This is a genomic window from Halopseudomonas sabulinigri (genome assembly GCF_900105255.1).
GTDB lineage: Bacteria > Pseudomonadota > Gammaproteobacteria > Pseudomonadales > Pseudomonadaceae > Halopseudomonas > Halopseudomonas sabulinigri.
Window position 1 is genome coordinate 3,474,898 of sequence record NZ_LT629763.1, and the last position, 114,243, is coordinate 3,589,140.

Genomic DNA, 114,243 nt, shown 5'->3' on the forward strand with positions numbered 1-114,243 from the left:
TTCGTGGCATGTTTTCCAGTGATTTGTCCATCGACCTGGGCACTGCCAACACGCTTATTTACGTTCGGGATCGCGGTATTGTACTGGACGAACCCTCCGTTGTGGCGATTCGTACCACCGCCGGTAATCAGAAAAGCGTGGTCGCTGTCGGTACCGACGCCAAACGCATGCTGGGACGTACGCCCGGCAATATTCAGGCTATTCGCCCGATGAAGGACGGCGTCATCGCTGACTTCAGCGTTTGCGAAAAGATGCTGCAGTACTTTATCAACAAGGTGCATGAAAACAGCTTCATCCAGCCCAGCCCCCGCGTACTCATCTGCGTGCCTTGCAAGTCGACCCAGGTTGAACGCCGCGCGATCCGTGAATCGGCACTGGGTGCTGGCGCCCGTGAGGTGTACCTGATCGAAGAGCCGATGGCGGCTGCCATCGGTGCCGGTCTGCCGGTAGAAGAGGCCCGCGGCTCAATGGTCGTCGACATCGGTGGTGGTACCACTGAAATCGCGCTGATCTCGCTGAACGGCGTGGTCTATGCCGAATCCGTTCGGGTGGGCGGTGACCGCTTTGATGAAGCCATTGTGACCTACGTTCGCCGCAACTACGGCAGCCTGATCGGTGAGTCCACTGCCGAGCGCATCAAGCAGGAAATTGGTGTGGCTTTCCCGGGCGGCGAGACCCTGGAAGTGGACGTGCGCGGCCGCAACCTGGCCGAGGGCGTGCCACGTGCCTTTACGCTGAACTCCAATGAAGTGCTGGAGGCGCTGCAGGAGTCGCTGGCGACCATAGTGCAGGCGGTCAAGAGCGCGCTGGAGCAGTCGCCGCCAGAGCTGGCGTCGGACATTGCCGAGCGTGGCCTGATCCTCACCGGCGGCGGTGCCTTGCTGCGTGATCTGGACAAACTGCTGGCGCAGGAAACCGGTCTGCCGGTGATTGTCGCCGAAGAGCCGTTGACCTGTGTGGCCCGTGGTGGCGGCAAGGCACTGGAAATGATGGATCAGCACACCATGGATCTGCTGTCGACCGAGTGAGTCGCAGGCGGCGGGCGGGCTCAGCGTGCCGGGCTTTCCGGTATGGTCCGGCTTGCCGCTGATCGCATCAAGCTTGTGGCTGCGAGGAGCTTGCCATCAAACCGCTATTTATCAAGGGCCCGTCGCTGGGCGTGCGTCTGATCGTGCTGACGGTGTTGTCCATCGCCCTGATGGTGGTGGACGCTCGTTTTGACGCGCTCAAGCCCCTGCGTTCGCAGCTGGGCCTGTTTGTTTCCCCTCTGTATTACGCCGCCGAGCTGCCGGTACGTGGCTGGGATACGGTCACCGAACTGACCTCCAGTCGCGCCCAATTGATCGCCGACAACGAGCGCCTGCGCGCCGAGGCGCTGCTCACGCAGCGCAAGCTGCAGAAACTCGCCACCCTGACCGAGCAGAATGTGCGTCTGCGCGAATTGCTCAACTCCTCCTCGCTGGTGGATGAGCGGGTGCTGGTTGCTGAGCTTATTGGTGTTGACCCTAATCCCTTTACCCAACGCATCCTGATCGACAAGGGCGAGAACGATGGCGTGTTTCTGGGCCAACCGGTGCTGGATGCTACCGGTTTGATGGGGCAGGTGGTCGAAGTCCTGCCCTATTCCGCTCGCGTGCTAATGATTACCGATGCGTCCCACAGCCTGCCGGTGCAGGTCAATCGCAACGGCTTGCGCGCGATTGCCAGCGGCACCGGGCGCAATGAGTGGCTGGAATTGCGCTACGTGGGCGATACCGCTGACATCCGCGAGGGTGACATTGTGGTCAGTTCCGGCCTCGGCCAGCGGTTCCCGGCGGGTTATCCGGTGGGCCGCGTGCAATCGGTGGTCCGCCATCCGAGTCAGTCGTTTGCCGAAGTGCGCGTCGCGCCGTCGGCGCAGTTGAACCGCAGCCGTTATCTGTTGCTGGTGTTCAGCCCGGAAAGTGGCTATGGCGATGTGCTGCCGGCGCTGGATCTGTCGCCGGGCGCGCCAGAGGCCGAGGCCGCGCCAACCGCTGAGCCCGCTGCCACGACGCAGGCGGCTGCCGACGAGACCGCCCCAGCGGCAGATGCTGAGGAGGCCGATAATGCGCAGTAGCCTGGTCATTATCTTTACTTTGCTGGTCGCGCTGCTGCTCAGCGTGATGCCGATGCCCGAGCCGTTCAATCTCGGCCGGCCCATGTGGTTGGCGCTGGTGCTGGCCTATTGGGTGATGGCGCTGCCGCACCGGGTAGGGCTGCTGACCGCCTGGCTGGCCGGGCTGGTTAGCGATGTGCTGTTTGGACAGTTGTTTGGGCAGCACGCGTTGGTGATGACCCTGATAGTCTGGCAGCTGCTGTTGCTGCATCAACGTATTCGCCGCTTTCCGCTGTGGCAGCAAAGCCTGGTTATGCTGCCCGTCTTTGGTATCGCCCAGATGGTATTGCTGTGGCTCAACAGCTTGAGTGGCAATCGCCCGCCGACCCTGCTGTTTCTGTTGCCGGCGCTGGTTAGCGCTATCCTCTGGCCCTGGGTGCATACCCTGCTGCAGGGCATAAAGCGGCGGTTCCGTGTCATCTGAGGCGTGTTTGCTGCTGGCGTCGGCCTCGCCGCGGCGGCGTGAGCTGCTGGCGCAGATCGGTGTGCCGACGCAGCGCGTGCATTGTGAAGTTGACGAACAGGTCATGCCCAATGAGTTGCCGGCGGCCTACGTCGAGCGTGTTACCCGTGACAAGGTGCTGGCGGGGGTAGCGGCGTCACCTGTTGGCGCGGTGGTGCTGGCGGCTGATACCGCGGTGGTGCTCGATGAGCAGATACTGGGCAAGCCGCGCGATCGCGAGCACGCGGCGCAGATGCTGGCCGCGCTGTCTGATCGCGAACATCAGGTACTGACGGCGGTGGCGGTGGCCCGTGGCGAGCAGGTCGAGCTGCGGCTGGTTACCACGCAGGTGCGTTTTCGTTGCCTGAGCGCGGCCGAGATTGCTGCTTACTGGGCCAGCGGTGAGCCGGCAGACAAGGCCGGAGCCTACGGTATTCAGGGGCTGGGCGCGATCTTTGTGGCGCATATCAGCGGCAGCTACAGCGCAGTGGTCGGGCTGCCCTTGCTGGAAACGGCAGCATTACTCAAAGGATTTGGCATTTCCTGCTGGCAACCCTGCTAACGCAGCTGTCATGGGATCGGCAACACCGGTACTCTGGTGCCAAGACACGAATGGAAGAGCCCATGAGCGAAGAAATCCTGATCAATATCACTCCGATGGAAACCCGCGTAGCCCTGGTCGAGAACGGCGTGCTGCAGGAAGTGCACATCGAGCGCACCTTGCGTCGCGGTATCGTCGGCAATATCTACAAGGGCAAGGTGGTAAGGGTACTGCCGGGCATGCAGGCGGCCTTTGTGGATATCGGCCTGGAGCGGGCTGCCTTTATCCATGCCTCCGAGATTTCCGAGCGCGAAGGGGCTGCGGTGGAGCCCATCAGCGCGCTGGTGCATGAAGGCAAGGCACTGGTGGTACAGGTGACCAAGGATCCGATTGGCACCAAGGGCGCACGCCTGACGACCCACCTGTCGATCCCCTCGCGGTATCTGGTGTATATGCCGCGCACACCGCACGTGGGCATTTCGCTGAAGATCGAGGACGAGGCCGAGCGCGAGCGGCTCAAGCAGATTGTGGCTGACTGCGTCGAGCGGGAGAGTATCGAGGAGTCCGGTGGTTTCATTCTGCGCACGGCGGCAGAAAGTGCGCGCGCCGAGGACATCCTGGTGGATATTCGCTACGTGCGTCGCCTGTGGTTGCAGATCACCCAGCAGATGGGCTCGGCGCCAGCCCCTTCGGTGATCTATGAAGACCTGCCGTTGGCGCTGCGCACCCTGCGTGATCTGGCTAACCCGCGGTTGGAAAAGGTGCGCATCGACTCGCGCGAAACCTATCAGAAGGTCGAGCAGTTTGTGCAGGAGCTGATGCCCGGCGTTGAGGAGCTGCTGGAGCATTATCCGGGCGAGCGGCCGATTTTTGACCTCTACAGCGTGGAAGACGAGATCCAGAAAGCCATGGATCGCCGCGTCATGCTCAAATCCGGCGGCCACCTGGTGATCGATCAGACCGAGGCAATGACCACCATTGATGTGAATACCGGCGCCTTTGTCGGGCATCGCAACCTGGAAGAGACGATCTTCAAGACCAACCTTGAAGCCGCGACCGCGATTGCCCGGCAACTGCGGCTGCGCAACCTGGGTGGCATCATCATCATCGACTTCATCGACATGGAAGATGAAGAACACCAACGGCAGGTACAGCGTACCCTGGAGAAGCAGCTGGAGCGCGATCATGCCAAGACCAATATCATCGGTATCACCGAGTTGGGGCTGATCCAGATGACCCGCAAGCGCACGCGGGAGAGCCTCGAACAGGTGCTCTGCGAGCCCTGCCCGTGTTGCAATGGGCGCGGTATCCAGAAAACGCCGGAAACCATCTGCTACGAGATATTCCGCGAGATCCTGCGCGAAGCGCGCGCTTATCAGGCGGGCGCCTACATGGTGCTCGGCTCGCAGGCGGTGATCGACCGCCTGCTGGACGAGGAGTCAGGTAACGTCGCTGATCTGGAGCTGTTCATCGAGCGCCCGATCAAGTTCCAGGTGGAAACCATGTACACCCAGGAACAGTACGACGTGGTGCTGATGTGATGAGCTGGTAACTCGGGTGCAATGGCAACGCGGGCTGAAACAGGGGCTTAACGGCCTGATCCTGCTGCTGGTCGCCTGGCTGTTGCTGGCGGCCGCCTATGTGAGTCTGGGGCGCCAGTTCGTACCGGCGCTGGCCAATTACCAGACGGAGCTGGTCGCCAAGGCGCAAAGCCTGACCGGCAGACACATCCAGCTGGATCGGCTGGAGGCAGAGATGCAGGGCGCGCAGCCGGTTTTTCGGCTGCGTGGCTTGCAGGTGCATGCCGATGCCGAACCCTACAGCCCAACCCTGTTTGCCCTGGACAACGTTACCGCGCGTTTGAATCTCTTGCAGAGTCTCTGGCACCGGCGCCTGGTCATGGACGCACTGCAAATCGAAGGGCTGTCGCTATCGGTCAGCCAGGATGCCGAGGGCCATTGGCACCTGCGCGGGCTGGGCCAGCAGTCGCAGTCGCTGGGCGGGCTGGAGCAGGCAGTCAAAATACTGCGCGAGCAGCACCGCATTACCCTGCTGAACACTGAAATATCGGTCAGCCCCTACGATGAGCCGCGCTGGCAGTTCGAGCGGGGCGAGCTGACCCTCATCAACGGCGCCGGTTGGCAGCGCTTGGACGGTCGCCTGCGCCTGCCTGACGGGGAGTTGGTGCGCTGGCAAGTCAGCGGTCTGCTCGACAGCGATAACCTGGCCGATCTCTCCTTGGGCTTCTTCCTCGAACTGCCGGCCAGTGACTGGAGTCGCTGGCTGCCACGTGATTGGTTGCAGCGTAGCCATCTGCAGCAACTGACGGCCGGTGGACGTTTCTGGGGTAGATGGCAGGATCAGCGGCTGCAGCGCTTGCAGGGCACGCTGGTGGCGCCGCAGGTGCGCTTTGATACCGCGACTTCGCCGCCGTTGCAGGATGTTTTCGGCCGCTTCTCCTATCGCCATACCGAGGCTGGCGAGCGCTTGCTGGTACAGGATTTCAGCCTGCGCATCGACGAGCAGGTGTGGCCGATGATGCGGGCGCAGGCTGAGCGCAGCCCGACCGGCGATTGGTCATTGGCGGTGGATCGGCTGTCGCTGGATCGCCTGCGCGATTGGGCGCCGCGCTTTGTCGATCACCCACCAATGGCTGAACTCATTACCACACTGGCGCCCCAGGGAAAGATACGCAATCTGCACCTGTCGGGCAGCGGCGCGCCGACCGATATCGAGGCGTTGCGCTTCAGCGCGCTGCTTGAGCAGGTGGGCATTCAGGCCTACCACAACGCGCCTATGCTGCAGGGCGTCACCGGCAGCATTGCGGGGTCTGCGCAGGCTGGCGAGCTGCGTGTGAACAATCAGCAATGGAGCATGCAGCTGCCGCACCTGTTCCCTGAAGTGTGGCAGTACGATAGCGCTCAGGGCGCGCTGAACTGGGCCTGGTCGCGGGATGAGGGCTTGCGCTTGCGCACCAGCGGCATGACGGTGGCCGGGGAAGAGGGCAAGGGCGTTGCGCAGTTCGACCTGCAACTGCCACCCAGTGGGCATACGCCGACCATGGATCTGCGGGTGGCGCTGCGCGACTCGCAGGCTATCTATCACCGCCGGTACCTGCCGCTGAGGGCCCCGGCCTTCAACCCGGCGCTGGCGACCTGGCTGGGCGCCAGCGGACTGCGCGGGCAGGTGCCGCTGGCGATCTTCAGTTACCAGGGCTCGTTATTGAAGGACGCTGGCGCCGATGAGCGCGAGCTGGGTCTTTATGCTGAACTGCGCGGTGGCGAAATGCTGTTCCAGAATGGCTGGCCGCTGCTGACCGAGGTGGATGCCGATCTGCGTCTGCAGGGCGGCAGGCTGGACATACGCGGGCAGCGTGCCGGCCTGTGGCAGACGCAGGCCAGCAACACCCGGGTCACGGCGCAGCTGTTGAACCGCACCGGGCCGCTGGCGCTCAACATAGCATCGGATTTTGTCGGGCCGGTCGGCGATGCGTTGAAAGTGATGCAGGAAACCCCGCTGCGCGAACTGAGCAAAGATCCGCTGTCCGGCTGGACAGTGGGCGCCGGCCAGGTGGAGGGCCACCTGGCCTTGCGTATTCCGCTGGAAGGCGGCAACAAGGAGGCGCAAACCCAGGCCGACGTTAGCTGGCAGATGACGGCCGACCGGCTGTTGATTCCCCAGCTACAGGCGCCGCTACGGCAGCTGCAAGGAAAGTTTGCCTATAGTCGCGAGCAAGGGCTGCGCTCCGATGGTTTGACCGGCAGCTTTCTCGGTGCGGCGGTCAAGGCCGAGCTGAGCCAGGAGCAGGGCAAGCAGCATCTGGCGCTTTCTGGCAAGCACAGTGTCGAGCAGCTGCGCAGCTGGCCGCTGGCTAATTCGGTTCCGGCAGGGCTGGCCACGGGTAGCTTCAACTGGCAGGCCGAGGTCGATATTGCCGCGCAGCAACAGCAGATTCTGGTTACCAGCGATCTCAAGGGGGTTGCCCTTACACTGCCGGCGCCTTTGGGCAAGGACGCCGAAACCGCACTGGATACCAGCCTGGCACTGCAACTGGCTGCTGGCGGCACCCAACGGTGGCACGTGACCGCGGCCAACGGCCTGGACGCGCGCTTGCTGCGGCAAGCCGAGCAATGGTCCGGTGACCTGCGGTTTCGCAGTGGCGAAGCGCTTATGCCCGTGGTGCCAGGCATGCTGGTCACCGCGCAACTGCCGAGTCTGGACTGGGACGCGTGGCAGCAATGGCAGAAAGGTCTGCCAGGCACCGCCGGAGCAGGAAGCGCAGCGCCTTCTGCGCAGCTGCTGCGCCGCGCCGATATTACCGCGGAACACTTCACCGGCTTTGGTCTGGCGCTGAGCGACCTGCAGGCGAGCGTCCAGCGGGAGGGAAAAGGCTGGCGCCTGGACCTGACTCAAGCCGACGTGGCGGGACGTATTGTGCTGCCTGATGATGCAGCCAAACCGATCGACATCGCCTTGCAACGGCTCAGGTTGGCGGCAACCGAACAGCAGGCCGCTGAACTGCTGCCGGCGATGCAGCCCGACGGTGGCGCGCCGGCAACCGACCCGGTAGATCCGTTGCAGAACGTCAGCCCATCCACCTTGCCGCCGCTAGACGTTACGATCGAGCAGCTGTCATTGGCCAGCGGCCCCTTGGGGGCGGTAGCCTTCACCTTGCGGCCGGATGCCACGGGTGCGCGCATCCCCTCATTGTCGCTTGATTTACGCGGCCTCAAGGTGGAGGGCAGCATGGATTGGCGGGAAGAACCGGCACACACGGTATTTGAAGGCACTGTGTCGGCCGAGGATATCGGTCAGGTGCTGACGGCCTGGGAGTACGCGCCCACCATCACCAGTGAGAAATTTACCACCGGGGCCCAGTTGAACTGGCCCGGCTCCCCGGCGATGTTCAGCCTGCGCCGCTCTTCCGGCAGTCTGGAGGTTGCCGCGCGCAACGGCATGCTGCAGAGTGGGGATAACAGTACCCAGGCGCTGCGTGTGTTCGGTCTGTTGAACTTCAACTCATTGACCCGTCGTCTACGGCTGGACTTCTCCGACCTGTTCAGCAAGGGCACCGCCTACGATACGCTGGACGGCGCGCTTTACGTGGATAACGGCGTGCTGCACAGCGAGAAGCCGGTGGTATTGGAAGGTCCCGGCGTGAAGATGCAGTTTGAGGGCAATCTCGATATGCGCAGCGATACGGTGGATCTTGGGGTGCTGGTTACCCTGCCGGTGACCAACAACCTGCCGTTAGCCGCCCTGATTGCCGGCGCGCCGCAGATCGGCGGCGTGCTCTTTCTGGCCGACAAGATTCTCGGCGACAAGGTCGCGCGCTTTGCCTCGGTCAAATACAAGGTAAGCGGCGACTGGAAGCAGCCCAACGTCGAATTTGATCGCGCCTTTGATGACAAGGCCGCGCTTGAGGGTGAATGAGGGCGCAGTGACCGGGTCGCTGCAGAAATGAACCGCTCGCGGAAGGATGGATGCTATGTCAGGTGTTGCCGCAATCCAGATGACCAGCCAGCCAGAGGTGCAGGATAACCTGCAACAGGCGGCCCAACTGATCGCCCAGGCGGCAGAGCAGGGTGCTGAACTGGTGTTGTTGCCTGAGTGTTTTGCTGCCCTGGGTAATCGCTCCTTGGCCGCCATTGCCGCCGCCGAATTTGGCCCTGAGCGCCCCATTCGCCGCTTTCTCGCCGAGCAGGCCCGCCAGCACGGTATCTGGCTGATCGGTGGTAGCCTGCCGCTGCCGCGTGAGTCCGGCGGCAAACCCATGGCAACCCAGTTGGTGCTGGATGAGCAGGGGCATGAGGTGGCGCGTTACGACAAGCTGCACCTGTTTGATGTGGATGTCAGCGATAGCCACAGCACGTACCGTGAGTCGAATGATTACGCCTTTGGCGATCAACTGGTGTGCCTGGACTCACCGGTAGGCAGACTGGGGTTGAGTATTTGTTACGATGTGCGCTTTCCCGAGCTGTATCAGGGATTGCGCCTGGCCGGCGCGGAACTGATAGTGGTGCCGGCCGCGTTCACCGCGGTTACCGGCGCTGCGCATTGGCACGTACTGCTGCGTGCCAGAGCCATTGAAAGCCAATGTTATGTACTGGCAGCCAATCAGACTGGTACCCATGCGGGCGGTCGCCAGACATTCGGGCACAGTTGCCTTGTTGATCCCTGGGGCGAGCTGATCGCCGAACTGCCCGAGGGGCCGGGTGTTATTAGCGGCGAGCTGGATCGCGATTTTCTGTGCGACGTTCGCCAGCGTATGCCCATTACCGCACACCGCCGTTTTGCACCGCCTGCCGCACCGCAGCCGGTCGCCAAGGAGTCGAGTCAGAATGAGTGATCTAATCAGCCAAGCCGAAAGCGCCCTGTTGCGTCCTGCCGATCTGACGCCGGATGCGGTGGCCAGTGTGCTCGGCACCCTGGTCGCAGCGCCTGGGGTGGACGCGGCTGACCTGTACTTTCAGCATCAGATCAGCGAGTCATGGGTGCTGGAAGACGGCATCGTCAAGGATGGCAGCTTTCATGTTGATCAGGGCGTTGGCGTACGCGCCTTGTCCGGCGAGAAAACCGGCTTTGCCTACAGTAACGATATTCGCCTGGCCGCCCTGAGTCAGGCAGCGGGGGCTGCGCGCTCGATTGCCCGCGCCGGTCAGGCCGGCCGTGTGCAGGCGTGGCAGCGCCCGGCTTGCACACCCTTGTATGTGGCGGACAACCCGCTGGACGTCATGGCGCAGGCCGACAAGGTGTCGTTTCTGCAGCGCATTGATGCTTACACCCGCAGCCTGGACCCGCGCATTACCCAGGTCAGCGTGAGCATGAGTGGCGTGCACGATACGGTAATGGTTGCCGCCAGTGATGGCACTTGGGCGGGTGATATCCGCCCGCTGGTGCGTCTCAATGTCAGCGTCATCATCGAGCACAATGGCCGCCGCGAGCGCGGCAGTTCCGGTGGCGGCGGGCGCACCGACTATCAGTATTTCGAGGCGCAAGAGCGCGCGCTGGGTTACGCCCGTGAAGCGGTGCGGCAAGCGACAGTCAATCTGCAGGCGGTAGCGGCGCCGGCCGGCAGCATGCCGGTGGTCATGGGGCCGGGCTGGTCCGGCGTATTGCTGCATGAGGCGGTCGGTCACGGTCTGGAGGGTGATTTCAACCGCAAGGGCAGCTCGGCCTACAGCGGCCGGGTCGGCGAGAAGGTGGCCTCCAGCCTCTGTACCATCGTCGACGACGGCACCCTGCCAGGCCGCCGCGGCTCCCTGACGCTGGACGATGAGGGATTGCCGACCAACTGCACCACGCTGATCGAGAACGGCATCCTCAAGGGCTACATGCAGGACAAGTTGAATGCGCGGCTGATGGGCGTGGCCGCGACCGGCAACGGCCGCCGCGAATCCTACGCGCACCTGCCAATGCCGCGCATGACCAACACCTACATGCTGGCTGGGGAAAGCGACCCGCAGGAGATCATTGCCTCGGTGAAGAAAGGCATCTACTGCGCCAACCTGGGCGGCGGCCAGGTGGATATCACCAGCGGCAAGTTCGTGTTCTCTACCAGCGAGGCCTACCTGATCGAAGACGGCAAGATAACCGCGCCGGTCAAGGGCGCCACGCTGATCGGCAACGGCCCAGAGGTAATGAATCGCGTCTCCATGGTCGGCACCGACCTGCAACTGGATACCGGTGTGGGCGTTTGCGGCAAGGATGGTCAGTCGGTACCGGTAGGAGTAGGGCAACCGACTCTGAAGATCGATCAGATTACCGTGGGCGGGACGGGCTGACGCCGGCTTCGCAGCTGCAAGCTGCAAGCCTTAAGTTGCAAGTTGAACCCGCGCGGTTGTGAATCGCGTGGATTTAACGTGGGGCTACGCATGGCAGCAAATCGCGACTAGAAACACTTGACGACCCGTCGCCGAAATTACCCCGTTGCTGCTTGCTGCTTAGCGCTCCTCAAACCGCCCGGCCAGCCGATTCTTGCGTACCTGATCGACCGGGAAAATCCGTCCGCTCATGGCGACGTACACCCCGTGCGGCATGCAGTTCAGGGCGCCCACGGCCAGCCCCAGGTTGAACAGCGCGTCTGAGTCGCGAAAGCGCGCTGGCTGCATGGCGCCGGTCAGCACTATTACCTTGCCGCTGATATCAGCCAAGCCGGCGCCGGTCACTGTCATGGTGTCGGTGCCGTGGGTGATCAGGATGTGCTCATAGGGGCAGGCGCTTACCTTGTCATGGATCAGCTGGCGGTCGCGATCGTCCAGCTCCAGGCTGTCCTTTCGGGTCAGGGATTCGATGTTATAGTCGAAGCCGACCCGCGCCTGCTGTAGCAGCTCGCCGGCGATGGGCTCGCCGATCTGGTATTCGCTGAGCGCGTCGAAATAGAGTTTGTCCAGCGTGCCGCCGGTACTGAATATCTGTACGAACATGACCCTTCACTTCCTGAAATGATTGCTATGCCTACCGATACCGCGACCACTGTTGACCCTTCTGCGCCGCCGGAGCTGGCAGTGCGTATCTGGTGGGTCTACATGGTGCGCGCGGAGAACGGCCATCTGTATACGGGAATCAGCATAGACCCTGAGCGCCGCTTCCGGGAACACCTGAGTGGCAAGGGTGCGCGCTTTTTCAATCGCAGCCCGGCCAGCGCGCTGGTCTGGTGGCAGCGCTGCGCAGGGCACGGCGATGCCCTGCGCCAGGAGCTGCAGATCAAGGCGCTGGCCAAACGGGCCAAGGAACGACTCATCAGTCAGTTCGATGATCACCAATTTGCCGGCGCGAAGCCCTGTGCAGCGTCGGGCTCAGCGTCTAAGCTGGGCGCAAACCAACCGGAGACAGAGCATGAGTGATTTGATTCTGCACCACTACCCGCAATCCCCCTTCGCCGAGAAGGCGCGTTTGATGCTGGGCTTCAAGGGCCTGTCCTGGCATTCGGTGATGATCCCTTCGGTCATGCCCAAGCCGGATTTAACCGCACTGACCGGCGGTTATCGGCGCACGCCGGTGATGCAGGTCGGAGCCGACATCTATTGCGATACCGCGATGATCGCGCGGCGCCTGGAGCAGGAGAAGGCGACCCCCCAGCTCTTCCCGGAGGGCCAAGAGGCGGCGGCCATGGGGCTGGCCCAGTTTGCCGACCAGGTGCTGTTCCAGCACGGCGTGGCGATCAACTTTCAGCCAAAGGGGCTGGCCGAGCGCTTTGCCGGTTTACCCGAGCAGGTGATCAAGGGCTTCATGGCCGATCGTATGGCGCTGTTTGCCAAGGGTTCTGCCAGCCGTCTGGATGGCGCTGTTGCGCTGTCGCAATGGCCCGCTCTGCTGAGCCGGCTGGAGACGCAACTTCAGCGCGATGGCGATTTTCTGCTGGGTGATTACCCGTGTATCGCCGACTTTGCCCACTATCACCCGTTGTGGTTTGTGGGCAGCAACGCGGCGGTGGCGAGCGCTCTGGATGGCTACCCGGCGGTACAACGCTGGATGCAACGCATGGCAGATATTGGCCATGGTGTAGCCAGTGAACTGTCGGCAGAAGAGGCTATCCGTATTGCCAGCGACGCCGCGCCGACAGCGCTGCCAACTGATGCTATTGCCAGCCCCGGCGGCTTTACCAGCGGACAAGCGGTGACAGTCAGCGCGGTGGACTACGGCGCAGATGAGGTGGCGGGGTCGCTGGTGTACGAGGGCGCCGAGGAAATCATCATTGCCCGTGAAGACGAACGTGCCGGTCTGCTGCACGTGCATTTCCCACGCTACGGTTACCGTCTGGCCGCGGTCTGAGTATTCATCGTTGTGTCAAAAGGTCGGCAGATTTTCATCCGCCGACCTTTTTTTGACTGCAGCACATCGAAGTGTGTGCTGAATCTCGGTACATCTCGGCGCAGCTTGGTTAGAATCGCCGCCTTGGACTGGAGAGGGAGCGCAATGTGATCAACTGGTTGGGAAGGCATGCCGTATCGGGTTTGCTGTTGTTCTGCCTGGGCGCGAGCCCGAGTGCGGTGGCTGAGCCTGAACTGAATGCCGAAACCACCTGCGCGGCGCCACTGCGGGCGTTTCAATCGGAAGTGGCGGGCGCGGTGAATCTGCAGCGCGACATGCCGGCTCTGCATGCGCAAATGCTGCAACTGCTCAAGCGTTGCCAAAAAGTGGTTGAGCAACAGTTGGCGGAGCTGCAGCAGGATTTTGCCGAGCTGCCGCCGACATCGCAGTGCCAACAGGGACTGGCGGATCTGCAGCCCTTCGTACCCTTGTTCAGCGAGATGCAACAACAGATCGATAGCCAGAAACTGACTACCCACAACGAGCGGCGCAGTGCACTGGACCATTTTCAGGCCATTACACCGGGTTTGCTGCGTACGGTGAATGGCGTCTTTCTGCATCGCTACGCGGTGTGTCTGCCCGAGGCAGAACTGCGTGCGCAAACTGTTACTCCCTAGCTGTACGTTGTGAGGCTGAAGCGGCCTGCCTAAGCTGGGCACCTAGTCATTTACGGGTGTCCCATGAACAGCGAACTGTTGCTGGCGCTGGTGCTGTTTTCTACCGTTGCCTCGATCACCCCGGGTCCGAATAACCTGATGCTGCTGACGTCCGGCGTCAATGTCGGGTTTCAGCGCACCCTGCCGCACCTTGCCGGAGTCTGGATTGGCTTCTTCGTCATGCTACTGGCGGTGGGCGGCGGATTGGGCGAGGTTTTTCAGCGCTGGCCGTCGCTGTACGTATGGCTCAAGTGGTGCGGAGCGGCCTATCTTCTTTATCTGGCCTGGCGGGTGGCGACAGCTGCGGCGCCAACGCCGACAGAGTCCACGCCGGGCGCGCAGCGGGTGCTGGGTTTCTGGGGCGCGGTCGCGTTCCAGTGGATCAACCCCAAGGCCTGGGTGATGGCGGTCAGTGCCTTCAGTCTCTATTTCGTGCCCGGCAGCGGCCTGCTGACGGTCTTGCTGATTGCGCTGGTGATCGCCCTGGTCAATCTGCCTTGTGTGTCGCTCTGGGCGCTGTGTGGTGCGCATTTGCGCGGCTTCCTGCAGCGTCCGCGCAATCTGCGTGTATTCAACGGTGGCGTGGCACTGCTGCTGGTGTTGTCACTGGTTCCGCTCGCGCTCTAGCGCGGGCTCGTCTTCCCAACGTCCCTGCTCGTGCAGTATCAGGCTGTCGCCGAGATAGATGTTGAGCAGCCCATCTTCGGTGATCAGAAAGCTGCGCTCGGGCGCGTCGAAGCGATAGCCCAAAAAGCGGCAAGGCGTTTCGCCATCGGCACAGGTGGTATGCATGCTACGGCCCTGCAGCATCAGCGGCTCGCCACTGTGGCGCTCACGCCCCTGCAGGGTGTAGTGGGCGCAGCTGACCTCGCCCTCTGTACAGCGTGAGTCCATCTTCAACTGATAGCTGGGAGTCACCAGCAGCCGCTCGCCGGCAATCAGCTCGCTGCTCAGCAGCAGGCAAAGCAGGCCGAGTGGCTGGCTCAGGCGGTGCGCGCGGAAAGTCATGATCGGCTCCTTGTCGGTGTCAGTTGGTCGGCATTGGCTGGTAGCCCCGGGTGGCTTCAATGCGTGCCAGCCAGGCGCGGATAGCGGGATAGTCGCTCAGGTCGAATCCGCCTTCAGGGGCGACATGGGTATAGGCATACAGGCTGATGTCAGCCACGCTGAAGCGGTTGTCTACCAGATAGTCGTTATCTTGCAGTTGCTGCTCCATCACCCGCAATGCGCGGTGCCCGCCGGGTTGTTTGGCGTGATATTCCGCGCGGCGCTCTTCCGGTAGCCCCAGATAGCGGCCAATGAAGCGGGCCACGGCGATATACGGCTCGTGGCTGTACTGTTCAAAAAACTGCCACTGCAGCACCTTGGCCAGGCTGAACCTGTCCTGCGGCAAGAGCGCCGAGCCGCTCGCCAGGTAGTTGAGGATGGCGTTGGATTCGCTCAGCGTGCGGCCGTCATCGAGCTCCAGCAGGGGCACCTTGGCATTGGGGTTGAGGCGTAAAAAGGCTGGCGTGCGGGTTTCTTCACGCAGGATGTCTACGTGAATCCATTCGTGCTCCAGCTGTAGCAGATCACACAGCAGTTTCAGCTTGTAGCAGTTGCCGGACATCAGGTCGCCGTAGATTTTCATGCCTGGCCCTCCGCGGCGCTGCGCAGCTCGGTGGTCGGCGCCGGGGCCGGATTGCATACCACCAGGGTGCTGGCGAGCTTGTCGTGCCAGCCCTGCTTGCGCGGGTCGAAGGCGACCCAAAGCAAACCAAGGCACAAGGGTAGGGTGGCGAGAAAATAGCCCAGGTAACGAATGATCAATTGACCGGTGCCCGGGGTTTGCAGGCTGCGCGCGTCTACTACTCGGGCGTGCACGGCCATCTTGCCGGGGGTTGCCTGTTTGGCGCGCCAGAACAGGATCACGGCAATGGCCGGCGCGACCCAGGTCAGCAGCAGGTCGGCGGTGCCATCCAGCGGCGGCGACTGGTAGGGGTCAAAATATTCCCAGCCGTAGAAATACACCAGCAGTGGCGTGATCAACAGCATCATCCACAGAGTGTCGATCAGGCTGGCGAGGGTGCGCCGCCAGAAGCCGGCGTAGTGCAATTGGGATTGGGTGGACATACAAAGGGACTCCTTGCCGCTGGGTCTTGTGACCCAGCATTCTGCGCAGAAATTCCCTACAGCGAATAGCGTCCAGCAGAAATATATCCCTCAGGAATGGGAGCCAGTCAGCAGATTGCGTGTCGAGCGCTGCTCCATCAGGGTAAAGATAAGCTTGCCCGGTATGGCGTTTTTCCAGGTCAGCAGCAAGGCGCCTTTGAGGGTCAGCGCACGTCTGCCATTGTCGTCGATCTCGGCGTGGCAGTATCCCAGGCGAACCAGTTCATCCGATTCGCGGGCGATGAAGTCCTCGATCGGCTTGAAACCCTGATCACCCGGGTAGGGGATCGCTTCTGCGCTATTGGGTAACAGCCCGCGCAAGGCCTGCAGGGTATTGAGCAGGACCTTGAGTTCGTTCACCGCCGGCAGCCGAACCCCGCGCTTGCAGTCCATGCGCGGGTAGCTCGGCAGCACTGGCGCATTGTGTACGTCCAGCAGCGTACCGTCGGCATACAGTTGGGTGAACTCGGCGTAGGTGACTTTCTTGCTGCCCGTCGCCATGGTGACCAGCATGGCCGCGGCTTGCTCACGCGGGTGCGCGTACAGCGAGAAATAGCTGGTGGTGTGATCGTTCTGCAACGCAGAGGAACCAAGATGGTCGAAATCCAGTTCGCGCACCTGTTGATCGAGCCGTTTGAAGGTCGGGTCACGGTCAGCCATGAAGCGCGCGTCGTCTGCCGGACTGAAACGCACGCGCGCCGGGATTTTCTGCGTACGCAGCACCAGCAGTGGGCCGATCAGATTGGCCAGGGCGAGGGGGATAACCAGCAGCGTCAGCAGTAGATTCATCCACATGATCGTGATCCTGTCTTTGTTGTTGTTATTGTGAGGCTCGCGCCGTCTCTCTGGACGGTGTCAACTGAGGTTTAACGCAGCGGCTGTCGCAGGTCAATGGCTAACTGATGGGCTCTGTATTATCCCTGCGTAGTGCAGGGCTGAATCGACCAGCGGTTCGGCGTATGCTGTGGCTCAGCTTGATATCGGTGCGCTGCCAGCCCGCCGATACAGCCTCACCGGTAAGCGGGGGATCCGTGCAAGACATTATCCAGATCAGCGAGTTGACCAAGACCTACGAGTCGGGATTTCAGGCTCTGAAAGGTGTCAGTCTGAGCATTCGACGCGGCGAGATATTTGCCCTGCTGGGGCCTAACGGCGCTGGCAAGACCACGCTCATCAGTATCGTCTGCGGCCTGGTTAATGCCAGCGGCGGCAAGGTGCTGGTAGACGGTCACGACAACGTACGCGATTACCGCAAGGCGCGCAGCCGCATTGGTCTGGTGCCGCAGGAATTGACCAACAACATGTTTGACAGCGTCTGGTCGACACTGAAACTGAGTCGCGGCCTGTTTGGCAAAGCGCGCAATGATGTCCTGCTCGAGCAGATACTGCGCGAGCTGTCGCTGTGGGAAAAACGCCACGACCGCATCATGGACCTGTCGGGTGGCATGAAACGACGGGTGCTGATCGCCAAAGCGCTGTCGCACGAACCCGATGTGCTGTTTCTCGACGAGCCGACCGCTGGCGTGGACGTGGAACTGCGCCGCGATATGTGGAATATGGTGCGCCGGCTGCAGCAGCGCGGTGTGACGATCATCCTGACCACGCATTACATCGAAGAGGCCGAAGAAATGGCCGACCGTATCGGGGTGATCAGCCAGGGTGAGCTGATTCTGATCGAAGACAAGGACAAGCTCATGCAGCAACTGGGTACCAAGCAGCTGAGCATTCAATTGCAGTCACCGCTTTCGCAACTGCCGGAGAACCTGCGCAGTGACGCGCTGGAACTGGCGGACGATGGCTATAGCCTGGTCTATACGTTCGATGCCCAATGCGAGCAAACCGGGATTGCCGAACTGCTCAAGCGCCTGGATCAGGCGGGTATAGAGCTGAAGGACCTGCACTCGAGCCAAAGCTCGCTGGAGGATATCTTCGTCGGGCTGGTACACAAGCGGCGCGATGAACAGCGCACAGGAGCAGCGCAATGAACCTGTACGGTGTCAGAGCCATTTATCAGGCAGAGATGGCGCGTATGCTGCGCACTACCCTGCAAAGTATCGCCTCGCCGGTCATTTCCACCTCGCTGTATTTCATCGTCTTCGGCGCTGCAATTGGCAGCCGCATGACCGAGGTCGACGGAGTCAGCTATGGCGCTTTCATCATTCCCGGCCTGATCATGCTGATGCTGCTGAATGAAAGTATCTCCAACGCTTCGTTCGGCATCTACATGCCCAAGTTCACCGGCACCATCTATGAGGTGCTCTCGGCGCCGGTCTCGCCGTTGGAGATCGTGGTGGGCTACGTGGGCGCGGCCGCGACCAAATCAGTCTTGCTTGGTCTGCTGGTGCTGCTCACCGCGCGGCTGTTTGTTGACTACCAGATTCAACACCCGGTGTGGATGCTGGGTTTTCTGCTGCTGACCGCGGTAACCTTCAGTCTGTTTGGCTTTGTCATTGGCGTGTGGGCTGACGGCTTTGAAAAGCTGCAGATCATTCCACTGATGATAGTGACGCCGCTGGCGTTTCTCGGCGGTAGCTTCTACTCCATCAGCATGTTGTCGCCGTTTTGGCAGACGGTGACGCTGTTCAACCCGGTGGTGTATCTGATCAGTGGATTCCGATGGAGCTTTTATGGCGCGGCAGATGTACACATCAGTGTAAGCCTGGGCATGACTCTGGTGTTCTTGAGCATCTGCCTGACGTTGGTCTGGTGGATATTCCGTACTGGCTACAAGCTCAAGCCTTGATTGGCTCTTCGGTATCCCTGATCCCGTCCTCGGCATGACCGTTTGAGCCATCAAAATGACCGCAAAGTCGCTTTGATGGCTCCGTGTCCACGTTTTCTCCCATTCCAGCACTATTGGGTTGCCTTGTGCCGGCATTTTGGCGAGTATGCGCTCGGCTTTCGCGGGTTGTATGTTTTTTTGACTGTGATACTGTTTCGCCATTATTGTCGGGTAAAGCCGCTACGCACGCTTATTGCTGCCAGCAGTGAGGCGAGTTTTGACCTCTATCATGCTGGCGTTGGCCAGGGAGTTTTAATGCGCAGGATGTTTGGCAACAATCGGGTGTATTACCTTGCACTTGTCCAGATTCTGTTTTTCAGCCTGATCGGTCAGGTGGCGGCCGCGCCTGCCAGCGTGGGGTTCTGGTATGCGCAAAACCCACCTACGCCGGAGCTGGCGCAGTATGACTGGGTGGTGCTGGAGCCTGCCAACGCGGCGCAGGCTGATGTCGACTTTCTCCGCGCGCAGGGCAGCCTGCCATTTGCTTACCTGTCGGTCGGTGAAATCGATCAGGGTGATGTTGCCGCCAACGCGGTAGACGGCGCAGCGCGCGTCGGTGCGCGTAATCAAGCTTGGCAAAGCGAATTGACGGACCTGTCCAGTGCTGCCTGGCAAGACTATCTGTTACGCCGCGCAGGTGAGTATCAGGCGGCGGGTTATGCCGGACTGTTCCTCGATACGCTGGACAGCTTCACGCTGCTCGAGGGTGAGCGTCATACCGAGCAGCAGGCGGCTCTGGTTGCCGTCATCCAACGCATTCACCGCGAGTACCCCGCGCTCAAACTATTCTTCAATCGTGGCTTTGAAGTGCTGCCGGAGTTGTATGCACTGGCCGATGCAGTCGCTGTAGAGTCCTTTTATGCCGGCTGGGATCAGGCCAGCAAATCCTATCGCCCGGTGCCGCGGGAAGACCGCCTGTGGCTGGAGCAGCAGGTTACACCGCTGCGCGAGCACAACATCCCCATCGTGGCAATCGAGTATGCGGAACCGGCGCAACGTGAAGCCATGCGGCAAATCGCACGCAAGGCCGCGTCTCACGGCTACATTCCCTTTGTCTCCACCCCGGGCCTGGATTCGATCGGGATTGGTAGTGTCGAGGTACAACCACGGCGCATTGCCCTGGTATATGACCCCCGCGAAGGGGAACTGCCGAATAACCCCGGCCATGTTTATCTGGGCGGGCTGTTGGAGTACCTCGGCTACCGTGTGGACTATCTGCCGGCAGACGATACCTTGCCGCTCACGCGCTTCGACGAGCTCTACGCCGGTGTAGTGTTCTGGATGACCAGCGGCGCTCCGGCAGCGAGTAACCGATTCAGCCGGTTTCTCGCCGCACGCCTTGATGAGGGCGTGCCGCTGGCCTTCTTTGGGGGCCTGCCGATAGAGGATCATCTGCTCTCGCGTCTGCAGCTGCGCAATGCCCAGCAGCAGATCGAATCGGTGCAGATCAGCAACTATGACGCGGCGTTCATGGGGTCCTTTGAGGGCAAGCTCACGGCCAGAACCCGAGGTCTGCAGGCGATCCAGCGTCTGGACGACAACGGCACAGCGCTGCTGACGCTTACCGACAACCTGCAGCGCCAGCTCACGCCGGCGGCGATCATGCCCTGGGGTGGCTATGCGCTGTCGCCCTACCTGCTGGAAGAGGGCGCCTCGCATCGCCGCTGGATATTGCAGCCGCTGGCGTTTCTGCAGCGGGCGTTGAGGCTGCCGCCGATGCCGCGGCTGGACGCCACCACAGAAAACGGGCGACGCATCGCGACGGTACATATCGACGGCGACGGCTTTGCCTCGCGTGCAGAAATCAGCGGGACGCCGCTGTCGCCCAAGGTCGTGCTGGAAGCCTTTATCCAGCCCAATGACTATTTGACATCCGTCTCCGTCATTGAAGGCGAGGTGGGCGCCAAAGGTATGTATCCTTGGCTTACCGATACGCTGGAGCCGTTGGCGCGGCGGATTTTCGCTGACCCCAAGGTCGAGCCCGCTACCCACACCTTCAGTCACCCTTTTTACTGGGAGCCGGAAAAGGCTCAGCGGCGTGAAGGTTTTCAGGCGGATTATGGTCTGAACCTGAAGTTGCCGAATTATCCAAAAATGGATCTCCGACGGGAGATTCTCGGCTCACGCGATTACATTGAAAGCCGTCTGCTGCCACCGGGCAAGAAAGTGCGGCTGATTTTCTGGAGCGGTGGCGCGCTGCCGGGAGCCGAAGCCATTGCCATGGCCTACGAGGGCGGTATGGCCAACGTCAACGGGGCGGAGACCTTTTTGACCAAGGCCGACCCCTCGCTTACTGGTGTTTATCCGTTGTTGAGACCCACCGCCGGGGGCTTGCAGATTTACGCGCCTATCATCAATGAGAACCTCTACACCAACCTGTGGAACGGCCCGTTCTACGGCTTCTCCCGGGTCATAGATACCTTTGAATTGACCGATTCGCCGCGCCGGTTGCGGGCGCTGAACCTGTATTACCATTTCTATTCCGGCACCAAGCTCGCCTCCATCGGTGCCATGAATGACATCTACCGCTACATGGATCAGCAGCAGCCGTTATCGCTGTGGATGGGTGACTACCTGCGTCGTGTGCGAGGCCTGTATGAAGGCAGCGCTGCGCGTACGCTGGATGGCCGCTGGCAGCTGCGTGCGCTGCAAGGCATGCGTACCGTGCGTCTGGATCCGGCGCTGGGCTGGCCAGACCTGCAGCGCTCGCAAGGGGTTGCCGGTGTACGCGACCTGCCACAGGGGCGTTACGTTCACCTGAGCGCTGACAGCGCCGTGCTGGCAACCCGTGTAAGCCGTGATCCGGCGCCCGCGCTGGAGCAGGCCAATCTGCCGTTGACCGCCTGGCGTTACCAGTCTGACAAGCGCGTGCAGTTCTCCTTCAGTGGCGAGTTCCCGTTACAGCTTGCTGTTCGTTATGCCGGTCATTGCCAAATCAACTACCAGGGCAAGGAGTTCAAGCCGCAGCGCCGTGGCGAGCTGCTTGAATTCCGCCTTGCGCAACACGAGGTAAGCGATGCCATCCTCGCCTGCAACTGAGTCCATACCACTACTGCGCCCCTGGGCCTTTGGCCTGAGCTGCGCGGTGGTCGCCCTGGTTCTGGCGCTGAGCTATCAGCACAAGGACGCCTTCTTGCCGAATGGCAAAAAGCCAGACGCGGTTTCGGTCAGCTATGCGGAGCTGCTGCTGGCTGCCGACCCGGGCAACGACGAATTACGCGCCCAACTGGTCGAGATGTTGATCAATCTGGGGCGCTTCTACGATGCCCTGACCCATCTCAAGGCCTGGGAAGGCGGCGACCCGCTGACCAAGCGTTATTACAATTTACTGCTGGACGGCAATGTCGCCATCGTGCGTCAGGACAAGGCTGACATGGCACTCGCCCGCCAGCAGCTGGAGGCACTGGATTACAGCGCCCTGGGCATCAAGCAGCAGCGCGCGCTGGCCACCCTGGCACTGGAATTGGGTGAGCCGCTGATCGCTGCGCGGCTGTTTGATAGTCTGGCCCAGCGCCTGCCGGCAGAACGCAAACCCATGCTGATGCGCGCGGCGCGCTGGAGTATGGCCGGCAACGCCCCCGCCGAGGCGGCGCTGGTTTATCAGAGCCTGGTCAAACAGGTGCAAACGCCGAAGGAAAAGCTGTTCTTTATTCGCAAGGCACACGACGCCTGGTTGGCCGCTGGTCAGCCAGGGCAAGCCGCCAGCTATACCCTGCAGGCGCTGCGCGAATATCCGGATGTCGAGCCCAGCGACAGTTGGCTGCAACAGGCTGTGGGCTATGCCGTTGGCGCGATGCGCTACGACCTGGCCGAGCAATTGGTCGCGTACTGGCTAGCCCGTGAGCCGGATAATCTGGCCGCTCTGCGCGCCGACTTCAATCTGCAGCTGAGCCGAGGTGATACCGCCGGAGCCTGGGAAAGCGGCCAGACGTTGCTCGCCTACGAACCGGCCACGGGACCCATGCTCAAACAGATGGCGCTGCTGGCCCAGTGGCACGGCGAGCCGGAGGCGGCGCTGCATTACTGGTCGAGCTACCTAGCACAGGAAGACGATCCGGCGGTGCGTGAGACGGCTTGGCGGCTCGCGCTGCAGCTGTTCGATTACGATCAGGGTATCGAGTTGCTGGCCGGCACAGCGGCCACCCGCCGGCTCACCGACGAAGAACTGGAACTGTTGATCTACGCCCAGGAATCGCGTGGCACGCCTGAGCTAGCCGAACGCTGGTTGCGTGACTACCTGCGCGATGCCGGCCAGCAGCGGCTGGCCTGGGTCAAGCTGCTGCAGGTTCTGGAACACACCCTGCAGCCACAGGCTGCAGTACAAACCTGGGACAACTTTGCCCGCGGCCACCGGCTTAGCGTAGCCGAGCGGGTCAGTTGGGCCGAGGTGCTTTGGGATACCTACCAGCCCGAACGCGCCTGGCAGGTACTGGATATCGGCATACCCGATGAGCTCAATCCGGACTATTGGCGGCTGCGTGCCGCGCTGGCCTGGGAACTGGAGCGCGACGCTGAGCTGGCTTCGATCTATCAGACGATGCAGCAAAAAGGCGTGCAGCTGACCCAGAGCGAAGAAGGGCAACTGATCGAGCTGTATCGTCAGAGCGATCCGCAACGGGCGATGGCATTGGCGTATGCCAGTTGGCAGCGCTCGGGTGATGCCCGGCGGCTGATTGACGCGATTCAGCTGGCTGAATACCTGCAGGAGTGGGATCAGCTCGCGGCCATGGTCGGCGAAGCCGAGGAGGCCGGCATGGGCGCACAACTGCCGGTCTTGCTGGCCCGGGGTTTGCTGGCCGAGCGCAGCGGCGAGACTGATAAGGCCGAGCGCATTTATCTGCAGGCGTTGGCAGACAACCCCACAGACCTGGTGCTGCGCGAGCGGCTGCTGTGGTTGTATGTCGATGGTCGCAACCTGAAACAGCTGCAACGCTTTGTTGCCCCCTGGGAGAGGTCGGCCGCTGGGGTGCCGTCGCTCTGGCTGGCATTGGGCGCGGCTAACCAGATGCTCGAGCGCAACGAGCGCGCGCTGCGCTGGTATCAGCGTTACACCGTGGCGCGTCCGGATGATCTGCTTGGCCTGGCGGCGTACGCCGATGCACTGGATGGCGCCGACCGCACCGCCGCAGCCCAGCGCCTGCGAGCCCACGTGATCAAGCATCCGCAGTTTGCCGCCGTGGCGGCGACGCCGCAGGGCTATCAGACCTGGTTGCGGCTGATGATGTCTGCACGTAGCCACCTGCAGGCAAAAAACCGCGCGCTGGCCTGGCAGGATGGTTCCGCGTCCATGCTGCAACTCTGGTTTGAGGCGCTGCTTGACCATCTGGATATAACCAACCAGGAAGCGCAGAAAGACGCCTGGCTGGCCTGGGGGCGAGCGCATAACCTGCGTATCGACAACTACGATCAGGTCCAGGAAGCGCTGCGTACCTATAACCGCGACACCCTTGGCGACCTGCTGCTGGAGGACCGAATCGATCCGGCGCAGCGTGTGGAAACCCTGGCTCGTCTGGGCGGCGAGTCGCGTGCTCTGGGCGATGCCTTGTCCGAGCTCGGCGACGAGCAGCCGCTGGCCGTCCGCCAGCAGCTCTGGCGACAGGCGCTGGAAATGACCGAGCAGCACCCGCAGGGCGTGCAGGTGGGCTGGGCACAGGATGACTTCGGCGGGCTGGAGTTGGAAGGGCCACGGCTGAGCGCGGCCCGCTACCTGGGCGATAACTGGTACTGGCGGTTGGACGCCCAGCAGGCGCGCTACCACGCCTCGCAGCTGGACACCGGCGCCATGGGGGCGGAAACCACGGCAGCGCTGCGTGTGGAGCGCAACTTCGCCAACGGTTATCTCGCCCTCACCCTGGACGGCAGCCAACGTCAGGACGACGACCGCAACGGCTTCGGGATTGCGCGCCAATGGTTGCTGGGCCGCGATCAGGTGGTGGCCGGACTCGATTGGCAACGGGAAAGCCGCGAGACCGGGCTGATGCGCGCTGTCGGTCAGCAGGATGCAGTTTGGCTCAACGTGAGCCAGAGCTTCAGCGCGCGCGACCAGCTTAACTGGGCACTTGAGCACCGCCAGTATGAATCGCGTTCGGGCCTGAGTATCGGCGCGGGTGAGTTTGCCAGCGTCGAGTTCAGCCAGGTGCAGTTTTTCAGCGGTCCCACCTGGATTCTGCGCAGTGGCCTGGAAGTGCAGAACAACCGCCTCGACTCGACCAACCTGTCATCGCTGCTGAGCAGTAATGGTGGCGTGGTCAACCAGGGCGACTTGACGACCGAAGAGCTGCTGCCCGAGCGGGTTGGCCGCTTCTACGTGGGCAGCCAGTTGCGCCGCGGCTTCCCGGGGGCACTAAACCGTACGCGCGGACAGTACACCTGGCTGCTGGATACCGCAGCAGGTTGGGACTGGGTGGAGCAGGGCATGACCTATTCGGTTAACGCCGGGGTAGGTATCGAGGTTCTGGGCGATGACGAGCTGTCCTTTACCACCGGTTATCAATCGGCGCCGCTGGGTGGCGATGGTGAGTCTGGCGGCAATGTAAATATTTCCTACAGTTCCCGGTTTGGGCGCTGATGACATCATGAGGAGCAACAAAATGCGTATTTTCCGTTGTGTGACCCTGGCTGCGACGCTCGCATTTGCTGGCTGCAGCACCTTTTCCGGTAATCAGAGCCCGTCATTTCCGGCCCAGGCCAAGTGGGGCATGCTGCCGGTGGTGAACTACTCGCAGACGCCGCAGGCGGGCGAGCGCACCGAGCAGATTTTGCTCAGTGTGCTGACCGAGCAGGGCGTTCAGCCGCTGGTATATCCCTATGTGGAGAATCAGGACCTGATTCTGCTGGATGACCGTAAGCGCTATGAAGCAGCGCTGGACTGGGCCAAGGGCCAGTCACTGGATTATGTGGTGACCGGCAGCATTGAGGAATGGCAGTACAAGAACGGTCTGGACGGTGAGCCGGCGGTGGGGATCAGCCTCAAGGTGCTGAATCCGGCTACTGGCCAGGTGCTTTGGAGCAACAGCGGTGCGCGCGCTGGCTGGTCACGTGAAAGCCTGGCCGGCTCGGCACAGAAAGTATTGGCAACCATGCTCGACGACCTGCGGATCGAATAATGTTAAGCCACTCCCCACACAAGGACTACGTGCTGGCGCGACCGGTCAGGAGTTCATTGGCCTGGCTTGAGACGCCGCTGATCACGGGGTTGTTGCTGGCGCTGTGCTTCTGGGCTGCGCCGGAAGATCCCCTGTTTCTCACTGGCTTCCCCTGGCCGATCCTCGCGCCGCTGCTGCTGGGTGTGCGCTACGGGTTCTTTCAGGCGCTGATCAGTTCGGCGATCATCATCGGCGCGGTGTTTGTGCTGCGTAGCAGCGGCCTATCGGGTTACGCCGAGCTGCCAGCGTCGTACATCATCGGCATGCTGGTGAGCAGCATGGTGGTCGGGGAGTTTCGTGATTTGTGGGATCGCCGGCTGCAACGGCTGCAGATGGCCAACGAATATCGGCAGTACCGGCTGGATGAGTTTACTCGGGCCTATCAGGTGCTGCGTATCTCGCACGACCGCTTGGAGCAACGCGTTGCGGCCAGCGAACAGAGCCTGCGCAGCTCGTTGCTGCTGTTGCGCAAGCGAGCGCAGCAGCTGAGTGAAAAAGGCGCGCTGTTGGCGCCCATGGCCGAATCGATTCTGGCAGTGCTCGCGCAGTACGGCTCCTTCAATGCGGCGGCAATTTACGCCGTCACTGGCGAGGGGCAGCTGCAGGGTAAGCCGCTGGCGGTGATGGGCGAGATGGGCACACTGGATGGCAATGACCTGCTGGTTCAGCTGTGCCTGGAAAAAGGCGACGTGGTGAGTGTGCGCGAAGCATTGATCGAGAAGGGCAAGGACGCCAGTCTGTCCAGCTTGCAGGCCTGCGTGCCCTTGATCGACGCCGACGACAACCTGCTCGCCGTGGTGGCAGTCAGAAGCATGCCGTTCTTTGCCTTCAACGAGCGTACCTTCAGTTTGCTTGCCTTGCTCGGCGGTCACGTGGCGGACCTGTTGCAAAGCGACCAGCAAGCGCTGCAACTCGAGAGCCTGGATGCGCAGCACTTCTCTCAGCATCTCAAGCGCGCACGCATCGACGCCGCGCAACACGAGCTGCCGGGCAGCCTGATGTTTATCGAGCTGACAGAGTTCAACGAGCCATTGCTCAAGGCATTGCAGGACAGCCAGCGGGGTCTGGATCTGCAGTTGCAGCTGCACAACAACCGTGGCCATGTCGGCGTCATGGTGCTGTTGCCGTTGACCGATGCTCAGGGTGTGCGCGGTTATGAGAAGCGCTTGCAGTATCTGCTGGGCGAGCGTTTTGGTCAGGGCGTCGACTTGCAAAGTCTCAACGCCCGTGTGCATTACCACGATCTCGACCCCAAGGGGCAGTCTGCCGGGCTGCGTGACTTCTTGTACATAGAGTGTGGGTTGAATGATCAGCAAATGGCTATTTAGTGTCGCGCTGGCCTTTGAGTTTGGCAGCTGGGCCAGCCTGACCCTCAATCCGACGCCGGCACAGGGGCTGTTGCTCTACGTGTTGCCGCACGCCATTGCCTGTGCCTTGCTGAGCGCGGCGCTATGGTTGCTGCTGCCAACGCGTTTCAAATTTCCGCTGCCCTGGCCGCCACTGCTGATGTTCAGTATGGCGTTCTTCATTCCCGTGGTGGGCGCGGTTGGCCTGGTGTGTGGCCTGTTTGCCGGGCTTTACTTGCAGCGCGCTGAAGATGAAGCCGGCTGGCAGGCTACCGGCGTACCTCCGCTGCCCTACAAGCCGACCGAGCGTGGCCAGTCGCCGCTGTTCCATGACGGCGGGCTGCAGGATGTACTGCAGCTGGCGTCTGACCCTGAGCAGCGGCTTGCCGCGCTCATGGCGACCCGGCGTATGCCGGTGAACGAGTCTGCCCCCATCCTCAAGGTCGCCCTGCGCGACCCCGAGGATGATGTTCGGCTGCTTGCCTATTCCATGCTCGACCAGCAGGAAACCCGCATCAACCAGCGCATCGAGACGCTGCTCGACAGTCTGCGGGATGCCGAGAAGGCCGAGCGCCAACCGCTGCACGCCGGGCTGGCGCGGTGGTATTGGGAGCTGGCCTATTTGGGCCTGGCTCAGGGCGGTGTGCTTGAGCATGTCCTTGGCCAGGCGGCGCAGCATGTGCAGGCGGCACTTGGCCTACAGCCCACCGCCGACCTGGAGCTGCTGGCCGGGCGCATTGATATGGAGCGCAATCAGCTGGATCTGGCTCAACAACACTTCATGCGTGCACAAAGTCTGGGGATGGGCAGTGAGAAGCTGGTTCCCTACCTGGCCGAGTTGGCGTTCTTGCGGCGCGACTACGCGGTGGTGGGTCAGCAACTCGAGCGGCTGCCGCAAAGTATGCGCAAGCGGCCGCCCTTCGCCGAAGCGGCGAGGTACTGGATATGAATAGGCTTAGCACCAAGGATCAGTCCGCCGACGTGTGCCTGCTGCTGGAGGGAACCTGGCCGTATGTGCGTGGCGGCGTGTCGAGCTGGATTCATCAGATGCTGCTGGGCTTGCCTGAGCTGCGCTTTTCAATCCTGTTTATCGGCGGCGAGCGCAGCAACTACGAGCAAATGCATTACCAGATGCCGGACAACGTGGTGCATTACGATGAGGTGTTTATCGCCGAATCCTGGCAGGCGGGTCCGGTGCAAACGGCCAAGGTGCCGGTGGCAGATGAAGAGCGCATGGCGCAGCTCTATCGCTTTTTTCACCACCCGGAGACTCCGGTCGAGGGCGAGGGGCCGGCACTGCTGAAAGCCCTGGTTGGCGGTGAGCTGACGGTGGATCAGGTGCTGCGCAGCCGCGCCAGCTGGGATGTACTCAGTGACGGCTACGTGCAGCACTGTACCGATCCTTCGTTCATCAACTATTTCTGGACCCTGCGCACCATTCAGCCGCCGGTGATCATGCTTGCCGAGCTGGCGCGCCGCTTGCCCAGAGCGCGCGCAGTACATGCCATCTCTACTGGTTATGCCGGTCTGTTGGGTGCCATGCTCAAGCAGCATTGGGGGTGCCGTTTCATCCTCAGCGAACACGGTATTTATACCAAGGAACGCAAGATCGACCTGGCACAGGCGGGGTGGGTCGCAGAGAACCCTGATGACGCACTGAGCGGCAGCCTTGATCCGTCCGCCGGTTATATCCGCACCTTGTGGATTCGTTTTTTCGAGCGCATTGGTCAGCTGGTTTATGAGGCGGCCGATCCGGTAGTTTCGCTGTATGACGGCAACCGTCAGCGGCAGATCAGGGACGGCGCCGCGCCGGAGCGCACGCTGGTGATACCCAATGGTATTGCGCTGCAGCGTTGGGCTGCTGTGCGTCAGCAGCGCCCGGCCGGGATAGCGCCGGTCGCCGGGTTGATCGGCCGTATTGTGCCAATCAAGGACGTAAAAACTTTTATCCGCAGCATGCGCACGGTGGTCAACGCCATGCCCAATGCCGAAGGCTGGGTGGTTGGACCCGGCGCCGAGGATCCCGAGTACGCGCGTGAGTGCCAGAGCCTGGTAAGCAGTCTTGGCCTGGCCGACAACGTTCGTTTTCTCGGTTTTCAGAATATTCAGGAGATCATGCCCCGCCTGGGCGTGCTGGTACTGACCTCGATTAGCGAAGCCCAGCCACTGGTGATTCTCGAGGCCTGGAGCGCTGGTACACCGGTCGTCAGCAGCGATGTGGGCTCCTGCCGGGAAATGATTGAAGGCGCCAGTGATGAGGATCGTGCGCTTGGCCGCGCCGGTGAAGTGGTCTCCATCGCCGATCCACAAGCGACTGCCAGCGCAGTGCTGCGCTTGCTCGGGTCGCCGCAACACTGGCAGCAGGCGCAGGCAGTGGGCTTGACCCGGGTCGAGCGCTATTACAGCGATGAGCTGATGTTTGAGCGTTATCGTCAACTCTATCGCGCAGCACTGGAGGTGTCCTGAATGGCGGGTATCGGTTTTGAGTTACGCAGGATCCTCTCCAAGGATACCTACAGCTCCACCATGCGGGCCTACGTGTATGCCGGGCTGATCAGCTCAGGGCCCTGGGTGCTGTCGATTGTCAGCGTGATGCTGATTGGTTTGATGAGTATCGGTTATGTAGTGCCGGATGCGCTGGTGCGGCAGTTCCTGGTCACCGTCACCTATCTGATGGCCAGTTCGCTGATTTGTACCGGTGGTCTGCAGCTGTTCTTCACCCGGTTCGTGTCTGATCGGTTGTTTGAGCAGCGCCGCGACCTGATCACCCCGAACCTGCTTGGCGTCCTGCTGCTGGTCACGCTGGGGGCGGGTTTGCTCGGCACGCTGGTCATGCTGTTGCTGTTTCCGGAGCAGTCCTTCCTGTATCGCCTGCTGGTGCTGGCCAACTTCGTCGCCCTGTGCAATCTCTGGTTGGTGGTTATCTTCCTCTCCGGGATGAAGGCCTATAACCGCATCCTGCTGGTAATGGCTTTGGGTTATGGCTGCATGATCCTCAGCGCCTTTTTCATGCGCAATCTGGGCATGGAGGGGCTGTTGTTGGCGCTGCTGATTGGCCACGCGACGCTGTTGTTTGTATTTTTGTTCGACATCGTGCGCGAGTACCACGCCGAGAAACTGGTGGCCTTCGACTTTCTCAACCGCGGTAATGTCTTTCTCAGCCTGTTGGTGACCGGCTTTTGCTACAACCTGGGCATCTGGATCGACAAGTTCATGTTCTGGTTCAATCCGGGTACCTCGGAACACATCATTGGTCCGCTGCGCGCCTCGATGATCTACGATCTGCCGATCTTTCTCGCCTATCTGGCGATCATTCCCGGTATGGCGGTGTTTCTGGTGCGAATCGAGACCGACTTTGCCGAATGGTATGCGCGCCTGTTTGAGGCGGTGCGCGAGGGTGAAACCCTGCAACATATCCGCCAGTTGAAAAACGAGATGACCCTGTCGATTCGCCAGGGGCTGAAGGAAATCTGCAAAGTGCAGGGGCTCACGGTGCTGCTGCTGTTCCTGTTTGCGCCGCACCTGTTCGAACTGATCGGCATGTCGCCTTACTACTTGCCGTTGTTCTACATCGACCTGATCGGGGTGAGTGTGCAGGTCGTGTTCATGGCGTTGCTCAACGTGTTCTTCTATCTCGACAAGCGGGCAGTGGTGTTGCGGCTGTGCGTGCTGTTTGTGGTGCTCAACGGGATATTCACTCTGTTAAGCCTGTACCTGGGCCCCAGCTTCTTCGGCTACGGCTTTACCCTGTCGCTGGTGGTATGCGTGATCTTGGGGTTGCTGCAGCTGTCGTCGGCGCTTAACAGTCTGGAATACGACACCTTCATGCTGGAGCATTAGCAAAAAGGCCGGGCGTGAGCCCGGCCTTTCTGGAGTGCTGACTCAGCGCTTTTTGTTGCGCAGCTGCTGAACCAACCCCTTGGGTGGGTGCTTGATCACCAGTGCATCGTCACCCTCACGGTATTCCACTCGCTCGCCCAGCAGGTGCGACTCAAAGCTGATCGATAGTCCGTCGGCCTTGCCGTAAAAACGCATGAAGTTGTTCAGCGTGCGTTTGTCGGCGGGGATCTCCGCGTTCAGACCGTAATCCTTGTTGCGAATGTAATCGTAGAAAGCCCGTGGTTGCTCTTCATCCATCACCCCCGAGAGCTCCTCAAGCGCTACCTGCTCGCCGGCACGCGCCTGACTGCTGACGTAGCCGCTCATGGCCTTGGTCTTGTCCTTGACCAGCTCCGGCTCCATTGAGGCCTCACCGACATAATCGCTGAATGCCTGCAGCAAGGTGGTGGTTTCCTCTTCAGGGTTGGAACCCTCGACACAACCGATGAAGTCGCGGAAGTAGTCGGAGACGCGCTTGCCGCTACGCCCACGGATGAAGGAAATGTAGTTCTTTGAGCTGCTGTTCTGCTTCCACTCGGTCAGGTTGATGCGCGCTGCCATGTTCAGGCTGGACAGGTCCAGGTGGCGCGCTGCCGCGACGTTGAGGTCATCGGTGACGGTAACGCCCTCGGTGTGGTGCAGCAGGGCAATGACCATAAAGGCGGTCATGCCCTGGCGGTAGCGGATAAACAGTACATGGCCGCCCAACGCCAGGTTGGAGCCTTCCATCAGGGTTTTCAGCTGCTCGCTGGCCTTGCTGGAGAACGCGACAAAATCCAGCTCCTGATCAATCAGCTGTTGCAGCCAGCCGCTGAACGGATAGGCGCCGCTTTCTTCGTGAAAGTAGCCCCAGGCCTTGTTCGGTTTGCTGTTGTAGGCCTCGATCAGGCCGGCGAGCAGTTGCTCCAGCGCTTCGGAACTGGCCAGCTCGGCCTCGCGCAGGGTCAGGCTGGCCGGTTGGCCGTCCGGCTTCTTGTGAATCTGGTGAACGATGCTGTTGTCGATCGGCATGGGTCAGGTATCCGGCGAAAGCGTGCTTGGGGCTGCGCCGGCACAGGGCCAGCGCAGGGCGGCGTTACAGGCTGGCGATGTGCGTGCGCTGCTCGCTCAGTTGGGCCAGGGCCTGTTCGGCATCGGCCAGCTTGGCGCGTTCCTTGTCGATCACCGCCTGCGGCGCCTTGTCGACAAATCCGGCGTTTGAAAGCTTGCCGCCAATGCGTTTGACCTCGCCCTCAAGGCGGCCGATTTCCTTGTCCAGACGCGCCAGTTCTGCAGTCTTGTCGATCAGCCCGGCCATGGGCACCAACACTTCCAGTTCACCTACCAGTGCGGTGGCCGACAGCGGTGCTTCGTCGCCCTCGGCCAGGACCGTGACGCTGGATAGCTTGGCCAGTTTCTTCAGGAAGGTCAGGTTGTCGTTCAGGCGGCGCTGGTCTTCGCTGCCGGCCTTGCGCAATAGCAGTTCAAGCTCTTTGCCGGGAGCCACGTTCATTTCACCGCGAATGTTGCGTACGCCCAGAATCAGCGCCTTGAGCCACTCGATATCGCCTTCAGCGGCGCTGTCGATACGGTCTTCAGCGGCCACCGGCCACGCTTGCAGCATGATGGTGGCAGTCTCGTCGGCCTGTTTGCGGCCGGCCAGAGGCGCGATGCGCTGCCAGATTTCTTCGGTGATGAAGGGCATGAACGGGTGCGCCAGGCGCAGTGCGGTTTCCAGTACGCGCACCAGCGTGCGACGGGTGCCGCGCTGGCGCTCGGCCGGGGCGTTCTCGTCCCAGAGAACCGGCTTGGAGAGCTCCAGGTACCAGTCGCAGTACTGGTTCCAGATGAACTCGTACAGCGCCTGTGCGGCCAGATCGAAGCGGAACTGGTCCAGCTGACGGGTTACTTCGGCTTCAGTGCGCTGCAGCTGGGAGATGATCCAGCGGTCCGCCAGGGTCAGCTCGACCTCGGACCCATCCGCGCCGCAGTCCTTGTCTTCGCACTGCATCATGACGTAACGCGCGGCGTTCCAGATCTTGTTGCAGAAGTTGCGGTAGCCCTCGACGCGGCCCATGTCGAACTTGATGTCGCGGCCGGTAGAGGCCAGCGAGCAGTTGGTAAAGCGCAGCGCGTCGGTGCCATAGGCGGCAATGCCGTCAGGGAATTCGGCGCGGGTCTGCTTCTCGATCTTTTCCGCCAGTTTCGGCTGCATCATGCCGCTGGTGCGCTTCTTGACCAGCGATTCGAGGTCGATACCGTCGATGATGTCCAGCGGGTCCAGCACGTTGCCCTTGGACTTGGACATCTTCTGTCCCTGGCCGTCGCGCACCAGGCCGTGTACATAGACCGTCTTGAATGGAATCTGCGCGCTGCCATCGTCGTGCTTCATCAGGTGCATGGTCAGCATGATCATGCGGGCCACCCAGAAGAAGATGATGTCGAAGCCGGTCACCAGTACGTTGGTCGGATGGAAGGTCTTCAGTGCTTCGGTCTGTTCCGGCCAGCCAAGGGTAGAGAAGGTCCACAACCCGGAGCTGAACCAGGTGTCGAGTACGTCTTCATCCTGGCGCAGTTCGCCCAGGCCGCAGGCGGCAGCGGCTTGCTTCAGTTCATCCAGGGTTGGTAGCTCGGATTCGGCTTCGTGGTCGTTGGCTTCCAACGCCTTGCGGTAGGCTTCCTCTTCATCGCGGCCAACGTAGACCTGGCCGGCGGCGTCGTACCAGGCCGGGATGCGGTGGCCCCACCACAGCTGGCGCGAGATACACCAGTCCTGGATGTCGCGCATCCAGCTGAAGTACATGTTCTCGTACTGCTTGGGCACAAACTCGATGCGGCCGTCTTCCACGGCGGCAATGGCGGGTTCGGCCAGCGGTTTGGTAGAAACGTACCATTGGTCGGTGAGCCAGGGCTCGATGACCACGCCGGAGCGGTCGCCCTTGGGTACCTTGAGGGCGTGGGGTTCGATTTTTTCCAGCAGGCCCAGGGCGTCGAAGTCGGCAACGATCTGCTTGCGCGCTTCGAAGCGATCCATGCCGGCGTAGGCGGCGGGCAGGCTGGCGTCGACCTCGTCGTTGACGCTGCCGTCGATATTGAACACCTGCGCGCGGGCCAGTACCGCGGCATCCTTGTCGAGGATGTTGATCAGCGGCAGGCTGTGGCGCTTGCCGACTTCGTAGTCGTTGAAATCATGCGCCGGGGTCATCTTCACGCAACCGGTACCGAACTCGGGGTCACAGTAGTCGTCGGCGATGATCGGGATGCGGCGGCCAACCAGCGGCAGCTCGACAAACTTGCCGATCAGCGCCTGATAGCGCTCATCTTCCGGATTCACGGCAACTGCGCTGTCACCCAGCATGGTTTCCGGACGGGTGGTGGCAACGATCAGGTAGTTCTTGCCGTCGGCGGTGGTGGCACCGTCGGCCAGCGGGTAGCGCAGGTTCCACAGTGACCCCTGCTCGTCGTGGTTTTCCACTTCCAGATCGGAGATGGCGGTGTGCAGTTTCGGGTCCCAGTTGACCAAGCGCTTGCCGCGGTAAATCAGGCCATCTTCATGCAGGCGCACGAAGGCTTCCTTTACGGCTTCAGACAGGCCGTCGTCCATGGTGAAGCGCTCGCGGCTCCAGTCGACCGAGCTGCCGAGGCGGCGAATCTGGCGGGTAATATTGCCACCGGACTCTTCCTTCCACTCCCAGACCTTGTCGAGAAACTGCTCGCGGCCCAGATCGTGCCGGCTGATGCCCTGGGCGCCAAGCTGGCGTTCCACCACCATCTGGGTGGCGATGCCGGCGTGGTCGGTACCCGGCTGCCACAAGGTGTTGCGGCCCTGCATGCGGCGGAAGCGGATCAGCGCATCCATGATCGAGTTGTTGAAGCCGTGGCCCATGTGCAGGCTGCCGGTGACATTCGGCGGTGGCAGGGCGATGGTGTAGGACTCGCCAGAGCCCTGCGGAGCGAAGTAGTTGTTCTGCTCCCAGGTCTGGTACCAGGAGGATTCGATGGCGTGCGGCTGGTAAGTCTTGTCCATGGGTGTGCTGGCTATCCGGTTGGCTATGGGCGATCAGCGCAGTCGCGCGGCTCGATTGGCCGCTGACGAAGTGGGCGCAGAGAAAACGGCCATTATAGCGGCCCGGAGGGGGTATGGCCCAGCCCGCAGGGCTTATTTCAGCTGTTCGCTGACGATCTGTTGCAGTTTGCTCTGCATACGCTTGCGCAGCTCGTCCTCAATGGTCGGGATCAGATCATCGATCACGCCCTGCAGGATCAGCTGCGCCTCGGCCTGCAGGCGGGCTTCCATGCGTACTTCACGCGCGCCGGCAGTCGGTGACAGGGTGGCAGAAGGGGTACGTGGCGGTGGCATCTGGCCGGCCAGTAACTGATCGAGCTGCATGCGCTCTTCGGCCAGTTTGGCCAGCGAGGCGTAGGGCAAAAAAGGGTTGTGCGCCTTGTCGGCGGGGCGGGGTGGCAGGCTGTAGGGCGGTGCCGCCTGACTGCCGGAGGCTGCGGGTGACAGCGGCTCGTGGATAATGTCCTGCAGCAGCGGGATGTCGAACTGATCATCGGCCGAGGGCTGATGCGGTTCGTTCTGCTCATCCAGCAGGGTGCGAATCGACTCCAGGTCTTCCAGCAGTCGTGAGGGCTCCGAAGGGTCGCGCTGCGTCATGGGTCATCCTGCTGTCCGTATCTGATGAGATTGTAGAGGATAGCCCCGTTCCCGGTAGAAACGGAAGCGCTCGCGTGCCGGCACGCGGACCGCATCCTGTTCGACGACGATTTCTGCCAGCCGGGCGAAGCGGCTGAAAAACTCGGGTGCGCTGTCACTCAAGTTGATTAGCAGGTCCTGCGCGGCACCAGGGTCGTTACCGAAGCCGCAGACCACGGGCTCGTCAGTGTGAGCGACCTGCAGCGCATGGGGTACAAAGGCTTCTTCGCGGAACGACCAGAGCAGCTCGTCGAGCTGCTCCGCTGCGGGTTCATCCGGGCAGTGCAGGTACACATGGTGACCCTTTTGCCAGGCTTTGTGGGCCAGCCGGCATGCGTACTGCAGGCGGGTAGCCGGCTGGTCGCTATTGAGCAGGTAGAAATCGATACGGGTCATACAACACAGCCTCAAGCTTTAAGCTGCAAGCCACAAGCACCAACCGCTGAAGCAAGGGGTGCTTGCGGCTGGTCGCTTGGGGCTTGAGGCTGCTGGGTCAGGCTTTGGCCTGATCCAGCAGGTATTGGGTCAGCAAGGGTACCGGCCGGCCGGTGGCGCCCTTGTCCTTGCCGCCACTGATCCAGGCGGTACCGGCAATATCCAGGTGCGCCCAGCGGTAGGCCTTGGCGTAACGCGACAGGAAACAGCCCGCGGTGATGGTGCCGGCCTTGGGTCCGCCAATGTTGGCCATGTCGGCGAAGGGGCTGTCGAGCTGTTCCTGATACTCTTCAAACAGCGGCAGCTGCCAGGCGCGATCACTGGCCTGAATGCCAGCATCAAGCAGCTGTTGCACCAGCTCGTCGTTGTTGCCCATCAGGCCTGAGGTGTTGCCGCCGAGGGCGACAATGCAAGCGCCGGTCAAGGTGGCAATATCCACTACGCTGGCGGGTTTGAAGCGCTCGGCATAGGTCAGGGTGTCGCACAGCACCAGGCGGCCTTCCGCATCGGTGTTGAGAATCTCGACGGTCTGGCCAGACATGGTAGTGACGATGTCGCCTGGCTTGGTCGCGGTGCCGCTCGGCATGTTCTCGGCGGAGGCGATCAGGCCAACCAGATTGATTGGCAGCTGCATGGCTACCACGGCTTTGATGACGCCGAATACGGTCGCGGCGCCGCACATGTCGTACTTCATCTCGTCCATGGTGGCAGCGGGCTTGATGCTGATGCCGCCAGTGTCGAAGGTGATGCCCTTGCCGACCAGTACGTGCGGCTGCTCTTTGGCCTTGCCGCCGTTGTAGCTGACGCGAATCAGTTTGGCTGGCTCGACGCTCCCAGCGCTGACCGAAAGCAGGGCGCCCATGCCCAGCGCCTTCATGTCTTTCTCTTCCAGTACTTCGACTTCCAGTTCTTTGTGCAGCTTGGCCAGCGCCTTGGCTTCCTTGGCCAGGTAGGTCGGTGTGCAGACATTGCCCGGCAGGTTGCCCAGGTCGCGGGTCAAGCGCATGCCCTCGCCGATGGCGGCGCCCTGATTGATGGCGCGCTTGAGTGTAGTGGTATCTGCCTTGTCGGCGGTCCAGAGCGCGATCTTCTTCAGTTTCGGCTTGTCGGCCTTTTTGCTCTTGAACTGGTCGAACTGGTAAAGACCGTCATGGCAAGTCTCGACCAGCAGGCGGGTTTGCGCATAAAGGTCGCGGTCCTTGACTGGCAGGCCTGCGAAGGCGAATACCGCGTCGCTGGCGGCGCCCTGCTTGAGCGTGGCCAGCGCTTTTTGCGCAAGACGGCGCCAGGCGCGGTCGTTGAGCGGCTCATCCTTGCCGCTGCCAATCAGCAGTACGCGCTGGGCGGCGATACCCGGCAGGGCGAACAGCATCAGGGTCTGGCCGGCTTTGCCGCTCAGGTCGCCGCTCTTCAGTGCGGCGCTGATTTGCCCGCCGCAGACGTTGTCGAGGTCGGCTGCAGGCCCGCTCAGGGTTTTGCCTTCACTGACAGCGACAACCAGACAGCCGCATTTGATGGTTTCCAGTGCGCCGTGCTTTACGTTGAACTCCATGGTGCTCCCCAAGACAAATCGTGTTGATTGACTGATAATACGGGCTCGATCCCGTGGGTATCTGCGCAGCGTCGTGCTGTCAGAGGTGTCTGCTCTGCATTCTGGCCTATTAGCGCCAGCCCTTAAAGACCCGGAGCCAAGGAAGTTACTGTGATTGTTTTTCGCTATCTGAGCCGTGAGGTGTTGCAGACACTGGCGGCGGTGAGCGGTGTGCTGCTGCTGATCATCATGAGTGGGCGCTTTATCAAGTACCTGGCGCAAGCGGCGGCGGGCCAGCTCGACTCCGGTGTGCTGTTTCTGATCATGGCGTACCGACTGCCGGGTTTCATGGTGCTGATCCTGCCGCTGGGTATGTTTCTGGGTATTTTGCTGGCCTACGGACGACTTTATCTCGACAGCGAAATGACCGTGTTGTCGGCCACCGGGATCAGTGACCGCAAGATTATCGGTTACACCCAGGGGCCGGCGCTGTTGGTGATGCTGACTGTCGCGCTGCTGAGCTTCTGGATCGCACCGGCCGGGGTGCTCAAGACCCAGCAGCTGTTCAACCAGCAGGATGCCCTGACCGAATTCGATACCCTGGCCGCGGGCCGTTTCCAGGCGCTAGGTAGCGGCCAACGGGTGACCTACGCCGGCGGCCTGTCGGATGATCGCACGCAACTCGAAGACATCTTCATTACCGAGCGTCGGGGTAACGGCGAAGACGCCAAGCTGGGTGTGCTGGTGGCTGCTACCGGTACCCAGGAGTTGAACGCTGACGGCAGCCGCTATCTGGTGCTGAACAAGGGCTTTCGTTACGAGGGTCAGCCGGGCGAGGCGGATTTTCGGACCATCGAATACGATACCTATGGGGTGCTTTTACCCAAGCCAGAAGTGCAGACCGAGGTGACTGACCGTGAGGCCATGTCGACGCCGCAGTTGCTGAGCGAGCAAGGTCTGGACGAGCGTGCCGAGCTGCAATGGCGCATTGGGATCCCGCTGCTGGTGCCTATTGTCGCTTTCTTTGCGGTACCCCTGGCGCGGGTTAACCCGCGCCAGGGGCGCTTCCTCAAGCTCTTGCCGGCGATCCTGCTGTATATGGCCTATCTGGCGCTGCTGATCAGCGCCCGGGGCTGGATGGAGTCCGGCAAGACGCCTGCGGCCTTGGGGCTGTGGTGGGTGCACGGGCTGTTCCTGGCCATTGGCCTGGTGCTCAATCGCAAGGCGCTGACGGCGCCCAGTCGTGCCGCCGGAGGTGCCCATGCGCAAGCTTGATCGTCATATCGGCAGCTCGGTGCTGCTGAGCATTCTGGTGGTATTGGCGATTATTGTCGGCCTTGACCTGCTGTTTGCCTATATCAATGAACTGGATGACCTTGAGGGCGGTTACGGCCCGCTGCAGGCACTGGTGTATGTGTGTCTGACTATTCCGCGTCGCTTGCACGACCTGTTGCCGCTGGCTGCATTGGTGGGTTGCCTGGTTGGTTTGGGTACCCTGGCCAGCAACTCGGAGTTGACCATCATGCGCGCGGCGGGCGTCTCCATCGCGCGTATTGTTGGCGCCGTGATGAAACCGCTGCTGGTGCTCATGGTGGTGGGTGTGCTGATCGGCGAGTACCTGGCGCCCTACACCGAGAATCTGGCGGAAAGCCGCCGGGCGATCGCTGAGGGCAGCAACGAGGCGGTCAAGTCCAAGGGGTTGTGGCACCGCGAAGGCGATGACTTCATCCACATCAATGCCGTGCAGCCCAATGGTGTGCTGCACGGCGTGACGCGCTATCGCTTTGATGGCGAGCGCCACCTGCTGGAAGCCAGTTTTGCTCGGCGCGCGACCGTGCAGGAGAACGACTGGCTGATGGAAGATGTACGAACCACCCGTTTTGCTGACGACGGCCAAAGCGAGGTGCTGAGTACCTTCCAGGACCTGTGGGATATCCATCTGTCGCCCGAGCTGCTGCGTGTGGTCTTGCTGGACCCGGACGTGCTACCGCTCAAGGGTATTTGGCAATATCAGGCCTATTTGTCCGACCAGGGGTTGAACAACAAGCCCTATTGGCTGGCATTCTGGAAGAAACTGTTCCAGCCTTTGGCGACGGCGGCGCTGGTGTTTGTCGCCATCTCGTTCATCTTCGGCCCGCTGAGATCGGTGACCATGGGGCAGCGCCTGTTTACCGGTGTGTTGGTCGGGTTCGGTTTTCAGATAGTGCAGGACTTGCTGGGGCCGTCCAGCCTAGTCTTCGGCTTCTCGCCGCTGATTGCGGTGTTGTTGCCCATCGCCTTGCTGTTTTTGGTTGGGGTCGTGTTATTGCGCCGTGCCGGTTAAACGCTCGGCGGGGTGATTGAGCCGCTCACACGCGGGCGTGCACGGACAATAAAAATAGCGGTACTGATAAAAAGAACAGCCCGATGCTTAAGGAAATACCACCGTCACGTGTGCTCTCTGCCGGTCTGGCGATCGCCATGTTGCTGTTCCTTGCCGCTGTGTACATTGCCTCAAGCCCGATTCGGCTGGGCTTTTCGGTGGCGCAGGGTGAGCAGGGGGTAAGGGTCACGCGGGTCGCGCCAGACGGCCCAGCCTTCGAGTTGCTGGGCACGGGGGATGAGCTGCTGGCGGTGCGCAGCAGCGCCGGCTCGCTGCAACTGGAGCCCTGGGATGCGGTAGCTGAGCCGGATGACGCGGCGCTCTTTGTCACTTACAACCGATTCTTTGAACGCCATCGGCAGATCTGGTCGATCCTCGGCGGGGAGCAGTTGGAGCTACAGGTGCTGAGCGCCAGTGGTGGCTCGGCCACGTGGGTGCGACTGCAACCCCTGGCGCTGCGGGGCATCAACCATCTGCCTTGGTTATTCTGGTACCAGGTTGGTTGCGGGTTGGCGATTCTGCTGATGGGGGTTGCTGCCTGGGCATTTGTGCAAAGCGAGCGTGGCCCCAGACTGTACGCGTTAGCCGGCTTGGCGATTGCGATTGCCATCGTTGCCAGCGCCATCTATACCACCCGCGAACTCAGCTTGCCACCCGCGTGGTTTCTTACCCTGTCTCGCATCAATCAGTTTGGCGCCATGTTGTTCGCCGGCACGGGGACCGCCTTGTTCTGGTATTACCCCACTCAGCTGGGGCGCTTCCCGCTGGCGCGGGTGATGTTGGTCATTGTCGGTCTGACCCTTGCCGTCAATTGGTTGCAGCTGATCCCCAGCCTGGATGCGGCGGCACGCTACCCGTTGCTGGCGTGGTTTGCCGTGGACATTGCCTTTGCCATTCAACAGTGGCGTCGTACGCGGCGAGAACCGGTTGAGCGTGCCCGCCTGAAGTGGCTGATCTTTGCCTGGTTTGCCGGTGCCTTCGGCTATCTGGGGATGGTGGTGACGCCGCAGGTGTTGGGGCTGGGGGCAATAGCGCAGCAGAAGTATGCCTGGTGTTTCTTTGTGATCTCCTACCTGGGTATCGCGCTGGGCATCGTACGCTACCGCCTGTTCGATCTGGATCGCTGGATTCTGCTGGTGTGGTTCTGGTTTGCCTTCGGCGTGCTCTTCATCGTCATCGACGCGCTGCTGGTGATGACGCTGCACCTGGAAACCAGCATGGGCTTGTTGGTCTCGCTGGCGGTGGTGGGCTGGGCCTATCTGCCGATCCGGCAGGCGTTTCTCACCTGGCTGATGCCCAAGGACGGCCGGGGCGTGCTGCACAAACGCCTGCCGGATATTCTGCAGCAGGCCTTTCTGCATGAGCGCTCGGTTGACGACCAGTGGAGTCGTGCCTTGCAGGCGGTATTCAATCCATTGACCATTACGCCCCTGCTCGAGCCGGTAGACAAGCCAGTTCCGAGGGAAAACGGCCTGCGCCTCGCTGTACCTGGCATGCATCCGGGCCAGGGCTTTTTGTTGAGTTATGCCGGCGGCGGCGCGCGGCTGTTTGATCGCCAGGATGCCGACTTCTGTGGGCAGGCGCTGGCATTGTTTCTGTATGCCCGTGATTACCATCAGTCCTATCAGAGCGGGGTGATCAGCGAGCGCAAGCGGGTTGCCCGTGACTTGCACGATGACGTCGGTGCGCGCTTGCTGTCGGTGGTCTACCGTGCCCGCACTGACGAAGAGCTGCAGGGCCTGGCGCGAGATTGCTTGCGTGAGCTGCGGGAGGTTATTCAGGGGCTGCAGAAGGATGTGGTGCTAGTGCGGCAGAGTTTTTCGCGCTGGCAGTCAGAGGCGCGCGAGCGCTGCCGGCTGTTTGGCTTGCAGCTGGATATGCGGCTGGAGGAGGCGCTGGCCGACGAACGGTTGAGCCCCCGTCAAGAGCGCAATCTCTCGCGTATCTTGCGCGAGTGTCTGACCAATACCTTCAAGCACGCGCAGGCCGATTTGATTGCCGTCGAGTTCAAGGTGGAGCACAATCGGCTCGTGCTGCGATATCAAGATAATGGCGCCGGAATGTTGTCGTCGAGTTGTGAGCAAACCGCAGGGCTCGGAGTGCTGGGCATTCAGGAGCGTTGCCGGGAGCTGGGTGGCGAGGTCTGCTGGTGGACTCCTTTGGATGGCGGCTTGGCGATGCGCTGTGAAATACCGGTAAAGGCGAGTTGAAGACATGAATAAAGTCCTGATTCTGGAGGACCTTAAAGACGCGCAGACCTGGTTGTCAGAGGCTGTGCTGATGGCCTGGCCGCAGGCGCGGATGACCCTGTACGAGCGTCTGGGGTATGCGATCGCTGCGCTGGATCTCGGGCCGCCGGATTTGTGTCTGGTGGACCTGCAGCTGCCGGACGGCTCGGGAATCGACTTTATCCGTGAATGCAGTCAGCGCTACCCCGATACGCTGCTGGTTGTCGCCACCATGTATGACGACGACATGCACTTGTTCCCGGCGTTGCAGGCCGGTGCCAAGGGCTATTTGCTAAAGGATGACACGCAGACGCAAATAGCGCTGGCGCTGGAAGGAGTGGCTCGCGGGATCCCGCCGTTGTCACCGCAGATCGCCCAGCGCATGCTCAGCTTCTTTCAGCAGGACGGCGGTGCTGCTAACCGCTGGCGCCCAGAGGCTGGCGGTCTGGACGACAGTGCAGGGCTCAGCGAGCGTGAGCGGGAGTTTTTGCTGGTCATCGGCAATGGTTATAAAACCGCCGAAGCCGCTGACATGCTGGGCGTGAGTTATCACACCGCAGCCAAACACATCAAGAATATCTACGCCAAACTGGGTATCAGCAGCCGCGCCCAGGCGGTGCAGGAAGCCATTCGCATGGGGCTGATCAACTAGCATCGACGGCCCGCCAGGCAGGCCGTCGAGTATTGCGGGTCAGGTTACTGGTCGCAGTTGGTACATACCCCGACCATGACGCCCAGCATATCAGCGTCAAAGCCGCCAGATGTCTGCGCGTCGTAGCCCAGAATGATCAGGCGCTCGCCCTCCTGCACATAACCGTCGCTATTGAATTCCACTGTCTCACTGCCAATCTCTGCGACTGTGGATAGGGTCAGCGCGCCGGTTTGTGCGTCCACCGTTACGCCGTTGCTGCTGAAAGACAGGTTTAGCTGATCATTCAGTGAAGCCTCGCCAAAGCCGTCTACGCCAATGTTCTGCCACTGCCAGGCAGCGGACAACGTGGCCTGACCCTGATCGTCGAACTCGAGGTAGCCAGCATTCAGCCGGTGCGGCTCGACGGCGGCACCATCTTCGCTGAGCAGTGCAACCGAGACCAGGCGGTAGCGATTACCACTCAGGTCTGCGTTGCTCGCCGTTTTCACTGCCATCAGGAACTGGCGGAAACCTTGGTTGGCCTGTAGCAGGGTTTCTTCTGCGTCCAGCAGGGCGTCAAGGTTGTTAGGCTCCTCCAGGCTGGTGACCAGGGTCAGGCCGTCGGGGGATAGCCAGCCGGTCAGGTCCAGATCGATGTCCAGCGCACCGTCGCTACCCAGAACGACCGGGTTCTCGCCCGCTTCGCCTACCAGCGGGTTGTCGTCGGCGGCTTCCACGCAGGTGTCGAAGTGCCGTACCGCGAAGCTGCTGTCCAGATTGCTGAGGTTCACGCCCAGTTCGCGGCGGTGCTTCTCGCAATAGTTCACCTTGGTAGCCTGGTCAAAGGTCAACTCGGTGGTGTAAACCTCGACGTCCATGTACTGGCTTTCGCCGTTGACCGACATTTCGACTGCACCGTATTGGCCATTGAGGGTAGGTGTACTGGAGGACTTCTTGATAAACACGCCGAGATCACCGCCAAACACCTGCAGCAGCTGATTGTTGTCGGCATCGCGCACATCGCGGGTCGAGAAGCCGGTGTCGATCAGCGTATTGAATGGCGCCGAAGCAGGGCCAGCGGCGGTGGCGCGGGTGCCGGCAGAGTACTCGCGATCGGTACACTCGGCGCTGAGGGTTTCGCAGGCGGATACGCTTTCGGAGCCTTTCTCATAGGGTTCGAACTCTTCTTCTTCGGCGAAGGTGAAGCCGTTGCTGTCCGCGTTGAAGGTGCCGCTATCGGCTTCGTCGTCCACCTCCGCGCGGGAACTCACGCCGGCATAAACGCCCAGGCTGTTGATGACTTCGAAGTTAAAGTCGGTGAGTGCCGGCACGCTGTAGTTGGCCGTGCCGTTGGCGACTTCAATGCTGGCCTCGTTGACGGTCCAGCCGCCCAGCAGCAGTCCCGCGCTGAGATCGGAGAAGCCGCCGATTGACAGCGCGGTATTGTAATAACTGCCGGAGGCAGCGCTCGCCTGGCTGCCGGTCAGCTCGGGCGTGGCTTTGTCATCCAGTTGCGCAGTAATGGTAGCGGAGAGCTTGGCATCCACTTCGGCCAGCAGCTCTTCGGTGCTGGCGCCGCCGTTGACGGCGGCATCCAGATCGGCTTGCAGTTGCGGATCGTTGGCCAGTTCGATGACCGCTTCGATAATCTGGTCGACCTCTTCCAGCGTCAGCTCGTCAAACTGACCAACGCGGTTGGCAATCTGCTGGGTGACGAAGGTGGTGAGCGGGTTGGCGACCAGATCGGCGCGCGTGGTGGGTACCTGATAGCTCAGTGTGCCACTGACGGGAATCTCGACGTAACTGCTGTAGCGGGTAGCGAACGGTAGCTCCAGCGTGTAGCCGTCGCCATCGGTCTCGGCGGTAAAATCTTCGCCGTTGACCAGTTCCTCGGTACTGCCGTCGGCATTGATATTGAAGACGCGAAAGGTGGACGGATCAAGGTCGGAAAAGACCTCGGCCATTGCGGGCGTAATCAGGAAATCGACTACTGCGCTAGCGATACGCGCGGCGGGGCTCTGCGAGAGTGAGGCTACCGGGGCGGCGGCAGCTGTGCCGACCGTGAGGCTGTAACGGGTTGTAGTGCCGCCGCCTGCTGCGCCCCCGTCATCATCACTACCGCCACCACCGCCGCCACCCAGGCAGCCGCCCAGCAAAATGGTGGAAGCAACGGCTACTGCGAGAGGCCACTTGGTGAACTGCTGCATCGGATAATCCCTTTTCTGATTGGAGTCAGCAGGGAATGTAGTCTGATGGCCCTTTGCAGTCGTACCCAGTTCTGGGTAGCGCCGCGGCGGCTACCCAGAATTGGGTATGGTTGACGTGCAGGGGAGTTAACGAGGCGCCGCGGTTTGTCTCAATTCTTGAAAGTGCCCTTTGGCAGGACTATCAGTTGCGTGCCCGAGGCGATGTCGTGCCAGCTGCGCGAGTGTTTATCCCACAGCTGCCAGAAGAACCCCAGTCCGCCACAGAGCCAGGAGGCCTGGCTGACCAGTATCCGGATCAACGCCTGCTTACGGGTGATCGATTGGCCGCTGACTTGCTGCAGACGGATGCGCCAGGCCTGCATGCCGAGCGTTTGTCCCTTGATGGTCCAGAACGTGAGGTAGAACGCGATGGTGACCAGCAGCACGATCAGGCTGAGTACATGATCACCGACAAAGCCGCCGGCTTCGGCTTGCTGATGCGCTACGGCTTCGCCGTACAGGCCGATATAAATACTCAGGTAGCCAAAGGTCACGACCATCAATACGGCCAGTAACAGCATCAGGTCGTAACCGGCCGCCGCCAGGCGCCGTATCAGGCCGCAGGCCGGGAAGTCTCCGACAGGGTTGAGCAGTTTGACTGCCATGGTGTCTCCTGGGTGAGCCTGGCGCGATCAGCGCCGGGTCAGAGGTGTGTTGGCAAAAGAGACGGCACCCAGGCCGCTGTGCATCAGAGCGCGAATGTTGGCGTGGTCGCTGCCTGCAGGGTCGCTTAGCACTGCCTGATAATGCTCGGCAAAGCAATGCAATGTCTGCTGGTCTGACAGATGCAGATCCTGCGCCATCGCTAATACCTTGCACGAGCCCTGATTCTGATCGGCGCTGTTGCGTACCGCGCCGTTGTCAAAGGCGCTGGGTTGGTAAAGGTAGTGCTGCTCGATAAAGGCCAAGGTGTCGGCAAAGCGGTGTTGCGGGGTGCCCAAACTGGCGGTGAATTGCTCGGCGGTCATGCGTTGTCCTGTTTTTGTGCCTTGTCGAAGGCGGCTTGCTGGGCCGGGCTGGCCTCTGTTTGATACTTGGCTTTCCAGTCGGCGTAGGGCATGCCGTAAATGGCCTCGCGGGCCTCGTCCATGCTCAGCTCAATGTCCATATCGTCGGCGGCACTCTTGTACCACTTGGAGAGGCAGTTGCGGCAGAAGCCGGCCAGGGTCATCAGGTCGATATTCTGTACATCCTTGCGGCTGCGCAGATGGCTGACCAGATTGCGAAAGGCGGCAGCTTCCAGTTCAAGGCGTTCCTGTTTGGTCATGGCTAACTCCGGTAGTACAGCGGTTACTGGTGCGGCCTGAAACGCCGCCTTGGCGCCGCGGCAGGCATGTGCGCCAAGCATAAAACGCCCTCAGACAAAGTCAATCAGCCGCGCTGCGGCTGTTCTGCGCTGAGCGTGATAGAGACCGATTCGGCAAAGCGCAGGGCGTGCGGTTTGTCTACTTCAACCTCGGCGTAGTGAACCTGCGGGTGCTGCATGACGATGTCGAGCAGTTCCTGGGTCAGGCGCTCCAGCAGCGCAAAGCGGTTGCCCTCTACGTGTGCAATCAGGGCCTTGGTGATAGTGCGGTAGTTCAGCGCCTTGTCTATCTCATTGACGGCTACCGCATCGGCGGCAGGATAGAGAATGGTGGCGTTGATCAGAATGTCCTGCTGATTGCGAACTTCGTCATCGTTGATGCCGATGTAGGTGCGCAGACGCAGATCCTTGATACGGATACGGGCCAGGCCGGGGGAAAGCATGCTCATGTCAGCTCCGGGCGATCAGTTGCAGGAATTCCTGCCGGGTGTTGAAGGAATCGCGGAAGGCGCCGAGCATCACCGAGCTGTGCATCGACGAGTTCTGCTTTTCCACACCGCGCATCATCATGCACATGTGTTTGGCCTCAATTACCACCGCGACGCCAGCGGCGTTGGTGACCTGCTGCAGCGCCTCGGCGATCTGGCGGGTGAGATTTTCCTGGATCTGCAGGCGACGGGCAAACATATCGACAATCCGCGCGACCTTGGAAAGGCCAATCACCTTGCCGGTGGGGATGTAGGCCACGTGCGCCTTGCCGATGAACGGCAACATGTGGTGCTCGCACAGGGAGTACAGCTCGATGTCCTTGACGATCACCATCTCATCGTTGTCGGAGTCGAACAGCGCGCCGTTGACGATCTGCTCCAGTGACTGGTCGTAGCCGCGGCAGAGAAACTGCATGGCCTTGGCGGCGCGCTCCGGGGTGCCCTTGAGCCCATCCCGCTCGGGCTGCTCGCCCAGGTTGGTCAGGATCTCGAGATAATTCTGTGACAGTTTTTCCAGGCTCATGGTGTCTTCTCGTCGGCTCATTTGAGGTGCCTGCCACCGTTCAGTGGCAGGCTGCTTCCGGTAATGTAGGGGTTGTCCAGCAAAAAGCGGATTGACTGGTAGACCACCTCCGGCCCTGGCTCGATACCCAGGGCCGATTTTTCCAGCGCCTTGGTGCGGTAGGCGTCTTCGTCTTCGTCGTTGAACATGATCAGTGCCGGGTTGAGGCAGTTGACCTTGATGCGCGGTGCGAGTTTGGCGGCAAAGGAGCGCGATAGCCCCTCAAGGCCGGCTTTGCTGGCGCAGTAGGCTATGTGTTTGGCGCTGCCCTTGCGGGTAACATCGTCGCTCAGGTGAATGATGTCACCGCTGCTGTTGGCGGGGAACAGGTCGGCACACTGGCTGTTGATCATATAGGGCGCTTGCATGTGCACCATGAACATCTGCTGCAGCGCGTCAGGGCCCTGCTGATCGTCCAGCCACACCGAGGCATTGTGAATGATCGCGCGCAGGCTGACGCTGCGCTCGTGCAGTTGGTCGATCAGACCCTGAATGCCGGCCGGGGTAGAAAAGTCGGCGAGCAGCACCTCTGCTCCAGCGGGAATAGATGCCGCGCGCTCCGCGTCCAGTGCGCGGCAGCTGATGATCACATGATGGCCGTCTTCGATCAGGCGTTGCGCGCAATGCAGGCCTATACGTTGAGCGCCGCCAGTGACAAGAATGCTTGGTTGGTTACTCATGGCTCACTTGAATCGGTAACAGTTTCTTGCCGGCGGTTGATTGAGCGGGCAGCGCAGAAAAGCAGGCGGAGTCAGTCAAGGCAGGCTTCAGCCAGCAATGGTAACACGCGCAGACCGACCAACGGCCAGCCTCGCTGCCGCAAGGGCGGCCAGATTATGTACAATGGTCGTACAACTACCCCGTACCTGTGGCAACAAGTTGCTTGTCTGTGACCATACCATGATCAATTCTGTCCCCGGCCTCGCATTGGCCAATGAAACGCTTTACCCCATACGCGAAGTTTCGCGACTGTCCGGTGTCAATTCGGTGACTTTGCGCGCCTGGGAGCGTCGTTATGGCTTGCTGGTACCGCAGCGGACCGACAGCGGCCACCGTCTTTATTCAATGCGTGACATCGAGCGGGTCAAAGCCATTGTCAGCTGGATTGCTCGCGGCGTGCCCGTCAGTAAGGTGGCGTCCATCATTGACCGCCAGGCGCTGCCGAGCCTGAGCATTGCGCCGGTCGCGCAGACGGACAGCTTGGCCGACGAGCAGTTGCAAGCGGCCCGTGAGCAACTCATCGCTGCAGTGGCGCGCGGCGACCTGCTTGGACTGGAGCGGGTCTATGGCCAGCTGTTTGCCCGTTGGCCGCTCACGCAGTTGTGCAACGACATACTGCTGCCAGTCTGGCGACAGTACCGGGTGCAGGCAAAGCAGGGCGGAGCCAGTGCGTCCTGGGCGCTGCTGGATGGTTTTCTGCGGGGGCGTTTGCTGCAGCGTATCGCGTTTTTGCAGCCTGACCGCGCCAGTGTGCTGCTGGTCAGTCTGCAACCGCGGGAAGAGGAAGTTGAGGTGTTGTTGGCGGCACTTTTTCTGGCGGATGCCGATATTAATATTGCCTACCTGTCATGCCTGCCCGCACCTGAAGAACTCTTGCTGATGTGCGACGGTGGCGGGCATCAGGCCTTGTTACTATTCAGTGACAGGGCGCTGGAGGCGGGCGTGCTAACGCGCCAGCTGCCGCGCCTTAATCAGCAGCTTGAGTGTCCGGTAGCGGCACTGGGTGCCTGTTGCGAACTGCAGGCAGTGGAGCTGCAGCAAGCGAATATCAGTTGCTTGGGCCTGGCGCAGCGCAGCCTGACCGACAGTGTGCAGCAATTGCTCGCTGGGCGCTTTGACGGCTGAACCGATTCGCTTACCAGCGGTCGATAATCAGTGTGGGCGGTGTACTGGCTACTTGCCAGCTGCCTTTTTTTTGATCAGTATGAAGACTGCAGCAGACCGCTTGGTGCAGGCGAGAATCGCCTGCTGCTGTCATCTGGAAAGAGTGGACATGCCAAGGCATAAAGAAACCGTCAAATCGCTGCAGGTGATGAAAATCCAGACTGACCAGGCCAGGCTGGGAATGTACATTTCCGAGCTCGATCTGCCCTGGCTGGAAACGCCCTTTCTGTTTCAGGGCTTCATGCTTGAGGATCCAGATGACTTGATGACGCTGCGCGGGCTCTGCCGGTATGTGTTTATCGATGTCATGAAAACCCGCGTACCGGTGACTGAGCTTGAGCAGCTGCCGGTTGCCAGTAAGCCCATAGCCTACCCTGTCAGTAGCGACGTTCAAGCCGAAATTCATAGCGCCAGCCGCCACTATGGCAAGGCCTTCAGGCACGTGCGTGTGCTGTTGGAGCGTATACGCACGGGTGAGGAAAACTCGCTCGACGAGGTACCCGAACTGGTCCGAGGCTGCGTTGAATCTATTATTCGCAATCCTTCGGCCCTGCTGTGGCTGACGCGCATCAAACACCGAGATCAGTACACCGCCGAACACTGCATGAATGTGGGTGTGCTGGCGATGGCGCTTGGCCGTCAGCTGGGCATCGGCCGTAAACACATCGAGCTGCTCGGGCTTTGCGGCATGTTGCATGATGTGGGCAAGATGCGCTTGGATCAGGACATTCTCAACAAGCCGGGCCGGCTCACCGCGGAAGAGTTTGATCACGTCAAACTGCACGTGGATTTCGGTCATGAAGAGCTTAGCCAGGACCCCGATCTTCCAGAAGAAGTACTCAAAGTTGTATTGCAGCACCATGAGCGGCTGGACGGAAATGGCTATCCCAAGGGGATACCCGCGCAGGGGCTGGATTTTTATACCCGGGCCATCACCATTGTGGATGCCTATGACGCTATTACCAGTCGTCGTTGCTATAGTTCGGCCCGTTCGTCAGCCGATGCGTTGAAAATACTTTATGAGGGGCGGGGTGCCCAGTTCGACGAAAAACTGGTGATCAAGTTTATCGAATGTATTGGCCTGTATCCGCCGGGTGCTTTGGTTGAGTTGAGCTCAGGCGAGGTAGGGGTGGTGCTGGCGGTTGATCCGCAACACCGTCTGCTGCCCAAGGTGGCCATCGTGCGGGATGCGCAAAAACAGCCGATTCAGCAGCAGATAGTCGATCTGGCAGCTAATCGCAGCGAGGATGGAGCACCTGATCTACGCGTACGCCAGGTACTGGTGGATGGCAGCCACGGTATCGATCTGGAAGCCTTCACGCAGGCGAATATCAATCTCAGCGGGCGCTGATCGTTACTACTCTGCGGTGGGCGGCGCTTGCAGTGCGCGCAGCTCTTGCTCCAGCGCCGCCGCTTTCTCTTTCGCCTCAACCTCTGCGCTCACGTCTTTCTGTATACCGATGAAGTAGGTCAGCTTGTCCGCCTCGTTGAATACCGGCGTGATCGAAAGTTCGTTCCAGAACAGGCTGCCGTCCTTGCGGTAGTTGCGGATGGTCGCTCGGCAGGGCCGGCCCTCACGTATGCCGTCGCGGATAATCTGTAAACCCTCCTGGTCGGCATCATCTTTCTGCAGAAAGCGGCAGTCCTGATACAGAATCTCGTCCGCGCTGTAGCCGGTGAGCGCCTCGAACGCCGGGTTCACATAGATCAGGATGTTGTCGTCGCCTTCCTGCTCGGCAACCACAATACCGTCGTTGGAAGCATTGACCACCAGCTGCAGTAATTTGGCATTGATCATGGCGTACGCAGACTCCTCTTTGTTTTTCGGCATTCTATAGCAGTGTATCCGGCTGTCCAGTTACGCCGCGACCAGCGCCGGGCTTTACGGCATAATGGCCGGCCAATCTTGGCGACGAAAAGAGGTGAGTGATGCATCTGGTGATTGTCAGCGGTACGGTGTTTGGCACCGCGGACCTGGTGGCGGATGAGGCGCAGAGTCTCTGCGAGTCAGCCGGGTTGAGGGTCAGCCGACTCAGAGCGCTCACTCTGGACGCATTGCTGGCGCTGGAGCCGGAGGCGCTGCTGCTATGTACCTCGACGACGGGTATGGGCGAGCTGCCCGAGCCGTTGGTACCGCTGTTTCATGAGATGCGTGACCGCTTCCCGTTATTGACCGCCAGGCCGTTTGGCGTGATTGCGCTGGGTGATGCGGCTTATGGCGACACCTTTTGTCAGGCAGGCGAGGAGTTTCGTGAGTTGCTGCTGGAATTGCAGGCCCGCGAAGCCATCCCGATGCTTCGTCTGGATGCCAGCGAAACAGTCACGCCGGAAACCGATGCAGAGCCTTGGCTGCAGCAGTTCGTTGGCGCGCTACAGGCGTGATCAGTTGATGTCGGGCAGCGGGGCGCCACTGGCCAGTTGCGTCAGACGATCCTCGTCGAGGATCAATATCTGGCCATACTGGATCTGCAGCCACCCCAGACTTTCCAGGCGCTTGAGCAGTTTGTTGATGCTTTGCCGCGAACTGTTCAGCATCAGACCGAGCGATTCCTGCGATAACTGCACACAGGGCCGTCCGCCTTCATCGTCGGTCTGGCCGTAGTTATGGGCGTGCATCAGTAACCGCTTGGCCAGGCGTGAGGAGAGCGGCAGCAAAGCGCTGTCTTCCAGCATGCCGAAGGAAATGCGAATGCGCCGGCAAAGCAGCTTCATGAACAAGGGATAGAGCTCCGGGCGCCGCTCCAGCATCTGCTGAAAACCGACACGCGGAATCATCAATAGCTCGGTACTGCCACTGGCGAGGGTATCGTGCGAGCGCGGCAGGCCATCGAACAGTGATATCTCGCCAAACCAGCTGCCTGGCGTGAGCACGGCCAGCACCGCTTCCCGGCCATCGGGACCAATGTTACTGATGCGCGCGGCGCCACTGATGACGCCGTACAGGCCGTCGGGCTGATCGTCCTTGGCATAGACAAACTCACCGTCATCCAGGGTGCGTACCCGGGCCAGGGCCAACATTTCATCGAGTGCATCCTGTGGCAGCTCGCTGAACCAGCGGTTTTGCTGTAGCAGCTTGGCCAGGCGTGCAGTGTCCTGCATTGCCGACACTGTAAAGTGTTTGACAGTCCGCTTTGCCGTCACCGTCTAGACTCTCCTCATACCGAACGTCCCACAGTATGCCGCAAGCACTGGGGGATGTCCTGTACCGGCAGCGGCCCAACAGGGTGCCATTAACATTATTCCAACAAAAGAGGATTGCCCGATGAACGCAGTACATTCGCTGGTAGACAAGAGCGTCAAGGATCAGGTCAGTGCCGAAGAATGGCAGGTCCGGGTCGATCTGGCCGCCTGCTACCGCATGATTGCAATGTACGGCTGGGATGACCTGGTGTTTACCCACATCTCTGCCAAGATTCCCGGTACTGAACACTTCCTGATCAACCCCTACGGACTGATGTTTGACGAAGTGACCGCGTCCAATCTGGTCAAGATCGACCTGCAGGGCAACAAGGTCGTGGAGTCGCCCTACAACGTTAATCCGGCTGGTTTTACCATCCATAGCGCCATTCACGAGGTGCGCCACGACGCCAACTGCGTACTGCACACCCACACCGCTGCGGGTATCGCCGTGTCAGCCCAGAAAGAGGGCATTCTACCGATCTCCCAGCAGTCGATCTTTGTACTGAGCAGCCTGGCTTATCACGACTACGAAGGCGTCGCGCTGAACGAGGAAGAGAAGCCGCGTTTGCAGGCCGATCTGGGTCATGCGAACAATCTGATTCTGCGCAACCATGGTCTGTTGGTCTGCGGCAAGTCCGTGGCTGAGGCCTTCCTGACCATGTACACCCTGCAACGTTGCTGCGAAATTCAGGTACGCGCCCAAGCGCAGAACGCGGAGCTGATCCCTATTCCGCAAGCGGTACTCGATGGCGCCAAGGCGAGCATGAAAAAAGCCACCAATGGCGCTGGCGCCGGTATTGCCTGGCCGGCTCTGTTACGCAAGGTGCAGCGTGTGAGCCCTGGTTACGATGCGTGATCGGTGACCAGTCTCACCGGTATTGCCCTGGATGATTGGCTCAGCCAGAACCGCAGCCTGATTTACCGGGGCCATAAGGTACGCTACTGGTGCGCCGGAGTGGGGGAGCCGCTGCTGTTGATTCACGGCTTCCCCTCCGGCTCCTGGGATTGGCATTACCTGTGGCAGAGCCTGGCTGAGCGCTACCGGGTGATTGCGGTAGATATGCTCGGCTTCGGCTTTTCTGACAAGCCGCCGCGCTACGCCTACAGTCTGCTGGATCAAGCCGACTTGCTGCAGACCGTGTTGCAACAGTTGGGCGTGGGCGATTACCACGTGCTGGCGCATGACTATGGCGATAGCGTGGCCCAAGAGTTGCTGGCGCGCGAGCAGAGCACGCCGTATTGCCGGCTGCGATCAGTCTGTTTCCTCAATGGTGGTCTGTTTCCGGAGACGCACCATCCGGTGCGCATGCAGAAGCTGTTGATGAGCCCATTGGGCTTCTTGCTCGGGCGGCTGTATCGCCGCGAGAATCTTGCCCAGGCCTTTGGCAAGATCTTTGGCCCCGCGACTAAACCGTCCGAGCAAGAGCTCGACGGGTTCTGGCGCATGCTGGCGTACAACCAAGGGCCCAGGGTCATGCATCGGTTGATTCACTACATCGCCGAACGCCGCGTTCAGCGCGATCGCTGGCTGGCTGCGATGCAGTGCAATCGGGTGCCGATGCGGGTGATTGATGGCGCGGTTGATCCGGTGTCGGGTGCGCACATGGTCGCGCGTTACCGGGAGTTGATTGCGGAGCCTGATACGGTGCTGCTTGAGGGCATCGGCCACTATCCGCAGGTGGAGGCGCCCGAGCAGGTGCTGGCGCACTATCTTGCGTTTCGACAAGCCTGCACGCCGGCTGCAATCGATGAGCCAGTAAAAAAACCGGCCTGAGCCGGGTTTTTTACTTCAGCGCTGTTCGTCGCGCAGAAACACCAACTTGTTTTTGCTGCTGGCGCTGGCGTCAAAGTAGTAGCCGTCAGTGGTGAAGTCTTTCAATCCTTCCGGGTCTTGCAGGCGCTCTTTGACGACGTAGCGGGCCATCAGGCCGCGTGCTTTCTTGGCGTAAAAACTGATGATCTTGTACTGACCGTTTTTGCAGTCCTTGAACACGGTATCAATCACGCGCGCCTGGAGAGCCTTGGGCTTGACCGCCCCAAAATACTCCTGCGAGGCGAGGTTGAGCAGCACCTGATCGCCCTGCGCTGCGAGATCTTCATTCAGCCATTCACTGATGCGCTCGCCCCAGAAGGTATACAGGTCCTTGCCGCGCGGGTTGGCCAGTTTGGTGCCCATCTCCAGACGATAGGGCTGCATCAGGTCCAGCGGGCGCAGCAAGCCGTACAGTCCGGACAGCATGCGCAGGTGCTGCTGGGCAAAGGCAAAGTCATCACTGCTGAAGTCCTCGGCATCAAGCCCGGCATAAACATCGCCCTTGAACGCCAGCAGCGCCTGTTTGGCATTACGCGGCGTGCTCTCGCGCTCCCAGCTGCCGTAGCGCGCGACGTTGAGACTCGCCAGCTTGTCCGACAGCGACATCAGCTCGGCAATATCCTGTGGCGACTTTTCACGCAGCACCTCGATCAGCTCGACGCTGTGGTCAACAAAACGCGGTTGAGTGCTTTGCTCAATCACCGGCGGGGTGTCGTAATCAAGGGTCTTGGCGGGCGAAATCACCATCAGCATGGGCGTACTCCTTTCAGCGTGGAGCGCGCATTATGACGGAAACCGACGGCGGCAGGGGTAATGGGGTGGATAGAAAGGGGCTATTGGGCTTCGCGGCCACAAGCCACAAGCCACAAGCCACAAGCCAAAAGCCAAAAGGCAAAACCCAAAAGCCAAGTCGGCCGAGTTAGCGAGTTCTGGTAAGTTTCTCCGCTTATAAAAAACCCGCGTATGTGGCATCACGCGGGTTTTTCTTGCAGCTTGAAGCTTGTGGCTTGCAGCTACCGGCCCCAGGCCGGTCAGAGGTGAGTTTCTGCGTATTCAGCCAAGGCCGAGCGGGGTACGCCCTGCAGGTGGATGTGTACGCCGTGAGGAAAGTCTTTGAAACATTCAGTGAGATAGGTCAGGCCGGAACTGGTGGCGTTCAGGTTAGGTGTGTCGATTTGCGCCAGGTTGCCGAGACAGACGACCTTGGAGCCGGTGCCGGCGCGCGTAATGATGGTCTTGATCTGGTGCGGTGTCAGGTTTTGGCTTTCATCGATCAGGATGAAGCTCTGCTGGAAGCTGCGGCCACGAATATAGTTCAGTGATTTGAACTGCAGCGGTACGCGGTCGAGAATGTACTCCACGCTGCCGTGGGTACTCTCATCATCCATGTGCAGGGCTTCAAGGTTGTCGGTGATCGCGCCGAGCCAGGGCTCCATCTTCTCCTTTTCAGTGCCTGGTAAAAAGCCGATGTCTTCGTCCAACCCCTGGGTGCTGCGGGTGGCGATGATGCGGCGGTAGGTCTTGGTTACCATGGTCTGCTCGATGGCCGCAGCCAGCGCCAGAATGGTTTTACCCGAGCCGGCGGCGCCGGTGAGGTTGACCAGGTGAATATCCGGGTCGAGCAGTGCGAACATCGCCAACGCCTGGAAAATGTCGCGTGGACGCAGGCCCCAGCACTCCTGATGCAGCAGCGGCTCCTGGTGCAGGTCGCGGATGCTCAGGCGGTCGCCGTCGATGGCTTTGACCCAGCCGATAAATCCCTGTTCATCAATGATGAAGTCGTTCAGATGCAGCGCCGGCAGATTGTCGGTCAGCTGCACGTGGTGCAGGGTCTGGCCAGTCAGCTGACGGGTTTCTACCTTGTTCACGCGATCCCAGAAGGAACCGGGCACCTGGTGGTAGCCACGAGCCAGCAGATCGATGTCATCCAGCAACTGGTCGGTGTGATAGTCCTCGGCATCGATACCGCAGCCGCGCGCTTTGAGGCGCATGTTGATGTCTTTGGAAACCAGTACGATGCGGCCGTCGGGATGCAGGTTCTGCAGATGACACAGTTGGTTGATGATCTTGTTGTCGTTGAGGTCGTTGGGTAGGCAGTGGGCTGGGATCAGCGTCTTTTCCATGAGGATGGCCAGCGTGCCGTTGGGGCCCAGCTTGCCGCGCTCGATGGGAACGCCTTCTTCTACCTGGTCCGGTGGTGCAACGCCGAGGGTCTTGTCGATCAGCCGGATAGCCTGGCGGCAATCGGCGGCGATACTGGTCTTGCCGGATTTGAGTTTGTCGAGTTCCTCCAGAACGGTCATGGGAATGACCACGTGGTGTTCTTCGAAATTGAGCAGGGCGTTGGGGTCGTGAATCAGGACGTTGGTATCGAGGACGTAGAAGGTGTGTTCGGTAGGTCCGCACGCTTCCATATGCTATTACCTCGCAAGGGCCGGTGACACTTGGTCTGTATCAGGCGCCTGAGCTGCGCCTGGCAGTCCACAGGGCCAGCTCGCAGGCCATCAGGTATCAAGGGATCACCTGTTGGCGTGGGCCGGTTGAGCGAGATATAACGCAAAGAAGATGACCTTCACAAGCACGTGAATGGCTTAATTTCAAAAAAGTTCGAAATAGACGAATGGGGCTGGGCAGGGGTAGAAAAAGCGCGTTATAGTCATTGGCCCGGCGTGCAGAAAGTCGCCGATTTTGTCCGCTCGACAAGCCCCTTCGCCGTTTCTTCCGCTATTTCCCTTGATCCCCATTTCGCTACTTTGCATGCGCGTTTTTGCGTTGCCCAGCGAACGAGGTGCAGTTGGGGGTTGCGGGTGTGAGAGGGGTGGCAACAAAAGACTCGGGCCGGCAAAGTGCTCGGCCCGAATAGCGACGCAAGAGGTTTAGCGACGCCCTTGAGGCCGATCACGACGCCCGGAGGCGCGTTTGCGGCTGGCGGCGGCTGCGGCAGCCTGTTCTGCCTCGTTGGCGTCGCTGGCGGCTTTCTCCTCGGCGGTCTGCTGACGCTGGGGAATAGCCTTGAGGAACTGCTCTTCCGGCGGAATGCACTCCAGCTTGCCGCCGAGCAACTCTTCAATCGGCGGAATCTGGAAGGCGTCGTCCTCACCGGCCAGGCTGATCGAGGTGCCCTTGGCGCCGGCGCGGCCGGTACGCCCGATGCGGTGTACGTAGTCTTCGGGGTCTTCGGGCAGGGTGTAATTGATCACGTGGCTGATGCCGTCGATGTGAATGCCGCGCCCAGCCACGTCGGTGGCGACCAGAACCCGCAGCTTGCCGTTCTTGAAGTTGTCCAGCGTGCGTACGCGTTTCTGCTGCGGCACATCGCCCGACAGCTGCGCGGCATTGATGCCGTCGCGTACCAGGCGCTCCTGTACGCGTCTCACTTCATCCTTGCGGTTGGCGAAGACCATCACCCGTTCAAGCTCCAGCTGGGTGACCAGGTTGTAGAGCACCTTGTATTTGTCCTTGCCGCTGACCGCGTAGACTTTCTGGGTCACGTTTTCGGACGCAGGGCGCTCGGGTTCGATCTCGACAATGGCCGGCTCAACCGTCCACTGCTGCGCCAGGTTCATCACGTCGTCGCTGAAGGTGGCGGAGAACAGCAGCGTCTGGCGATCGCCCTTGCGCGGTGTCTGGCGGATGATCTGGCGTACCTGCGGGATAAAGCCCATGTCGAGCATGCGGTCGGCCTCGTCGAGGATCAGCACCTCGATCAAATCCAGGTGCACTTCACCGCGGTTGCAGAAGTCCAGCAGGCGGCCTGGCGTGGCGACCAGAATGTCGCAATAGGTGCGCTCTAGCTGCTTGAGCTGCTTGTCGTAATCCATGCCGCCAACAAAGGCCATAACGTTCAGTGGGCAGTGTTTGGTCAGGCCTTCGGCGTCGCTGGCAATCTGCATGACCAGCTCGCGGGTGGGGGCGATGATCAGTGCCCGTGGCTCGCCCATGTAGCGTTCATCCGGCGCTGGGGTTTCCAGCAACTGGGTGATGGTGGAGAGCAGGAAAGCGGCGGTTTTGCCGGTACCGGTCTGGGCGCGACCAATGGCGTCGTGGCCCTTGAGGGTGTTGCCGAGTACCGCCGCCTGGATCGGTGTGCAGTAGCTGAAGCCCTGATCCTGAATGGCGTGCATCAGCGAATCGGGCAGCGGGAAATCGTGGAAACGCGTTTTGCCTTCCTCGGGCTCGACTTTAAAGTCGGCGATGGTCCAGGGTTTGGCGGGCGGGTTGGCCGCTGGCTTCTGGCGCGGCGCTCGTGGCTTTCTGGCTGCAGCTTTATGATCTGCATCTGCACGAGGTGAGCGGGGCTTGTCGCGGTCATACGCGCTGGGTTGGTCAGCCTGGTTGCTGGGCCGTGCTTGCTGTTCCTGAGGCTTTTCCGGATTGGGTGCTGCAGGGGCTGCGGCTTGCTCTTCTGGCTTGTTTAACAGCTTCTTCAGTGCTTTGAGCACAGGCGTCTCTCGGTTATGTGAACAAAAAATGATGCGCCAGTGTAAAGCAAGGCCGCGCGTTAGCGAAGCCTTGTGGCGGTTGTTTTTTGATCAGCTGCCGGAGTGCGCCGGCAGTGGCATTACAGCTCGAAGCGCGCTGTCAGCCACTGCCGGATGTCGGCGATTTCCTGCGGGCAGACTTCGTGCGCCATGGGGTAGTCGTGCCATTGCGTACTGTGGCCGGCGGCCTGCAGCAGGTCGTGCGCCTCGCGGCCCATGCTGATTGGCAGTACCTCGTCACCGCGCCCGTGGGCGCAGAACACCGACAGGCTCGATGTTTGCGGCGTGCTCTGCAGTAGGTTGTCGAGGTCAGGGCCGTAGGTCGACAACGCCATCACGCCGGCCAGCGGCAAGCGGCTGAGCACGGCGGTACTGATCACCACTGCGCCGCCCTGGGAGAAGCCCGCCAGAATCACCTGGTCAGGCATGATGCCCTTGGCCTGCTGATCGGCAACCAGCCCCTTGAGCATGGCGACGGCTTCGTCCATGTGGGCCTGATTGATGGCGCGGGCCGGCGACATGCCGAGGATGTCGTACCAACAGGGCATCGGGAAGCCGCCATTGATGGTGACCGGGCGGGTGGGCGCCTGCGGGAACACAAAGCGTATGCCATGGTTCGGCGGCAGGCCCAGCGCCTCGACCACAGGGACAAAATCGAAGCAGTCTGCACCCAGGCCGTGCAGCCAGATCACGCAGCGGGTGGCGGGTACGGCGGGTTCGATGATGTGCGGCTGTTGGGACATGCGTTGCTCCTTGGGGAAACGAAGAAAGTCGCTGCTCTTTATACGTTTGCTTTCGTCCAATACCAAGCGATAACCGCAGGAATGCAGCCCAGCGCGAGCCAGGACAGCAGGTCGTAAACGCCGTCACCGATCAGCGCGGCAAGCAGACCGACACTGCTCAGTACTGCCAGCAGCAGGGGTGCTCGGAAAATATGCCAGAGACCTTTTCGCGCTGTGCTCATGGGCTGGGCTCCTCACTCAGGCCGCCGCTCTGCAACTCCGCTATGCGGCGAGCGGTAGTGCTGCGCCGACCCAGCCACAGGTAAAGCCCGGAGCCCAGTACCACGATGGTGGCCAGGTCGAGCAGGGCCCAGATGATTTTCAGCGGCAGGCCGCCGTAGTCACCAAAATGCAGTGGCTGGGACAGTAACAAGGCCTGGGCGTACCAGGGTAGCGGCTGCGGTTCCAGCCGCGCGTTGGTCTGCGCATCCACCAGCACCGGCTGCAGCAAACGCGAGGTCAGCGGCTGATCGCCGCGGTAGAAAATGCCGTAGTGATGCTGGCTGGAGAACTGGCTGCCCGGCCAGGCGATAAAGCTCATGTGCATGTTCTCTACTGCAGCGTCTGCGGTATCCACCGCGCGCTGCAGCGAGCCCAATTGCTCGGGTATCGGCACCTCTGCGTAGGCAGCAGTCATGCTGGCCAGCTGATCCTGTTGCCACAGCCCAACGACGACAGGACTGAGCGTATTGATGCTGCCGGTCAGGCCGACCACCAGTGCCCAGACCAGCGTGACCACGCCCAGCAGGTTGTGCAGATCCAGCCATTTCAGCCGGGCGCTGCGCTGGCTACGTACGCTGCCAAAATCCAGCTTGCGCATAAAGGGCGCGTAAAGCACCACACCCGAGACGATGGCAACCACGAACAGCAGCCCCATAAAACCGAGGAACAGCATGCCGGGCAAGCCGGCAAACAGGTCGACATGCAGTTTGAACATCACATACATGAAGCCGCGGTCGGGCTCGGGCTCATCGAGAACGGCGGCGGTGCGGGTATCCATAATCAGCGAGTGATTTTCATCTGCCGGGGCATCCAGGCTGCCGGCCATTGTGACGAAGGCCTGGTGCGGGTGGTGGTCATCCCAGAACATGAAGCGGATGACGTCACCCGGGCGATGCCCGAGAGCAGCGCTGACCAGGGTGTCGAGGCTGGCGTCCGCTGTACCTGCGGGCATTGCCGGGGTCTGGACCTCATCGCCGAACAGGTGGTCAATTTCCTCATGAAAAATCAGTGGTAGCCCGGTGAGGCACAGCATCAGCAAAAACAGGGTGCAGATCAGGCTGGTCCACTTGTGAACCAGAAACCAGGCTTTGACGTTCATGGTGGTGGAATCCTGTCCCTGTGTTCCGAGAGGCGTATTGGCTGGCGCGGGAGCAAGCCCAGGCCTTGAGAATGAAGTACTAACGATAACGAGTCGTATTCTTGCAATTGTGTGCTGAAAATACAACGCGTGTTACGCGGGCGGTGTGAGGCAGGTGTTGGCAGTACCCGGTTGCGCAATAACAACCGGGTGGGGGCGCTCAGGCGCGGGACATGAACTTGCCGGATTCGGTGTTGATACGCACCACCTCGCCGGTCTCCAGGTACTCGGGGATCTGAATTTCCAAACCGGTGGCGAAGCGTGCGGTCTTGGTGCGGGCGCTGGCGGAAGAGCCCTTGATGGCGGGCGGTGTTTCTTCGATCGGCATCTCTACTACGGCGGGCAGTTCGATACCCACCAGACTGCCTTCCACCAGCAGGCCGTACAGCCCTTCGATGCCGTCGAACAGGTAGTCGAGCTGTTCTTCAAGTTGATCAGCGCTCAGGGTGAACTGGGCAAAATCCTCGTTATCCATGAAGGTGTAGCCATCGGCGTCCTGATACAGAAACTGCACCTGGCGTTTCTGGAAGTCGATAGGGCTCAGCATGTCATCGCCGGTCAGGCTCTGGTCCAGCTTCTGCTTGGTCTGCACGTGATTGAAGCGCACCTTGTACAGGGTGGTCCCGCTGCGTGAAGACGGGCTCTTAACGTCAATCTGGCTAACGATGTAAGGCTGGCTGTTGATCTGGACGATCTGACCTTTTTTCAGTTCGGCGGCTCTGGGCATGGCGGGTGACTCAACGAGGTTGAACGAGTCGCGTATTTTGCTCCCGCCCCCGGCCGCTCGGCAATAGCGTGCAGCGGGGGCCGTGCGTGGCTAGAGCGGGGGTGAGCCGCTGCCGGGTTCGTCGTCACTGCGTTCGGCAGGGGTTTCCGGGTCAGGGTCACCGACTTTGACCGGGATGGCGTCTGCCTGTTCGCGGTTTGGCTCATCCACGCGGTAGCTGTGTACCAGCTTTTCCAGGCCCTTGCTGCTGCGCAGATTGACGTCGAGCTGACGGAAGGCGATCTCGATGCCGTTCTCCTTGAACACCCGATCGATCTCGCGATTGATCTCATCTGTGGCCTGGTTACGGTCGGCCAGCTCCTTCACATGCACGCGCAGTTCGTGCTCCAGGGTGCTGTCGCTGAAATTGAGGAAGAACACCAGCGGCTCGGGGTCTTTCAGTACGCGTGGATTGTTCTGCGCTATTTCTTTCAGTAGTTGGCGCACTTTCGCCACGTCTGACCCATAGGCGACCCCGACCTTGATGATTACCCGAGTGATGGTGTCTTGCAGCGACCAGTTGATGATCTGCTCGGTGACGAAGTTCTTGTTGGGGACAATGATTTCCTTGTTATCGAAATCGGTAATGGTAGTGGCGCGAATACGAATGCGGTTGATGGTCCCGGACAGCGGCCCGATGGTGACCACATCGCCAATACGTACCGGGCGTTCAAATAGGATGATCAGGCCGGAAATGAAGTTGGCGAAGATTTCCTGCAGACCAAAACCCAGACCGACACCCAGTGCGGCCACCAGCCATTGCAACTTGTCCCAACTCACGCCCAGTGATGACAGTGAGCTGACCAGGCCGAAGCCGACGATCACATAGCTCAGCAGCGTGGTGACGGCATAGCTGGTGCCCTGGCGCAGTTCCATGCGCGAGAGCACCAGTATTTCCAGCAGGCCGGGCAGGTTGCGCGCCAGGGTGAAGGTGAGAATCAGGGTAACCAGTGCGCTGAGGATATCGCCGGCGCTGATCGGTACTGATTCGCCGGTGTTCAGGCCATCGCCTTCGTACTGCCAGAGCGTGACCGACTCAAGGTAGGACGCCGCGCTGATCAGGTCGGCCCAGGTGAAATACAACGCAATGCTGAAAGCGATCACCAAGGCCAGTTTGGCCAGGCGCAGTGACTGCTGGTTGATCTGCTGGATGTTCATTTCCGGCACTTCGACCGAGGGCACTTCGCTGTCCTGACCCTCACGTGCTTCGGCCGCCTGTCGTTTGGCCACGGCGCGCTGATAGGCTAGGCGGCGGCCGGCGACGTTCAGGTTGCGCACCACTGTGCCCTCCAGCAGCATCCAGAGCACGATCAGGTAAAGGCTGTCGATAAAGCGTTCGGCCAGCTTGACCGCGGTGTAGTGATAGCCCCAGGCCGTCAGTCCGGCCAGTGCCAGCGGCGCCAGAATCAGCACTGTGGTGGCACTGAAATGCAGTATGCGCGAATGATACAGCGGCTCGCTGCGCCACATCATGCGCCCCAGCAAACCGGCCAGCAGCGCCATGCCCAGCATCATGATGGCGCGTCCCAACGCGTCTCCACCCAGCTGCTGTGGCAGGGCGCCGTGCAGCCCCAGCACCAGTACCAAGGGCAGCATGATCCAGGCGAGTCGGCGGGCCAGCTTGTGCAGGCGCTGCACCAGGCTGTCATCCCAGTGGAAATGACGTGCCGCAATACCGCGCGGGTCAAGCACGCGGTACAGCAGGTGCAGGACAAACCAGGCCAGGCTGAGCTTGAGTAGCGCCAGGCCCAGTGCCGGCATCGCCGGTTCATTGCCCAGGTGCATTATCAGCCCCAGAAACAGCAGTGCCAGCGGTATCGGGCTGATCAACGCAATGGTCAGGCCCAGCGCCCGTGGGGTGTGCCAGGGGCTGTCTCGACGAAAGTGGCCGACCTCGTCGTGCAGGGTGTTGAGCTTGTGGCGCATGCTCGGTTGACGCCACAGATACAGGGCGATGAACAGGGCAAAGAAGATGCCCCAGGGGTAGTGCAGCTTTATGGTATTGACCACGTTGCCGGCCACCTGTTTGAGGTGCAGGCTGTCGACCTGGCGCTTGGCCTGGGCCGGAAAATCCTTCAGCCAGCCCATGTCCAGCGGTTTGCTGCTGGCGACCCAGAACAGCTGGTCGTCGATGGTGCGCTTGAGGTCATCGCTGAGCTGTTGCAGCTGGCGCTGGTTGATCTGCAGGCTGATGGCCAGATTGATCAACGTGTTGATGTTGTTGTTCAGCTGCTCGACCAGCGTCACCCGGCTGTTGACCATCTGTTCCAGCCCCGGGCGCAGGGCATCGCGCTGGCGCACGGGGATCTGTAGCAACAGGTTGTTCAGGTAGGCATCCGGGTTGCTCAGGTCGTTACTCAGCTGGGTGAGTTCAAACTGGCGCAGGCGCAGGTCGGCGATCTGATCGGCAATTCGGCTGTCAATGCTGACCTTGGGCAGTGCATTTTTCTGCTGGTGCAGTATGCGCGACAGCAGCAGGCTGCCTTCCAATACATCGATTTGCTGCTCTAGGGCCTTGTCGACCTGGCTCAAGTGTTCGGTTTGCTGCTTGGTTTCGATGTTGCGGCGGGTCAGGTCGCCAATCTGGCCAGTTGCCGATAACAGCTCCTCGCTCAGCTCGCGGTTGATGCTGCTCTGGTCCTGCAATACCTGATTCTGCGATTCGTCTTCCGGCAGCGTGGCGTCGCTGACAGCTTGTTCCGACTGGCTGCGGCGCTTTTCATTGATCACGTCCTGCAGGACCTTGATGTCGTCTTCGATCTGACGGATCTGCAGGCTCAACAGGTTTTTCTTTTGGGTTGCCAGGTCCTGTAGCACGTTATTGCCCGAGAGCTTCTGACGCAGCAGGTCGTTGGTGATTTGTAGGTAATCACGCTCGGCCTGCAGCATATCGATGCGCGCGCGGCTTTGCTGGGTTGGCGGCTGGCGCTGCAGCGAGCGCAGCTGTTCCGCCACGGTTTGCGCGCGCTTCTGGTTGTCCGACACGCTGGCCTGGGTGCGCTCCGGGCGTGTCTGGGCGGCAATCAGCTCGCCGTTAACGGCGGTCAGCTCGTTCTGCCAGGTGAACATCTGATTGACTTGTTCGGCCAGCTTGCCTTCCAGCTCGTGCAGCTCGGTTTTCTGCAGGCTGTCCTTACGTGCGTTGCCGGCGTTGTCGCGCTTGGCCAGTTGATTGTGTTGGGCGCGGATGCTTTGGGTTTCGCGCGGCGCGCTGGCGATCTCTTCCTGCAGCTTGTCCTGATCGTCCTTGGCCTGCACGCTCTGCTTGAGGTAGTTCAGGGTGCTTTGATACAGCTCGTTCAGCTCGCGCTTGTCCGGTTCGGCCAGGGAGCTGCTGTTGAGGGTCTCGACGCTCGCGTTGGTGGCTTCAATACGCTGATTCAGCTCTTCGGTCTGCGGCGCTTCCTGGGCCAGCACGCTGGTGCTGATAAACAGGCAGAGAATGAACGATGACAAAAAACGCGACATGAAAGGTGATCCTGAAGAGTACTGACCTGAAGGGTAGCTGCACGGCTGGCCGTTGGGAAGCGGACCGGCCAGCTACGACAAAGTTTCCTGGCCCACAAAGACAACAGGCCACCCTTGTGGGGTGGCCTGTTGAGATGGCGCTGATCAGTTGCGGGTCACGTAATGATCAGAACCAGGCGTCCTGCATGTCGTAACAGGTGGGGTCACGATTTTCCAGTACGTTCAGGTCATGGTGGCAGGATGGCACTTCCCAGTTGAGGAAGTAGCGCGCTGCCTGCAGTTTGCCCTGGTAGAAGTCGCGATCGGCCGGGTTACCGCTGTTCAAACCGTTCTGTGCGTGCACTGCCTGCTGCAGCCAGCGCCAGCCGATAACCATGTGACCAAAGGCTTTAAGGTAGAGCGCGGAGTTGGCTAGCGCCTGATTGACCTGGCCTTTGCCCATGTCACCCAGGAGCGCGACCGTAACCTGGCCCAGATGCGCGAGCAGTTTTTCCAGCGGCTCGCGCAGCCCGTTCAGCTCTGGATGCACGGCAGCCTGCTTGCAGGTGGCCAGAATCAGCTCAGACAGCTGCTTGAGCGCGGAGCCATTGTTCATCACTACCTTGCGCGCCAGCAGGTCGAGTGACTGGATGCCGTTGGTGCCCTCGTGGATCGGGTTGAGGCGGTTGTCGCGGTAGTACTGTTCTACCGGGTACTCACGGGTATAGCCGTGGCCACCGAGAATCTGAATGGCCAGCTCGTTGGCCTTGAGGCAGTAGTCTGATGGCCAGGCCTTGACGATGGGCGTCAGCAGGTCCAGCAGCTCCAGCGCGGTCTTGCGCTCGGCCTCGGTTTCCAGGGTTTCGGTGTCGTCGAACAGGCGGGCGGCATACAGGCCCAAATCGAAGGCGCCTTCAACGTAGGCTTTCTGTGCCAGCAGCATGCGCTTGACGTCGGTGTGTTCGATGATGGAAACCTGCGGTGCGGTCGGGTCCTTGCCATCGGGCAGACGACCCTGCGGACGCTCTCGGGCGTAGTTCAGCGAGTACAGGTAGCCGGCGTAGCCGAGCATCACCGCGCCCATGCCGACACCGATACGCGCCTCGTTCATCATCTGGAACATGCACGCCAGGCCCTGGTGTGGCTTGCCGATCAGGTAGCCGACGCAGTTGTCCTTGTCACCGAAGTTGAGGGCGGTAGAGGTGGTGCCGCGCCAGCCCATCTTGTGGAACAGGCCGGCCAGGGCAACGTCGTTGCGCTCGCCCAGACTGCCGTCATCATTGACCAGGAACTTGGGCACGATGAACAGCGAGATGCCCTTTACACCGGGTGGCGCATCGGGCAGCTTGGCCAGCACCATGTGCACGATGTTTTCCGATAGCGGGTGATCGCCGCCGGAAATGAAGATCTTGTTGCCCTTGAGACGGTAGCTGCCATCGCCAGCCGGTTCTGCCTTGGTGCGGATATCAGACAGCGAGGAACCGGCGTGCGGCTCGGTCAGCGCCATGGTGCCGAAAAAGCGACCTTCGATCATCGGCTGCAGATAGCGTTCTTTCTGCTCCTCGGTGCCAAAGTTTTCGATCAGGTTGGCTGCGCCCATGGTGAGCATGGCGTAGGACGAGGTAGCCGCGTTGGCCGACTGAAAGTGCGCGAAGCAGGCCTGGGACAGCAGGTTGGGCATCTGCATGCCGCCCTGCTCGAAGGTGCGGGTGGCGTTCAGAAAGCCGGCTTCCAGGAAGGCGTCGACCGCCGGTTTGACCTCGGGGATCAGCTCGGCCGCACCGTCCACGTATTTGGGCTCGTTCTCGTCGCTCTTGCGGTTGTGCGGGGCAAAGAGCTTCTCGGCGATGGTGCGGGCGGTGCCAATGGCCGCGTCGAAGGTTTCCCGGTTGTGGTCGGCAAAGCGCTCACGCCGGGTCAGGCCTTCGGCATCCAGCACTTCATAGAGTTCGAAGGCCAGGTTACGTTGATCAAGCAGTATCTCGGTCATGGAGGTCACCTCAAATTTTAACGCGAAGCAGTGTATTGGCTGATTCCCCGGCTGGGAATGGCCATTGATGATCTTTATGCAGCCAGATCAGAACAGGCGTAGCACCGGCTCATCCATCGCCGCGCGCTGTTCTCGCAGGGTCAGTATTTGCTCGGCCCAATAGCGTTCGCTGGCAAACCAAGGGAAGTGCATCGGGAAGGCCGGGTCGTCCCATCGGCGTGCCAGCCAGGCGCTGTAGTTGATCAGTCGCAGGCTGCGCAGCGGCTCAATCAGCGCCAATTGGCTGGGATCAAAATCGTAGAATTCGTTGTAGCCATCGGCCAGCTCGGCCAGCTGGGCCTGACGTTGGTCGCGCTCGCCGGACAACATCATCCACAGGTCCTGAATGGCCGGGCCCTGGCGGCAGTCATCCAGATCGACCATGTACAGGCTTTCATCGCGCCAGAGCAGATTGCCGACGTGCAGGTCGCCGTGCAGCCGGAGTGTGGTGCACGGGTGTGCGGCGAAGCGCTCGGCGACCACCTTGAGCAGGTCCTCTGCGACCGAAAAGTAGGCGGCTTGCAGGCCGTCTGGTACCACATTCGTGCTGCGCAAAAAATCCAGGCTGTCGGTGCCGAAGGTTTCTACTGTCAGCTCGGGCCGGTGATCGAAGGGCCGCATGGCGCCAACCGCGTGTAGCCGGCCGACCAGGCGGCCCAGCATGAGCAGGTGATCCGGGTTTTCGAATTCGGGTGCACGGCCGCCAAAACGCTTGAACAGGCTGAAGCGGAAGCCGGCGAACTCGAACAGGGTTTCGCCATTGATCTGCATCGGCGGAATGACCGGTATCTCGCGCTCGACCAGCTCCAGGGAGAACTGGTGCTCTTCAAGAATGGATTCATCGCTCCAGCGCAGCGGACGGTAGAACTTGGCGATCAGCGGCTGAGCATCTTCGATGCCAACCTGAAACACCCGGTTTTCATAGCTGTTGAGGGTGAGCGTGCGGGCATCGGAGACAAAGCCCAATGACTCGACAGCGTCGAGTACGGTATCGGGGGTGAGCAAAGCAAAGGGATGGTGCGCGTCCATAACCGGTTCGCCTGCGTCAGAAAAGGGTAGCTATGGTGGCACAACTCAGGGGGCAGGTGGCAACTCTGCGCTCAAGGCGTGCGCGCGGCGCACCAGATCTGCACTGAGTTTGCGCCCGCGCGCAGCAGGGTGCGGGTGGCTTCGGCAGCGCTGGTGCCGGTGGTCATCACATCATCGACCAGGGCGATGTCACGCCCGGTGATCTGCGCCGGTTGGCTGCAACAAAAGGCATCGTGCAGATTTTGCTGGCGCTGGCGGGCGGTCAGGCCCTGTTGCGGCTGCGTAGCGCGGCTGCGCTGCAGCGCCTTGCGTTCTAAGGGCAGCTGCAGAGCGCTAGCCAGCGGGCGGGCCAGTTCAAAGGCTTGGTTGTAACCACGCTGTGCTTGCCGTGCCGAATGCATCGGCATGGCCATCAGCAGGTCAGGACGGCGCTCGGGGAATTGCGCCAGATAATGAGTCAGATGCAGCAACATCAGCTGAGCGAGCAATCGGCCATAGGCATTCTGCCGGTGGTACTTGAAGGCAGGCACCAGCGAGTCCACGGGAAAGCGGTAAAGCAGCGGTGCGGTAGCATGCGCGAAGGGTGGCGGGCGCTGCAGACACTGACCACAGAGCGCATCGGCCTGAGGCAAAGGTAGCGCGCATTGGCGGCAATGCGCGTGCAGCCAAGGCAAGTCGGCGAGGCAGCCGCGGCAGAGGCCTGCCTGCAAATGCGCTACGCGTAGCCCACAAAGCAGACAGTGGCTTAATAGGTTGTTTTTTACCCAGCTGTAAACTTGTGATTTTAACAATGGTTGACAGCCTCCATGCCGTCGCTATCATGCTTGCCATAGAGTGAACCCTCGAGGGTTCCCAAAGCAATATTCCAAGGACATGACTCCATGACAGCTTCCGTGACTCGCCACGACTGGACGCCCGCCGATGTTCTGGCGCTGTTCCGCCTGCCCTTCAATGACCTGTTGTTCCGCGCCCAGACGGTGCACCGTGAGCACTTTGATCCCAACCGAGTCCAGGTCTCCACGCTGCTGTCGATCAAGACCGGCGCCTGCCCGGAAGACTGCAAGTACTGCCCGCAGTCGGGCCATTACAATACCGGCCTGGATAAGGAAAAGCTGCTGGAAGTACAGAAAGTGCTGGATGAGGCCGCCGCGGCCAAGAAGATTGGTGCCACGCGTTTCTGTATGGGCGCCGCCTGGAAGCACCCCTCCGAGAAAGATATGCCTTATGTGTTGCAGATGGTTCGCGGCGTGCGCGAGCTGGGGTTGGAAACCTGCATGACCCTGGGCAAGCTGACCAAAGAGCAGACCGCGGCGTTGGCCGACGCCGGATTGGATTATTACAACCATAACCTGGATACCTCGCCGGAGTTCTACGGCAACATCATCACCACGCGCACTTACGGCGATCGGCTGGAAACCCTGGCCTACGTGCGTGATGCGGGCATGAAAATCTGCTCCGGCGGCATTCTGGGTATGGGCGAGTCGGTCGAAGACCGTGCGGGTCTGCTGATTCAGTTGGCCAATTTGCCGGAACACCCTGAGAGCGTACCGATCAACATGCTGGTCAAGGTCAAGGGCACGCCACTGGAGAACGCCGAAGACGTCGACCCCTTCGACTTTATCCGCACGCTGGCGGTCGCGCGCATCATGATGCCCAAATCCCACGTGCGTCTGTCCGCCGGCCGTGAACAGATGAATGAGCAAACCCAATCGCTGGCCTTTTTTGCCGGTGCCAATTCGATCTTCTACGGCGAGCGCTTGCTGACCACCGCCAACCCACAGGCGGAGAAGGACATGCTGTTGTTCGAGCGCCTGGGCATCAAGCCCGAAGAGCGTGAAGAGCACGACGACGAGGTGCATCAGGCCGCGATCGAGCAGGCGCTGGTCGAGCAGCGCGACAGCGCGTTGTTCAGCAACGCTGCGGCGGGTTAAGCGCAGCGACAAGCCGCAAGCTAACCCCAGTAGAGTGTTTTAACTTGCGGCTTGAAGCTCGCCGCTTCACCCCGAATGAGTGTTCCGCGTGCCCTTTGACCTGTCTGCCCGCCTGGCCGAGCGCCGGGCTGCCCATCTCTATCGCCGCCGACCCCTGCTGGATGCCCCGCAGGGCGTACGCGTGCGAGTGGATGGCGAAGAGCTGCTGGCGTTCTGCAACAATGATTATCTGGGGTTGGCCAATCATCCCGAGGTGATCGACGCCTTTGTGGCCGGCGCACAGCGTTGGGGCGTGGGCGGCGGCGCTTCACACCTGGTGGTCGGGCACAGCGCGCCACACCACGAACTGGAAGAGGCGCTGGCAGTGTTTACCCGCCGCCCACGTGCTTTGCTGATGTCCAGCGGTTACATGGCCAATCTGGGCACGGTGACGGCATTGGTAGGGCAGGGCGATACCGTGCTGGAGGACCGTCTCAATCACGCCTCGCTGCTCGATGCGGGCCTGTTGAGTGGCGCGCGTTTCTCACGTTATCTGCACAACGACCCTGCGAGCCTTGCCTCACGTCTGGACAAGGCAACCGGTAACACCCTGGTCGTGACCGATGGTGTGTTCAGTATGGATGGTGATCTCGCCAACCTGCCGGCGCTCTGCGCTCAGACTCGCCAGCGCGGCGGCTGGATGATGGTGGATGATGCGCACGGCTTCGGCTGTCTGGGTGCAGAGGGCGGCGGCATCGTCGAGCACTATGGGCTGGGGCTGGATGATGTGCCGGTGCTGGTCGGTACCCTGGGCAAGGCTTTTGGCACCGCTGGCGCCTTTGTTGCCGGCAGCGAGGAGCTGATTGAAAGTCTGATTCAGTTTGCCCGCCCCTATATTTACACCACCAGTCAGCCTCCGGCAGTCGCCTGTGCCACGCTCAAAAGCCTGCAGCTGCTGCGGGAAGAGCAATGGCGGCGTAGCCACTTGCAGCAGTTGATCAAGCGTTTCCGCACTGGTGCTGCCGGTCTGGGCCTGCAACTGATGGATAGTCCGACCCCGATACAACCCATCCTGGTTGGTAGTAGCGATCGCGCGCTGGCGTTGTCGGCAGCACTACGGGAGCGCGGTATTCTGGTGACCGCTATCCGCCCGCCAACGGTACCGCGCGGCACAGCGCGGTTGCGGGTAACCCTGTGCGCCGCGCACAGTGAAGATGATGTGGCGCAGTTGCTGCAGGCGCTGGAAGCTGCCCTAGCAGCATTGCCGGACGAAGAGAAGATCCATGAACACCATTAATCTGTTACCTGGCTGGTCATTGGCCGCCAGCAATCTTGCTGCCCTGCAACAAGCGTTGCAGGGCAGCCTGCCAGACTACAGCCTGATCAATCATGAGCTGCCGCCGATGCAGATGTCGAATCTGGAGGCAGACCTCGAACAGCTGGCCAGCAGCTTGCTTCCCGGCTGGCTGGTGGGTTGGTCGCTGGGCGGCGTGCTCGCTGTTCAGCTGCTGAGGCGTTATCCAGAGAGGTTCTGCGGGGTTGTGACGATTGCCAGCAACGCCTGTTTCGCGGCGCGTGCTGATTGGCCAGAAGCCATGCCAGCCGACACGTTCAAGGCGTTCTTCAGCGAAGCGCGCGAGAACCCGGAGAAAATTCGTAAGCGCTTTGCGCTGCTGGTGACACAGGGTGCGGCGCAGCCGCGCGAGCTAAGCCGGCAGCTGAAATGGACTGACGCCGACCCGCTACAGCGTTTGAACCACCTGGCCTTGCTGGGGGTGCTGGATAACCGCGCTCATTTGCGTCGCTGCGAACAGCCGGTACTGCACATTCTGGCGGCGCAGGATGCCCTGGTTCCGGCGGCTGTGGCGGCTGAACTGCAGGCGCTTAATACGCAGGCGAGAGTAGCTGTACATCCGCAGTCCAGCCATGCGTTGCCGTTGGAGGAACCACAGTGGTTAGCGCAGCAGATTGCCGATTGGGTGCAGCAGGCGTGAGCAGCGAGGCAATCGACAAGCGCCAGATCGCAGCCTCCTTTAGCCGCGCTGCCGGCACCTACGACCAGGTGGCCGAGCTGCAGCGCAGTGTCGGCAACAACCTGCTGGCGCGTTTGCCTGATCCGCCCTTCCAGAGTCAATTGGCTGACATTGGCTGCGGGACAGGTTTTTTTACCCGCGCCCTGGCCGAGCGATTTGGCCGCCCCGTGCTGGGGCTCGATATTGCCGAGGGCATGTTGCGCTATGCGCGCGACCGCAGCCCGGACTCGCTGGATTGGGTAGCCGCGGACGCGGAGAACCTGCCCTTGCGCTCTGCCAGTCAGGACCTGCTGTTTTCCAGCCTGGCGCTGCAATGGTGTCCGCATTTGCCGCAGGCCCTGGCGGAAGCCTTCCGCGTGCTGCGCCCTGGCGGCTGTATGGCGTTCAACACCTTGGTGGAAGGTACCTTGGGCGAACTGCGCGATGCCTGGCTGGCCGTGGATGGTTTTGTGCACGTAAATCGCTTTATGCCGCTAACGCAATTGCAACTGATGCTGGCCCAGGCCGGGTTTGCCCGTTGGCACTGTGAGGTAGAGTCGCACGTGCTGCACTATGGTCAGTTAAGTGAGCTAACCCATGAGCTGAAAGCGCTTGGGGCGCACAATCTTAACGCCGGGCGCCCCAGTGGCTTGACGGGGCGGGCGCGCTTGCGCGGGTTGACCGCCGCCTATGAAGTGCAACGTCAGGCTGCCGGGTTGCCGGCGACTTATCAAGTGGCGCAGGTTCTGTTGTTCAAGGGCCTTGATCAGGTTTGATGGAGTAAAGCATGTCCAAACGCTATTTTGTTACCGGAACCGACACTGAAATCGGCAAGACCACGATCGCCGCAGCGCTGTTACATGCCGCGCGCGTGGGCGGTTTGAGCACGGCAGCTGTCAAGCCGGTCGCGGCGGGTTGTGAGCGCACCAGCGGCGGGCTGCGCAACGAAGATGCCTTGGCGCTCCAGGCTGAGTGCTCGCCGGCGCTGGCCTACGAACTTATCAATCCGATTACGCTGGAGGCGGCCATCGCGCCGCACATTGCTGCCAAAGAAGAGGGCGCGGCGCTCACCCTGGAAATTTTGGCGGGTGCCTGCCTGCAGGTGTTTGACCGCGAGCGCGACCTGACCTTGGTGGAGGGTGCGGGTGGCTGGCGCGTACCGCTCAATGACGACGAGCTGCTGTCTGAGCTGGCGGTTGAGTTGAAGCTGCCGGTGGTATTGGTGGTGGGTATGCGGTTGGGCTGTATCAACCATGCCTTGCTGACCTGCGAGGCCATCGCGGCCGACGGTCTGCAGTTGGCAGGTTGGGTGGCCAATCATGTTGACCCTGACATGAGCCGGCCGGATGAGAATCTGGCAACCCTGCAACAACTGATCAAAGCTCCGCTGCTGGGCCGCGTGCCTCGCCTGGAGAGTGCCGATGCGGCGTCGGTGGCTGCCCATCTGGATGTTACCCCGCTGGTCTGAACTGACCGGTGGTGATACTCAATACTGGCCTTTTGTGCTTGAATGTAAGCAGGCTCTCTACATCTGAGGTTGTGCCATGGCTACCCTTGACTTGATTTCATCTGGCCTGACCAGTGTGCGTCAGGGACAGAATCGCGTTTCCAACGCGGCTTCCGATATTGCTCGCCTGGGCAGTTCCGTCGATCCGGTAACGGCGCAGGCTACGCCCACGCAGCCGGCCACTGGTCAGGCCGTGTCCAGCGCGCCGGTAGAAAGCGCACGCCCGGTCAACCTGGTAGACAGTCTGGTTGAATTGCAAAGGGGACGTCAGGAGGCAGAGGTCGGCGCCTCGGTAATCGATACCGCCGACGAGGTTTTGGGCACCCTGCTTGACGTAACTGTCTGACGCCTATGCCATCCCTGGCACGTCAGAGTTCGTCTGCCTGCAGACTCTAGAGGTCTGAGCAATGACAAACATCGGCGCGTTCAGCGCTTATTCCTATTCCCCTGCGCCTGTACCGGCACCGGTAACTGGCGTCGTATCGGCCAACCTGACTGTGCCCTCGACTGGCGTTTCTACCCGCTTCGCGCCGGTGGATGAAGCCAGCGCCTCCGCGTCGACCAAGGCTGAGCAAGGCGACGCTGCACCTGCCGAAGAAACTTCCGACCTTGAGCAGCAAAAGCGCGCTCAGCTGGCCGCCGCCGAGGCCCAGCAGCTGCAGGCAACACAGCAGGAAATCCGTGAACTGGCGGCGCGTGACCGCGAGGTGCGCACGCACGAGCAAGCGCACATGTCAGTCGGCGGGCAATATGCCGGTGCCGTGCAGTATGACTATGATCGTGGTCCCGACGGGCGTCTCTATGCGGTGGGTGGCGAGGTAGGCATCGATACCTCGCCCATTCCCGGGAACCCGCAGGCGACCATCGAAAAGATGGAGCAGGTCCGTCGCGCCGCACTGGCACCGGCTGAACCGTCCGGGCAGGATCGTTCGGTAGCTGCCCAAGCGGGGCAGGCGATTGCTCAGGCCAGGGCCGAGTTGGCAACCCAGCAGCCGGACAAGGCACGACAAGGTGAAGCGGCATCCGACGACAACAGCGAGATTGAGTCGGGCGAAGAGGCTGATGAGGGGGCGACAGCTGAGGCGGGCCGCGTGCGAGATCTTTCGCTTTACCGCGATGTGGCAATCTCTGCCAGCCCCGCTGACTCAGCGATCAGTCTGAGCGCCTGACCCCGGGCGTACTCCCTTCTGCTTTAACCTGGCCCCACGCGATCGGTGGCCACTACTTCCTGCGGTGTATGTTCACAACTATTTATGATGCGACATTCAGGGAGGGGTTGACTTTCATTTGGCGTAAACGTATGTTTCAAACACATGTTTGAAAGTGCTGTTTTGCAGTACCAAATGCAGCTTCGGCTGCCCTTGCATCTGATACTACTGTTGAGGTCAAGCACCATGCCCGATTACAAGGCCCCCCTGCGTGATATCCGTTTCGTTCGCGACGAGCTTCTGGGTTATGAAGAGCATTACCAGAGCCTGCCTGGTTGCGAAGACGCAACGCCCGACATGGTCAATGCCATCCTGGAAGAGGGCGCCAAGTTCTGTGAGCAGGTAATCGCCCCATTGAACCGCGCTGGCGACAGTGAAGGTTGTACCTGGAGCGCTGATGGCGTGACTACGCCTACCGGTTTCAAAGAAGCCTATCAGCAGTACGTTGAAGGTGGCTGGCCGAGTCTGGCGCATGACGTCAACCATGGTGGTCAGGGTCTGCCCGAGTCGCTGGGTCTGGCGATCAGCGAAATGGTTGGTCAGGCCAACTGGTCCTGGGGTATGTACCCCGGCCTGTCCCACGGTGCGATGAATACCCTGGATGAGCACGGCACCGACGAACAGAAGCACACCTATCTGACCAAGCTGGTTTCTGGTCAGTGGACTGGCACCATGTGTCTGACCGAGTCCCATTGTGGTACTGATCTGGGCATGCTGCGCACCAAGGCTGAGCCGCAGGCTGACGGCAGCTACAAGATTTCCGGCACCAAGATCTTCATCTCCTCCGGTGAGCACGACATGGCCGAGAACATCGTCCATATCGTATTGGCCCGCCTGCCCGATGCACCGGCTGGCACCAAGGGTATCTCCCTGTTCATCGTTCCCAAGTTCTTGCCCGACGCCAATGGCGAGAAGGGCGAGCGTAACGGCGTAAGCTGTGGTTCGCTGGAACACAAGATGGGTATTCATGGTAACGCCACCTGCGTTATGAACTTCGACGCCGCTACCGGCTTCCTGATCGGTCCGCCGAACAAAGGCCTGAACTGCATGTTCACCTTCATGAACACCGCGCGCCTGGGTACTGCCTTGCAGGGTCTGGCCCACGCTGAAGTCGGTTTCCAAGGTGGTATTCAGTACGCCCGTGATCGTTTGCAGATGCGCGCTCTGACCGGTGCTAAGGCACCCGACAAGGCTGCTGATCCAATCATCGTGCACCCCGATGTACGTCGCATGCTGCTGACCATGAAGGCTTTCGCTGAAGGCAACCGTGCCATGGTTTACTTCACCGCCAAGCAGGTCGATATCGTCAAGAACAGCCAGGATGCCGAGCAGAAGAAGCAGGCTGACGCACTGCTGGCGCTGCTGACGCCGATTGCCAAGGCGTTCATGACCGAAGTGGGTTTTGAAGCAGCCAACCACGGCGTGCAGATCTACGGTGGTCATGGCTTTATCGCTGAGTGGGGCATGGAGCAGAACGTTCGCGACGCGCGCATCTCCATGTTGTACGAAGGCACCACCGGCATTCAGGCTCTTGACCTGCTGGGCCGTAAGGTACTGATGACGCAGGGCGAAGCGCTGAAGGGCTTCACCAAGATCGTGCACAAGTTCTGCCAGAACAACGAGGGTAACGACTCCATCTCCGAATTTGTTGCGCCGCTGGCACAGCTGAACAAGGAGTGGGGCGAGCTGACCATGAAAGTGGGTATGGCTGCCATGAAGGATCGTGAAATGGTCGGTGCTGCGTCGGTTGATTACCTGATGTACAGCGGCTATGCCTGCCTGGCGTACTTCTGGGCAGACATGGCGCGGGTAGCTGCAGCCAAACTGGCTGAAGGTACTTCCGAGGAGGCCTTCTATAAGGCCAAGCTGCAGACCGCGCGCTTCTACTTCCAGCGCATTCTGCCGCGTACCCGCACTCACGTTGAAAGCATGCTGTCCGGGGCCGACAACCTGATGGAGATGGACGCAGAGCACTTCGCACTGGGTTACTGATCCAGCGCGCAGCCTTGCTGCGAATAGAAGGGCCGCTCCGGTTATCCGGAGCGGCCTTTTTTATTGTCGAGCGCTCAGCTATCGCGCGCCAAGCGCAGCCCGCTGAACTGCCACTGCGTAGCGGCAGGAAAGAAGTTACGGTAGGTGTTTCTGCTGTGGCCCGCCGGGGTCGCGCAGGAGTTGCCGCGCAGCACCATCTGATTGATCATGAACTTGCCGTTGTACTCGCCCACCGCGCCAGCTGCTGGCTGATAACCAGGGTAGGGAAGGTACGCGCTGTTGGTCCATTGCCATACCTCGCCAAACAGCCCTGCCAGATCAGGTGCGCTCTGGGCTGCGTGTTCCCACTCGGCTTCGGTCGGCAGGCGGGCGCCCGACCAACGGGCGAAGGCATCTGCTTCATATAGGCTGACATGGCATAGCGGCGCTGCGTGATTTAGCGGTTGCAGGCCAGCCAGGGTGAAGGCTTGCCACTTTTGATCTGCGTGCTGCCAGTACAGTGGTGAGGCCACGCCCTGCTGGCTGACCCAATCCCAGCCGTCGGAGAGCCACAGCTCGGGTCGCTGGTAACCGCCGTCAGCGATGAAGGCGAGAAAGTCACCATTGCTGACGTTACGCTCGGCGAGCTGGAAGGGTTCCAGCCAGACGCGGTGACGTGGACCTTCGTTGTCGTAGCTGAAGCCGTTTTCAGTGGCGCCGATTTCGCATAGCCCGCCGGCAAAGGCGCGGTACTGACGGTGCCGTGCGGTGGCTGCGGCGGATTGTTGTTCGGGAGTGCGATCGCGCCAGGCCGGTTGCAAGGGGTTGCAGGAAAAGTGATGTTTCAGGTCGGTGAGCATTAGCTCTTGGTGCTGCTGCTCATGCTGCAGCCCCAGCGTTACCAGGTCGGCCAGAGGCGCAAGCTGTTGCGGGTTGCCCAAGAGTCGTTGCATCTGCTGGTCAACCTGCTGGCGATAGTGCAGCACCTCGTCCAGCGAGGGGCGTGACAACAGGCCTCGTTCCGCGCGCAGATGGCGCTCGCCGACACCGATGTAGTAGGAGTTGAACAGCACCTTGTAGCGCGGATCGACAGGGGCCGGCGGTGACGCTAATGCGCCAAGCACAAAGGTTTCAAAGAACCAGGTGGTATGCGCCAGGTGCCACTTCAATGGGCTGGCGTCCGCCATGGACTGTAGCTGACAATCTTCCGCGCTAAGGCCGCGTATCAGTTCGAGCGAGTACGCACGCGTTTGCGCGTAGCTGAACTCGAGGCTGCAGGCTGCGCTCTCTCTGGCTTGGTGGTTCATGCCGGTTCAGCCAGAAAAACGCCAAACCAGTCTTGCGGGTCGGTCCAGTAGTGGCTGCAGCGCAGACCGCTCGCTGCGAGCAGCGCGCGGAACTCATCCAGGCTGTATTTGTGGGAGTACTCGGTCAGTATGTGCTCATCTGTGCCGAAGTAGCGTCGGGTGTGGCGACCCAAGCTGACGCTGTGCTTTTCTTTCGCGACCAGATGCATCTCGACGCGGCGATGTGCTGCATCGAAATGCGCGAAATGGCGGAAGCGTTCCGGTTGGAAATCCGCATCCAGCTCGCGGTTGACCACGTTGAGTACGTTCAGGTTGAACGCCGCCGTGACGCCGCGCGCATCATCGTAAGCCGCCTCCAGAATGGCTTTTGGCTTGATCAGGTCTGCTCCGACCAGCAATCGACCATGCTCTCCACAGTGGGCCCTTATACGTCTCAGAAAGCGCATGGCGGCGCGGGGCTCGAAATTGCCGATGGAGGAGCCAGGGTAAAAAAACACGGGAGGGTTGCCGGGACGTTCTGCCAGCAGGTCGTGAAGATCAAGGTGCTGGGTAAAGTCGTTGACCACCCCAATGCACTCGAGCTGAGGGTGTTGCTGGGCAACGGCAATCATCGAGCTCTGCAGAAATTCACCGGCGATGTCGACCCCGATGACGCGCGCAGGCTGAAGCACGTTCAGCCATTGCAAGGTCTTGCCGCAATCACCGCACCCCAGGTCTATCCACTGCAGGTTGCGTGGCAACTGTGCGGCTATGGCATCGCGGTTTTCCGCAAATATCCGGGCTTCGGTACGGGTGGGGTAGTACTCGTCTAGCTGGCATATGTTGGTAAATAGCTCACAGCCGAGATCATCGTAGAAATATTTTGAGTCGATGCGTGCTTGTGGTTGAAGCAATCCGTGCAAGAGTTGTTGGCGCTCATCCTGAGTCGGTAGCCGCAGGGCTGTCTCGAGTCGGGGCAGTTCAAGGGCAAGGCTCACTTAGCATTATCCTCTGCAGGTTAAAGACGCGTGTCTTAAAACCTAGCAGCCCGTTTCGCATAGTGCCAACCTGAGCACGGTTTGGCGCGCTCGTCTGTGACGCAGTACCGCCCGGATTCAGAGGCCTTTGGCGCTATCGGCCAACTGACGAATAAGCTTGAACAGCTTACGCGCGGCTGAGGGTGCCTTGTTTTGTTCGGCTTCCTTATTGGCCTGGCGTACCAGTTGGCGGATGTGCTGGCGGTCGGCGGTCGGGTAGGCGAGCATGAACAACTCCAGCTCATCGGACCGGCCAGTCAGCAGGCGGTCTCGCCACCGTTCCATCTGGTGGAAATGCTGGGCATGCGCCTGGGTGCTGCTGTCGATCAGGTCGAGGTAGGTTTGAATGGCATCGGTATCCTGGTCGCGTACCAGCTTGCCAACAAAGCTCATGTGACGCTTGAGAGCACCCCGAGCGGTGTGTTTCGGAGCCTCGGCCAGGGCAAGGCGCAGCTTGTCGGTCAGCTCCAGCTTGTTCAGTTGCTCAGGCTTGAGCGCTATGAGGCGTCGGCCCATCTCCTGCAAGGCATCCATTTCCCGTTTGATCTGGCTTTTGCTCTTGCTTTCGTCAATGGGTTCGAGGGATTCGTCTTCGTGAAACTCGGTCATGGCGTGCCTGTAGAAAGTTGCTCTGGGAGAGGGCGATACCGGCCTATGATACCCGTTCTGGCTTGCCCGGGGTAATCCACTGTGGTCGGCGGCGGCGCAAGGCCGCTACAATGGAATGCATTGCCATGGAGGAACTATGACCGCACCAATTGCGACGCAATCCGAGGACCCACAAGCGCTGCGTGCCAGCCTGGAACAGCGCGTGGCCTTTATCGTTGATGAGGCCCGTCGTCAGGGCGCCACTGCCAGCGAAGTGGGCGTGAGTCAAAGTACCGGGCTGTCGGTCGGGGTGCGTAAAGGTGAGGTAGAAACGGTTGAGTTCAACCGTGACCAGGGCTTTGCCATCACGCTGTATCTGGGCCAACGCAAAGGCTCGGTGAGCACCTCGGACACCTCAGACGAAGCGATTCGCAAGGCGGTGGAAACCGCGCTGGTGATTGCCCGCCATGCTTCCGAAGACCCAAGCGCGGGCCTGGCTGACGCTGCGCTGATGGCGCAGCAAATACCGGATCTTGATTTGTTTCATCCTTGGCATATCAGTGCCGAGGCGGCCATCGACAAGGCGCTGTTGCTGGAAGCGGCTGCGCTGGAGGTGGACTCGCGTCTGAGTACTGACAGTGCTCAGGTCAGCACCCAGCAGGGCTGTCGCGTGTACGGCAACAGCCACGGCTTTATCGGCAGCTCCATGGGCACACGGCATAGCGCTGCGGCTGTGTTGATTGTCGGTACTGAACAGAGCATGCAGCGTGATTACTGGTACGCGGTGGACCGGGTTGCTGCGCGGCTGCCAAGTGAGCAGGAGATTGGACGCAAGGCGGCGGAACGTACTTTGTCGCGGTTGAACCCGAAACCGGTGAAAACGGCCAAGGTGCCGGTGCTGTTTGCGGCGGATCAGGCGGTGGGCCTGGTCGGTCACTTGCTGGGCGCCATCTCCGGCGGCGCGGTATACCGCCAGTCAACCTTCTTGCTGGATGCCCTCGGCGAGCCAGTGTTCCCGGACTGGATGACCATGCAGGAGCGGCCGTTTGAGCTGCGTGGGCTGGGCAGTGCAGCTTTTGACGGCGATGGTCTGGCGACCCGTGAACAAGCCTTTATTGATCAGGGGCGGCTGAGTAGCTGGATACTTTCGACCTATTCCGGGCGTAAGCTGGGCATGCCCAGTACGGCCAATGCCGGGGGCGTGCACAACCTGCAGGTCACCAGCAACGCCGGTGACCTGCAATCGCTGCTCAAGGAAATGGGCACCGGTCTGCTGGTCACCGAGCTGATGGGGCAGGGTGTTAATGGTGTCACCGGTGACTATTCACGCGGCGCTGGCGGTTTTTGGGTTGAAAACGGTGAGATTCAACACGCGGTCAACGAGGTGACCATCGCCGGCAACCTGCGTGACATGTACGCCAACCTGCGCTGCGTGGGTAATGATCTGGAGCGTCGCGGTAGTTATCTGACCGGTAGCTGGTTGGTCGATGGCATGACGGTAGGGGGCGCCTAGCGGCGCCAGCTGCAAGCTACAAGCAACTCACAAGTGGTTGGAATCAGGGTGTTGGTGGGTATATATCTATTCAGGCCTGGCCTGGTGTGTGGGTCGGCCTGCTGTCGGAGCCGCCTTGAGAGCACCATTTCCTGAATATCACTTGGTGGACGATACCACTGCAGCACCCTGATAGAGCTTGCAGCTTGCCCTTACTCCCCTTCCCCGAAATAGTCATTGATCAGCGCAAGCAGCTCATCCAGCGCCTGTTCGGCCTGCTCGCCTTCGCAGCTGATGCAGATCTCGCTGCCTTTGCTCGCCGCGAGCATCATCACCTGCATGATGCTCTTGCCGTCGACCTGCAGGCTCTCTTCGTCCTGTCCCACTCGCACCTGGCAGCCGTAGCGATTGGCAACGCCAACGAATTTCGCTGCGGCGCGTGCGTGCAGGCCGAGCTTGTTGATGATTTCTACGCGGGTGGTTGGCATGTCAGGGCAGGTCGCGGTGGCGAATCAACAGGTTGGGCGTGCTAGTACCTAGCTCTTTCACCAGGCGCTCAGCGAGGTAGACCGAGCGATGGTGGCCGCCGGTGCAGCCTATCGCAATGGTCATGTAGCTGCGTTCTCCAGCCGCGTAGCGCGGCAGCCACTTTTTTAGAAACTGGCGAATGTCCTGGTACATTTCTTCAACATCGGGCTGCTGATCCAGATACTCGCGCACCGGCGCGTCGCGGCCGGAAAACGCACGCAGGTCTGGGCGCCAGTAGGGGTTGGGCAGGCAGCGCACGTCGAAGATCAAATCGGCATCGGCCGGCACTCCACGCTTGAAGCCGAATGACTGGATCAGCACTGAGGGTGTGCTGCCCTGACTGCCCAGCAAGCGTTGCTTAATCTGGTCGCGCAACTGGTAAAGGTTGAGGTGGCTGGTGTCGATCTTCAGCGTTGCCAGGTCAATGATTGGCTCAAGGATGCGCAGCTCATGGGCAATGGCTTCTGCCAGGGAGCGCTCGCTGTCGGTAAGGGGGTGCTTGCGGCGGGTTTCCGAGAAGCGTTTTATCAGTACGTCGTCAGTGGCGGCGAGAAAGAGTACGTCACAGTTCACGCCGGCATCGCGAACCTGTTTGAGCAGCTCAGGGAATCGTTGCAAATCGCTGGCGAGGTTGCGGGCATCAATGCTGATGGCCACTGCAGGCAGGCTTAGCTCGGCTTGGCTGGCCTGTTTGGCCAGTTCCGGCAGCAGACCTGCCGGCAAGTTGTCGATGCAGTAGAAGCCATTGTCTTCCAGCAGGTGCAAAGCGGTGCTTTTACCTGACCCGGAACGGCCGCTGACGACAACCAGACGCATTGGCTTCAGCCCCCATCTCCGGCGGTCATGACATCGTACAGGCTCTGGGCGTCGGGCGCGGCGCGCAGTGCATCGCGCAGCTCGGCCTGATCCAGTTTGCCAGCAAGCATTTTCAGAATCTGCAGGTGCTGGTCGGTCGCCTCCTGGGGGACCAGGAGGACGAAGATCAAGTCTACGGGTTGGCCGTCCAGCGCATCGAAATCGATTTTTCCATCAAGCTGCAGCAGAGCGCCGATAGCCTGATGGCAGTCGCCCAGGCGGCAGTGAGGAATGGCGATGCCATTGCCGAAGCCGGTGGAGCCCAGTTTTTCGCGGGCAATCAGGCTTTCGTAAATGGCATCTGGGTCAAGGTTGGTGTGCTGGGCAACCAGTTTGCCGATCAGCTCCAGCACACGTTTCTTGGATCCCCCCTGAACGCCCGAGAAGGTGCGGTCAGGGGTCAAGATATGGTCTATTTGCATGGTTATGCGGTGAGATTCGCGTTAACGGTCGTTGGCGCCTTGCAGGCGATCGATGTGTTTTTCCTTGTGCTTGATCAGTTGCCTGTCAAGCTTGTCGGTGAGCTGGTCGATGGCGGCGTACATGTCGGTATGCTCGGCAAGGGCGACAACTTCGCCACCGGCGACATGCAGGGTTGCTTCAGCTTTCTGACGGAGTTTTTCGACTTCAAGGGTTACCTGGACGTTGGTGATCTTGTCAAAATGCCGCTCCAGGCGGGCCATTTTTTCAGTGACGTAATCGCGCAGTGCGTCAGTGATATCGAGTTGATGACCGCTAATGTTCAGTTGCATACGGCTTCTCCTGATTGGCTTGATGTTGCTGGGTGACTGGGCGTCACCCGGTGGTGCCACTGTATGTTCCTTGACAGCTTAAACCAGTCTCTTGCGTTCGCTCGAGGGCGCGATATTGAGCGATTCGCGGTATTTTGCGATGGTCCGGCGGGCCACTTCAATGCCTTGTTCTTCCAGTAAACCAGCGATCTTGCTGTCGCTCAATGGTTTCTTTGGGTTTTCTGCAGCAACCAGTTTTTTAATCAGCGCGCGAATGGCGGTAGAGGAGAATTCGCCGCCTTCGCTGGTGCCGACATGGCTGGAGAAAAAGTACTTGAGTTCGAAGATGCCGCGCGGCGTGTGCATGAACTTCTGCGTGGTTACCCGCGAGATGGTCGACTCGTGCATGCCAACGGCTTCAGCGATGTCGTGCAATACCAGCGGCTTCATGGCTTCTTCACCCTGTTCCAGAAAGCCGCGCTGATGCTCGACAATCTGGGTGGCGACTTTCATCAGGGTTTCGTTGCGGCTTTGCAGGCTCTTGATGAACCAGCGCGCTTCCTGCAAGTGATTGCGCAGGTAGGTGTTGTCTTCACTGGAGTCGGCGCGGCGGACCATGGAAGCATACTGGCCGTTGACGCGCACCTTGGGTACGGACTCCTGGTTCAGCTCAACCAGCCAGCGGTTGTTGTCCTTGCGCACAATAACGTCGGGGATCACGTACTCCGGCTCGCCGGAGGCAATTTCACCGCCGGGCCTGGGGTTCAGTGTTTGAATCAGCGCCACGGCGTCGCGCAGCTGGTCTTCCTTCAATTTGCTGCGGCGCATCAGTTGGCTGAAGTCGCGGCTGCCAAGCAGTTCCAGGTGGTCACGGATAACCCGCGTGGCCTGCTCGAGCATGGGGGTATCTGCCGGCAACTGGCGAATCTGCAGCAGCAGGCACTCGCGCAGGTCACGTGCGCCAATGCCAACCGGTTCGAACTGCTGAATACGGTGTAGCACCATCTCGATCTCGTCCATCTCGACCTCCATTTCGGGAGGCAGTGAAGCGAGAATGTCGTCCAGGGATTCTTCCAGGTAGCCGTCGGCGTTGATGCCATCAATCAGCGCGATGGCAATTTCATAGTCGGTTTCCGACATCGGGATAAGGTTGAGCTGCCACTCCAGATGGCTCTGCAGCGTCTCACCGGTGCCGGTGCGCGAGGTGTAGTCCCAATCCTCTTCATCCTGGCTGGGCAGGGAGCTGGCTGAGGTCTGGTAGACGTCCTCCCATTGGGTATCGACCGGCAGCTCGTTGGGAATCTGTTCGTTCCAGTTACCGTCCTGTTCGGGCTGGCTGTGCTGGTCGATGGCATCCAGCGAGACGGGTTCGGGCACGCTGACCGAGGTATCGTCCCCGGTGTTGTCGCTGTCGTTGGCATCATTGCTGCCGGCGCTGTAATCGTCGTCGCCGTCGTCGGCCATCTCCAGCATGGGATTGGCCTCCAGTGCTTCCTGCACCTCCTGCTGGAGGTCGAGGCTGGATAGCTGTAGCAGTCGGATGGCTTGCTGCAGCTGCGGAGTCATCGTCAGCTGCTGCCCCATCTTGAGGACGAGCGAGGGTTTCATTGTGTGGCGAATTACCTTGTGCGCTTGATCAAACTGTTAGCGAGGCCGCTCGGGCTCATGTTGTTTTGTAGCATGCCTGAAACCTTTGCCGTTTTATAGCCGGAAGGCGTGGCCCAGGTAGACGTCCTTGACCGTCTGATCGGCCAATACCGTATCGGCGTCACCTTCGGCGATTATGTGGCCTTCGTTGACGATATAGGCCTTGTCGCAGATATCCAGCGTTTCTCGCACGTTGTGGTCGGTGATAAGCACGCCAATGCCCTTGTCTTTCAGGTGCTGGATGATCTGTTTGATGTCGCTGACCGAAATGGGGTCAACGCCGGCAAAGGGCTCGTCGAGCAGAATGAAGCTCGGGTCGGTTGCCAATGCGCGGGCAATCTCAGCGCGGCGCCGCTCGCCACCGGACAGGCTCATGCCCAGATTGTCACGCAGGTGCTGGATGTGAAACTCGCGTAGCAGTGATTCCAGCTTGCCCTTGCGGCCCTCGGCGTTGAGGTCCTTGCGGGTTTCCAGAATGGCCATGATGTTGTCGGCAACCGTGAGTTTGCGGAAGATCGAAGCTTCCTGTGGCAGGTAGCCGATACCTTCGCGCGCGCGGCCGTGCATCGGCAGTGCGGTGATGTCGCGATCATCGATCTGCACCGCGCCCTGGTCAGATTTGACCAGCCCGACAATCATGTAGAAACAGGTGGTCTTGCCGGCCCCGTTGGGGCCCAGCAGGCCGACCACTTCGCCGCTGTCGATCGCGACAGAGACATCTTTCACGACCTGGCGAGCCTTGTAGGCCTTGGCCAGATTACGGGCCTGTAATGTGCTCATGGTGCGGCGGGCTCGCTGGCGTCTTCGGCGGGTGCGGCGCTTTCGGCGCCGCGACTGCGGGGCTGGATAGTGATCTCGATGCGGCCATTGCCGTTGCTCTCGGCGCCGCTGGCGCCACTGCTGCTGTTGCGCCCAGCATCAACCACCTGGGCGGGAATGTCGTAGCTGACGTAGTCACCCTGAAAGGTATTGCCGGACTGTTCGAGGAAGGCCTTGTCGATCAACACGACGCGCTCATCGGCGGCGTGGTATTCGATGGTCTGGGCGCGCGCCTTGACCGGCGCCTTGTTGGCCTCCGGCGTCTGCTGATAGGTAGCCGGGCCGCCCTGGGTCACCAGCTTGTTCAGCTCGCCATTGGCATCAGTGGTCAGGGTAACGCGGCTACCGGTCAGGCGCATGCTGCCCTGGGTGATGATGACGTTGCCGGTGTAAACCGCAGTGTTGCGCTTGTCGTCCAGCGTGGCAGCATTGGCTTGAATGCGAATGGGCTGGGCGCTGTCGCTTGGCAGGGCGAATGCGGACGCGGCTGGATAGAGCAGCAGCGACATGACAAAGAGGGATTTAGCGCACCTCATGTTGGCCTCGTACGGTGGACAGCAGCTGCAGGCGGCCGTCATTGAGAAATAACTGCATGCCCGTGGCGGTGGTTACGCTACGCGCAGCTTCGATTTTAACCTCTTGATCTGTTTCGGCATAATCGCGCGCCGGAAACAGCGTCAGGGCAGAAGAGGTCAGGCGGCGGGTCGGTTGATTGGCGATCTCCTGTTGCAGCAGTACATTGCTGCTCAGGTCAACGCGATCCCCCTTTTCAGTTACCAGACCTTCGTCGGCTTCAAGCAGCCAGGGTGCAGGCTCTTCGCCTCGATAAAACAATAACTTGGGCTGCTCCAGGTGCGTACTGCCATCCTCGACCTGGTGGATGGCGTGGGTGGTGGTCAGCTCGTATGTGGTTTTGCCCTGTTCGTTCAACGCCTGGATACGGGCATTGTCGATATAGAAGTCAGGCCGCGCTGCTGCCTGGCTGCTGGTCGGCGCGAAGCTGGCCGGGCGGATGTTCCAGTAGCCCATGCTCAGCGCCAACACGACACCCAGCAGTACCAGCAGGCCGGTTAGCAGGTAGCGCGGTACGCTCAGTTTCACAGGTAGGCAGCCTGCGCGGCTTCGAGTGTGCCTTGCGCTTGCATGATCAGCTCACAGAACTCGCGCGCCGCCCCCGCGCCGCCGTTAGCCAGCGTCACGCCGTGTGCATGCTTGCGCACAAAGCCATCGGCGCTGGCCACGGCGATGCCCAGGCCAACCCGGCGAATTACGGGTAAATCGGGCAGGTCATCGCCGAGAAAGGCGATTTCATCCAGTTCGACCGGCACCCGTTCGCGCAGCTCGCCGAGTGCAGTGAGCTTATCTTCGCGGCCTTGGATAAGGTGCTGGATGCCCAGTGCCGCGGCGCGGCGCTCGACCAGCGGCGACTTGCGGCCGCTGATGATCGCGGTTTCAACGCCGGAGGCGATGAGCATCTTGATGCCATGCCCGTCGAGGGTGTTGAACGACTTGAATTCGGTGCCATCGGGCATGAAGAACAGACGGCCATCGGTGAGTACGCCATCGACGTCAAAGATAGCCAAGCGGATGGCGCGAGCGCGCTCGGTCAGTTGTTTCGGGGTCTGGTTCATACTACTCCTGCGCGCAGCAAATCGTGCATGTTCAGCGCGCCGACGGGCAGGCCTTCGGCGTCGACGACAAAGAGGCCGTTGATTTTCGCATCTTCCATGATCTTCAGCACTTCGGCGGCGAGCATACCACTGCGTGCGGTCTTGCAGTGGGCCGTCATCACATCGGCAATCCTCATCGCATTAAAGTCGATGCTTTGATCCAGCGTGCGGCGCAGATCGCCGTCGGTAAAAATACCCACCAGTTGCTGTTGTTCATCGATCACGCCGGTCAGCCCCAGCCCCTTGCGGGTCATTTCCAGCAGCGCGTCGCGCAGCGAGGTTTGCTGGTCGACCAGGGGCATGGTGTCGCCGCTGTGCATGATGTCGTCTACCAGTAACAGCAGGCGGCGGCCGAGGCTGCCGCCGGGGTGCGAGAAGGCGAAATCTTCAGCGCTGAAGCCGCGTGCTTCGAGCAGTGCGATGGCCAGCGCATCGCCCATCACCAGGGCAGTTGTGGTACTGGAGGTAGGCGCCAGATTCAGTGGGCAGGCCTCTTGTTCTACTGCTGTGTCGAGGTTGGCGACGGCGGCCAGCGCCATGGTTGAGGCGGGGTTGCCGGTGATGGTGATCAGTGGCACGCCCATGCGCTTGATCAGCGGCAGCAGGGTGACGACCTCGGCCGTGTTGCCCGAGTTGGATAGCGCGATAACCACATCGCTCGGCGTAATCATGCCCATATCGCCATGGCTGGCTTCACCCGGGTGGACGAAAAACGCCGGAGTGCCAGTGCTGGCCAGGGTAGCGGCCAGTTTGCGGCCAATGTGGCCGGATTTGCCCATGCCGGTAACGACGATACGGCCGGTGCAGGCGAGAAGCGTGTCGCAGGCAGTCTCAAAATGCTTGTCCAGACGCTGTAGCAAAGAGTCTACGGCGTCGCGCTCCAGGCCGATGGTGCGGCGCGCGGAGGCTATGTAATCAAAGTTGGGCATGGTGCTTCATCTGTGATCGCTGAGCGGTGAAGTATAGCGGGTTGTGCTGCGTAACTCACCAGTGCGCACGATTTCCGGGCGAGAGTGTCCAGCGCCATACCCAATAATGGGTAACGGTGTGTTTCCCGCCTTGGGCTGCACTGGTGTAACTGATATATTACGCGGCTTAACTTGCCCGAGGTGTGGGCGCGATCGGGAAGAGCACATCCAGATATGACCGATTCTTCGGATTACATTGTTGATCTGCAGCAGATTACCTTTCGACGGGGCTCGCGGCTGATCTTCGATGGCGTGGATATTCGCATTCCACGCGGCAAGGTGACTGGCATCATGGGGCCGTCGGGCTGCGGTAAAACCACGCTGCTGCGCCTGATTGGCGCGCAGCTGCGGCCGGACAGCGGCGCGATCTGGGTCAATGGTCAGAATATTCCAGAATTGGGTCGTGAGCAGTTGTTCGCCGCGCGCCAGCACATGGGTATGTTGTTTCAGAGTGGTGCCTTGTTTACCGATCTCAACGTCTTTGAGAACGTCGCCTTTCCATTGCGCGTGCATACCGAACTGCCGGAAGACATGATTCGCGACCTGGTGCTGCTGAAATTGCAGGCTGTTGGTTTGCGTGGTGCGCGCGAATTGATGCCCGATGAGCTGTCCGGTGGCATGAAGCGGCGGGTGGCCTTGGCGCGGGCGATCGCGTTGGACCCTGAGCTGATGATGTACGACGAGCCCTTCGTCGGCCAGGACCCGATTTCCATGGGCGTGCTGGTGCGTTTGATCCGCCTGCTCAACGATGCGCTGGGGCTGACCAGTATCGTTGTTTCGCACGACCTGGCGGAGACCGCGAGCATTGCTGACTATTTATATGTAGTAGGTGACGGTCAGGTGCTGGGGCAGGGTACGCCGGACGAGCTGATGAATTCGGATAATCCGCGCATTCGCCAGTTCATGCAGGGTGAGCCGGACGGTCCCGTGCCGTTCCACTTTCAGGCGCCTGAATACCTGTCCGACCTATTACAGCAGGAGCACAAGCGGTGAGTGTGATGTCACGGGTTGGCCTGCTTGGCCGCGCCGGTCTGGATACCCTGTCGGCACTGGGTCGCTCCGGTCTGTTTCTATTTAATGCGCTGCTCGGCCGTGCGCGTTTTGGTAACGGTTTTACGCTGCTGCTGCAGCAATTGTATTCGGTGGGTGTGCTGTCCCTGGCCATCATCATCGTGTCCGGGCTGTTCATCGGTATGGTGCTGGCGCTGCAGGGTTACAACATCCTGGTCGGTTACGGCTCCGAGCAAGCGGTAGGCCAGATGGTCGCGCTGACGCTGCTGCGGGAGCTGGGGCCGGTGGTGACGGCCCTGTTATTTGCTGGCCGTGCCGGCTCTGCGCTGACTGCCGAGATCGGTCTGATGAAGGCTACCGAGCAATTGTCCAGCATGGAGATGATTGGTGTTGATCCGCTGAAGTACGTGATTGCACCGCGGCTGTGGGCTGGCTTTATCTCCATGCCGCTGCTGGCCATGATCTTCTGCGTGGTCGGTATCTGGGGCGGCTCGCTGGTCGCGGTGGACTGGCTCGGCGTCTACTCCGGCTCCTACTGGGCGAATATGCAAAATTCCGTTGAGTTCGTCGATGACGTGCTCAACGGCATGGTCAAGGCGGTGGCTTTTGCCTTCGTAGTTACCTGGATTGCGGTATTTCAGGGTTATGACTGCGAGCCGACGTCGGAAGGCATCAGCCGCTCCACCACGCGCACTGTTGTCTATGCCTCTCTGGCGGTGCTCGGGCTGGACTTTATTCTCACTGCTTTGATGTTCTGATTAGCCAAGGAAACAACCAATGCGTACCCGTAATCTGGAATTGATCGTCGGTGTCTTTATCTTGGCGGGGCTGCTGGCCTTGGCCGTGCTGGCGGTTCGGGTAAGTGGGCTCACGCCCAGCAGCGCCGGCGACACCTATAGTGTGCATGCCTATTTCGACAACGTGGCGGGGCTCACGCCCAAGGCCAAGGTCACCATGTCTGGAGTGACCATCGGTCAGGTCACTGCTATCGAGTTCGACAAGACGCGTTATAGCGCCCGTGTCGATATGTCGATCAACAGCAAGATCAATACGCTGCCGGCCGATAGCACGGCATCGATTCTGACCGCCGGGCTGCTCGGCGAGAAATACGTCGGTATCTCTGTGGGTGGCGATGACGAGGTGCTGGCGGAAGGATCGGAAATTTATGACACCCAGTCAGCTCTGGTGCTAGAGGAACTGATAGGGCGCTTTCTGCTCAATACCGTGAGCAAAGAAGATTGATCTGCGCAGCCAATAGGAGAGTCACCATGCGTGCAGTAACCCAGTTTTTGCTGGCCCTGATCATCAGTGTGCCAGCCATGGTGCAGGCCGCCGAGGCCACACCTCAGCAGGTGGTAGACGATACCTCGCGCAAGGTCATGCAGGTGCTCGACGCCAACCGTGAAACCTACCGCAACGATCCAGAGGCCTTTTTGCAAGGGCTTAATGAAGTGCTCGACCCAGTTGTCGACTTTGAAGGCATTGCCAGCAGCGTAATGACCGTTCGCTATAGCCGTAGCGCGTCAGATGAGCAGGTGCAGCGCTTCATTGATACCTTCAAGCGCAGCATGGTGCAGTTCTATGGTAACGCTCTGCTGGAATTCCAGAGCGGTGAGATCACCGTGCTGCCGCCCAACAGCCGCGAGCCGCGCCCGGATCGCGCCAGCGTCGACATGCAGGTCAAGGCCAATGACGGTCAGGTCTACACTGCCACCTACACCATGAGCGAGATAAATGGTCAGTGGAAGGTGCGCAATGTGATCGTCGAGGGTATCAATATTGGTCTGTTGTTCCGCGACCAGTTTGCCCAGGCGATGAAAGCCAACCGCAACGACCTCGATGCGGTGATTGATAACTGGGGTAGCGTAGTGGCCAAATCGCGCGAGACCGTCAAGCAGGAAGCCAATCAGTGAGCGCCGAGCCGGCACGCGCCAGTGTGCAGACAGGCGAGAACGGTCTGCTGCAATTGCAGGGCGAGCTCGACTTCGTCAGTGTGCTGGCAGTGCGGGAACAGTTGGCAGAGCGGATTGCCGCCAGCAGAGGTGATATCATGCTCGACCTTTCGGGGTTGCAGCGGGTAAACAGTGTCGGCTTGTCGCTATTGTTGCGCGTTGCCGAGCAAGCGGCTGAAGCCGGTCGTAACCTGCGCTTGCGCGGTGTGCCGGCTGGTCTGCAGAGCATTGCCGAGGTGTGTGGCCTGGATACCTGGCTGCATCAGGTATCCGCTGCCTGAACCCCGTTTCGCCTATGTTGTGGTTTGCCGCGAGGCAGGCCAGCCGATGGAGACACAGACCATGCAATCCACTGAAGTAAAACAGCTGATTGAGTCCAACCTGGCCGATACCCAGGTGGCGGTAGAAGGCGAGGGCTGCAACTTTCAGCTCAACGTGATCAGCGATGCACTGGCGGCGCAGTCGCCAGTCAAGCGCCAGCAACAGATTTACGCCTTGTTGAATGACTATATTGCCGATGGTCGTATCCATGCGGTAACCATGAAGTTTTATACCCAAGAGGCCTGGGCGAGTCGCGCCTGAGGTCTGGAGAAAGAGATTCCGTATGGACAAGCTGATCATCACCGGCGGCAACCGCCTGGATGGGGAAATTCGTATTTCCGGAGCCAAGAACTCCGCCCTGCCGATCCTGGCTGCCACGCTGCTGGCGGATGAGGCGGTCACCATCTGCAACCTGCCGCACCTGCACGACATCACGACCATGATTGAGCTGTTTGGCCGCATGGGCGTGCAGCCGGTAGTGGATGAAAAGCTCAATGTCGAGGTGAACCCCACCAGCATTACGACGCTGGTTGCACCCTACGAGCTGGTGAAAACCATGCGCGCCTCTATCCTGGTACTGGGCCCGATGGTGGCGCATTTCGGCAAGGCCGAAGTAGCCCTGCCGGGCGGCTGTGCAATTGGCTCGCGTCCGGTGGATCTGCACATTCGCGGCCTTGAAGCGATGGGCGCGACCATTACTGTCGACGGTGGCTACATCAAGGCAGAGGCGCCGCCTGGCGGCTTGCGTGGTGCGCATTTCTTCTTCGATACCGTCTCGGTAACCGGTACCGAGAATATCCTCATGGCGGCGACGCTGGCCAAGGGTAAAACTGTTCTCGAAAACGCCGCGCGCGAGCCTGAGGTGGTGGATCTGGCTGAATGTCTGATCGCCATGGGCGCGCAAATTTCCGGGCACGGGACTGCTACCATCACGGTGCATGGTGTTGAGCGTCTGCACGGTGCGCGTTACTCGGTCATGCCTGATCGTATTGAAACCGGGACCTACCTGGTCGCGGCTGCAGCGACCCGTGGCCGCATCAAAGTGAAGGATACCGATGCGTCCATTCTCGAGTCTGTGCTGCTCAAGCTGGAAGAGGCGGGCGCCTATATCGATACCGGCAAGAACTGGATCGAGCTGGATATGAAGGGTAACCGCCCGCGTGCTATCAACCTGCGCACGGCGCCGTACCCGGCCTTCCCGACCGACATGCAGGCACAGTTTGTCGCCATGAATACCGTGGCTGAAGGCACCGGTACGGTAATCGAAACCGTGTTTGAAAACCGCTTTATGCACGTGCAGGAAATGAACCGCATGGGCGCGCACATTCTGGTCGAAGGCAATACTGCCGTGGTGACCGGGGTGGAGCAGCTCAAGGGTGCGCCGGTCATGGCCACCGACCTGCGCGCCTCCGCCAGCCTGGTGATTGCCGGCCTGGTGGCCGAAGGCGATACCATGGTGGACCGCATCTACCACATTGATCGCGGCTACGAATGCATTGAAGAAAAACTGCAGGCCCTTGGCGGTATCATTCGCCGGGTGCCGGCATCACGAGAGTTGTCATGAGCCAGAGTTTGACCATTGCGCTGTCCAAGGGGCGCATCCTCGACGATACCCTGCCGCTGTTGAAAGAGGCCGGTATCGAGCCGCTGGAAGATCTGGAGAAAAGCCGCAAGTTGATTTTCTCCACCTCCGATCCGGACGTGCGTCTGCTGATCGTGCGGGCCACTGATGTGCCGACCTATGTCGAGCATGGTGCAGCTGACCTTGGTGTTGCCGGCAAGGACGTACTCATGGAGTACGGCAGCCAGGGCCTGTATGAGCCGCTGGATCTGAAGATCGCCATCTGCAAGCTGATGACTGCAGGCCCGGTCAACACCCCAGAGCCCAGTGGTCGCCTGAAAGTCGCCACCAAGTTCGTCAATGTAGCACGTCGTTACTATGCCGAGCAGGGCCGTCAGGTCGATGTGATCAAGCTTTACGGCTCCATGGAATTGGCGCCGCTGGTGGGTTTGGCTGACAAGATCATTGACGTTGTCGACACCGGCAACACGCTGCGGGCCAACGGCCTGGAGCCGCAGGAGATGATCGCCGACATCAGCTCGCGGCTGATCGTCAACAAGGCATCGATGAAAATGAAGCACGCACGCATCAAGGCGCTGATTGATTTGCTGGCCGCTGCCGTAGAGCGTCACGCCAGTTAGTATCCGTTTATTCCTATACCATTGTCGAAGGTACCCCTTATGAGCACGCCGCTGAAAATCGCCCGTCTGAACGCCAATCAGAGCGATTTTGCGCAGCATCTGGACGCGTTGCTGGCCTGGGAAGGGGTCTCCGACAAGGCGGTCAATGACCGTGTTGAAGAAATTATTGCCGCTGTGCGCAAGCGTGGCGATGCGGCGCTAGTGGAATACACCGGCCGTTTCGATGGCCTGCAGGTCAGCAGCATGGCCGACCTGATTCTGGATCGCGCGCGTCTGGAGCAAGCCCTGGAGCGTATTACCGCCGAGCAGCGCGAAGCGCTGGCGGTTGCCGCCGAACGGGTCAAGCGCTACCACGAGCACCAGCGCCAAGAGTCGTGGCGTTATACCGAGGCCGACGGCACCGTGCTGGGCCAACAGATCACTCCGCTGGATCGTGCCGGCCTTTATGTGCCGGGTGGCAAGGCGTCTTACCCCTCATCGGTACTGATGAACGCGATCCCGGCCAAGGTGGCCGGCGTGCCCGAGGTGGTGATGGTGGTGCCCACGCCGCGCGGTGAAATCAACGAGCTGGTGCTGGCGGCAGCCTGCCTGGCCGGTGTTGACCGAGTGTTCACCGTGGGTGGTGCGCAGGCTGTCGCCGCGCTGGCGTACGGCACTGAATCCATACCGCGGGTAGACAAGATTGTTGGCCCCGGCAATATCTATGTGGCTACGGCCAAGCGTGCGGTATTTGGGCAGGTGGGTATCGACATGATCGCCGGCCCCTCCGAAATTCTGGTGGTGTGTGACGGTCAGACCGATCCGGACTGGATCGCCATGGATCTGTTCTCCCAGGCCGAGCACGATGAAGATGCGCAATCCATCCTGCTCTCGCCCGACGCCGACTTCCTGGACGCCGTGGAAGCCAGCCTCAATCGGTTGCTGGGTGAGCTGGAGCGCGAATCGATCGTGCGCGTCTCGCTGGAAAATCGTGCTGCGCTGATCAAGGTAGATGATCTGGCCCAGGCCTGCGAGCTGACCAACCGTATTGCGCCGGAGCACCTTGAGCTGTCGGTCGCAGACCCTGATGCGCTGTTGCCGCTGATTCGGCACGCCGGCGCAATCTTCATGGGGCGCTACACCCCGGAAGCGCTGGGCGACTACTGTGCTGGCCCCAACCACGTGTTGCCCACCTCGGGCACTGCGCGTTTTTCATCGCCGCTCGGCGTGTATGATTTTCAGAAGCGCTCCTCGGTGATCTTCTGTTCACCCGAAGGCGCCTCCGAGTTGGGCAAGACTGCTTCTGTACTGGCACGGGGCGAAAGCCTGACCGCCCACGCGCGCAGCGCGGAATACCGAATTAAGAACTAGCGGCAAGCTTCAAGCTGCAAGCGAAAGCCGAGCTGTGCAGGCTCGGCCCGCCGGGGTTGGCTTGAAGCTTGCGGCTTGCCGCTTCTAGCTGAATCGAGGATTGCCCTGTGAGTCGTTTCTGGAGCCCCTTCGTCAAGGATCTGGTGCCCTATGTGCCGGGTGAGCAGCCGAAGGTTGAAAACCTGATCAAACTGAACACCAACGAAAACCCCTACGGCCCCTCGCCCAAGGTGGTTGAGGCTATTCAGCGTGAGCTGAATGACAGCCTGCGTCTGTATCCGGCGCCCAACGCCGATGCGCTGAAAGCCGAGATTGCCGAATATTACGGCGTCAGCAGCGCCCAGGTGTTTGTCGGCAACGGCTCGGATGAGGTGTTGGCGCATATCTTCCATGGCCTGTTTCAGCATGACTTGCCCGTGCTATACCCGGATATCACCTACAGCTTTTACCCGGTGTACTGTGGCCTATACGGCATAGAGGCAGCGCCGCAGCCGCTGGACGACGATTTCTGTCTGTCGCCTGCCGATTACCGCCAGGCCAACGGCGGCATTATCTTTCCCAATCCCAACGCCCCCACTGGCGTAGGTCTGCCGCTCGCCGAGGTCGAGGCGATAGTGCAGGGAAGCCCGGATTCGGTGGTGGTGGTGGATGAAGCCTATGTTGATTTTGGTGGCGAAACGGCCATTGCCCTGGTCGATCGCTACCCGAACCTGCTGGTCACCCAGACCTTGTCCAAGTCGCGTTCGCTGGCGGGGCTGCGGGTAGGGTTCGCGGTGGGGCATGCTGATTTGATCGAGGCGCTGGAGCGCATCAAGAACAGTTTCAACTCCTATCCGCTGGATCGCCTGGCGATAGCGGGCGCGGTGGCAGCCATGCAGGATCAGCAGTGGTTTGATCACACCCGCAACGCAGTTATCGATAGCCGTGATCGGCTCAGTGCTGCCTTGCTTGAGCTGGGCTTTGAAGTGCTGCCGTCGCAGGCCAACTTCGTCTTTGCCCGCCACGCGCAGCGCGACGCTGCCGAGCTGGCGCAGGGGCTACGCGAGCAGAAGGTGATAGTGCGGCACTTCAAGCTGCCGCGCATCGATCAGTTCCTGCGGATCACCATTGGCACCGAAGCGCAGAACCAGGCGCTGCTGGCAGCGCTCAAGGCTATCCTGTAGCCCGTCTCAGCTGGCAGCGCGGAAGCTGGGACGCACGCCCACTTCTGCGCTGAAGCTGATCTCTTCGCCGTTACGCAGTACATTCAGCTTGATACGCTCGCCCGGCTTGGCGCGGGCCACCTGGTTCATCGCCTGGCGGCCGCTGGTAGCGGGCTTGTCGTCAATCCGCAGGATCACGTCGCCCGGCAACAGGCCGGCGTTCCAGGCCGGACCGTTGCGATACAGGCTGGCGACCACGATCCCCTGACTGATATCCAGCCCAAAGGATTCGGCCAGCTCCGGCGTCATCGGTTGCACCTCGACCCCCAGCCAGCCACGAATCACTCGGCCGTGCTGGATAATCGCCTGCATCACCTCGACCGCCAGCTTGGCGGGGATGGCAAAGCCAATACCCTGTGCTGAGCCTGACTGGGAGAAGATCGCCGTGTTGATGCCGATCAGATTGCCTTGGGCGTCCACCAGTGCGCCGCCGGAGTTACCCTGGTTGATCGCCGCGTCGGTCTGGATGAAGTCTTCATAGGTATTGAGCCCCAGCTGGTTGCGGCCGGTGGCGCTGATGATCCCCATGGTGACGGTCTGCCCCAACCCAAAGGGGTTGCCGATGGCCATGACGACGTCACCAATGCGCTGTTGGTCGCGCGAGTCGATAGTCACCGCGGGCAGATTGGGTAGGTCGATCTTGAGTACCGCCAGATCCGTTTCTGGGTCGGTGCCGATCAATCTGGCCAGGGCTTCGCGGCCATCCTGCAACGCCACCAGAATCTCGTCGGAGCCGGCGATCACGTGGTTATTGGTCAGCAGGTAGCCATCGGAGTTGAGGATCACCGCGGAGCCCAGACTGGATTGACGGCGCTCGGGGTTCGGCAGCGAATCGGCGTAGTCACGCACGCTCGGGTTATCAAAGTTCTGATTGGTGCGTGAGGCCGTCTGCTTGCTGGTGTAGATGTTGACGACGGCGGGCGCCGCGCGCTCGACGCCGGCCGAGTAGGAGACCAGCCCCATGTCGGAACGGGTTTCGGATACCTCACGCAGCACGATATCGTGCGCTGGCAGGCCCAGCCACTGGGGGAACTGCTGAATGATCACCAGAGCCAGCAGCACCCCGCAAACCACTGGCCAGCCCATACTGCGCAAGAGATTCTTCATCAAACCCTGTCCTGACGTGTTTTGAGCGCTAGGGGGCACTCTGGTGCCGGGCTGCGCTCGATCTGTACTGTCTGGCAGGTGGCATGAAAAACGATCTGCGCTGCCAATATGCTGTTGAATCTGGCTATCTCGTCCGGCCTGTTGCATCCGGTTGTGGCGAGGTCGCGGCGGCTGCTCAGCATCCTCGCTTGCGTGGCCCGCATTATAAGGGTTAACCACAGATTATGCAGGCGTCATCTGCCTCTTGTTGTAAGTATGCCCCACAGGCCGGAAAATGGCGGCTTGATCTGTATAGGAGGAACGCTGCATGGTGGATCGCAACACTCTGGTGGGCTACTGCAACAAGCTGCTCGTTACCGACGCCTTTCACGATTACTGTCCCAATGGGCTGCAAGTTGAAGGTGCACAACAGGTGCAGCGCATTGTTACCGGCGTGACTGCCAGTCAGGATCTGCTGGATGCGGCAGTCGCGGCACAGGCCGATTTGCTGCTGGTGCACCACGGTTACTTCTGGAAGGGTGAACCTGCAGCGATTACCGGCATCAAGCAGCGGCGGCTGAAGACGCTGCTGACCAATGACCTGAATCTGCTTGCCTATCACTTGCCGTTGGACGTGCACCCCGAGCTGGGTAACAACGTGCAACTGGCCAAATTGTTGGGTTGGCAGATCACCGGGCCGCTGGAAGTCGGTAATCCGCGCTCGGTGGGCCTGCAGGGCGAACTGCCGGCAGCGCAGTCAGGCGAGCAGCTGGCGCAGGCATTGGCGTCGGCGCTGGGGCGTGAGCCGCTGTTTATCGCCGGTCATCAGCGGCCGGTCAAACGCATTGCCTGGTGCACTGGCGCAGCGCAGGGTTACATCGACAAAGCGATAGGACTGGGTGTGGATGCCTTTGTTACGGGCGAGGTGTCGGAGCCCACGGTGCATGCCGCGCGCGAGAACGGGATCAACTTCTACGCTGCCGGTCACCACGCCACCGAGCGTTATGGCGTGCAGGCGCTGGGTGAGCATCTGGCGCAGCAGTTTAGTGTAGAACACCGTTTTATCGATATGGATAACCCGGTATGAGGCGAATCCAGCGCCGCATTTAGGCCCGGATAAACCATCCTCCGGGCTATATCTTTATAACTTATAGGTATTGGTTCTGCGCTTATTAGAATCACGGCACTTTGTTACAATGCCTGCCAAATTTGTACCAGGGACTTCATTCCCCCGTTCAACGTGAGTACACCATGCTGGAAAAATTGACCCATCTGAAGCAACTGGAAGCGGAAAGCATTCACATCATTCGTGAAGTGGCGGCCGAGTTCCAGAACCCGGTCATGCTCTATTCGATCGGTAAAGACTCCGCTGTAATGCTGCATCTGGCGCGCAAGGCTTTCTACCCGGGCCGCCTGCCTTTCCCTGTGCTGCACGTGGACACCGGCTGGAAATTCCAGGCCATGTACGAGTTCCGCGAGAAGATGGTCAAGGAAATGGACCTTGATCTGTTGGTCCACCAGAACCCCGAAGGCGTGGCGCAGGGCATTAATCCCTTCACCCATGGCAGCGCGGTTCACACCGACGTGATGAAGACCCAGGGCCTGAAGCAGGCGCTCGACAAGTATGGCTTCGATGCCGCCTTTGGCGGTGCGCGCCGCGACGAGGAAAAGTCCCGCGCCAAGGAGCGCGTCTACTCCTTCCGTGACAAGCACCACCGCTGGGATCCGAAAAACCAGCGTCCCGAGCTGTGGAATGTCTACAACGGCAAGGTACACAAGGGCGAAAGCATTCGCGTGTTCCCGCTGTCCAACTGGACCGAGCTGGACATCTGGCAATACATCTATCTGGAAAGCATCCCGATTGTGCCGTTGTACTTTGCTGCCGAGCGTCCGGTGGTGGAGCGTAATGGCTCGCTGATCATGGTCGACGACGACCGCATGCCACTGGAGCCCGGTGAAACGCCGGAAATGAAACAGGTGCGCTTCCGTACCCTGGGCTGCTACCCGCTGACCGGTGCGGTTGAATCTACCGCCGCCAGCCTGCCGGAGATCATTCAGGAAATGCTGCTGACGCGTACTTCCGAACGCCAGGGCCGGGTTATCGACCACGACCAAGCCGGTTCGATGGAAGAGAAGAAGCGCCAGGGCTACTTCTAAGCTGTGTCCGGCCGCACGCGGCGGAGCAGTGAACAGACAGGCCGGTGAGTGCAGGCAGTTGCCAGCGCACCGATCAACCCGAAACGGGTTGCGCCACACGAATTATTTTATGGATGCAGGCAAGAGCGTGATGCCTGCAGCTTGGAGCTAGCACAATGAGTCACCAGTCGGATTTGATCAGTCAGGACATCCTGGCCTACCTGTCCCAGCATGAGCGCAAGGAATTGCTGCGCTTTCTCACCTGCGGCAACGTGGATGACGGCAAGAGCACCTTGATTGGCCGTCTGCTGCACGACTCCAAGATGATCTATGAAGATCACATGGAAGCCATTACCCGTGACTCCAAGAAGTCCGGCACTACTGGTGAAGAGGTGGACCTGGCGCTGCTGGTCGATGGTCTGCAGGCCGAGCGTGAGCAGGGCATCACCATTGATGTGGCTTACCGTTATTTCTCCACGGCCAAGCGCAAGTTCATCATCGCCGATACCCCCGGCCATGAGCAGTACACGCGCAACATGGCGACCGGCGCGTCCACCTGCGATCTGGCCATCATTCTGATTGACGCACGTTACGGCGTGCAGACCCAGACCAAGCGCCACAGCTTCATTGCCTCACTGCTGGGCATCAAGCACATCGTGGTCGCGGTCAACAAGATGGACCTGAAAGACTTTGATCAGGGCGTCTTTGACAGCATCTGCAACGACTACCGCGAGTTCGCCAAGGGCCTGGAACTGCTCGACGGCAACAGCGTGCACTTTGTGCCCATGTCGGCGCTCAAGGGCGACAACGTGGTCAACCGTAGCGAGCGCAGCCCCTGGTACACAGGTCAGACTCTGATGGAGATTCTGGAAACTGTCGAGATTGCTGCTGATCGCAACCTGACCGACCTGCGTTTCCCGGTGCAGCTGGTGACCCGCCCGAACCTGAACTTCCGCGGCTTTGCCGGTACCATCGCCTCCGGTGTGGTGCACAAGGGTGACGAGTTGGTCGTGCTGCCCTCGGGCAAGCGCAGCCAGGTCAAGTCCATCGTCACCTTTGATGGCGAGCTGGAAGTGGCTGGCCCCGGCCAGGCGGTAACCCTGACGCTGGAAGACGAAATCGACATATCCCGCGGCGACGTGCTGTGCCACGCCGACAACCGCCCACTGATCGGTGATCAGTTCGAAGCTACCTTGGTGTGGATGGCCGAGCAGCCGATGCAGCCCGGTCGCAAGTACGACATCAAGCGTGCCACCAGCAACAGCCCTGGCTCCTTCACCCGTATTCAGCACCGCATCGATGTAAATACGCTGGAAGAGCAGAGCGCGGCGCAACTGGCGCTCAACGAGATTGGCCGCGTCGAGCTGTCGCTGGAGCGCCCGATCGCCTATGACGATTACCAGAGCAATCACACCTCCGGTGCGTTCATTGTTATCGACCGCATGACCAATGGCACCGTGGGTGCCGGCATGATCGTTGCCAAAGGCGTGCAGAGCCACAGCGAGGGTACCAGCCAGCACGGTGCATTTGCGCACGTGACAGCGCGCGAGCGTGCCGAGCGCTTCGGTCAGGACCCGGTCACCGTGCTGTTCACCGGTCTCTCGGGCTCTGGCAAGAGCAGTATCGCCTACGCGCTGGAGCGCAAGCTGTTTGATGCTGGTCGCGCCTGCTACGTGCTGGATGGCAAGGAGCTGCGTCAGGATCTGAGCAAGGGCCTGCCGATGGACGCCGCCGGCCGTGCGGAGAACCTGCACAAGGGCGCACGCATCGCTCGCCAGATGAACGATGCAGGTCTGATCGCCATTGGCGCCTTTGTGGCACCGACCGAAGAAAGCCGTGCGACGGCGCGCTACATTCTGGGCGAACGCTGCCTGATGGTGTATCTGGATACGCCGATGGATGTCTGCCAGTCGCGCGATCCGTCCGGTATCTATGCCGCCAATGTGGAAGGCACCATCCCTGGTGTTTCCTTCCCCTACGAAGCGCCGGAAGATGCCGACCTGGTCCTCAACACCGCCGAGCTGGACCTCACCGGCTGTGTCGAGAAGGTGGTTGGCCTGTTGCGTGAACGCAAGCTGATCTGATGCGGGCACAGCCATGACGCCAGCGGATATCGATTTCATGCGACTGGCGCTGGCTGAGGCGCAGCGCGCCGCCGAGCTGGGAGAAGTCCCGGTCGGCGCCGTGCTGGTGCGCAATGGTGAGGTGATCGGTCGGGGCTTCAATCAGCCGATCAGCAGCCAGGACCCCAGCGCCCACGCTGAAATGGTCGCCATCCGTCAGGCCGCTGCGGCCGCAGAGAACTACCGTCTGCCTGGCACCACTCTGTACGTCACCCTTGAACCCTGCACCATGTGCGCCGGACTGCTGATTCACAGCCGCATCGGTCGCCTGGTCTATGGTGCGCAGGAGCCGCGCTCCGGCGCTGTCATCAGCCGCAGTCAGGTGCTGGAACAAAGCTGGATGAATCACCGCATGCAGGTAGAAGGTGGGGTGTTGGCGCAGGAGGCTGGGGAGCTGCTGTCATCCTTTTTTCGCCAACGGCGCAAGAAGGATGACAGCAGCTCAGCCATGAGCGGCAAGCTTTAAACCGCAGGCCGCAAGCGGACGAAAACCGAAAAGCACGTCCTGTCTGTATTGTCTTGCCGCTTGACGCTTGACGCTTGACGCTTGCTGCTTGTCGCTGGCGGAATGGAGCGCCTGCGGCGCTAAATCCCGTCAGGCAACTGCTCGAGAATCCCCGGCGCCAAGTACTGCTCAGTTGCCTGTTGGCGTGATTCCGATTGCGGCTGGGTTACCCACTGCAGAATGTCGTGATAACGGCGAATGTTCTGTACGTAGTGCACGGGTTCTGAACCGCGTGCGTAGCCGTAGCGGGTCTGGGTGTACCACTGTTTTTTCTGCAGCAGCGGCAAAAAGTCCTTTACGTCGATCCAGCGGTTCGGGTCGCGACCATTCTTTTCGGTCAGCTTGCGCGCATCGTCCAGGTGTCCCAGTCCCACGTTGTAGGCCGCCAGAGCGAACCAGGTACGATCCGGTTCGGGAATGTCGGTAGACAGCTGATCGCGCACCCAGACCAGATAACGTGCGCCACCCATGATGCTCTGCTGTGGGTCCACGCGGTTGGTGACACCGACAAATTTGGCTGTGGGCAAGGTCAGCATCATCAGGCCGCGCACGCCTGTGGCGGAACGCGCGGTCTCATCCCAGAGTGATTCCTGATACGCCATGGCGGCCAGCAGTCGCCAGTCCAGGCCGTATTGCTCCCCCGCCTGGCGCAAAAAGGTTTCATAGCGCGGCAGTCGGGACTGCATGTGTTCAGCGAAGGCGCGCGCGCCCACATAATCGAGCACATCAGAGTGGCCATAAAAACGTTCGATCAACTGATCCAGCGTGCCATCGGATTTGATATCGGCAAAGAATCCGTTGATGGCCTCCAGCAGGGTACTGTCGGGGCGCTGTTTCAGGGCCCAGGCCATGGGTTGCTCCTCGCCCAGGTTGAAGGCCACGCTCACGGCAGGGTAAAAGGCCTGGTTCACCACCAGCTCGTTGGAGTAGACCACCGCGGCATCGATCTCATCGTCGTTGACCATGCGCAGCAGATCGACCACTTCAACGCTGTCGGACTCCTCGAAGATCAGCTCTGGGTGGTCGTTTTGCAGCGCGCGCAATTCATCGGCCAAGGTGCTGCCCTTGAGCACCATCAAGCGGCGGCCGTACAGGTCTTCAATGCGGCGCGGCTTGCTGCTGCCCCGGCGATAAACCACCTGTGGGGTGACTTGCAGATAAGGCGTGGCGAAGCGTATCTGCGCCTCGCGCTCGGGGTTGACGGTGAGACCGGCCGCCGCCAGATCCGGGCCCTGTTCGCTGCCAAGCTGCTGGTACAGGCTCTCGACCGTATCGGCGCTCTGCATCTGCAGCTCCACGCCCAGGCTGTCGGCGAAGCGCTTGCTCAGCTCGTATTCCAGGCCGGTATCGCCGTTGCGGTCCTGATAAAAGGTGGTTGGCGTGTTGCGGGTAATGACGCGCAGCTCTCCGGCCTCCCGGATATCTTCCAGTTGGGTGCTTTGTTCACAGGCCGTCAGTAGCGCTGCGCACAGGGCGACTGCCAGAGCCGGGGAATAACGTTTGCGGGCCGTTTTTTGTTGCATGGCGCCAGTATAGGCAAAAGCGCAGCGGCACAATAGCGCGACCTTCAGCCTGCTTTGACCGATTCTGCGCGCAGTGCAGTTGCGCCCGGCATGGCCCGTTGGCGCGGCTTGAGGTATCCTATGCGCCTTCTTTTTCCCATTTCCGCATCTCCGAGGCCGTTACCGACATGCATATCCTGCGTGGAGCCCCAGCCCTTTCCGATTTTCGTCGCAGCAAGCTGCTCGCCCGCCTGCAAAACCGCGTCGCCGCCGTCACCGGGGTGTATGCCGAATTCATGCATTTTGCCGAGTTGAGCGCCGAGCTGGACGGGCAATCCCAGCAGGTACTGGAGCGACTGTTGCGCTACGGCCCCTCGGTCGCGGTAGAAGAGCCCGCCGGCGAGTTGGTGTTGGTAATGCCGCGTTTCGGCACTATTTCACCCTGGTCAAGCAAGGCCACAGACATTGCCCGCAACTGTGGCTTGGATCAGGTGGCTCGGCTGGAGCGCGGCGTGGCCTATTACGTCACGGGTGAGTTTGACGCGGCGCAGCGTCAGCAGCTGGTCGCCGAGCTGCACGACCGCATGACCGAAGTGGCGCTGGATGACCTGGAGGCCGCCGCCGGTCTGTTCGAGCATACCCAGCCCAAACCATTCAGCCGCGTCGACGTGCTGGCCGGTGGTCGCGCTGCCCTGGTAGAGGCCAACAACAGCCTGGGCCTGGCGCTGGCCGATGACGAGATCGACTATCTGGTCGACAGCTTTACCGCCCTGGAGCGCAACCCCAGCGACGTTGAGCTGATGATGTTTGCCCAGGCCAACTCCGAGCATTGCCGCCACAAGATCTTCAATGCGACCTGGGATATCGACGGCCAGGCGCAGGACAAGAGCCTATTCGGCATGATCAAGAACACCTACGAACTGCACAGCGAAGGGGTGCTTTCGGCCTACAAAGACAACGCCGCGGTGATTGAAGGCTTTACCGCCGGCCGCTTCTTCCCGGCCCCTGGCAGCAACGAGTACCGTGCCCATGAAGAGCCGGTGCACATTCTGATGAAGGTCGAGACGCATAATCACCCGACCGCGATTGCCCCCTTCCCGGGTGCCTCTACTGGCTCCGGCGGCGAGATTCGTGACGAGGGCGCCACCGGTATCGGCGGCAAGCCCAAGGCCGGTCTGACCGGTTTCACCGTTTCCAACCTGCGCATTCCCGGTTTTACCCAGCCCTGGGAAGAAGACAACGGCAAGCCGACGCGTATTGTCACGCCGCTGCAGATCATGATCGAAGGCCCGCTGGGCGGCGCGGCGTTCAACAATGAATTTGGCCGGCCGAACCTGAACGGTTACTTCCGCACCTTCGAGCAGACCATTGCCTCGCCCCGTGGGCCGGAAACCCGTGGCTACCACAAGCCGATCATGCTGGCCGGCGGCATGGGCAACATCCGCGCGACCCACGTAGAGAAATCCGAAATTCCAGTCGGCGCCAAGCTGATCGTGCTGGGCGGCCCGGCCATGCTGATCGGCCTGGGTGGCGGCGCCGCCTCTTCCATGGCCACCGGCAGCAGCGCCGAAGACCTGGATTTTGCCTCGGTACAGCGCGAGAACCCGGAAATGGAACGCCGTTGCCAGGAAGTTATCGACCGCTGCTGGCAGCTGGGCGACAAGAACCCCATCGCCTTTATTCACGATGTGGGCGCGGGCGGGTTGTCCAACGCCTTCCCTGAGCTGGTCAACGATGGCGGCCGTGGCGGTCGCTTCGAGCTGCGTAAGGTCCCCAACGACGAGCCCGGCATGAGCCCGCTGGAAATCTGGTCGAACGAGTCGCAAGAGCGTTACGTGATGGCCGTGCCCAACGCCGATTACGAGCGCTTCGAAGCCATCTGCCAGCGCGAGCGTTGCCCCTTCGCCGTGGTTGGCGAAGCCACCGAAGAGCAGCTGCTGGTGCTCAACGACGAGCACTTCGATAACCAGCCGGTCGACATGCCGCTCTCGGTCTTGCTCGGCAAGCCACCGCGCATGCACCGCAGCGTCGAGCGCGAAGCCGAGCAGGGCGATGACTTTGACGCCAGCGCGGTTGATCTGGCCGAAGCCGCCGAGCGCGTACTGCGCTTGCCGGCGGTCGCCAGCAAGAGCTTCCTGATCACCATTGGTGACCGCAGCATTACCGGTCTGGTCGCACGCGACCAGATGGTCGGCCCTTGGCAGGTGCCGGTTGCCGATTGCGCAGTCACCGCCACCAGTTTTGATGTGAATACCGGTGAAGCCATGGCGATGGGCGAGCGTACACCGCTGGCCCTGCTGGACGCCCCGGCCTCTGGCCGCATGGCCGTGGCAGAAACCGTGACCAACCTGGCCGCCGCGCGCATTGATCGTCTGTCTGACATCAAGCTGTCGGCCAACTGGATGTCCGCCGCCGGCCATCCCGGCGAAGATGCCCGCCTGTACGACACCGTCAAGGCCGTCGGTATGGAGCTGTGCCCCGAGCTGGGCATTACCATCCCGGTCGGCAAGGACTCCATGTCGATGAAAACCCGCTGGGACGATGCCGGCACCGAGAAGTCGGTGACCTCACCGCTGTCGCTGGTGGTGACCGGTTTTGCCCCGGTTCAGGATGTACGCGCCACCCTCACGCCGCAGCTGCGGCTGGATCATGGCCCCACTGACCTGATCGCCATCGATCTGGGTCGTGGTCAGAATCGCATGGGCGGTTCCGCCCTGGCGCAGGTGTACAACAAGATTGGCCAAGGCGTGCCTGATCTGGATGATGCTGAAGACCTCAAGGCCTTCTTCGCGGTCATTCAGGGGCTGAACCAGGATGAGCTGCTGCTGGCCTACCACGACCGGTCCGACGGTGGCCTGTTTACTACCCTGGCGGAAATGGCCTTTGCCGCCCGCTGCGGTCTGAGCATCAACCTGGACGTGCTCACGCAGGACGCCACTAGCCTGCCCGCCGTGTTGTTCAGCGAAGAGCTGGGTGCCGTGATTCAGGTCGCCCAGGACGATACTGCCGATGTGCTGAGCCAGTTCTCCGCCGCCGGGCTGGAAGACTGCTGCGCCGTGATCGGCCAGCCGACCGCCGATCCGGCGATCGTCTTCCAACTGGCTGGCAACACCGTGCTGGAACATTCGCGCGCCGCCTGGCAGCGCGCCTGGACCGAGACCAGCTGGCAGATTCAGCGCCTGCGCGACAACGTCGAATGCGCCGACCAGGAGTTTGAAGCCATCGCCGACGACGCCAACCCTGGCCTGCAGGCGCTGCTCAGCTTTGATGTGAATGAAGACGTAGCCGCGCCGCTGATCGCCTCGGGCAACCGCCCGCGCATCGCCATCCTGCGCGAGCAGGGCGTTAACGGTCAGGTAGAAATGGCCGCCGCCTTCAACCGTGCTGGCTTCACCGCCATCGACGTCCACATGAGCGATATACTTAGTGGCCGCGTGACGCTGGAGGGCTTCCGCGGCCTGGTGGCCTGCGGTGGCTTCTCCTACGGCGACGTACTGGGCGCCGGCGAAGGCTGGGCCAAGTCGATCCTGTTCAACACCATCGCCCGTGAAGCCTTCAGCGAGTTTTTTGCTCGCACTGATACCTTCGCCCTGGGCGTGTGCAACGGCTGCCAGATGCTCTCCAACCTGCGTGAGTTGATCCCAGGCAGTGATCACTGGCCGCACTTTGTGCGCAACAAGTCCGAACAGTTCGAGGCGCGCGTCGCCATGGTTGAGGTGCAACCTTCGCCGTCGATCTTCCTCAACGGCATGGTCGGTTCACGCATGCCGATTGCTATCGCACACGGTGAAGGCCACGCCGAGTTCGCTGACAGCGCCGCCGTGGATGCCTGTGAAGCCGCCAACGCCGTCGCCCTGCGTTACGTCGATAACCGCGGGCGTATGACCGAACGTTACCCCGCTAACCCCAACGGCTCGCCGCGCGGCATTACCGGCCTGACTACCCGCGACGGTCGCGTCACCATCATGATGCCGCACCCCGAGCGGGTGTTCCGCGCTGTGCAAAACTCCTGGTGCCCCGATGATTGGAGCGAGGACGGTGCCTGGATGCGTATGTTCCGCAATGCCCGGGTCTGGGTGGGCTAGGCCCGCGCGATTCAGCAACCCACAATCCCGGCACTCGCCGGGATTGTGCTTTCTGGCCCCTATACTTTTAGAAGCTCGCGCTGAAACGCCCGCCTTGAAAAAGCCCTTGGACAAAAAAGCCCGACCTGAATTACTCTCGGCCCAAGCAAAGGAATTGCAGTTACCCCGCCTCTCAGATGGTTCTCAACCACCGTCACGGCAAGGACAGCCCGCATTCCTTTCTCCCAAAGCTGGTCCAATTTGTCCGTGGATAGGGCAGGGCGGTAGCGTGCTTGTTTACTTGCAGCTAACCCAGCGGGCTCTGCACACCGGCAAAGGCATTACCAAGGACATGGGTATAAATCTGCGTGGTACGTACATCGGTATGCCCCAGCAGCGTCTGCACCGTGCGAATATCACTGCCCCTGCGCAGGAGTTCCGTGGCAAAGGTGTGGCGAAAGGTATGGCAACTGGCAGGCTTACCAATCGCTGCCGCGCGCACTGCGCGCCTCACCACCTTTTGCACTGCGCTAACATGCAAGTGGTGCCGAACGATGTTGCCCTCATCGTCTGCGCACAACCCCGTGGCAGGAAACAGCCACTGCCACTCCAGCGACCGTGCCGCGCTGGGGTATTTGCGGCGCAGCGCGTAAGGCAGGCTGGCGTCGCACTTGTAGAACGCATCTTTCTCGCTCCAGGCACGCCGGATGCGAGCACGACGCTCTCGCAGGGGTTCAATCAGCGACGCCGGCAGCAGCGTGTTACGGTCCTTATCTCCCTTGCCGCTGCGCACCGTGATGATCTGACGGTCAAAATCAATATCTTTCACTCGCAGCCTGCAGGCCTCGACAACACGCAGCCCCGAGCCGTACATCAGCGAAGCAATCAGTTTATGAGGTTCAGGCAGCAGCCCAATGATTTGGGTTGCTTCACTGTGCGTCAGCACTGTCGGGATGCGCGCAGGGCGTTTGGCTCGCACAGTGTCGCCAATATCGCCCAGCGGATGATCCAGCACCTTGCTGTAGAGAAACACCAAAGCATTGAGCGCCTGATTCTGCGTAGCAGCGGCCACATGCCGGCTGACCGCCAGCCAGGTCAGAAATTCGTTGACTTCATTGGGCCCCATTTCCAGCGGATGACGCATGCGGTGGTAGCGCAGGAAATAGCGTATCCAGTACCAGTAAGTCTTTTCGGTACGAATGCTGTAATGATTGACCTTGATGACGTTACGAAACTGTTCGCGCAAGCGCGGTTTGGGGGCTGGGGTCTCCATGCGGCGTCCTTGCTGTATGTTTGTACAGTATTATTGAGAGCAGAAAAAGAGGAAGTCAAGCGATTACAGCTTGCTGACTGCGTTGATCGCATAAGCCGTTGTTTTTGTTTGGTAATTTGAACCTTTGGAAATCGGCGTAGTGCGTTGATATGAAGACGGCACTAATATGCAATCATGAAGCCGGCTTTCCACTTAACTGTTAGCTTCAATTGAGTAAATTGAGAGAATAATGATTTTTCAGACTAGCGTCGAGTTGGATATAGATGGCAAAAATGTGCATGTAATCTTCGATATGGATACTGGGATGATTGGATTTACTGAAATATCTGATAGTGGCAGAAAAGAATATAGTTACCAATCAGGGCTGCCAGAATTCAAAATTGCATTCGCCAAGTTAATGGAAAGTGTGGCGAGCACAAGCCATCAAAGTAATGTATTAATATGCCGTAAAGGCAAAGCAGCGCAACTGCTTCAAGGGTATTGGTCGGATGTTGCACCAAAAAGCTAACAAGGCAAATCAGCCTCAGTCGCTTCGCTCCTTGGACAGTCTTGCCGTCGCTCGTTTTGTGCTTGGCTTCGCCATTATTGCACAAAACAATCAACAACAAGCCTGCCGCTGTTTTCGGCGTTATGCAGACTAATCAAATGCGATGCGAAATATGCGATTCAGCGAAACCATTGTCGTGGAGGGAGTACTTTAAGACTTCGCTCGGCTCAACTGCCTGCTCGAACTGCGGCACCAGGCTGAAGCTAAAGCGCCAGAAAAAATACTGGATGTGGGTCTGTATATTCATGTTGTGCCTCCTCCCGGTGGCGGGAGTTTTCATTAACTTTGCTATCTATATAGCAATGAACCATCCGGACGTGTTTCGCAGCCGTCTCTTCAAGTATGCGTTTCCAACGATCTGCGGCTTAACAGTATTTCTAACCTATATCTCTCTGGACAAGTATTTCTTATCTAAATGGGGTGTCATGAGTGCCAAGGCTGCATAACCAGCGGCACCACAGTGACCGCTTCTCCGCCGCTTCGCGGCTACAAATCGGCACGTATGCCGAGCGTTAGCTAACCTCTCGGAGCAATGGAAATCCCAGGAAATGGAAAAGAAAACTAAAAAAGTCAAAGTTACACGTATGGTTTCTGAGCATGGATTTCTAGGATCTATTGCAATTAACCAACTTAATAAAGGGAAAGAAGAAGAGGACGGTTTTCGCTTCCGCTGGCTTATACCATCAATGGTATTCTCGGCATTTAGAATTGAAGCACTTTGCAACCTCTATGGAAGTCAGCTTTTCACTCATTGGGATCATTTTGAATCAATGTCATTTATTGGAAAAGTCACGCTGATTTCAGAGTTTTTAAAAATGGACGTCGATTATTCGAGTGAACCATGGCAAACGTTGAAGAAAATTGGGCAGTTTAGAAATGCCTTAGCCCACGCAAAACCATTGAAGGCTTCAGAAACAACTGAGCTTCCCGAAGATGCTCCAAATCACTTAGCGTTCTACCCGACGTCAAATAAAACAATAACCTCATACTCTTCGGTGGAGGCTGCTGAGAAATTTCAGGAGGTAGCGACCAATTTAGAAATGATGTGGTTACATCAATCGAATCTTCAAGGTTATGACATTGACACAGCAGGAAGACCGGAATATGAAATCCATAAAAATAGCTAACAATGTGCTCAATTTGACCTCCACTGCGGCACTTGTTTTGCGGTTTATCGCTACGCTACCGCAAAATAAGTGCCTCCGTTTCGGCAAATTAGCACGGCGTTAGCGTTAAAGGAGCAACACCGTGAAACGACCACTTTACGACCACATTTGGACCAAAATAATTGAGCGCAACTCACTGGCCGAAGGCGTTCTTGAGCAAAAAATCAAAGAGCACGAAGAAATCTTCACTGCAATTGAAAGAGCTGAGGGTAAAGATGCGGCTAGAAATGTTATGGATGACGGTCTAATTGGCCATTGTTTAGCACGCTGCTTAGAACACCTGAACGGAAGTGGCTCTGTTACTGAAAAGGACTATTACGTTTTCTATGGCTACGCATCAAAAGCAGCTAAAGAGTCCGAGAAAATAATCGACAAAGAGCTTTCACACCTGAGCCTTTAACGCTAACAACTGGTTCAAGTCGTTCGCTTCGCTCACTCGGGACCGGCATAGCCGGCCCCTTAACCAAACGTTAGAGATATTTATGCAGTTCATTCTTCTCACCCTGGCGGTATTTTGCTGCCTGATAGAACCGGCAGCAGCTGGGGAGCCAATCGCAATGGATAAGAGCTACAAGCTCGACTCGCACCAGATAATGCCGCTCGCTCAGGGCCACGGCGCTTGTATCGCTTCGGACCGAATTATAGTAGAGGGACTTCCTGTGAGGTTTATGTATAGGGAAGAACCAGACCACTCAGAGGATAGCGGCTGGCGGTTCTTATCAGGTGCAGAGTCGGACGAGTATATGGCTGACGGTAGAAACCACGGGGCCTATGATGTGAACACTATCGCCAACTATGATCGAAGCATCATCCCATATCTCAAATCGCCAGTCGGAAGTGTGTTCGAAAAGGTGCCCGGTGAAACAGAGTTCAAAGCCGTCACGGACTGGCAGCCCTAACAAGTGAGTCAAGTTCGTTCCGGCCCTTTTGGGCCTCCACCGGACGGTCTTGTCAGGCCGCCGCTTACGAAAGCGTTAGGCATACAGAAGATGGATAGCTCCACGATGGATTTCTACTCGGGCTTAGTCACTGATTTGAAGAAAAGTGCGGTAGCAGAACTTTTCAACAATAAAGGATGGACTTGTAGAAAATGCGCCTGGGACGACTATGAGCTGAAAAATGAATTTTCAGATTTCGTGATTGAAGGTAATGATGAAATACTGATGAATGGAATCATAAATAAGTATGATGAAAGCATGTCCAAAATTATTGAAGTATTAGAGTCCAATTATATTCAGTATTCTATCGAAGTGTATGGTGACGATGGTGCTTTACTTAGGTTCTATGAGAATAGTTAAAATTCTCTTAATGGTAGAGCGTCCCGGTAATATCATACATAAATGTAGACCAATGCCTAACAAGTGACTGTGGTGTCAACGTCCCAAATCAGGCTGTTTTTTCACGCCACGGCTCTTGATTCTTAACCATGGTGTTGAGCATCACGATCATCTTTCGCATGCAGGCAATGAGGGCGACTTTTGGTAACTTTCCTTGGGCTTTCAGGCGTTCATAGAACTGCTTGAATACCGGGTTGCATTGGATGGCTGACATCATCGCCATGAACATCACTGTTCGCACTCTATGACGACCGCCACGGATCCGACGCTTGCCCGTCAGTCTGCCGCTATCGCGATTGATGGGTGCCACGCCAACCAGGGCTGCGATCTCTCGCCGGTTAAGCTTGCCTAACTCAGGAAGCTCGCTCAGTAGCGTAAACGCCATGACTTTGCCAACGCCTGGCACGCTGGTCAGGATGTCTGTTTTGCTTCGCCAATGATCAACCTTGGCGACTTCATGCTCGATCTGCTTGGTGATGGTTTTGATCTGGGTCTGGAGCGTTTTGAGTAGACTATTGATGGAGCTGTGAAGTGTTTTTGGCAGTATTTGCAGGCGGTTTTTTTCCATGGTGGACATTTCCATGAGCTGGCTGCGCCTCGCCAATAGGTCTTTGATTTTTTGAGATGTTTTATCCGGTATGGGCTTGAATTCTGGCTTCAGCGTAGCAGCATATTTGGCAATGACCTGAGCGTCGATGCGGTCAGTTTTTGCCAACACACCGATAGCTTGGGCATAGCGCCGCACACTGATCGGATTGACCACAATGATGGGCAGCCCAGCCTGACTGATGGCTCGAACCAATGCATGTTCGTAGCGGCCTGTTGCTTCTACAACGATCCGCTCAATGGCGTAGCCCTTGAGTATCTTCACAAGCTCTCGGATATGAGTGGTGCTGTTCGGGATGGTAAAAGACTGGCCGGACGGATGAAGGGCGATATCGAGGTTAGCTTTACCGACGTCGACACCGATGTTGATCAGGGTTTGGTTTTCTGGAGTGTTCATAATAAGCTGACTCTGCCTTGCTATACGGGCTCGAGGCCCCGATGACTGTTCGAGTTATCGCTTGAGAGTCATGCAGCGCTACCCACTTGTTATCGGTCTCTCAAAAGAGGAGCCGGCGCTACACCGAGCTGCTGCATGAAGGCCCCCGATGGCCGTCGGGGGTGGGCCTCAATTTACCCAAACACGGCAGAAATTATCCATACAAGTCGTTCAAGGGGAACCAGCTACGCTCCGGCAGTTTGTGCATTGGCTACGCCAATTATTGCTCAAACGGCCTCCACTGCGCCGGTCCCCTTAACTCTGCGTTAAGTGCACAAGGAGCACCATGCACGTTTTTGGAATCGTATTAGAAGATGGTGAAGAAGGTTTCTTTGAGGATGAGCATCCAAGATACCTTTTTCTATATGAAGGCTTGTTATCTGAAGTAGCCGAAAAATTGAGCGTTCCCGCGCTAAAATCTTTCGATGGTTTCTCCAAAGCAGAAGAAATTGCAAACGAGAATGCAGATTCAAATGACACTATTGCGTGGCTTTCTGCCTACAACGATGCACGTGATAGCTGTGAGCCGGTGTGGTTTGATGCATCTGAGGCTTTAGGTGCCGTGATGCCTATCAAGGAGTCAATTCAGCAATCTCTGGATGAAAGTCCAGATGATAATATTGAATATCTTATTGAGTCTCTAGAGGTACTGATCGAGATATTGGCTTCTGCAAATGAACGGAAATCTAAATTTTGTATGGCTCTAATGTAATGAAGTAAAAGCACTTAACAAGTCAATCAACTTCGCACCTTCGGTGCCGGACGCAGCAAAGCTGCGCCGGTTATTGAGGCGTTATGAGTAAGTAATGGGAAAGAAGCTGCCGCCAGACCAATTAGCGCTGTATAAGAGAATCGATGAAATTCCTTTCTACAAGTGGGACCCTATAGGGGTGAGTGATATTGAGGAAGCAAGAGACGAATATTACTCTTGCTTACCTCAAGTTTTCTCAATAGCACTTGAGAGTGCTCAGCCAACTAAAATTGCAAACTATTTATCTGAGGTTGCATCGGGCAGCATGGGTTTAGAGGGTAGTCCTGAACATGATCTCGCAATCGCTAAAG

The 114,243-nt window shown here is 60.1% G+C and carries 109 protein-coding genes and 1 pseudogene (2 of these 110 cut by a window edge); 61 read left to right on the forward strand and 49 right to left on the reverse strand.

What is annotated here, in order from left to right; translation table 11 throughout:
- From mreB to tldD, 8 genes are all read left to right on the forward strand, one after another.
- On the forward strand, positions 1–1,028 hold the 3' portion of the coding sequence (mreB, locus tag BLU26_RS15790; protein ID WP_092287813.1) for a rod shape-determining protein MreB. Its footprint begins 13 nt before the window's first position; the window shows 1,028 of its 1,041 coding nt (coding positions 14–1,041); the start codon falls outside the window, past its left edge; it ends in the stop codon at positions 1,026–1,028.
- A 140-nt stretch (positions 1,029–1,168) separates the two neighbouring features.
- Complete coding sequence (gene mreC / locus BLU26_RS15795) at positions 1,169–2,098, forward strand: rod shape-determining protein MreC (RefSeq protein ID WP_231702077.1); 930 nt, start codon at positions 1,169–1,171, stop codon at positions 2,096–2,098.
- Positions 2,088–2,561, forward strand: coding sequence for a rod shape-determining protein MreD (gene mreD, locus BLU26_RS15800; RefSeq protein WP_092287815.1), 474 nt, complete (start codon positions 2,088–2,090; stop codon positions 2,559–2,561). The genes mreC and mreD overlap by 11 nt, the downstream gene beginning before the upstream one ends.
- Positions 2,551–3,141, forward strand: coding sequence for a Maf family protein (locus BLU26_RS15805; protein ID WP_231701964.1), 591 nt, complete (start codon positions 2,551–2,553; stop codon positions 3,139–3,141). The genes mreD and BLU26_RS15805 overlap by 11 nt, the downstream gene beginning before the upstream one ends.
- Before the next feature lie 62 nt (positions 3,142–3,203).
- Positions 3,204–4,661 (forward strand): ribonuclease G, encoded by a 1,458-nt coding sequence (gene rng, locus BLU26_RS15810; RefSeq protein WP_092287817.1) that lies wholly within the window; start codon positions 3,204–3,206, stop codon positions 4,659–4,661.
- A gap of 16 nt (positions 4,662–4,677) precedes the next feature.
- Complete coding sequence (locus BLU26_RS15815; RefSeq protein ID WP_157719383.1) at positions 4,678–8,553, forward strand: YhdP family protein; 3,876 nt, start codon at positions 4,678–4,680, stop codon at positions 8,551–8,553.
- Positions 8,554–8,608: 55 nt separating this feature from the next.
- The gene (locus BLU26_RS15820; protein ID WP_092287819.1) at positions 8,609–9,469 is read left to right on the forward strand and encodes a carbon-nitrogen hydrolase family protein; all 861 of its coding nucleotides are present in this window, start codon (positions 8,609–8,611) and stop codon (positions 9,467–9,469) included.
- Positions 9,462–10,904 (forward strand): metalloprotease TldD, encoded by a 1,443-nt coding sequence (tldD, locus tag BLU26_RS15825; protein ID WP_092287820.1) that lies wholly within the window; start codon positions 9,462–9,464, stop codon positions 10,902–10,904. The genes BLU26_RS15820 and tldD overlap by 8 nt, the downstream gene beginning before the upstream one ends.
- Before the next feature lie 159 nt (positions 10,905–11,063).
- On the opposite strand, the gene BLU26_RS15830 is transcribed toward tldD, so the two are convergent.
- Complete coding sequence (locus BLU26_RS15830; protein ID WP_092287821.1) at positions 11,064–11,546, reverse strand: asparaginase domain-containing protein; 483 nt, start codon at positions 11,544–11,546, stop codon at positions 11,064–11,066.
- Positions 11,547–11,648: 102 nt separating this feature from the next.
- On the opposite strand from BLU26_RS15830, the gene BLU26_RS15835 reads away from it, so the two are divergent.
- From BLU26_RS15835 to BLU26_RS15850, 4 genes are all read left to right on the forward strand, one after another.
- Positions 11,649–11,966, forward strand: a complete 318-nt coding sequence (locus tag BLU26_RS15835; protein WP_407920356.1) for a GIY-YIG nuclease family protein — start codon at positions 11,649–11,651, stop codon at positions 11,964–11,966.
- Complete coding sequence (locus BLU26_RS15840; RefSeq protein ID WP_092287823.1) at positions 11,959–12,894, forward strand: glutathione S-transferase family protein; 936 nt, start codon at positions 11,959–11,961, stop codon at positions 12,892–12,894. Before BLU26_RS15835 ends, BLU26_RS15840 begins: the two co-directional genes overlap by 8 nt.
- A 146-nt stretch (positions 12,895–13,040) precedes the next feature.
- Entirely contained in the window at positions 13,041–13,550 is a 510-nt protein-coding gene (locus BLU26_RS15845; protein ID WP_092287824.1) for a hypothetical protein, read from the forward strand.
- A gap of 63 nt (positions 13,551–13,613) precedes the next feature.
- Entirely contained in the window at positions 13,614–14,216 is a 603-nt protein-coding gene (locus BLU26_RS15850; protein WP_092287825.1) for a LysE family translocator, read from the forward strand.
- On the opposite strand, the gene BLU26_RS15855 is transcribed toward BLU26_RS15850, so the two are convergent.
- From BLU26_RS15855 to BLU26_RS15870, 4 genes are all read right to left on the reverse strand, one after another.
- Positions 14,193–14,597: a hypothetical protein gene (locus tag BLU26_RS15855; RefSeq protein ID WP_092287826.1), complete on the reverse strand. Its 405-nt coding sequence runs from the start codon at positions 14,595–14,597 to the stop codon at positions 14,193–14,195. The two genes, BLU26_RS15850 and BLU26_RS15855, sit on opposite strands and share 24 nt — an antisense overlap.
- Before the next feature lie 19 nt (positions 14,598–14,616).
- Positions 14,617–15,219 (reverse strand): glutathione S-transferase family protein, encoded by a 603-nt coding sequence (locus BLU26_RS15860; protein WP_092287827.1) that lies wholly within the window; start codon positions 15,217–15,219, stop codon positions 14,617–14,619.
- A complete protein-coding gene (locus tag BLU26_RS15865) occupies positions 15,216–15,701 on the reverse strand; it encodes an RDD family protein (protein WP_092287828.1) in 486 nt (161 codons plus the stop codon). Before BLU26_RS15865 ends, BLU26_RS15860 begins: the two co-directional genes overlap by 4 nt.
- 90 nt (positions 15,702–15,791) lie before the next feature.
- Positions 15,792–16,535 (reverse strand): hypothetical protein, encoded by a 744-nt coding sequence (locus BLU26_RS15870; protein ID WP_092287829.1) that lies wholly within the window; start codon positions 16,533–16,535, stop codon positions 15,792–15,794.
- A 236-nt stretch (positions 16,536–16,771) separates the two neighbouring features.
- Between BLU26_RS15870 and BLU26_RS15875 the strand changes: the two genes are divergently transcribed.
- The 9 genes from BLU26_RS15875 (at position 16,772) to pelG (ending at position 30,853) form a co-directional block, all read left to right on the forward strand.
- Positions 16,772–17,725, forward strand: a complete 954-nt coding sequence (locus tag BLU26_RS15875; protein WP_197674499.1) for an ABC transporter ATP-binding protein — start codon at positions 16,772–16,774, stop codon at positions 17,723–17,725.
- Positions 17,722–18,483, forward strand: a complete 762-nt coding sequence (locus BLU26_RS15880; RefSeq protein ID WP_092287831.1) for an ABC transporter permease — start codon at positions 17,722–17,724, stop codon at positions 18,481–18,483. The genes BLU26_RS15875 and BLU26_RS15880 overlap by 4 nt, the downstream gene beginning before the upstream one ends.
- Before the next feature lie 294 nt (positions 18,484–18,777).
- Positions 18,778–21,561, forward strand: a complete 2,784-nt coding sequence (locus BLU26_RS15885) for a bifunctional glycoside hydrolase 114/ polysaccharide deacetylase family protein (RefSeq protein ID WP_092287832.1) — start codon at positions 18,778–18,780, stop codon at positions 21,559–21,561.
- Positions 21,539–25,090 (forward strand): tetratricopeptide repeat protein, encoded by a 3,552-nt coding sequence (locus tag BLU26_RS15890; protein ID WP_092287833.1) that lies wholly within the window; start codon positions 21,539–21,541, stop codon positions 25,088–25,090. Before BLU26_RS15885 ends, BLU26_RS15890 begins: the two co-directional genes overlap by 23 nt.
- Positions 25,091–25,112: 22 nt before the next feature.
- Entirely contained in the window at positions 25,113–25,628 is a 516-nt protein-coding gene (locus tag BLU26_RS15895; protein ID WP_092287834.1) for a penicillin-binding protein activator LpoB, read from the forward strand.
- A complete protein-coding gene (locus tag BLU26_RS15900) occupies positions 25,628–26,995 on the forward strand; it encodes a PelD GGDEF domain-containing protein (protein WP_092287835.1) in 1,368 nt (455 codons plus the stop codon). The genes BLU26_RS15895 and BLU26_RS15900 overlap by 1 nt, the downstream gene beginning before the upstream one ends.
- Positions 26,973–27,962, forward strand: a complete 990-nt coding sequence (locus BLU26_RS15905; RefSeq protein ID WP_092287836.1) for a transporter — start codon at positions 26,973–26,975, stop codon at positions 27,960–27,962. The genes BLU26_RS15900 and BLU26_RS15905 overlap by 23 nt, the downstream gene beginning before the upstream one ends.
- Complete coding sequence (pelF, locus tag BLU26_RS15910) at positions 27,959–29,479, forward strand: GT4 family glycosyltransferase PelF (RefSeq protein ID WP_092287837.1); 1,521 nt, start codon at positions 27,959–27,961, stop codon at positions 29,477–29,479. Before BLU26_RS15905 ends, pelF begins: the two co-directional genes overlap by 4 nt.
- The gene (gene pelG / locus BLU26_RS15915; RefSeq protein WP_092287838.1) at positions 29,480–30,853 is read left to right on the forward strand and encodes an exopolysaccharide Pel transporter PelG; all 1,374 of its coding nucleotides are present in this window, start codon (positions 29,480–29,482) and stop codon (positions 30,851–30,853) included.
- A gap of 42 nt (positions 30,854–30,895) precedes the next feature.
- Here the strand turns inward: pelG and yejK are convergent, their stop codons facing one another.
- The 5 genes from yejK to BLU26_RS15940 all read right to left on the reverse strand — a co-directional run bounded on the left by yejK (position 30,896) and on the right by BLU26_RS15940 (position 37,560).
- Positions 30,896–31,903 (reverse strand): nucleoid-associated protein YejK, encoded by a 1,008-nt coding sequence (gene yejK / locus BLU26_RS15920; protein ID WP_092287839.1) that lies wholly within the window; start codon positions 31,901–31,903, stop codon positions 30,896–30,898.
- 64 nt (positions 31,904–31,967) lie between these two features.
- Positions 31,968–34,898 carry a valine--tRNA ligase gene (locus BLU26_RS15925; protein ID WP_092287840.1) on the reverse strand — a complete coding sequence of 977 codons (2,931 nt, stop codon included), beginning with the start codon at positions 34,896–34,898 and terminating at the stop codon, positions 31,968–31,970.
- A gap of 132 nt (positions 34,899–35,030) precedes the next feature.
- Positions 35,031–35,534, reverse strand: coding sequence for a hypothetical protein (locus BLU26_RS15930; RefSeq protein WP_092287841.1), 504 nt, complete (start codon positions 35,532–35,534; stop codon positions 35,031–35,033).
- A 3-nt stretch (positions 35,535–35,537) separates the two neighbouring features.
- Positions 35,538–35,969 carry a DNA polymerase III subunit chi gene (locus BLU26_RS15935; protein ID WP_092287842.1) on the reverse strand — a complete coding sequence of 144 codons (432 nt, stop codon included), beginning with the start codon at positions 35,967–35,969 and terminating at the stop codon, positions 35,538–35,540.
- Positions 35,970–36,066: 97 nt separating this feature from the next.
- Positions 36,067–37,560 carry a leucyl aminopeptidase gene (locus BLU26_RS15940; RefSeq protein ID WP_092287843.1) on the reverse strand — a complete coding sequence of 498 codons (1,494 nt, stop codon included), beginning with the start codon at positions 37,558–37,560 and terminating at the stop codon, positions 36,067–36,069.
- Between the two features lie 150 nt (positions 37,561–37,710).
- Here BLU26_RS15940 and lptF point away from each other — a divergent pair, with 150 nt between their 5' ends.
- The 4 genes from lptF to BLU26_RS15960 all read left to right on the forward strand — a co-directional run bounded on the left by lptF (position 37,711) and on the right by BLU26_RS15960 (position 42,781).
- Positions 37,711–38,814: an LPS export ABC transporter permease LptF gene (gene lptF, locus BLU26_RS15945; protein ID WP_092287844.1), complete on the forward strand. Its 1,104-nt coding sequence runs from the start codon at positions 37,711–37,713 to the stop codon at positions 38,812–38,814.
- Entirely contained in the window at positions 38,801–39,862 is a 1,062-nt protein-coding gene (gene lptG, locus BLU26_RS15950; RefSeq protein ID WP_092287845.1) for an LPS export ABC transporter permease LptG, read from the forward strand. The genes lptF and lptG overlap by 14 nt, the downstream gene beginning before the upstream one ends.
- An 83-nt stretch (positions 39,863–39,945) precedes the next feature.
- Positions 39,946–42,111 carry an ATP-binding protein gene (locus BLU26_RS15955; RefSeq protein WP_157719384.1) on the forward strand — a complete coding sequence of 722 codons (2,166 nt, stop codon included), beginning with the start codon at positions 39,946–39,948 and terminating at the stop codon, positions 42,109–42,111.
- Positions 42,112–42,115: 4 nt separating this feature from the next.
- Entirely contained in the window at positions 42,116–42,781 is a 666-nt protein-coding gene (locus tag BLU26_RS15960) for a response regulator transcription factor (RefSeq protein ID WP_092287847.1), read from the forward strand.
- Between the two features lie 44 nt (positions 42,782–42,825).
- Here the strand turns inward: BLU26_RS15960 and BLU26_RS15965 are convergent, their stop codons facing one another.
- The 7 genes from BLU26_RS15965 to folM form a co-directional block, all read right to left on the reverse strand.
- The gene (locus BLU26_RS15965; RefSeq protein ID WP_092287848.1) at positions 42,826–44,967 is read right to left on the reverse strand and encodes a hypothetical protein; all 2,142 of its coding nucleotides are present in this window, start codon (positions 44,965–44,967) and stop codon (positions 42,826–42,828) included.
- A 149-nt stretch (positions 44,968–45,116) separates the two neighbouring features.
- Entirely contained in the window at positions 45,117–45,611 is a 495-nt protein-coding gene (locus tag BLU26_RS15970; protein ID WP_092287849.1) for an RDD family protein, read from the reverse strand.
- Positions 45,612–45,638: 27 nt separating this feature from the next.
- A complete protein-coding gene (locus BLU26_RS15975; protein ID WP_092287850.1) occupies positions 45,639–45,974 on the reverse strand; it encodes a HopJ type III effector protein in 336 nt (111 codons plus the stop codon).
- A complete protein-coding gene (locus tag BLU26_RS15980) occupies positions 45,971–46,273 on the reverse strand; it encodes a DUF1244 domain-containing protein (protein WP_092288527.1) in 303 nt (100 codons plus the stop codon). The genes BLU26_RS15975 and BLU26_RS15980 overlap by 4 nt, the downstream gene beginning before the upstream one ends.
- Positions 46,274–46,377: 104 nt before the next feature.
- Positions 46,378–46,761, reverse strand: a complete 384-nt coding sequence (gene folX, locus BLU26_RS15985) for a dihydroneopterin triphosphate 2'-epimerase (protein WP_092287851.1) — start codon at positions 46,759–46,761, stop codon at positions 46,378–46,380.
- Position 46,762: 1 nt separating this feature from the next.
- Complete coding sequence (gene folE / locus BLU26_RS15990) at positions 46,763–47,323, reverse strand: GTP cyclohydrolase I FolE (RefSeq protein ID WP_231702078.1); 561 nt, start codon at positions 47,321–47,323, stop codon at positions 46,763–46,765.
- A 17-nt stretch (positions 47,324–47,340) separates the two neighbouring features.
- Positions 47,341–48,042 carry a dihydromonapterin reductase gene (gene folM, locus BLU26_RS15995; protein WP_092287853.1) on the reverse strand — a complete coding sequence of 234 codons (702 nt, stop codon included), beginning with the start codon at positions 48,040–48,042 and terminating at the stop codon, positions 47,341–47,343.
- Between the two features lie 220 nt (positions 48,043–48,262).
- Between folM and BLU26_RS16000 the strand changes: the two genes are divergently transcribed.
- The gene (locus BLU26_RS16000; protein WP_157719385.1) at positions 48,263–49,207 is read left to right on the forward strand and encodes a MerR family transcriptional regulator; all 945 of its coding nucleotides are present in this window, start codon (positions 48,263–48,265) and stop codon (positions 49,205–49,207) included.
- Positions 49,208–49,355: 148 nt separating this feature from the next.
- Positions 49,356–50,597, forward strand: coding sequence for an HD-GYP domain-containing protein (locus BLU26_RS16005; RefSeq protein ID WP_172830666.1), 1,242 nt, complete (start codon positions 49,356–49,358; stop codon positions 50,595–50,597).
- Between the two features lie 6 nt (positions 50,598–50,603).
- Here the strand turns inward: BLU26_RS16005 and BLU26_RS16010 are convergent, their stop codons facing one another.
- Positions 50,604–51,044: a PAS domain-containing protein gene (locus tag BLU26_RS16010; protein ID WP_092288528.1), complete on the reverse strand. Its 441-nt coding sequence runs from the start codon at positions 51,042–51,044 to the stop codon at positions 50,604–50,606.
- A gap of 131 nt (positions 51,045–51,175) precedes the next feature.
- On the opposite strand from BLU26_RS16010, the gene BLU26_RS16015 reads away from it, so the two are divergent.
- Positions 51,176–51,628, forward strand: coding sequence for a flavodoxin domain-containing protein (locus BLU26_RS16015; RefSeq protein WP_092287856.1), 453 nt, complete (start codon positions 51,176–51,178; stop codon positions 51,626–51,628).
- Here the strand turns inward: BLU26_RS16015 and BLU26_RS16020 are convergent, their stop codons facing one another.
- Positions 51,629–52,345 (reverse strand): Crp/Fnr family transcriptional regulator, encoded by a 717-nt coding sequence (locus tag BLU26_RS16020; RefSeq protein WP_092287857.1) that lies wholly within the window; start codon positions 52,343–52,345, stop codon positions 51,629–51,631.
- Between the two features lie 163 nt (positions 52,346–52,508).
- Here BLU26_RS16020 and BLU26_RS16025 point away from each other — a divergent pair, with 163 nt between their 5' ends.
- Entirely contained in the window at positions 52,509–53,282 is a 774-nt protein-coding gene (locus tag BLU26_RS16025; RefSeq protein ID WP_092287858.1) for a class II aldolase/adducin family protein, read from the forward strand.
- 3 nt (positions 53,283–53,285) lie between these two features.
- The gene (locus BLU26_RS16030; protein WP_092287859.1) at positions 53,286–54,200 is read left to right on the forward strand and encodes an alpha/beta fold hydrolase; all 915 of its coding nucleotides are present in this window, start codon (positions 53,286–53,288) and stop codon (positions 54,198–54,200) included.
- A 15-nt stretch (positions 54,201–54,215) separates the two neighbouring features.
- Here BLU26_RS16030 and yaaA read toward each other — a convergent pair whose 3' ends face one another.
- From yaaA to BLU26_RS18880, 12 genes and pseudogenes are all read right to left on the reverse strand, one after another.
- Positions 54,216–54,992, reverse strand: coding sequence for a peroxide stress protein YaaA (yaaA, locus tag BLU26_RS16035; RefSeq protein WP_092287860.1), 777 nt, complete (start codon positions 54,990–54,992; stop codon positions 54,216–54,218).
- Positions 54,993–55,270: 278 nt separating this feature from the next.
- A complete protein-coding gene (locus tag BLU26_RS16040; RefSeq protein WP_092287861.1) occupies positions 55,271–56,653 on the reverse strand; it encodes a PhoH family protein in 1,383 nt (460 codons plus the stop codon).
- A 462-nt stretch (positions 56,654–57,115) separates the two neighbouring features.
- Positions 57,116–58,681 carry an ATP-dependent RNA helicase RhlB gene (gene rhlB, locus BLU26_RS16045; protein WP_092287862.1) on the reverse strand — a complete coding sequence of 522 codons (1,566 nt, stop codon included), beginning with the start codon at positions 58,679–58,681 and terminating at the stop codon, positions 57,116–57,118.
- A gap of 119 nt (positions 58,682–58,800) precedes the next feature.
- On the reverse strand, positions 58,801–59,463 hold the full coding sequence (locus tag BLU26_RS16050; protein WP_092287863.1) for an alpha/beta hydrolase: 663 nt from the start codon (positions 59,461–59,463) through the stop codon (positions 58,801–58,803).
- Positions 59,464–59,501: 38 nt separating this feature from the next.
- Complete coding sequence (locus BLU26_RS16055; RefSeq protein WP_092287864.1) at positions 59,502–59,684, reverse strand: hypothetical protein; 183 nt, start codon at positions 59,682–59,684, stop codon at positions 59,502–59,504.
- Entirely contained in the window at positions 59,681–60,823 is a 1,143-nt protein-coding gene (locus tag BLU26_RS16060; RefSeq protein WP_092287865.1) for a PepSY-associated TM helix domain-containing protein, read from the reverse strand. The genes BLU26_RS16055 and BLU26_RS16060 overlap by 4 nt, the downstream gene beginning before the upstream one ends.
- A 199-nt stretch (positions 60,824–61,022) precedes the next feature.
- Positions 61,023–61,589 carry an elongation factor P-like protein EfpL gene (gene efpL, locus BLU26_RS16065; protein WP_092287866.1) on the reverse strand — a complete coding sequence of 189 codons (567 nt, stop codon included), beginning with the start codon at positions 61,587–61,589 and terminating at the stop codon, positions 61,023–61,025.
- Positions 61,590–61,679: 90 nt separating this feature from the next.
- Positions 61,680–65,096, reverse strand: coding sequence for a mechanosensitive channel MscK (gene mscK / locus BLU26_RS16070; RefSeq protein WP_092287867.1), 3,417 nt, complete (start codon positions 65,094–65,096; stop codon positions 61,680–61,682).
- 166 nt (positions 65,097–65,262) lie between these two features.
- Entirely contained in the window at positions 65,263–67,065 is a 1,803-nt protein-coding gene (locus BLU26_RS16075; RefSeq protein WP_092287868.1) for an acyl-CoA dehydrogenase, read from the reverse strand.
- 87 nt (positions 67,066–67,152) lie between these two features.
- The gene (locus BLU26_RS16080; RefSeq protein WP_092287869.1) at positions 67,153–68,133 is read right to left on the reverse strand and encodes a serine/threonine protein kinase; all 981 of its coding nucleotides are present in this window, start codon (positions 68,131–68,133) and stop codon (positions 67,153–67,155) included.
- 71 nt (positions 68,134–68,204) lie between these two features.
- Positions 68,205–68,765 (reverse strand): ComF family protein, encoded by a 561-nt coding sequence (locus BLU26_RS16085; protein ID WP_231701965.1) that lies wholly within the window; start codon positions 68,763–68,765, stop codon positions 68,205–68,207.
- A 24-nt stretch (positions 68,766–68,789) separates the two neighbouring features.
- Positions 68,790–68,924: pseudogene (locus tag BLU26_RS18880) on the reverse strand (hypothetical protein); the annotation flags it as partial.
- A 90-nt stretch (positions 68,925–69,014) separates the two neighbouring features.
- On the opposite strand from BLU26_RS18880, the gene bioB reads away from it, so the two are divergent.
- From bioB to BLU26_RS16125, 8 genes are all read left to right on the forward strand, one after another.
- Positions 69,015–70,064, forward strand: coding sequence for a biotin synthase BioB (bioB, locus tag BLU26_RS16090; RefSeq protein ID WP_092287871.1), 1,050 nt, complete (start codon positions 69,015–69,017; stop codon positions 70,062–70,064).
- A gap of 88 nt (positions 70,065–70,152) precedes the next feature.
- Positions 70,153–71,340, forward strand: coding sequence for an 8-amino-7-oxononanoate synthase (gene bioF / locus BLU26_RS16095; protein WP_092287872.1), 1,188 nt, complete (start codon positions 70,153–70,155; stop codon positions 71,338–71,340).
- On the forward strand, positions 71,327–72,037 hold the full coding sequence (locus BLU26_RS16100; protein WP_092287873.1) for an alpha/beta fold hydrolase: 711 nt from the start codon (positions 71,327–71,329) through the stop codon (positions 72,035–72,037). Before bioF ends, BLU26_RS16100 begins: the two co-directional genes overlap by 14 nt.
- The gene (gene bioC, locus BLU26_RS16105) at positions 72,034–72,831 is read left to right on the forward strand and encodes a malonyl-ACP O-methyltransferase BioC (protein WP_092288529.1); all 798 of its coding nucleotides are present in this window, start codon (positions 72,034–72,036) and stop codon (positions 72,829–72,831) included. The genes BLU26_RS16100 and bioC overlap by 4 nt, the downstream gene beginning before the upstream one ends.
- Before the next feature lie 11 nt (positions 72,832–72,842).
- Positions 72,843–73,523 (forward strand): dethiobiotin synthase, encoded by a 681-nt coding sequence (gene bioD / locus BLU26_RS16110; RefSeq protein ID WP_092287874.1) that lies wholly within the window; start codon positions 72,843–72,845, stop codon positions 73,521–73,523.
- 76 nt (positions 73,524–73,599) lie between these two features.
- Positions 73,600–73,908, forward strand: a complete 309-nt coding sequence (locus tag BLU26_RS16115; protein WP_092287875.1) for a hypothetical protein — start codon at positions 73,600–73,602, stop codon at positions 73,906–73,908.
- A gap of 61 nt (positions 73,909–73,969) precedes the next feature.
- Entirely contained in the window at positions 73,970–74,731 is a 762-nt protein-coding gene (locus BLU26_RS16120; protein ID WP_092287876.1) for a putative metalloprotease CJM1_0395 family protein, read from the forward strand.
- Positions 74,732–74,956: 225 nt separating this feature from the next.
- Positions 74,957–76,762, forward strand: a complete 1,806-nt coding sequence (locus BLU26_RS16125; RefSeq protein WP_092288530.1) for a phenylacyl-CoA dehydrogenase — start codon at positions 74,957–74,959, stop codon at positions 76,760–76,762.
- A gap of 74 nt (positions 76,763–76,836) precedes the next feature.
- On the opposite strand, the gene egtB is transcribed toward BLU26_RS16125, so the two are convergent.
- The 3 genes from egtB to yjgA form a co-directional block, all read right to left on the reverse strand.
- Positions 76,837–78,048, reverse strand: a complete 1,212-nt coding sequence (gene egtB, locus BLU26_RS16130; RefSeq protein WP_092287877.1) for an ergothioneine biosynthesis protein EgtB — start codon at positions 78,046–78,048, stop codon at positions 76,837–76,839.
- The gene (egtD, locus tag BLU26_RS16135; RefSeq protein ID WP_092287878.1) at positions 78,045–79,025 is read right to left on the reverse strand and encodes an L-histidine N(alpha)-methyltransferase; all 981 of its coding nucleotides are present in this window, start codon (positions 79,023–79,025) and stop codon (positions 78,045–78,047) included. Before egtD ends, egtB begins: the two co-directional genes overlap by 4 nt.
- A 117-nt stretch (positions 79,026–79,142) precedes the next feature.
- Positions 79,143–79,673, reverse strand: coding sequence for a ribosome biogenesis factor YjgA (gene yjgA / locus BLU26_RS16140; protein ID WP_092287879.1), 531 nt, complete (start codon positions 79,671–79,673; stop codon positions 79,143–79,145).
- 136 nt (positions 79,674–79,809) lie between these two features.
- On the opposite strand from yjgA, the gene pmbA reads away from it, so the two are divergent.
- A complete protein-coding gene (gene pmbA / locus BLU26_RS16145; RefSeq protein ID WP_092287880.1) occupies positions 79,810–81,165 on the forward strand; it encodes a metalloprotease PmbA in 1,356 nt (451 codons plus the stop codon).
- Positions 81,166–81,356: 191 nt separating this feature from the next.
- Here the strand turns inward: pmbA and BLU26_RS16150 are convergent, their stop codons facing one another.
- The 10 genes from BLU26_RS16150 to BLU26_RS16195 all read right to left on the reverse strand — a co-directional run bounded on the left by BLU26_RS16150 (position 81,357) and on the right by BLU26_RS16195 (position 88,323).
- Entirely contained in the window at positions 81,357–81,632 is a 276-nt protein-coding gene (locus BLU26_RS16150) for an HPr family phosphocarrier protein (protein ID WP_092287881.1), read from the reverse strand.
- 1 nt (position 81,633) lies between these two features.
- Positions 81,634–82,488, reverse strand: a complete 855-nt coding sequence (gene rapZ, locus BLU26_RS16155) for an RNase adapter RapZ (protein ID WP_092287882.1) — start codon at positions 82,486–82,488, stop codon at positions 81,634–81,636.
- Between the two features lie 5 nt (positions 82,489–82,493).
- Entirely contained in the window at positions 82,494–82,949 is a 456-nt protein-coding gene (ptsN, locus tag BLU26_RS16160) for a PTS IIA-like nitrogen regulatory protein PtsN (RefSeq protein ID WP_092287883.1), read from the reverse strand.
- A gap of 21 nt (positions 82,950–82,970) precedes the next feature.
- Positions 82,971–83,279 carry a ribosome hibernation promoting factor gene (gene hpf, locus BLU26_RS16165; RefSeq protein ID WP_092287884.1) on the reverse strand — a complete coding sequence of 103 codons (309 nt, stop codon included), beginning with the start codon at positions 83,277–83,279 and terminating at the stop codon, positions 82,971–82,973.
- A gap of 78 nt (positions 83,280–83,357) precedes the next feature.
- On the reverse strand, positions 83,358–84,866 hold the full coding sequence (locus BLU26_RS16170) for an RNA polymerase factor sigma-54 (RefSeq protein WP_092287885.1): 1,509 nt from the start codon (positions 84,864–84,866) through the stop codon (positions 83,358–83,360).
- A gap of 93 nt (positions 84,867–84,959) precedes the next feature.
- Complete coding sequence (gene lptB, locus BLU26_RS16175) at positions 84,960–85,685, reverse strand: LPS export ABC transporter ATP-binding protein (RefSeq protein ID WP_092287886.1); 726 nt, start codon at positions 85,683–85,685, stop codon at positions 84,960–84,962.
- Positions 85,682–86,260 (reverse strand): lipopolysaccharide transport periplasmic protein LptA, encoded by a 579-nt coding sequence (gene lptA / locus BLU26_RS16180; protein ID WP_092287887.1) that lies wholly within the window; start codon positions 86,258–86,260, stop codon positions 85,682–85,684. The genes lptB and lptA overlap by 4 nt, the downstream gene beginning before the upstream one ends.
- Positions 86,247–86,825 carry an LPS export ABC transporter periplasmic protein LptC gene (gene lptC / locus BLU26_RS16185; RefSeq protein ID WP_092287888.1) on the reverse strand — a complete coding sequence of 193 codons (579 nt, stop codon included), beginning with the start codon at positions 86,823–86,825 and terminating at the stop codon, positions 86,247–86,249. Before lptC ends, lptA begins: the two co-directional genes overlap by 14 nt.
- On the reverse strand, positions 86,822–87,355 hold the full coding sequence (locus BLU26_RS16190) for a KdsC family phosphatase (protein WP_092287889.1): 534 nt from the start codon (positions 87,353–87,355) through the stop codon (positions 86,822–86,824). The genes lptC and BLU26_RS16190 overlap by 4 nt, the downstream gene beginning before the upstream one ends.
- Positions 87,352–88,323 carry a KpsF/GutQ family sugar-phosphate isomerase gene (locus BLU26_RS16195; RefSeq protein WP_092287890.1) on the reverse strand — a complete coding sequence of 324 codons (972 nt, stop codon included), beginning with the start codon at positions 88,321–88,323 and terminating at the stop codon, positions 87,352–87,354. Before BLU26_RS16195 ends, BLU26_RS16190 begins: the two co-directional genes overlap by 4 nt.
- Positions 88,324–88,536: 213 nt before the next feature.
- Between BLU26_RS16195 and BLU26_RS16200 the strand changes: the two genes are divergently transcribed.
- The 10 genes from BLU26_RS16200 (at position 88,537) to hisC (ending at position 96,361) form a co-directional block, all read left to right on the forward strand.
- Complete coding sequence (locus tag BLU26_RS16200; protein ID WP_092287891.1) at positions 88,537–89,355, forward strand: ATP-binding cassette domain-containing protein; 819 nt, start codon at positions 88,537–88,539, stop codon at positions 89,353–89,355.
- A gap of 5 nt (positions 89,356–89,360) precedes the next feature.
- Positions 89,361–90,131, forward strand: coding sequence for a lipid asymmetry maintenance ABC transporter permease subunit MlaE (gene mlaE, locus BLU26_RS16205; RefSeq protein ID WP_092288531.1), 771 nt, complete (start codon positions 89,361–89,363; stop codon positions 90,129–90,131).
- Positions 90,132–90,150: 19 nt separating this feature from the next.
- Positions 90,151–90,615 (forward strand): outer membrane lipid asymmetry maintenance protein MlaD, encoded by a 465-nt coding sequence (gene mlaD / locus BLU26_RS16210; RefSeq protein ID WP_092287892.1) that lies wholly within the window; start codon positions 90,151–90,153, stop codon positions 90,613–90,615.
- Between the two features lie 26 nt (positions 90,616–90,641).
- Positions 90,642–91,286 (forward strand): MlaC/ttg2D family ABC transporter substrate-binding protein, encoded by a 645-nt coding sequence (locus BLU26_RS16215; protein ID WP_092287893.1) that lies wholly within the window; start codon positions 90,642–90,644, stop codon positions 91,284–91,286.
- Complete coding sequence (locus BLU26_RS16220) at positions 91,283–91,606, forward strand: STAS domain-containing protein (RefSeq protein ID WP_157719386.1); 324 nt, start codon at positions 91,283–91,285, stop codon at positions 91,604–91,606. The genes BLU26_RS16215 and BLU26_RS16220 overlap by 4 nt, the downstream gene beginning before the upstream one ends.
- Positions 91,607–91,667: 61 nt before the next feature.
- Entirely contained in the window at positions 91,668–91,907 is a 240-nt protein-coding gene (locus tag BLU26_RS16225; protein WP_092287895.1) for a BolA family protein, read from the forward strand.
- 22 nt (positions 91,908–91,929) lie between these two features.
- Positions 91,930–93,210, forward strand: coding sequence for a UDP-N-acetylglucosamine 1-carboxyvinyltransferase (gene murA / locus BLU26_RS16230; protein ID WP_092287896.1), 1,281 nt, complete (start codon positions 91,930–91,932; stop codon positions 93,208–93,210).
- Complete coding sequence (gene hisG, locus BLU26_RS16235; protein ID WP_092287897.1) at positions 93,207–93,848, forward strand: ATP phosphoribosyltransferase; 642 nt, start codon at positions 93,207–93,209, stop codon at positions 93,846–93,848. The genes murA and hisG overlap by 4 nt, the downstream gene beginning before the upstream one ends.
- A 39-nt stretch (positions 93,849–93,887) precedes the next feature.
- A complete protein-coding gene (gene hisD / locus BLU26_RS16240) occupies positions 93,888–95,198 on the forward strand; it encodes a histidinol dehydrogenase (RefSeq protein ID WP_092287898.1) in 1,311 nt (436 codons plus the stop codon).
- Positions 95,199–95,305: 107 nt separating this feature from the next.
- The gene (gene hisC / locus BLU26_RS16245) at positions 95,306–96,361 is read left to right on the forward strand and encodes a histidinol-phosphate transaminase (RefSeq protein ID WP_092287899.1); all 1,056 of its coding nucleotides are present in this window, start codon (positions 95,306–95,308) and stop codon (positions 96,359–96,361) included.
- 6 nt (positions 96,362–96,367) lie between these two features.
- Here the strand turns inward: hisC and BLU26_RS16250 are convergent, their stop codons facing one another.
- Positions 96,368–97,507, reverse strand: a complete 1,140-nt coding sequence (locus tag BLU26_RS16250) for a S1C family serine protease (protein ID WP_092287900.1) — start codon at positions 97,505–97,507, stop codon at positions 96,368–96,370.
- Positions 97,508–97,814: 307 nt separating this feature from the next.
- On the opposite strand from BLU26_RS16250, the gene BLU26_RS16255 reads away from it, so the two are divergent.
- The 4 genes from BLU26_RS16255 (at position 97,815) to tadA (ending at position 102,211) form a co-directional block, all read left to right on the forward strand.
- On the forward strand, positions 97,815–98,573 hold the full coding sequence (locus BLU26_RS16255) for a Nif3-like dinuclear metal center hexameric protein (protein WP_092287901.1): 759 nt from the start codon (positions 97,815–97,817) through the stop codon (positions 98,571–98,573).
- A 164-nt stretch (positions 98,574–98,737) separates the two neighbouring features.
- Entirely contained in the window at positions 98,738–99,643 is a 906-nt protein-coding gene (cysD, locus tag BLU26_RS16260; protein ID WP_092287902.1) for a sulfate adenylyltransferase subunit CysD, read from the forward strand.
- Positions 99,644–99,798: 155 nt separating this feature from the next.
- The gene (cysN, locus tag BLU26_RS16265) at positions 99,799–101,706 is read left to right on the forward strand and encodes a sulfate adenylyltransferase subunit CysN (protein WP_092287903.1); all 1,908 of its coding nucleotides are present in this window, start codon (positions 99,799–99,801) and stop codon (positions 101,704–101,706) included.
- A 13-nt stretch (positions 101,707–101,719) separates the two neighbouring features.
- Positions 101,720–102,211 carry a tRNA adenosine(34) deaminase TadA gene (tadA, locus tag BLU26_RS16270; RefSeq protein ID WP_092287904.1) on the forward strand — a complete coding sequence of 164 codons (492 nt, stop codon included), beginning with the start codon at positions 101,720–101,722 and terminating at the stop codon, positions 102,209–102,211.
- A gap of 119 nt (positions 102,212–102,330) precedes the next feature.
- On the opposite strand, the gene mltF is transcribed toward tadA, so the two are convergent.
- Positions 102,331–103,773, reverse strand: a complete 1,443-nt coding sequence (gene mltF, locus BLU26_RS16275) for a membrane-bound lytic murein transglycosylase MltF (protein ID WP_092288532.1) — start codon at positions 103,771–103,773, stop codon at positions 102,331–102,333.
- A 167-nt stretch (positions 103,774–103,940) separates the two neighbouring features.
- Between mltF and purL the strand changes: the two genes are divergently transcribed.
- A complete protein-coding gene (gene purL, locus BLU26_RS16280) occupies positions 103,941–107,837 on the forward strand; it encodes a phosphoribosylformylglycinamidine synthase (protein WP_092288533.1) in 3,897 nt (1,298 codons plus the stop codon).
- A gap of 286 nt (positions 107,838–108,123) precedes the next feature.
- On the opposite strand, the gene BLU26_RS16285 is transcribed toward purL, so the two are convergent.
- Entirely contained in the window at positions 108,124–109,089 is a 966-nt protein-coding gene (locus BLU26_RS16285; RefSeq protein WP_092287905.1) for an integron integrase, read from the reverse strand.
- Between the two features lie 229 nt (positions 109,090–109,318).
- Between BLU26_RS16285 and BLU26_RS18610 the strand changes: the two genes are divergently transcribed.
- Entirely contained in the window at positions 109,319–109,597 is a 279-nt protein-coding gene (locus BLU26_RS18610; RefSeq protein ID WP_157719387.1) for a hypothetical protein, read from the forward strand.
- A gap of 133 nt (positions 109,598–109,730) precedes the next feature.
- On the opposite strand, the gene BLU26_RS18615 is transcribed toward BLU26_RS18610, so the two are convergent.
- Positions 109,731–109,883: a hypothetical protein gene (locus tag BLU26_RS18615; RefSeq protein WP_157719388.1), complete on the reverse strand. Its 153-nt coding sequence runs from the start codon at positions 109,881–109,883 to the stop codon at positions 109,731–109,733.
- A 301-nt stretch (positions 109,884–110,184) separates the two neighbouring features.
- On the opposite strand from BLU26_RS18615, the gene BLU26_RS16295 reads away from it, so the two are divergent.
- The 4 genes from BLU26_RS16295 to BLU26_RS16310 all read left to right on the forward strand — a co-directional run bounded on the left by BLU26_RS16295 (position 110,185) and on the right by BLU26_RS16310 (position 112,100).
- Positions 110,185–110,763 (forward strand): hypothetical protein, encoded by a 579-nt coding sequence (locus BLU26_RS16295; RefSeq protein WP_092287907.1) that lies wholly within the window; start codon positions 110,185–110,187, stop codon positions 110,761–110,763.
- A 121-nt stretch (positions 110,764–110,884) separates the two neighbouring features.
- Positions 110,885–111,202, forward strand: coding sequence for a hypothetical protein (locus BLU26_RS16300; protein ID WP_092287908.1), 318 nt, complete (start codon positions 110,885–110,887; stop codon positions 111,200–111,202).
- 157 nt (positions 111,203–111,359) lie between these two features.
- On the forward strand, positions 111,360–111,701 hold the full coding sequence (locus tag BLU26_RS16305) for a DUF2185 domain-containing protein (protein WP_092288534.1): 342 nt from the start codon (positions 111,360–111,362) through the stop codon (positions 111,699–111,701).
- Between the two features lie 3 nt (positions 111,702–111,704).
- On the forward strand, positions 111,705–112,100 hold the full coding sequence (locus BLU26_RS16310; protein WP_157719389.1) for a hypothetical protein: 396 nt from the start codon (positions 111,705–111,707) through the stop codon (positions 112,098–112,100).
- An 88-nt stretch (positions 112,101–112,188) separates the two neighbouring features.
- Here BLU26_RS16310 and BLU26_RS16315 read toward each other — a convergent pair whose 3' ends face one another.
- A complete protein-coding gene (locus tag BLU26_RS16315) occupies positions 112,189–113,142 on the reverse strand; it encodes an IS110 family RNA-guided transposase (protein ID WP_092283079.1) in 954 nt (317 codons plus the stop codon).
- 325 nt (positions 113,143–113,467) lie between these two features.
- Here BLU26_RS16315 and BLU26_RS16320 point away from each other — a divergent pair, with 325 nt between their 5' ends.
- A complete protein-coding gene (locus BLU26_RS16320; RefSeq protein WP_092287910.1) occupies positions 113,468–113,893 on the forward strand; it encodes a hypothetical protein in 426 nt (141 codons plus the stop codon).
- 94 nt (positions 113,894–113,987) lie between these two features.
- On the forward strand, positions 113,988–114,243 hold the 5' portion of the coding sequence (locus BLU26_RS16325) for a hypothetical protein (RefSeq protein ID WP_092287911.1). 38 nt of this gene lie beyond the right edge of the window; the window shows 256 of its 294 coding nt (coding positions 1–256); it begins with the start codon at positions 113,988–113,990; the stop codon falls past the right edge of the window.

Coding starts and splice junctions, on each gene's coding strand:
- BLU26_RS16050 (WP_092287863.1), bottom strand. CDS start 59,463: ATGTCCCAACAGCCGCACATCATCGAACCCGCCGTACCCGCCACCCGC.
- BLU26_RS15960 (WP_092287847.1), top strand. CDS start 42,116: ATGAATAAAGTCCTGATTCTGGAGGACCTTAAAGACGCGCAGACCTGG.
- yejK (WP_092287839.1), bottom strand. CDS start 31,903: ATGCCGATCGACAACAGCATCGTTCACCAGATTCACAAGAAGCCGGAC.
- BLU26_RS16250 (WP_092287900.1), bottom strand. CDS start 97,507: ATGAAGAATCTCTTGCGCAGTATGGGCTGGCCAGTGGTTTGCGGGGTG.
- BLU26_RS15855 (WP_092287826.1), bottom strand. CDS start 14,597: ATGACTTTCCGCGCGCACCGCCTGAGCCAGCCACTCGGCCTGCTTTGC.
- purL (WP_092288533.1), top strand. CDS start 103,941: ATGCATATCCTGCGTGGAGCCCCAGCCCTTTCCGATTTTCGTCGCAGC.
- BLU26_RS16150 (WP_092287881.1), bottom strand. CDS start 81,632: ATGCCAACCACCCGCGTAGAAATCATCAACAAGCTCGGCCTGCACGCA.
- BLU26_RS16170 (WP_092287885.1), bottom strand. CDS start 84,866: ATGAAACCCTCGCTCGTCCTCAAGATGGGGCAGCAGCTGACGATGACT.
- mlaE (WP_092288531.1), top strand. CDS start 89,361: ATGTCACGGGTTGGCCTGCTTGGCCGCGCCGGTCTGGATACCCTGTCG.
- bioB (WP_092287871.1), top strand. CDS start 69,015: ATGACAGCTTCCGTGACTCGCCACGACTGGACGCCCGCCGATGTTCTG.
- BLU26_RS15970 (WP_092287849.1), bottom strand. CDS start 45,611: ATGGCAGTCAAACTGCTCAACCCTGTCGGAGACTTCCCGGCCTGCGGC.
- hpf (WP_092287884.1), bottom strand. CDS start 83,279: ATGCAACTGAACATTAGCGGTCATCAACTCGATATCACTGACGCACTG.
- BLU26_RS15905 (WP_092287836.1), top strand. CDS start 26,973: ATGATCAGCAAATGGCTATTTAGTGTCGCGCTGGCCTTTGAGTTTGGC.
- BLU26_RS15975 (WP_092287850.1), bottom strand. CDS start 45,974: ATGACCGCCGAGCAATTCACCGCCAGTTTGGGCACCCCGCAACACCGC.
- BLU26_RS16005 (WP_172830666.1), top strand. CDS start 49,356: ATGCCAAGGCATAAAGAAACCGTCAAATCGCTGCAGGTGATGAAAATC.
- rapZ (WP_092287882.1), bottom strand. CDS start 82,488: ATGCGTCTGGTTGTCGTCAGCGGCCGTTCCGGGTCAGGTAAAAGCACC.
- BLU26_RS15850 (WP_092287825.1), top strand. CDS start 13,614: ATGAACAGCGAACTGTTGCTGGCGCTGGTGCTGTTTTCTACCGTTGCC.
- BLU26_RS16315 (WP_092283079.1), bottom strand. CDS start 113,142: ATGAACACTCCAGAAAACCAAACCCTGATCAACATCGGTGTCGACGTC.
- BLU26_RS16010 (WP_092288528.1), bottom strand. CDS start 51,044: ATGATCAATGCCAAATTACTGCAGCTGGTGGTCAATGCTTCCAACGAC.
- mscK (WP_092287867.1), bottom strand. CDS start 65,096: ATGTCGCGTTTTTTGTCATCGTTCATTCTCTGCCTGTTTATCAGCACC.
- BLU26_RS15820 (WP_092287819.1), top strand. CDS start 8,609: ATGTCAGGTGTTGCCGCAATCCAGATGACCAGCCAGCCAGAGGTGCAG.
- BLU26_RS16120 (WP_092287876.1), top strand. CDS start 73,970: ATGACAAACATCGGCGCGTTCAGCGCTTATTCCTATTCCCCTGCGCCT.
- yjgA (WP_092287879.1), bottom strand. CDS start 79,673: ATGACCGAGTTTCACGAAGACGAATCCCTCGAACCCATTGACGAAAGC.
- mltF (WP_092288532.1), bottom strand. CDS start 103,773: ATGCAACAAAAAACGGCCCGCAAACGTTATTCCCCGGCTCTGGCAGTC.
- lptA (WP_092287887.1), bottom strand. CDS start 86,260: ATGAGGTGCGCTAAATCCCTCTTTGTCATGTCGCTGCTGCTCTATCCA.
- egtB (WP_092287877.1), bottom strand. CDS start 78,048: ATGAACCACCAAGCCAGAGAGAGCGCAGCCTGCAGCCTCGAGTTCAGC.
- lptB (WP_092287886.1), bottom strand. CDS start 85,685: ATGAGCACATTACAGGCCCGTAATCTGGCCAAGGCCTACAAGGCTCGC.
- BLU26_RS18615 (WP_157719388.1), bottom strand. CDS start 109,883: ATGAATATACAGACCCACATCCAGTATTTTTTCTGGCGCTTTAGCTTC.
- BLU26_RS16040 (WP_092287861.1), bottom strand. CDS start 56,653: ATGGAAGCGTGCGGACCTACCGAACACACCTTCTACGTCCTCGATACC.
- cysD (WP_092287902.1), top strand. CDS start 98,738: ATGCTGGAAAAATTGACCCATCTGAAGCAACTGGAAGCGGAAAGCATT.
- lptG (WP_092287845.1), top strand. CDS start 38,801: ATGCGCAAGCTTGATCGTCATATCGGCAGCTCGGTGCTGCTGAGCATT.
- BLU26_RS15865 (WP_092287828.1), bottom strand. CDS start 15,701: ATGTCCACCCAATCCCAATTGCACTACGCCGGCTTCTGGCGGCGCACC.
- BLU26_RS16000 (WP_157719385.1), top strand. CDS start 48,263: ATGATCAATTCTGTCCCCGGCCTCGCATTGGCCAATGAAACGCTTTAC.
- BLU26_RS16100 (WP_092287873.1), top strand. CDS start 71,327: ATGAACACCATTAATCTGTTACCTGGCTGGTCATTGGCCGCCAGCAAT.
- rng (WP_092287817.1), top strand. CDS start 3,204: ATGAGCGAAGAAATCCTGATCAATATCACTCCGATGGAAACCCGCGTA.
- BLU26_RS15980 (WP_092288527.1), bottom strand. CDS start 46,273: ATGACCAAACAGGAACGCCTTGAACTGGAAGCTGCCGCCTTTCGCAAT.
- BLU26_RS15890 (WP_092287833.1), top strand. CDS start 21,539: ATGCCATCCTCGCCTGCAACTGAGTCCATACCACTACTGCGCCCCTGG.
- BLU26_RS15880 (WP_092287831.1), top strand. CDS start 17,722: ATGAACCTGTACGGTGTCAGAGCCATTTATCAGGCAGAGATGGCGCGT.
- BLU26_RS16225 (WP_092287895.1), top strand. CDS start 91,668: ATGCAATCCACTGAAGTAAAACAGCTGATTGAGTCCAACCTGGCCGAT.
- pelG (WP_092287838.1), top strand. CDS start 29,480: ATGGCGGGTATCGGTTTTGAGTTACGCAGGATCCTCTCCAAGGATACC.
- BLU26_RS15955 (WP_157719384.1), top strand. CDS start 39,946: ATGCTTAAGGAAATACCACCGTCACGTGTGCTCTCTGCCGGTCTGGCG.
- BLU26_RS16075 (WP_092287868.1), bottom strand. CDS start 67,065: ATGACCGAGATACTGCTTGATCAACGTAACCTGGCCTTCGAACTCTAT.
- hisD (WP_092287898.1), top strand. CDS start 93,888: ATGAGCACGCCGCTGAAAATCGCCCGTCTGAACGCCAATCAGAGCGAT.
- BLU26_RS15925 (WP_092287840.1), bottom strand. CDS start 34,898: ATGGACAAGACTTACCAGCCGCACGCCATCGAATCCTCCTGGTACCAG.
- tldD (WP_092287820.1), top strand. CDS start 9,462: ATGAGTGATCTAATCAGCCAAGCCGAAAGCGCCCTGTTGCGTCCTGCC.
- hisG (WP_092287897.1), top strand. CDS start 93,207: ATGAGCCAGAGTTTGACCATTGCGCTGTCCAAGGGGCGCATCCTCGAC.
- tadA (WP_092287904.1), top strand. CDS start 101,720: ATGACGCCAGCGGATATCGATTTCATGCGACTGGCGCTGGCTGAGGCG.
- BLU26_RS15860 (WP_092287827.1), bottom strand. CDS start 15,219: ATGAAAATCTACGGCGACCTGATGTCCGGCAACTGCTACAAGCTGAAA.
- folE (WP_231702078.1), bottom strand. CDS start 47,323: ATGAGCCTGGAAAAACTGTCACAGAATTATCTCGAGATCCTGACCAAC.
- mreD (WP_092287815.1), top strand. CDS start 2,088: ATGCGCAGTAGCCTGGTCATTATCTTTACTTTGCTGGTCGCGCTGCTG.
- BLU26_RS16200 (WP_092287891.1), top strand. CDS start 88,537: ATGACCGATTCTTCGGATTACATTGTTGATCTGCAGCAGATTACCTTT.
- BLU26_RS16295 (WP_092287907.1), top strand. CDS start 110,185: ATGGAAAAGAAAACTAAAAAAGTCAAAGTTACACGTATGGTTTCTGAG.
- efpL (WP_092287866.1), bottom strand. CDS start 61,589: ATGCCCAGAGCCGCCGAACTGAAAAAAGGTCAGATCGTCCAGATCAAC.
- murA (WP_092287896.1), top strand. CDS start 91,930: ATGGACAAGCTGATCATCACCGGCGGCAACCGCCTGGATGGGGAAATT.
- BLU26_RS15840 (WP_092287823.1), top strand. CDS start 11,959: ATGAGTGATTTGATTCTGCACCACTACCCGCAATCCCCCTTCGCCGAG.
- BLU26_RS16305 (WP_092288534.1), top strand. CDS start 111,360: ATGGATAAGAGCTACAAGCTCGACTCGCACCAGATAATGCCGCTCGCT.
- BLU26_RS15940 (WP_092287843.1), bottom strand. CDS start 37,560: ATGGAGTTCAACGTAAAGCACGGCGCACTGGAAACCATCAAATGCGGC.
- BLU26_RS16215 (WP_092287893.1), top strand. CDS start 90,642: ATGCGTGCAGTAACCCAGTTTTTGCTGGCCCTGATCATCAGTGTGCCA.
- BLU26_RS15835 (WP_407920356.1), top strand. CDS start 11,649: ATGGTGCGCGCGGAGAACGGCCATCTGTATACGGGAATCAGCATAGAC.
- BLU26_RS16025 (WP_092287858.1), top strand. CDS start 52,509: ATGAACGCAGTACATTCGCTGGTAGACAAGAGCGTCAAGGATCAGGTC.
- BLU26_RS16060 (WP_092287865.1), bottom strand. CDS start 60,823: ATGAACGTCAAAGCCTGGTTTCTGGTTCACAAGTGGACCAGCCTGATC.
- yaaA (WP_092287860.1), bottom strand. CDS start 54,992: ATGCTGATGGTGATTTCGCCCGCCAAGACCCTTGATTACGACACCCCG.
- cysN (WP_092287903.1), top strand. CDS start 99,799: ATGAGTCACCAGTCGGATTTGATCAGTCAGGACATCCTGGCCTACCTG.
- mlaD (WP_092287892.1), top strand. CDS start 90,151: ATGCGTACCCGTAATCTGGAATTGATCGTCGGTGTCTTTATCTTGGCG.
- BLU26_RS15935 (WP_092287842.1), bottom strand. CDS start 35,969: ATGACCCGTATCGATTTCTACCTGCTCAATAGCGACCAGCCGGCTACC.
- BLU26_RS18610 (WP_157719387.1), top strand. CDS start 109,319: ATGATTTTTCAGACTAGCGTCGAGTTGGATATAGATGGCAAAAATGTG.
- BLU26_RS15895 (WP_092287834.1), top strand. CDS start 25,113: ATGCGTATTTTCCGTTGTGTGACCCTGGCTGCGACGCTCGCATTTGCT.
- BLU26_RS16015 (WP_092287856.1), top strand. CDS start 51,176: ATGCATCTGGTGATTGTCAGCGGTACGGTGTTTGGCACCGCGGACCTG.
- BLU26_RS16255 (WP_092287901.1), top strand. CDS start 97,815: ATGGTGGATCGCAACACTCTGGTGGGCTACTGCAACAAGCTGCTCGTT.
- BLU26_RS15965 (WP_092287848.1), bottom strand. CDS start 44,967: ATGCAGCAGTTCACCAAGTGGCCTCTCGCAGTAGCCGTTGCTTCCACC.
- pmbA (WP_092287880.1), top strand. CDS start 79,810: ATGACCGCACCAATTGCGACGCAATCCGAGGACCCACAAGCGCTGCGT.
- ptsN (WP_092287883.1), bottom strand. CDS start 82,949: ATGCAAATAGACCATATCTTGACCCCTGACCGCACCTTCTCGGGCGTT.
- BLU26_RS15900 (WP_092287835.1), top strand. CDS start 25,628: ATGTTAAGCCACTCCCCACACAAGGACTACGTGCTGGCGCGACCGGTC.
- BLU26_RS16285 (WP_092287905.1), bottom strand. CDS start 109,089: ATGGAGACCCCAGCCCCCAAACCGCGCTTGCGCGAACAGTTTCGTAAC.
- pelF (WP_092287837.1), top strand. CDS start 27,959: ATGAATAGGCTTAGCACCAAGGATCAGTCCGCCGACGTGTGCCTGCTG.
- BLU26_RS15885 (WP_092287832.1), top strand. CDS start 18,778: ATGCGCAGGATGTTTGGCAACAATCGGGTGTATTACCTTGCACTTGTC.
- BLU26_RS16080 (WP_092287869.1), bottom strand. CDS start 68,133: ATGGACGCGCACCATCCCTTTGCTTTGCTCACCCCCGATACCGTACTC.
- BLU26_RS16190 (WP_092287889.1), bottom strand. CDS start 87,355: ATGAACCAGACCCCGAAACAACTGACCGAGCGCGCTCGCGCCATCCGC.
- BLU26_RS16125 (WP_092288530.1), top strand. CDS start 74,957: ATGCCCGATTACAAGGCCCCCCTGCGTGATATCCGTTTCGTTCGCGAC.
- BLU26_RS16320 (WP_092287910.1), top strand. CDS start 113,468: ATGCACGTTTTTGGAATCGTATTAGAAGATGGTGAAGAAGGTTTCTTT.
- BLU26_RS16055 (WP_092287864.1), bottom strand. CDS start 59,684: ATGAGCACAGCGCGAAAAGGTCTCTGGCATATTTTCCGAGCACCCCTG.
- folX (WP_092287851.1), bottom strand. CDS start 46,761: ATGAGCATGCTTTCCCCCGGCCTGGCCCGTATCCGTATCAAGGATCTG.
- BLU26_RS15870 (WP_092287829.1), bottom strand. CDS start 16,535: ATGTGGATGAATCTACTGCTGACGCTGCTGGTTATCCCCCTCGCCCTG.
- BLU26_RS15930 (WP_092287841.1), bottom strand. CDS start 35,534: ATGACGCAGCGCGACCCTTCGGAGCCCTCACGACTGCTGGAAGACCTG.
- folM (WP_092287853.1), bottom strand. CDS start 48,042: ATGAGTAACCAACCAAGCATTCTTGTCACTGGCGGCGCTCAACGTATA.
- BLU26_RS15830 (WP_092287821.1), bottom strand. CDS start 11,546: ATGTTCGTACAGATATTCAGTACCGGCGGCACGCTGGACAAACTCTAT.
- bioD (WP_092287874.1), top strand. CDS start 72,843: ATGTCCAAACGCTATTTTGTTACCGGAACCGACACTGAAATCGGCAAG.
- BLU26_RS16020 (WP_092287857.1), bottom strand. CDS start 52,345: ATGCAGGACACTGCACGCCTGGCCAAGCTGCTACAGCAAAACCGCTGG.
- BLU26_RS16115 (WP_092287875.1), top strand. CDS start 73,600: ATGGCTACCCTTGACTTGATTTCATCTGGCCTGACCAGTGTGCGTCAG.
- BLU26_RS16195 (WP_092287890.1), bottom strand. CDS start 88,323: ATGCCCAACTTTGATTACATAGCCTCCGCGCGCCGCACCATCGGCCTG.